The 115,343-nt window shown below is 38.7% G+C and carries 93 protein-coding genes and 3 pseudogenes (1 of these 96 running past the window's edge); 39 read left to right on the forward strand and 57 right to left on the reverse strand.

From position 1 onward, the window contains the following. Positions 1 to 507: 507 nt before the first annotated feature. A complete protein-coding gene (locus tag NW213_RS08920) occupies positions 508 to 2,151 on the forward strand; it encodes an ABC transporter ATP-binding protein (RefSeq protein WP_258322531.1) in 1,644 nt (547 codons plus the stop codon). 73 nt (positions 2,152 to 2,224) lie between these two features. Here the strand turns inward: NW213_RS08920 and NW213_RS08925 are convergent, their stop codons facing one another. The 36 genes from NW213_RS08925 to NW213_RS09100 all read right to left on the reverse strand — a co-directional run bounded on the left by NW213_RS08925 (position 2,225) and on the right by NW213_RS09100 (position 41,615). Continuing rightward, a complete protein-coding gene (locus tag NW213_RS08925) occupies positions 2,225 to 3,310 on the reverse strand; it encodes a nucleotidyltransferase family protein (protein WP_258322532.1) in 1,086 nt (361 codons plus the stop codon). 28 nt (positions 3,311 to 3,338) lie between these two features. Further along, positions 3,339 to 5,714 carry a tyrosine-protein kinase gene (locus tag NW213_RS08930; RefSeq protein ID WP_258322533.1) on the reverse strand — a complete coding sequence of 792 codons (2,376 nt, stop codon included), beginning with the start codon at positions 5,712 to 5,714 and terminating at the stop codon, positions 3,339 to 3,341. After that, positions 5,711 to 6,508 (reverse strand): polysaccharide biosynthesis/export family protein, encoded by a 798-nt coding sequence (locus tag NW213_RS08935; RefSeq protein WP_258322534.1) that lies wholly within the window; start codon positions 6,506 to 6,508, stop codon positions 5,711 to 5,713. The genes NW213_RS08930 and NW213_RS08935 overlap by 4 nt, the downstream gene beginning before the upstream one ends. Before the next feature lie 4 nt (positions 6,509 to 6,512). Further along, positions 6,513 to 7,748 carry a DegT/DnrJ/EryC1/StrS aminotransferase family protein gene (locus NW213_RS08940; protein ID WP_258322535.1) on the reverse strand — a complete coding sequence of 412 codons (1,236 nt, stop codon included), beginning with the start codon at positions 7,746 to 7,748 and terminating at the stop codon, positions 6,513 to 6,515. Between the two features lie 2 nt (positions 7,749 to 7,750). Then, a complete protein-coding gene (locus NW213_RS08945; RefSeq protein WP_258322536.1) occupies positions 7,751 to 8,335 on the reverse strand; it encodes an acetyltransferase in 585 nt (194 codons plus the stop codon). 8 nt (positions 8,336 to 8,343) lie between these two features. Beyond that, on the reverse strand, positions 8,344 to 8,952 hold the full coding sequence (locus NW213_RS08950) for a sugar transferase (RefSeq protein ID WP_258322537.1): 609 nt from the start codon (positions 8,950 to 8,952) through the stop codon (positions 8,344 to 8,346). After that, a complete protein-coding gene (locus tag NW213_RS08955) occupies positions 8,945 to 10,087 on the reverse strand; it encodes a glycosyltransferase family 4 protein (protein WP_258322538.1) in 1,143 nt (380 codons plus the stop codon). The genes NW213_RS08950 and NW213_RS08955 overlap by 8 nt, the downstream gene beginning before the upstream one ends. Before the next feature lie 111 nt (positions 10,088 to 10,198). Next, on the reverse strand, positions 10,199 to 11,149 hold the full coding sequence (locus NW213_RS08960) for a glycosyltransferase (RefSeq protein ID WP_258322539.1): 951 nt from the start codon (positions 11,147 to 11,149) through the stop codon (positions 10,199 to 10,201). Further along, positions 11,146 to 12,246: a glycosyltransferase gene (locus NW213_RS08965; RefSeq protein WP_258322540.1), complete on the reverse strand. Its 1,101-nt coding sequence runs from the start codon at positions 12,244 to 12,246 to the stop codon at positions 11,146 to 11,148. Before NW213_RS08965 ends, NW213_RS08960 begins: the two co-directional genes overlap by 4 nt. Then, complete coding sequence (locus tag NW213_RS08970) at positions 12,243 to 13,151, reverse strand: glycosyltransferase family 2 protein (protein ID WP_258322541.1); 909 nt, start codon at positions 13,149 to 13,151, stop codon at positions 12,243 to 12,245. Before NW213_RS08970 ends, NW213_RS08965 begins: the two co-directional genes overlap by 4 nt. Positions 13,152 to 13,154: 3 nt before the next feature. Beyond that, positions 13,155 to 14,177, reverse strand: a complete 1,023-nt coding sequence (locus tag NW213_RS08975) for an EpsG family protein (protein WP_258322542.1) — start codon at positions 14,175 to 14,177, stop codon at positions 13,155 to 13,157. A gap of 70 nt (positions 14,178 to 14,247) precedes the next feature. After that, positions 14,248 to 15,306 (reverse strand): glycosyltransferase family 4 protein, encoded by a 1,059-nt coding sequence (locus tag NW213_RS08980; RefSeq protein WP_258322543.1) that lies wholly within the window; start codon positions 15,304 to 15,306, stop codon positions 14,248 to 14,250. Continuing rightward, positions 15,303 to 16,331 carry an acyltransferase gene (locus NW213_RS08985; RefSeq protein WP_258322544.1) on the reverse strand — a complete coding sequence of 343 codons (1,029 nt, stop codon included), beginning with the start codon at positions 16,329 to 16,331 and terminating at the stop codon, positions 15,303 to 15,305. Before NW213_RS08985 ends, NW213_RS08980 begins: the two co-directional genes overlap by 4 nt. Continuing rightward, a complete protein-coding gene (locus NW213_RS08990; RefSeq protein WP_258322545.1) occupies positions 16,328 to 17,521 on the reverse strand; it encodes a glycosyltransferase in 1,194 nt (397 codons plus the stop codon). Before NW213_RS08990 ends, NW213_RS08985 begins: the two co-directional genes overlap by 4 nt. Continuing rightward, positions 17,518 to 18,720: a glycosyltransferase gene (locus tag NW213_RS08995; protein WP_258322546.1), complete on the reverse strand. Its 1,203-nt coding sequence runs from the start codon at positions 18,718 to 18,720 to the stop codon at positions 17,518 to 17,520. Before NW213_RS08995 ends, NW213_RS08990 begins: the two co-directional genes overlap by 4 nt. Positions 18,721 to 18,726: 6 nt before the next feature. Next, entirely contained in the window at positions 18,727 to 19,149 is a 423-nt protein-coding gene (locus NW213_RS09000; protein WP_258322547.1) for an adenylyltransferase/cytidyltransferase family protein, read from the reverse strand. 10 nt (positions 19,150 to 19,159) lie between these two features. Next, complete coding sequence (locus NW213_RS09005) at positions 19,160 to 20,281, reverse strand: CDP-glycerol glycerophosphotransferase family protein (RefSeq protein WP_258322548.1); 1,122 nt, start codon at positions 20,279 to 20,281, stop codon at positions 19,160 to 19,162. Positions 20,282 to 20,286: 5 nt separating this feature from the next. Continuing rightward, positions 20,287 to 21,168 carry a glycosyltransferase family 2 protein gene (locus tag NW213_RS09010; RefSeq protein WP_258322549.1) on the reverse strand — a complete coding sequence of 294 codons (882 nt, stop codon included), beginning with the start codon at positions 21,166 to 21,168 and terminating at the stop codon, positions 20,287 to 20,289. Next, positions 21,156 to 22,163: a glycosyltransferase family 2 protein gene (locus tag NW213_RS09015; protein ID WP_258322550.1), complete on the reverse strand. Its 1,008-nt coding sequence runs from the start codon at positions 22,161 to 22,163 to the stop codon at positions 21,156 to 21,158. Before NW213_RS09015 ends, NW213_RS09010 begins: the two co-directional genes overlap by 13 nt. A 3-nt stretch (positions 22,164 to 22,166) precedes the next feature. Then, on the reverse strand, positions 22,167 to 23,336 hold the full coding sequence (locus NW213_RS09020; RefSeq protein WP_258322551.1) for a glycosyltransferase: 1,170 nt from the start codon (positions 23,334 to 23,336) through the stop codon (positions 22,167 to 22,169). 20 nt (positions 23,337 to 23,356) lie between these two features. Next, complete coding sequence (locus NW213_RS09025; protein WP_258322552.1) at positions 23,357 to 24,898, reverse strand: sugar transporter; 1,542 nt, start codon at positions 24,896 to 24,898, stop codon at positions 23,357 to 23,359. 36 nt (positions 24,899 to 24,934) lie between these two features. Further along, a complete protein-coding gene (locus NW213_RS09030) occupies positions 24,935 to 25,942 on the reverse strand; it encodes a hypothetical protein (RefSeq protein WP_258322553.1) in 1,008 nt (335 codons plus the stop codon). Then, positions 25,899 to 26,450, reverse strand: a complete 552-nt coding sequence (locus tag NW213_RS09035; RefSeq protein ID WP_258322554.1) for a hypothetical protein — start codon at positions 26,448 to 26,450, stop codon at positions 25,899 to 25,901. The genes NW213_RS09030 and NW213_RS09035 overlap by 44 nt, the downstream gene beginning before the upstream one ends. A gap of 3 nt (positions 26,451 to 26,453) precedes the next feature. Beyond that, positions 26,454 to 26,678 carry a hypothetical protein gene (locus NW213_RS09040; protein WP_258322555.1) on the reverse strand — a complete coding sequence of 75 codons (225 nt, stop codon included), beginning with the start codon at positions 26,676 to 26,678 and terminating at the stop codon, positions 26,454 to 26,456. 104 nt (positions 26,679 to 26,782) lie between these two features. Continuing rightward, positions 26,783 to 28,696 carry a UDP-N-acetylglucosamine 4,6-dehydratase family protein gene (locus NW213_RS09045; RefSeq protein ID WP_258322556.1) on the reverse strand — a complete coding sequence of 638 codons (1,914 nt, stop codon included), beginning with the start codon at positions 28,694 to 28,696 and terminating at the stop codon, positions 26,783 to 26,785. Positions 28,697 to 28,708: 12 nt separating this feature from the next. Continuing rightward, positions 28,709 to 29,239 carry a UpxY family transcription antiterminator gene (locus NW213_RS09050; RefSeq protein WP_258322557.1) on the reverse strand — a complete coding sequence of 177 codons (531 nt, stop codon included), beginning with the start codon at positions 29,237 to 29,239 and terminating at the stop codon, positions 28,709 to 28,711. 164 nt (positions 29,240 to 29,403) lie between these two features. Beyond that, positions 29,404 to 29,703 carry a PqqD family protein gene (locus NW213_RS09055; protein WP_258322558.1) on the reverse strand — a complete coding sequence of 100 codons (300 nt, stop codon included), beginning with the start codon at positions 29,701 to 29,703 and terminating at the stop codon, positions 29,404 to 29,406. 71 nt (positions 29,704 to 29,774) lie between these two features. Then, the gene (locus NW213_RS09060; protein ID WP_258322559.1) at positions 29,775 to 31,304 is read right to left on the reverse strand and encodes a hypothetical protein; all 1,530 of its coding nucleotides are present in this window, start codon (positions 31,302 to 31,304) and stop codon (positions 29,775 to 29,777) included. Between the two features lie 38 nt (positions 31,305 to 31,342). Next, positions 31,343 to 31,498, reverse strand: coding sequence for a hypothetical protein (locus tag NW213_RS09065; protein WP_258322560.1), 156 nt, complete (start codon positions 31,496 to 31,498; stop codon positions 31,343 to 31,345). A 25-nt stretch (positions 31,499 to 31,523) separates the two neighbouring features. Further along, the gene (locus NW213_RS09070; RefSeq protein ID WP_258322561.1) at positions 31,524 to 32,414 is read right to left on the reverse strand and encodes a hypothetical protein; all 891 of its coding nucleotides are present in this window, start codon (positions 32,412 to 32,414) and stop codon (positions 31,524 to 31,526) included. 319 nt (positions 32,415 to 32,733) lie between these two features. Then, entirely contained in the window at positions 32,734 to 34,530 is a 1,797-nt protein-coding gene (locus NW213_RS09075; RefSeq protein ID WP_258322562.1) for a DUF6562 domain-containing protein, read from the reverse strand. Between the two features lie 24 nt (positions 34,531 to 34,554). After that, complete coding sequence (locus NW213_RS09080; RefSeq protein ID WP_258322563.1) at positions 34,555 to 35,472, reverse strand: DUF6562 domain-containing protein; 918 nt, start codon at positions 35,470 to 35,472, stop codon at positions 34,555 to 34,557. A 347-nt stretch (positions 35,473 to 35,819) separates the two neighbouring features. After that, positions 35,820 to 36,728, reverse strand: coding sequence for a DUF6562 domain-containing protein (locus NW213_RS09085; RefSeq protein WP_258322564.1), 909 nt, complete (start codon positions 36,726 to 36,728; stop codon positions 35,820 to 35,822). An 83-nt stretch (positions 36,729 to 36,811) separates the two neighbouring features. After that, positions 36,812 to 37,411 (reverse strand): DUF3575 domain-containing protein, encoded by a 600-nt coding sequence (locus tag NW213_RS09090; RefSeq protein ID WP_258322565.1) that lies wholly within the window; start codon positions 37,409 to 37,411, stop codon positions 36,812 to 36,814. 84 nt (positions 37,412 to 37,495) lie between these two features. Beyond that, complete coding sequence (locus NW213_RS09095; protein WP_258322566.1) at positions 37,496 to 38,236, reverse strand: helix-turn-helix domain-containing protein; 741 nt, start codon at positions 38,234 to 38,236, stop codon at positions 37,496 to 37,498. 571 nt (positions 38,237 to 38,807) lie between these two features. Continuing rightward, complete coding sequence (locus NW213_RS09100; RefSeq protein WP_258322567.1) at positions 38,808 to 41,615, reverse strand: response regulator; 2,808 nt, start codon at positions 41,613 to 41,615, stop codon at positions 38,808 to 38,810. A gap of 207 nt (positions 41,616 to 41,822) precedes the next feature. Between NW213_RS09100 and NW213_RS09105 the strand changes: the two genes are divergently transcribed. Next, a complete protein-coding gene (locus NW213_RS09105) occupies positions 41,823 to 42,275 on the forward strand; it encodes a S24/S26 family peptidase (RefSeq protein ID WP_258322568.1) in 453 nt (150 codons plus the stop codon). Positions 42,276 to 42,423: 148 nt separating this feature from the next. Here the strand turns inward: NW213_RS09105 and NW213_RS09110 are convergent, their stop codons facing one another. Beyond that, on the reverse strand, positions 42,424 to 42,630 hold the full coding sequence (locus NW213_RS09110; RefSeq protein ID WP_258322569.1) for a hypothetical protein: 207 nt from the start codon (positions 42,628 to 42,630) through the stop codon (positions 42,424 to 42,426). 98 nt (positions 42,631 to 42,728) lie between these two features. Here NW213_RS09110 and NW213_RS09115 point away from each other — a divergent pair, with 98 nt between their 5' ends. Then, a complete protein-coding gene (locus NW213_RS09115; RefSeq protein ID WP_258322570.1) occupies positions 42,729 to 43,391 on the forward strand; it encodes a hypothetical protein in 663 nt (220 codons plus the stop codon). Positions 43,392 to 44,040: 649 nt separating this feature from the next. Continuing rightward, entirely contained in the window at positions 44,041 to 45,126 is a 1,086-nt protein-coding gene (locus NW213_RS09120) for a glycerate kinase (RefSeq protein WP_258322571.1), read from the forward strand. Here the strand turns inward: NW213_RS09120 and NW213_RS09125 are convergent. Continuing rightward, positions 45,123 to 46,562, reverse strand: a complete 1,440-nt coding sequence (locus NW213_RS09125; RefSeq protein WP_258322572.1) for a Na+/H+ antiporter NhaC family protein — start codon at positions 46,560 to 46,562, stop codon at positions 45,123 to 45,125. The two genes, NW213_RS09120 and NW213_RS09125, sit on opposite strands and share 4 nt — an antisense overlap. 184 nt (positions 46,563 to 46,746) lie before the next feature. Between NW213_RS09125 and NW213_RS09130 the strand changes: the two genes are divergently transcribed. The 11 genes and pseudogenes from NW213_RS09130 (at position 46,747) to NW213_RS09180 (ending at position 63,920) form a co-directional block, all read left to right on the forward strand. After that, positions 46,747 to 51,228 (forward strand): translocation/assembly module TamB domain-containing protein, encoded by a 4,482-nt coding sequence (locus NW213_RS09130; RefSeq protein ID WP_258322573.1) that lies wholly within the window; start codon positions 46,747 to 46,749, stop codon positions 51,226 to 51,228. Continuing rightward, entirely contained in the window at positions 51,225 to 52,283 is a 1,059-nt protein-coding gene (locus NW213_RS09135; protein ID WP_258322574.1) for an agmatine deiminase family protein, read from the forward strand. The genes NW213_RS09130 and NW213_RS09135 overlap by 4 nt, the downstream gene beginning before the upstream one ends. A 27-nt stretch (positions 52,284 to 52,310) precedes the next feature. Beyond that, positions 52,311 to 53,198 carry a carbon-nitrogen hydrolase gene (locus tag NW213_RS09140; RefSeq protein WP_154042620.1) on the forward strand — a complete coding sequence of 296 codons (888 nt, stop codon included), beginning with the start codon at positions 52,311 to 52,313 and terminating at the stop codon, positions 53,196 to 53,198. 15 nt (positions 53,199 to 53,213) lie between these two features. Next, on the forward strand, positions 53,214 to 55,292 hold the full coding sequence (locus tag NW213_RS09145) for a hypothetical protein (protein WP_258322575.1): 2,079 nt from the start codon (positions 53,214 to 53,216) through the stop codon (positions 55,290 to 55,292). 174 nt (positions 55,293 to 55,466) lie between these two features. Further along, on the forward strand, positions 55,467 to 56,621 hold the full coding sequence (locus NW213_RS09150; RefSeq protein ID WP_235340236.1) for an SPOR domain-containing protein: 1,155 nt from the start codon (positions 55,467 to 55,469) through the stop codon (positions 56,619 to 56,621). A 14-nt stretch (positions 56,622 to 56,635) separates the two neighbouring features. Further along, positions 56,636 to 57,172 (forward strand): FHA domain-containing protein, encoded by a 537-nt coding sequence (locus NW213_RS09155; protein WP_258322576.1) that lies wholly within the window; start codon positions 56,636 to 56,638, stop codon positions 57,170 to 57,172. A 41-nt stretch (positions 57,173 to 57,213) separates the two neighbouring features. Beyond that, positions 57,214 to 58,692, forward strand: coding sequence for a 4Fe-4S dicluster domain-containing protein (locus NW213_RS09160; protein WP_204404836.1), 1,479 nt, complete (start codon positions 57,214 to 57,216; stop codon positions 58,690 to 58,692). 26 nt (positions 58,693 to 58,718) lie between these two features. After that, positions 58,719 to 59,756 carry a [FeFe] hydrogenase H-cluster radical SAM maturase HydE gene (gene hydE / locus NW213_RS09165; RefSeq protein ID WP_258322577.1) on the forward strand — a complete coding sequence of 346 codons (1,038 nt, stop codon included), beginning with the start codon at positions 58,719 to 58,721 and terminating at the stop codon, positions 59,754 to 59,756. Positions 59,757 to 59,777: 21 nt separating this feature from the next. After that, on the forward strand, positions 59,778 to 61,196 hold the full coding sequence (gene hydG, locus NW213_RS09170; protein WP_258322578.1) for a [FeFe] hydrogenase H-cluster radical SAM maturase HydG: 1,419 nt from the start codon (positions 59,778 to 59,780) through the stop codon (positions 61,194 to 61,196). Positions 61,197 to 61,229: 33 nt separating this feature from the next. After that, positions 61,230 to 62,420, forward strand: coding sequence for a [FeFe] hydrogenase H-cluster maturation GTPase HydF (hydF, locus tag NW213_RS09175; protein WP_258322579.1), 1,191 nt, complete (start codon positions 61,230 to 61,232; stop codon positions 62,418 to 62,420). 83 nt (positions 62,421 to 62,503) lie between these two features. Then, positions 62,504 to 63,920 (forward strand): annotated as a pseudogene (locus NW213_RS09180) (AAA family ATPase). Between the two features lie 281 nt (positions 63,921 to 64,201). On the opposite strand, the gene NW213_RS09185 reads toward NW213_RS09180, so the two are convergent. From NW213_RS09185 to NW213_RS09230, 10 genes are all read right to left on the reverse strand, one after another. Next, a complete protein-coding gene (locus NW213_RS09185; protein ID WP_258322580.1) occupies positions 64,202 to 64,555 on the reverse strand; it encodes a DUF4377 domain-containing protein in 354 nt (117 codons plus the stop codon). An 81-nt stretch (positions 64,556 to 64,636) separates the two neighbouring features. Beyond that, positions 64,637 to 65,476: a prolipoprotein diacylglyceryl transferase gene (lgt, locus tag NW213_RS09190; protein WP_154042611.1), complete on the reverse strand. Its 840-nt coding sequence runs from the start codon at positions 65,474 to 65,476 to the stop codon at positions 64,637 to 64,639. A 41-nt stretch (positions 65,477 to 65,517) separates the two neighbouring features. Next, positions 65,518 to 66,084, reverse strand: a complete 567-nt coding sequence (locus NW213_RS09195; RefSeq protein ID WP_154042610.1) for a DUF4840 domain-containing protein — start codon at positions 66,082 to 66,084, stop codon at positions 65,518 to 65,520. A gap of 172 nt (positions 66,085 to 66,256) precedes the next feature. Beyond that, positions 66,257 to 67,810: an outer membrane beta-barrel family protein gene (locus NW213_RS09200; RefSeq protein ID WP_258322581.1), complete on the reverse strand. Its 1,554-nt coding sequence runs from the start codon at positions 67,808 to 67,810 to the stop codon at positions 66,257 to 66,259. 3 nt (positions 67,811 to 67,813) lie between these two features. Continuing rightward, positions 67,814 to 68,587, reverse strand: a complete 774-nt coding sequence (locus tag NW213_RS09205; protein ID WP_258322582.1) for a carboxypeptidase-like regulatory domain-containing protein — start codon at positions 68,585 to 68,587, stop codon at positions 67,814 to 67,816. Positions 68,588 to 68,606: 19 nt separating this feature from the next. Beyond that, positions 68,607 to 70,934 carry a TonB-dependent receptor domain-containing protein gene (locus NW213_RS09210; protein WP_258322583.1) on the reverse strand — a complete coding sequence of 776 codons (2,328 nt, stop codon included), beginning with the start codon at positions 70,932 to 70,934 and terminating at the stop codon, positions 68,607 to 68,609. Between the two features lie 188 nt (positions 70,935 to 71,122). Further along, positions 71,123 to 72,982 (reverse strand): hypothetical protein, encoded by a 1,860-nt coding sequence (locus tag NW213_RS09215; protein ID WP_258322584.1) that lies wholly within the window; start codon positions 72,980 to 72,982, stop codon positions 71,123 to 71,125. A 150-nt stretch (positions 72,983 to 73,132) separates the two neighbouring features. Beyond that, entirely contained in the window at positions 73,133 to 75,466 is a 2,334-nt protein-coding gene (locus NW213_RS09220; protein ID WP_258322585.1) for an outer membrane beta-barrel family protein, read from the reverse strand. 189 nt (positions 75,467 to 75,655) lie between these two features. Then, the gene (locus NW213_RS09225; protein ID WP_258322586.1) at positions 75,656 to 76,006 is read right to left on the reverse strand and encodes a hypothetical protein; all 351 of its coding nucleotides are present in this window, start codon (positions 76,004 to 76,006) and stop codon (positions 75,656 to 75,658) included. A 219-nt stretch (positions 76,007 to 76,225) separates the two neighbouring features. Beyond that, positions 76,226 to 77,518: a lipopolysaccharide assembly protein LapB gene (locus NW213_RS09230; RefSeq protein ID WP_258322587.1), complete on the reverse strand. Its 1,293-nt coding sequence runs from the start codon at positions 77,516 to 77,518 to the stop codon at positions 76,226 to 76,228. Positions 77,519 to 77,671: 153 nt separating this feature from the next. On the opposite strand from NW213_RS09230, the pseudogene NW213_RS09235 reads away from it, so the two are divergent. The 4 genes and pseudogenes from NW213_RS09235 (at position 77,672) to NW213_RS09250 (ending at position 83,684) form a co-directional block, all read left to right on the forward strand. Next, positions 77,672 to 79,088: pseudogene (locus tag NW213_RS09235) on the forward strand (AAA family ATPase). Positions 79,089 to 79,506: 418 nt separating this feature from the next. After that, entirely contained in the window at positions 79,507 to 80,070 is a 564-nt protein-coding gene (locus NW213_RS09240) for an RNA polymerase sigma-70 factor (protein WP_258322588.1), read from the forward strand. 2 nt (positions 80,071 to 80,072) lie between these two features. Further along, positions 80,073 to 81,059, forward strand: coding sequence for a FecR family protein (locus tag NW213_RS09245; protein WP_258322589.1), 987 nt, complete (start codon positions 80,073 to 80,075; stop codon positions 81,057 to 81,059). An 18-nt stretch (positions 81,060 to 81,077) separates the two neighbouring features. Beyond that, complete coding sequence (locus NW213_RS09250; protein WP_258322590.1) at positions 81,078 to 83,684, forward strand: TonB-dependent receptor; 2,607 nt, start codon at positions 81,078 to 81,080, stop codon at positions 83,682 to 83,684. 70 nt (positions 83,685 to 83,754) lie between these two features. Here NW213_RS09250 and NW213_RS09255 read toward each other — a convergent pair whose 3' ends face one another. Continuing rightward, on the reverse strand, positions 83,755 to 84,972 hold the full coding sequence (locus tag NW213_RS09255) for a tetratricopeptide repeat protein (RefSeq protein ID WP_258322591.1): 1,218 nt from the start codon (positions 84,970 to 84,972) through the stop codon (positions 83,755 to 83,757). Positions 84,973 to 84,993: 21 nt separating this feature from the next. Continuing rightward, positions 84,994 to 87,534: a DNA gyrase subunit A gene (gyrA, locus tag NW213_RS09260; RefSeq protein WP_258322592.1), complete on the reverse strand. Its 2,541-nt coding sequence runs from the start codon at positions 87,532 to 87,534 to the stop codon at positions 84,994 to 84,996. A 297-nt stretch (positions 87,535 to 87,831) separates the two neighbouring features. Between gyrA and NW213_RS09265 the strand changes: the two genes are divergently transcribed. Continuing rightward, positions 87,832 to 90,387 carry an ATP-dependent Clp protease ATP-binding subunit gene (locus NW213_RS09265; RefSeq protein WP_258322593.1) on the forward strand — a complete coding sequence of 852 codons (2,556 nt, stop codon included), beginning with the start codon at positions 87,832 to 87,834 and terminating at the stop codon, positions 90,385 to 90,387. A gap of 86 nt (positions 90,388 to 90,473) precedes the next feature. Here the strand turns inward: NW213_RS09265 and NW213_RS09270 are convergent, their stop codons facing one another. Then, entirely contained in the window at positions 90,474 to 90,851 is a 378-nt protein-coding gene (locus NW213_RS09270) for a RidA family protein (protein ID WP_204393767.1), read from the reverse strand. A gap of 334 nt (positions 90,852 to 91,185) precedes the next feature. On the opposite strand from NW213_RS09270, the gene rho reads away from it, so the two are divergent. Further along, entirely contained in the window at positions 91,186 to 93,261 is a 2,076-nt protein-coding gene (gene rho / locus NW213_RS09275; protein WP_154042600.1) for a transcription termination factor Rho, read from the forward strand. Positions 93,262 to 93,437: 176 nt separating this feature from the next. On the opposite strand, the gene NW213_RS09280 is transcribed toward rho, so the two are convergent. Further along, positions 93,438 to 93,824, reverse strand: a complete 387-nt coding sequence (locus NW213_RS09280) for a DUF3127 domain-containing protein (RefSeq protein ID WP_204393769.1) — start codon at positions 93,822 to 93,824, stop codon at positions 93,438 to 93,440. 221 nt (positions 93,825 to 94,045) lie between these two features. On the opposite strand from NW213_RS09280, the gene dnaN reads away from it, so the two are divergent. Genes dnaN through lgt (NW213_RS09315) form a run of 7 tightly spaced genes read left to right on the forward strand, consistent with a single transcriptional unit; the run spans position 94,046 to position 102,172 of the window. Continuing rightward, positions 94,046 to 95,170 (forward strand): DNA polymerase III subunit beta, encoded by a 1,125-nt coding sequence (dnaN, locus tag NW213_RS09285; RefSeq protein WP_204393771.1) that lies wholly within the window; start codon positions 94,046 to 94,048, stop codon positions 95,168 to 95,170. An 11-nt stretch (positions 95,171 to 95,181) separates the two neighbouring features. Then, positions 95,182 to 95,958, forward strand: a complete 777-nt coding sequence (locus NW213_RS09290; protein ID WP_154042597.1) for a 3'-5' exonuclease — start codon at positions 95,182 to 95,184, stop codon at positions 95,956 to 95,958. A gap of 10 nt (positions 95,959 to 95,968) precedes the next feature. Then, the gene (gene coaBC, locus NW213_RS09295; RefSeq protein ID WP_258322614.1) at positions 95,969 to 97,159 is read left to right on the forward strand and encodes a bifunctional phosphopantothenoylcysteine decarboxylase/phosphopantothenate--cysteine ligase CoaBC; all 1,191 of its coding nucleotides are present in this window, start codon (positions 95,969 to 95,971) and stop codon (positions 97,157 to 97,159) included. A gap of 2 nt (positions 97,160 to 97,161) precedes the next feature. Next, positions 97,162 to 98,823 (forward strand): DNA repair protein RecN, encoded by a 1,662-nt coding sequence (gene recN / locus NW213_RS09300; protein WP_258322594.1) that lies wholly within the window; start codon positions 97,162 to 97,164, stop codon positions 98,821 to 98,823. Positions 98,824 to 98,858: 35 nt separating this feature from the next. After that, complete coding sequence (gene rlmB, locus NW213_RS09305) at positions 98,859 to 99,611, forward strand: 23S rRNA (guanosine(2251)-2'-O)-methyltransferase RlmB (protein ID WP_154042595.1); 753 nt, start codon at positions 98,859 to 98,861, stop codon at positions 99,609 to 99,611. Positions 99,612 to 99,628: 17 nt separating this feature from the next. After that, positions 99,629 to 101,329 (forward strand): tetratricopeptide repeat protein, encoded by a 1,701-nt coding sequence (locus NW213_RS09310; protein ID WP_258322595.1) that lies wholly within the window; start codon positions 99,629 to 99,631, stop codon positions 101,327 to 101,329. A 12-nt stretch (positions 101,330 to 101,341) separates the two neighbouring features. After that, positions 101,342 to 102,172 (forward strand): prolipoprotein diacylglyceryl transferase, encoded by an 831-nt coding sequence (gene lgt / locus NW213_RS09315; RefSeq protein ID WP_235339181.1) that lies wholly within the window; start codon positions 101,342 to 101,344, stop codon positions 102,170 to 102,172. 72 nt (positions 102,173 to 102,244) lie between these two features. Here lgt (NW213_RS09315) and NW213_RS09320 read toward each other — a convergent pair whose 3' ends face one another. Then, a complete protein-coding gene (locus NW213_RS09320; RefSeq protein ID WP_204393781.1) occupies positions 102,245 to 102,853 on the reverse strand; it encodes a DUF4923 family protein in 609 nt (202 codons plus the stop codon). A 2-nt stretch (positions 102,854 to 102,855) separates the two neighbouring features. Beyond that, a complete protein-coding gene (gene nadC / locus NW213_RS09325) occupies positions 102,856 to 103,710 on the reverse strand; it encodes a carboxylating nicotinate-nucleotide diphosphorylase (protein WP_235339179.1) in 855 nt (284 codons plus the stop codon). A 173-nt stretch (positions 103,711 to 103,883) separates the two neighbouring features. Between nadC and rlmH the strand changes: the two genes are divergently transcribed. After that, the gene (gene rlmH / locus NW213_RS09330) at positions 103,884 to 104,357 is read left to right on the forward strand and encodes a 23S rRNA (pseudouridine(1915)-N(3))-methyltransferase RlmH (protein ID WP_258322596.1); all 474 of its coding nucleotides are present in this window, start codon (positions 103,884 to 103,886) and stop codon (positions 104,355 to 104,357) included. 80 nt (positions 104,358 to 104,437) lie between these two features. Here rlmH and NW213_RS09335 read toward each other — a convergent pair whose 3' ends face one another. After that, positions 104,438 to 105,325: a glucosaminidase domain-containing protein gene (locus NW213_RS09335; protein WP_154042589.1), complete on the reverse strand. Its 888-nt coding sequence runs from the start codon at positions 105,323 to 105,325 to the stop codon at positions 104,438 to 104,440. Positions 105,326 to 105,624: 299 nt separating this feature from the next. Between NW213_RS09335 and NW213_RS09340 the strand changes: the two genes are divergently transcribed. The 4 genes from NW213_RS09340 (at position 105,625) to NW213_RS09355 (ending at position 108,159) form a co-directional block, all read left to right on the forward strand. Further along, positions 105,625 to 106,854, forward strand: a complete 1,230-nt coding sequence (locus NW213_RS09340) for a site-specific integrase (protein WP_258322597.1) — start codon at positions 105,625 to 105,627, stop codon at positions 106,852 to 106,854. Beyond that, on the forward strand, positions 106,851 to 107,222 hold the full coding sequence (locus NW213_RS09345) for a hypothetical protein (RefSeq protein ID WP_258322598.1): 372 nt from the start codon (positions 106,851 to 106,853) through the stop codon (positions 107,220 to 107,222). The genes NW213_RS09340 and NW213_RS09345 overlap by 4 nt, the downstream gene beginning before the upstream one ends. Before the next feature lies 1 nt (position 107,223). Next, entirely contained in the window at positions 107,224 to 107,346 is a 123-nt protein-coding gene (locus NW213_RS09350; protein WP_258322599.1) for a hypothetical protein, read from the forward strand. 171 nt (positions 107,347 to 107,517) lie between these two features. Next, entirely contained in the window at positions 107,518 to 108,159 is a 642-nt protein-coding gene (locus tag NW213_RS09355) for an NYN domain-containing protein (protein ID WP_195306052.1), read from the forward strand. A gap of 92 nt (positions 108,160 to 108,251) precedes the next feature. Here NW213_RS09355 and NW213_RS09360 read toward each other — a convergent pair. Further along, positions 108,252 to 108,473 (reverse strand): annotated as a pseudogene (locus NW213_RS09360) (conjugal transfer protein TraG); the annotation flags it as partial. After that, a complete protein-coding gene (locus tag NW213_RS09365) occupies positions 108,446 to 108,592 on the reverse strand; it encodes a hypothetical protein (RefSeq protein WP_195596054.1) in 147 nt (48 codons plus the stop codon). The pseudogene NW213_RS09360 and the gene NW213_RS09365, both read right to left, overlap by 28 nt. Before the next feature lie 339 nt (positions 108,593 to 108,931). Here NW213_RS09365 and NW213_RS09370 point away from each other — a divergent pair, with 339 nt between their 5' ends. The 6 genes from NW213_RS09370 to NW213_RS09395 all read left to right on the forward strand — a co-directional run. Further along, positions 108,932 to 109,336 carry a hypothetical protein gene (locus NW213_RS09370; protein WP_229088665.1) on the forward strand — a complete coding sequence of 135 codons (405 nt, stop codon included), beginning with the start codon at positions 108,932 to 108,934 and terminating at the stop codon, positions 109,334 to 109,336. A gap of 154 nt (positions 109,337 to 109,490) precedes the next feature. After that, positions 109,491 to 110,795: a MobV family relaxase gene (mobV, locus tag NW213_RS09375; RefSeq protein WP_258322600.1), complete on the forward strand. Its 1,305-nt coding sequence runs from the start codon at positions 109,491 to 109,493 to the stop codon at positions 110,793 to 110,795. A gap of 130 nt (positions 110,796 to 110,925) precedes the next feature. Then, complete coding sequence (locus NW213_RS09380) at positions 110,926 to 112,248, forward strand: hypothetical protein (protein WP_087397013.1); 1,323 nt, start codon at positions 110,926 to 110,928, stop codon at positions 112,246 to 112,248. Continuing rightward, the gene (locus NW213_RS09385) at positions 112,249 to 112,860 is read left to right on the forward strand and encodes a hypothetical protein (RefSeq protein WP_258322601.1); all 612 of its coding nucleotides are present in this window, start codon (positions 112,249 to 112,251) and stop codon (positions 112,858 to 112,860) included. Continuing rightward, positions 112,857 to 113,717: an agmatine deiminase family protein gene (locus NW213_RS09390; RefSeq protein WP_258322602.1), complete on the forward strand. Its 861-nt coding sequence runs from the start codon at positions 112,857 to 112,859 to the stop codon at positions 113,715 to 113,717. Before NW213_RS09385 ends, NW213_RS09390 begins: the two co-directional genes overlap by 4 nt. Before the next feature lie 414 nt (positions 113,718 to 114,131). Next, positions 114,132 to 115,343, forward strand: the 5' portion of a protein-coding gene (locus NW213_RS09395; protein WP_258322603.1) for a BACON domain-containing protein. It continues 39 nt past the right edge of the window; 1,212 of the gene's 1,251 nt are visible here — the first part of the coding sequence; it begins with the start codon at positions 114,132 to 114,134; its stop codon lies off the right edge, out of view.

A 115,343-nucleotide genomic window follows, 5' to 3' on the forward strand; every position in this document is an offset into this window, starting at 1 on the left:
CTTGAAGTCTTCTGTTTACCGTTTTTAGGAAACCCAATTATGCTCCTCTGTATAATTTTAACACTTACAAGATATTCAGAGATCACTATCATTTATTGTTTAATTAAGCTATTCATAATAGATTGTTTTAAAACATATCAAAGTCAAGTGGAATTATCTTAAATAAACTAACAGAATTTTTAGCATTAAACATAATTGTTTTGTAATTGATTACTATATTAATACTACCAATTCTATAATTGAAAATAGTATTATAGTTTTGAATTTCATATTAGAAAATTTGTTCATATTATCAATTTAGAATAACTTTATAAATTATATTTAAAGATTTAGTAAGCATTTGTATATAATTACATCTATATATTATCTTGTTTTATATCACTCTTCAAACTATATCGTTATAATCAAGTGTAATGTTTAGACATCCATTTATCAACAAATATTAAAGAACAAAAAAGTAAACCATAATACAACTATATACAACATCATAAATTAATTACATAACAAATGATTAAATTCAGTATTATAAGGTTCAGGAAATATCTATCTTGGATAAATATTTCCTCTAAAGGTATCAAACCACATCTCATAATAGGTACAATATTCGGCATTTTAAAGGTCTTTGTAGGATTATTATTTATATTAGTTTCAAAACATATGGTCGACATTGCTACTGGGGATGTAGCCGGAAGCATATTACGAGAAACCATAATTTTAGCTATACTTTTCATATTTGAATTATTATTAAACATAATAAACAGCTTTCTTTATACACAAGCTGAAAACTTAATGCGTAACAATTTAAGACAACGACTATTCGACCATCTCCTCATATCTCCTATATACAAAAGGGGAAGTTATCATTCAGGAGACCTCACAGCTAGGCTTGAAGAAGATGTCAGAATTGTCACTTCAAATATTACAACATCTTTCCCTACAGTCTTAATTATTACTACTCAATTAATTGGAGCATTATGGATACTAATACAATTTGATAGACGTTTAGCATGGATATTGGTCATGATACTTCCAATATTCATGGTAATAGGAAAACTCCTTAGCAAACGTTTACGTAAAATGACAGAAGTAATACGCGATTACGAAAGTAAGGTACAATCACAAATACAAGAAGGGCTTCAACAAGCTTCAATACTTCGTGCATTAGAAGCAGAAAAATATGCAAGTAAAAAATTAGAAACGCTTCAAAAAAACGTATATCAACATATAATGAAACGCCTGAAGTTTACATTAACATCAAAATCTACACTTTCTATAGGATTTACCTGCGGATATATGGTAGCATTTGTATGGGGATGCTTCAGTCTGCACGAAGGTAGTATAACATTCGGAATCATGACAGCCTTCCTGCAATTAGTCGGACAAATACAACGTCCTACCGTTGGACTGGCACAAATCATTCCTGGTTTCATTCATGCCTCTACATCCATTGATCGTCTGTTAGAAATAGAAAACATCAAAACAGAAGAAATTTTTCCACAAAAAAAATTACTTTTTGCATCAGGAATAAAATTTCAGAATGTAAGTTATTCATATCCTGGTGAGTCACAAAATATATACCAATCATTCTGTCACGATTTTACTCCAGGAAGCCATACAGCCATTCTTGGACATACAGGAAGAGGCAAAACCACACTATTCCGTCTCATATTATCATTGCTTAAGCCAACAGAAGGAAGCATTAAAATTTATGATAAATATGAATCTCTTGAAATCTCAACAGGTACACGATGCAATATTTCTTATGTTCCACAAGGGAATACTCTCTTTAGCGGAACAATTAGAGAGAATTTACTTTTAAGCTACCCACATGCAACAGAAAAAGAGATAGCAGACGCACTTCATACAGCAGTAGCCGATTTTGTATATGATCTCCCAGATGGTTTAAATACTATGTGTGGAGAACAAGGCACCGGGCTAAGTGAAGGACAAGCACAACGAATCGCAATAGCACGCGGATTACTTAAACCTGCCAATATTTTACTTTTAGACGAAATAAGTGCTTCGCTTGACCAAGAAACAGAAAAAATACTTTTTAATCGTTTAATGAATTTCTCACCAAACAAAACAATTATCCTTATTACCCATAGAACCGAAGCTGCAGAATACTGCGATAACATTTTAAGAGTATAAAAACATAAGCCGGCAAATTCACATTTCAATGAATTAACCGGCTTTTATGATGATTATCAAAGATTTCAACAAATCAATCGTGAATATTTACAGAAAAAAGTCCAACGAAATAACCACGTATCAATTTATACATAAATTTTGGAGCCCTCCTCCAAAATAATTTAGGCCAATAATATCGGCTATGTAATAAGCTTTTAAAAATATGCAATGCAAATTTAAACTTGTTACCTTTAAAATCTTTCTGAAAATTAATTGCTCCAAAATCACCCTGTTCAAAAAGCTCTTCCGAAAGCATCACAAGATATTTCTTTTGCGTTCCTTCTGTCCATTTTTCCAAACTAGGGAATTCCAATCCTAATTTCACTCTTGCCAATTCAGAAAATTCAGTAACAAATCTGTTCATTCCCATCCTTCTAGTCTCTTTCAAAACCAATTTGCAGTCTATTTTCTCATAATTGTTTTTTAAGAATACAGCCCAATCACATAAAAACCTATATCCTATGCCAGGAATCAAAAAATGACCTGCAGCATGTGAAAGTAACAATATACTATTAATATTCGCATCAGGAACTCTCAAATACATATCTCCTACAATTTCATTTTCAACCGTAAAATCCATTTTAGGTTTATATGGTGTTGTTAGAATATCTGGATGAATTTCAATTGTCACACCTTTATACACAATTGTATCGTGTTGACTTTTATGCTTACTTTTTATGCCCCAACTGTTCAAGATACTAATACATTCATCGAACCTTTCTGGTATAAATATATCAATATCACTGGATTGTCTTGACATAGGATGTGCATACCATTTAGCTACGGCCATACCTTTTAGAACAATAGGAAAAATACCTACAGCTTCAAATTTGGCATTCAATTCCTTCCAGACTTGCATTTTTTTATAATTTTCCGCCTCAATAAATCTGTTCACCCCTATCCATTGAAGCAATAGTTTGGTAGGCGGTTTCATATTATTTGGCAGATTCATTATTGACTTAAGGCAAATACCAAGCACGGTCTGTTTGCCTGCAATCATGTATATTTCAAGCCAATCAAACTGAGTCAACTCCTTAAAAAACTCACTGTTTGGAGTCTTTCCCCATATACCGCATCTCAACAATTCCAAAAATGCCTCTTCATTTTTATGGTTCCTCATATACTAGTAACTTGTAAGAAAATCAATCTTAAAAAAGTTTTTTCTTTTTTTTATCAGAAGTATAGCCATATCCGTAGCCATAATATCCATAATAACCATACCCCTTTTTGTGCATCTTCACACCATTAAGTACAATCGCCATATTCTTTAGTTTTCCATCAGTAAACAACTGCTCCACTTCACCTAATTGCCTACGATCCATTTTCCCAGCCCTTATAACATAAAGAGTGAGATCAGCCACACGATTTACAATCATGGCATCAGCTACCATATTAGAAGGAACATTATCCAACAAAACATAATCAAACCTTTCTTTCAATCCTTCTATCAATTCATTAAGCTTATTGCTAAGAAGCAATTCAGCCGGATTTGGAGGTACCGGACCACTGTAAATCATACTTAAATTTTCATTCAAATCAGATTTAAAAATAAGTTCATCAATATTTGTAATGCTACCAGCCAGGAAATTTGTTACACCAAGTTTCTGTTTTCTCATCCTGATACTAAGAGTACCCTTACGAATATCCAAATCCACTAAAACTACCTTCTTTCCAGTAAGAGCCAGCGTCATTCCTAAATTTGCAGAAATAAAAGTTTTACCGGCACTTACATTCAATGAAGTAATCATAATACTTTTCACGGGGTTCCCATCGCTACTCATAAATGCCATGTTTGTACGCAATATTCTGAAAGCCTCAGATACCGCATCAATACTGTCTGCTTTTACAGCTAAAGAATACTTATCCTCGCCTTTCACTCTAGCACGTTGTGGTATTTCACCAAGGAAAGGTACCGATAAAACACCAGTTACATCTTTCTTTGTTCTTACAGTCGTATCCAAAAGACTAATAATAACCAGTACCGCAGCCGGAATAGCCAATCCCAGCAAAATGCCTATCATTAATATTTGCTGCCCGTTTGGCGAAATTGGTGCATTGCTACCCATTGCAGGATCAATTATACGTGCATTTGTTTCTGCCATAGATTGTGTCAGTGCATTCTCCTCACGCTTGTTGAGCAAATAAATGTAAAGAGACTCCTTGATTTTCTGTTGTCGTTCCACTGACAAAACATATTTCTGCTGACTTGGAACAGCAGCAATACGCCTCAACGCTCTTTCCTCTTCACCCTTAATATTATTAAGTTTCATGTTAAGTGCCGCAATCAGATTATCAACCGTACGAATCATGGTCTGCTTCATAGCTGCCAATGTATTATTCATATCCATTACTACCGGGTTTTTCGTACTGCTGTTCGTAAGCAACTTATCGCGTTGCAGCATTAAAGCATTATACTGTGATATCTGTCCTTCAATATTAACATCAGATATACCAGTGTTTGAAGGAATCAATTCATTGCTTTTAGTAGGATCGACCAAATAATCCCTAATATAATTCGTAAGAGCGAGTTGCCCCTCTATTGCAACACCTTCCTGTTGATATCTGCTCGAAGCCTCCATAAACGTTCCTGTCTGCGAAGCAATGTCAGTAAGCCTGTTATGACTTTTAAAGGCAGCAATCTGCGATTCCACTCCTCCCAGTTCCTGTTCTATAATGATTAGACGTTCATTAATGAAGTTTGCAGTATTCACAGATATTCGGTTTTTATCGTCAATGGCATCCTGATTGTAAACATCTATCAATGTATTAATAATATCTTCAGCCCTTCTCGGAGAGACATCTGAAATACCAAGTTTAATCATGCTTGCCCCGTTACTCATTACCGATACTTGTAGTGCGGCATTATATCTGGCTGCAACTCTTACCATATTTGCTTTTGTCACTGTATATTGAGAACCAAAATGATCTTTTGAATAAAACAGACTTGGAGTAACAACTACCTTACCTATAGGAGTAACAACTGTATCATTCATTTCTGCCACTATAGCTTTTCCATTCCATGACGAAGAAGAGAAATCAGTAAGTACTACTTTCTCTTGTGTCGTGGGTGTTACTTTAAGTGAAAAAGAAGAATTATACCTTGCTTCAGGAAATGAAAGAACCACAGGACACTCATGGTACAAATCAAAATCACGGAACTTACCTTTTATGGAATAATATACATCCAGATTAAGTTTTTTTGCCACCTCCTGCATAAGCCGTTGCGACTTGAATATAAGAATTTCATTTTCAATAGAATTTTTCATTCTAAGAGTTGACACTTCATAAAAAGCCGACGAAGCATCAGCAGTTCTCGTACCGCTACCTTGGTCTTTTATTAGGATTGATGCGGAACGATAGTATATATATGGTGATTTCTTCAGCTTATAATAAGCCAATCCTCCACATACTATTACAGATAGTAAAAACCATACCCAGTTTGCCAAAGCAATTTTCAGAAAGTCCATTACATTCAGACCCATATCGGTCTGTTTCTTTCTCGGTTGATTATTTTCAGTCATCATTTCGAAACAATTATTAAAGTTACAACAGACATTGCAAATGAAATTAATGTTGTCCAAGTAGTAATCCTCGTAAATTGGTTTGTATCTCCCTGTCTAATCTTGTTCCTACTAGGTTCTACATAAACCAAATCATTTTGTTGAAGATAAAAACAAGGAGAATCAAATACATCCTTCGAACGTAAATCAAGATAGTAAGTAACACGTTCTCCATTTTCTTCCCTGATTACAGTCACATTATACCTTCTTCCTGTTATAGCCAAATCACCGGCCTGACTTATAGCTTCAAAAATAGTAATTCTATCCGAACTCACATTAATAACCCCTGGAGAACCTACATCCCCTAACACTGATACTTTAAAATTAAGGAATTTTACAATCACAATCGGATCTTTGATATAATCCTCGTCAATAAGTCTGCGTTTTATATAATTAGTCAATTCCATGCGTGTCATTCCCACCACATGAATTTTTCCCAGTATAGGAAAGTCAATATCACCTTTCGAATCAACAAGATATTCTATCCCCTTTTGTCCCGAACCTCCGGATACACTTGTAGCGGGAAATGCCCCAGCAGACCCGGTCTGCAAAGTAAAAGGTAGCGTCAGTTCCGGATTTCTGCTGTTCACCGTAATACCCAGCAGATCATCATAAGTAATTTTTACATCATAACTACCGTTTATTTTAATCTTCTCCTGTTCCTCCAAATCTTGTAAGTACAATACCTTTTTCTGACTGACACATCCGGTCAAAAGCACTATCATCAACAGGCTAAAAAATCTAAAACACAAATTCATAATCCTATATAAGTTTTTTTATTTCATTCACAATATAATAAACATCATCGTCAGTTACACAAGGACCACTTGGCAGACAAAGTCCTTTCTTAAACAAATCCTCACTCACACCATTCTGAAAGTTCATATTGTCCTTAAATACAGGCTGCAAATGCATAGGTTTCCATAAAGGGCGGGTTTCAATACCTGCAGCATCCAATTCCAAACGCATAGCTTCCACATTAGTATTAGGTTCACAGTCCGTATGTGCTGAAGCGACCTGATGAATCACTCCAGCAGCTCCACCCACAACTCCTGCAACTGTAGTCTTGTATGCACATTCCTCTCCCTTTACTTTCAATTCAGAATCCAGCAGTATAGTATTAAGCCAATAGTTACTGTCATATTTCTCCGAAGGATTTTCGTGCAGTGTTATTCCCTCTACATCAGCCAATAGTTCTTTATATAGCGATGCCACATGTTTATGATGCGCTATATGTTCTTCAAGCACTGTCATCTGTCCACGTCCGATACCAGCACAGATGTTCGACATCCTGTAGTTATAACCTATTGTTTCGTGCTGGTAATACGGATAAGCCTCCCTAGCCTGGGTAGCATAAAACATAATCTTTTGCTTGGTTTCCTTATCAGGACAAATCAATGCCCCTCCCCCGGAAGTAGTAATCATCTTATTTCCGTTGAACGACAAGACCCCAAAACGTCCAAAAGTCCCACACATCTTTCCGTTGTAACGACTCCCCATCCCTTCAGCAGCATCTTCTATCACCGGAATCTCATATCTATCTGCCACAGCCATTATTTCATCTATTTTTGCCGGCATACCATACAGATAAACCGGGACAATAGCCTTCGGTTTCTTTCCTGTCTTATCAATACGATCTAAAATGGCCTTTTCAAGCAAAACAGGATCCATGTTCCAGGTTTCCGCCTCAGAATCCACAAACACCGGTTTAGCACCTAAGTAAGTTACCGGATTTGCCGATGCACAGAAGGTAAAGCTCTGCACCAGCACTTCATCTCCCGGACCGACACCACAAGCCAATAAGGCCAGATGTACGGCTGCTGTACCGGCAGAAAGTGCAACAATTTCCTTGTCGCCTCCTACAAACTCTTTCAAATCCTCTTCAAATCCGTTCACATTCGGACCCAAAGGCACCACCCAGTTCGTATCAAACGCTTCCTGGATGTATTTCATTTCAATCCCACTCATGTGAGCGAGACACAGATAGATACGCTTCATATTTATAGTTTTTTGAGTATTTTACATCTATTCCCAACTGCCAAAACTCCATCAGGAATATCTTTGGCAACAACAGAACCAGCTCCTATCACAGACCATTTCCCTATTTTTACTCCGGGAAGAACAATTGTTCCGGCAGCAATCCAGCTTCCTTCTCCTACATGAACATTTCCACACAAAGTAGCATGAGGAGAAATATGTACATAATCCCCAATGACACATTCATGATCAACAGAAGCACCTGTGTTGATTATACAATGTTTCCCAATCTGTGCACACGACTGAATAACGGCTCCCTGCATTACGACAGTACCTACATCAACAGTCACTTTAGGAGAAACAATAGCTGATGGGTGAATGGCCGTTCCAAACTCAGCAGATATGTTTTCTGCTATTTTTTTTCTAATACCATTGTTACCGATACTGATAATCAAAGGCGAAAAATCTTTTTGATGATGAAAAACAGGGTAACCCAATAATTCATTCACTTCCGGATTATCGTCAATTAATCCCTCTATCATTATCTGATTAGCCTCCAAGATATCAATGATGACCTTGGCATGCCCGCTTGCTCCATATAAATACATAGTTGCATTTAATTATTACCATTAAAAAATTCCATCGTAGCTTGTCCTTCTTGCGAGATACCTTCTCTAATGAATACCTTTTTAATTGTCAGAAAAAATATTCTTAGATCAAGTAAAAAAGAACAATTATCTACATACCATACATCATATTCAAATTTCTGTGTCCAACTGATTGCATTTCTACCGTTTATTTGCGCCCATCCCGTTATGCCCGGACGTACTTCATGACGACGCGCCTGTTCTTTACTATATAATGGCAGGTATTGGGGTAACAGTGGACGAGGACCGATTAATGCCATATCTCCTTTCAAAACATTGATTAATTGAGGTAATTCGTCAATGGAAGTAGAACGGATAAACTTACCGACCTTAGTTAATCTCTGTGCGTCGGGAAGTAAATTACCATGCTGATCCATTTCATCAGTCATTGTTTTATATTTAATGACCTTGAACAATTTACCGTTTTTACCAGGTCTCGTTTGGGTAAAGAAAGCACCTGCTCCTTTATTGGCTATTTGAAGCCAAAAAGTAATAACCAATAAAATTGGCCAGATAATCAATAACGCTACCAGTACAATCGTTAAATCCAAAAACCGTTTAAAAAAGTTCTTATACATTGTTAATAACTTTACTTAAATTTTTATATTCTTCCAATAAAGCATCCCATACGATTTTCTGGTCATATCTGTCAGCCACCAATTTCCGGCACTTTGTAGCCATTTCCTTAACTTTATCCTGATGCATTATAAAAGTTTCCATTGCCTGATAGAGTTGTTCCTCATTTCGTGGTTCGATAATCACTCCATTTTCTCCGGGAATAATAATCTCATTGCAACCATTTATATTAGTAACGATGGAAGGAATATCCATGGCACCGGCTTGTATCACTACATTTGGAAATCCTTCTCTATAACTTGGAAAAACCAAAGCATCTGAAGCTACCATAAACGGGCGAATATCCTTCTGAAAATCCATAAAAAGAATAGCGGGATGGTGTAATATCTGTTCCTCTGTAGATTTGTTTACTGGATCCAGTTCCCTTTCGAACGGACCTACCAATATAAGTCTGACGTATGCATACTTCTGGTGTAGTTTTACAAAGGCTGATACAAGTTCGTTAATGCCTTTCTCTCTCACCATTCTTCCTACAAAACAGAATGTAAAAACATGATCTTCCCTATACTGTTGAGCTCGGTTGAGAATCTCGACTGTACGCTGGTAATGTGTCAAGTCAATCCCGCTTATATTTCCGTTGGCAATGATATGAAGCGGTTTAGAAGTGATTCTATATCTTATCAAATCATTTTTTACTCCGTTTCCTTCCGGATTGATGTGGGTTGCGCATGCACAAATCAGTCTGTCCATCATTATCAGAATTTTCTGTTTGAATCCGGTCGCTGTCGGAAATACCAGACCTGTAAACGTGTGCATCCTGACAGGCACACGGGTAATCCATCCCGCTAACATTGAAATTAACCCGGCTTTCGGAGTAATGGAATGAATCATATCCGGACGTTCTTTTATCAAAAGAAAAATCATTCTTATTAGTGAAATAAAATCTTTAATCAGAGATATCCGGCGTTCCATAGGTAGCGGTATAACCCTGATTCCCTCACGTTCATGTACTTTTTCCAAAGCTTCTCCTGGAGATGAAACACCTATAATCTGGTAATATTGATTTAACATTTTCAACTGTCCCTTTAAAAAAGTTTCCAGTGAAATTGGAACTGTTGATATTCTAAGAATTTTCATATTAAAAACTTAAAAGATTCAAAATTATACGGATAAGAAATGAAAGTATAATTTGTGAAACAACCATTCAAATACAAGAAAACATCAAATACTGTATTCAACATACAATCTCTATAACAATATATTCTTTATCAGGTGTATAACCGTTTGTAATTTGGTTCTAAATGCTATATCCTTATGTAACAGAAATTCAATAATAGTTTTATTCACAATGTTTTTTGCTGTTTCTTTTACCGTAAATTCCTGTTCTGTTTTTTTAAGTTTCTGAATGGTATCTATCATTTTCCAATATAATCTTTGAATACATAAGGATCTGATAAATGTATATTGATTAGGAATTTCATCCAAACATAAATGATAGGTTTTCATTATATTGATATATGATGTTACTGATAGATTATGTACAATTGAACCGTTTTGTTGTACGTAATAATATAATTTTCGATTTACAACAATAACTGATTTCAACTGTAAATAAAACCTGCTACAAAATTCAACGTCTTCTGCCCTAATAGATTTAAATCGAAATCCTGATACAGAATTTCTTCTAAACAGTTTCCCCCAAACAACATGACTATCCATCACACTGATTTCATAACACTTGGTAAATCCTATATTCCAAAAGCGTCGTGACAGTTCTGTTTGATTAAGCGTAAATGTTACATCTGAATTCATAGATAATGGAAGCGGATCAGAATATTCATATACCTTCTCATGTAATACCATGGAAAAATCAGCAGAACTATTATTAAGCGTATTATGAAGTATTTCCAACATTCGGGGGTGAATATAATCGTCAGAATCAACAAAAGTTAGATACTCACCTGCGGCATAACGCATCCCTGTATTTCTAGCTTCTGAAAGACCTTTATTATTTTGATGAATAACTATACATCTCCTATCCTGTTGGGCATAACTATCAGCTATTTTTCCCGACAGATCGGTAGAGCCATCATCAACTAGTATAATTTGTAAATCCTTATATGTCTGGCTCAGAATACTTCTTATACAATTATGCAAATACTTTTCTGTATTATATATAGGAACAATTACACTAATCATAATTCTGTTTTATTGTATATTCTTTGATATAAATTCAGATAACGATTGACTGTATTTTGGACATCAAATTGCAATGCACGATTTAAACACGCATCTGATACTCTTTTATAGTAGTCTTTATCTTTTATTAGGTCTAAAATAATTTTGGCCAAGGTCTGATAATCCTCATGAGGAAACAGTAAGCCATATCCATTAACTGTTTCGTGCAGGCCATCGACATCACTTGCGATAAATGGTTTACCTACACTCATTCCTTCCAAAGAGGACAATGAGAGACCTTCCCAATGAGAGGACATGACAATAATGTCTGAAGCTTTCAAAATCTGAGGAATATCGGAACGGATACCGCTAAAAAAAACTCTATTATATAAATTCAATGATTTAACTAGTTCTTCTAATTCTGTACGCCTGACCCCATCACCAACTAACCATAATTTATAATTATCTGGTAATAATTTCATAGCTTTAATGAGTGTATCTTGATCTTTTTCAATTCTGAAACCGGCAATCATACATACAACAATATCATCATGTCTTGTAGAATTAAAAGTCTCACGATCTATTGGATTATTATAAATAAAATTCTGGATATTAATACCATTGTATATAGTAAATATCGGATATCTGTTATTTAAAAAACCGATTAGATTTTCTGTTGCTTTGTCAGATATTGTCACGATAGCATTATATTGACTGTACATCCATTTATCAAAGTGTTTAAAGCCAAAGATTTTCCGTCGTCTATTGTTGGTAGAATGTTCTGTTGTTACAATTATAGTTTTATTTTCAAAAACAAGAAATTTTGCAATTGCAACAAAATATTGGCAAGCAGTATTATGCGCATGTACAATATCGTATTGTTTGATAATAGGAATCAATCTGAAAATAAACTTCGGATTATATACAGAACTACCGTATCCAAATGAAAAAATCCGTATTCCTTGTTCCTGCAATTGTTTTTTGAATGAAGTGTCTACTCCATTGAATAGCAATATATCTACTGAATGCCCTTCTTTTCTCATAAGTGGAACCATATCCACCACCAGTTTTTCAGCTCCACCAATCTGTAAGGACGTTATAACCTGAAGTATTTTCATTTAAGTATATTCATTTTTGAGTTTTTTTTCACTTTATGGGCAATATATCTATAAAGCAAATAACCAAAGGGAACAGATAATATGGTAGCCAGCTTTCTTGGTGATTCCTCAATAAAATGTTTGTTTTTGGATATAAATGAACTTGAAACATAATGTATGCACACCATAAATCTTCTTTTTAAAGATTTTGTAGTCACCATTTCCGTTTTTCTAAAAAAAGCAAATCCTTTCGGATTATTCCAATATTGACGGTACATATTAACACTCGAACCGTCTACTTGATATTCCACAACCACAAGGGGTTCATTCAAGGTCAAGAGTGTATAGTCCTGGTCTATCAGCATGTATTTGTAAGCCAGACCCACATACCGCTCTCCCTCAAAAATAGGGTACTCCGGATATTGTCGGATTACAGAAGTACGATACACCAGTTTTTTATCTCCACTCCCTCCCCTCGAATAGAAGTCACCGAGTGCTGTTTCCTTGAGTCCTTTTGGAAAACTGCTACCGATAACTTTACCGTTTTCAGTTATATCCAAACCAATAATACCGGCATATCGGTCAGAGCCATGTTCTTTCCAGAAAGAACAGATTTTTTCTACGGCATCGTCCGGCATATAGTCGTCTGAATCAATACAAGTATTAAGTTCTGTTTCTATATTCTTATATGCAGTATTATGAGCCCCATGCATTCCCTGATTATGCTGGTAAATATATCGAATCGGTATTATATCCTCTTCAATCCATTTTTCAACTAATCTACACGTATTGTCAGTAGAGCCATCGTCAATTACCAGCCATTCAAAATCTTTACAGGTCTGACGGCAGAGACTTTCATAAGTACGAGTTATTGTATGTGCCCGGTTATATGCCGGAGTAAATATCGTTAATGTTTTATTTCCCATTTATTATATAAACATGTAAAAAGTAAATGCAAAATGCGCCATAAAAATAAGTGCGGCTTTTCTTCCCTGGTCTTCCCAAACTGGCAGTTTTAAGCATGGATAAGCTAGCACTAAGGCATACATAAACCATGACAGATACGCAAAACGATTAGAATAAGAAGCTCGAATCATCATTACCCAGAATGAATTACATAAAATATATGTATTCAACAATAATAAGTAATTCTTGTCCCAAACCCGACGGACAAACACCACATAGTATCCCAACAAGATAGGCATTGAACTGTACAATAGAAAATCCCAACGAAAACCCGTTGAACTGAACATGGAAGCATCAATATTCTGACTGGAGTATCCTCCCATTCTGTCATCAAAGCCTAATCCGGTGAAGAATGATTCAACAGCACCACCGGCTACTAATGAGATGAATATTGAAGCTACCCAAAAACCCATTATATATCGTGTATCTTTTACGAAGAATGACCCTAAGATACATACAATAGGAAGTGCTGTTGAACGATGGATATTAAAAGCCAAAAACGCAAGTACAATTCCTATTATTTTGTAAGAAAGATTTTGGTTTATACATGCTATTGATACTATGATTAAACTGCAAGCCATTCCATTACGTATCCCATTGGTTCCATAACTGAAAAAAGAAAACGCACCCATACATACAACAAACAACATTGCGTAATGATTGGGAACAAGCTTCTTGCAAGCCCACAAGACTGGCACCACATACAGGATTTCTATTAATAGAAAGAAACCATGTACATCCATCAGTTTTGAACAGTGATATTGCATCCATTCAAACACCCATTCAGAAGATTCCGGATCATATATTTTCACTCCATTAACAAAATAATTATATGTCAAAGCATAATTAGATGTATCTCCAAAATAATAACCTGAAATAGGGCGGAGACCAACAAAATACACAAATAAACCTACATATATCAATATCAATGGGTTATTAGTATTTTCGTCAATCAATACCTCGTCTTTATTATAAATTTTGGCCACATAAAACAATGTCAGCAATAAAAGACTATAAAGATATGTGGGATTATATAGTGAAGGATCAAATTGCATATTACTTTATTAATTCATGAAACAATTTATTCCAAACCTGGCATACATTTTCTACGCTAAACTGCCCAATACTTTTACAGGCATTAGCTCCCATAGCATGTAACATTTGATTATCGGTAATTAACTGTTTGATACTTTTTGCCAGTAATTCTACGTTTTCCGCTGGAACCAACAAGCCATTTTCCCCATCCTGTATAATATCACGAGGCCCGCAAGGACAATCAAATGCAACACAAGGCAGACCGCATGCCATAGCCTCAATCAATACCATACCAAATCCTTCAGAACGAGATGGTAATACTAATAATGAGGCATTCATCATTTTCTCCATAACATTATTTGTTGGACCACAAAAACAGATGTTATTTATGCCTTTTTCCTGAACTATCTCTTCGTATAAGCGAATTTCTCCTTTCCCGTAAACATTTATTTCCCAGTCAGGAAACTCCATAGCTATTTTACTCCAGGCTTCAATGAGCAAATCGTACCCTTTATTATGAGACAAGCTCCCGACACAGATAATCTTCTTTTGATCCAGTTTAGATTTTTCCTTCGGTATGAAAGAAAGCGGGTTAGGTATAACCTTCAAGTTATGGCCTATCCATTCCGTCAGGTTGTATTTTGTCAGTACAATCACTCTGTCATACAATAAACCACCCAGTTTTATCAAAAAAGATTGTATCACTGATTGGTTCAACTTTAATGAGGCATGCCGCTCATATATAATTGAAGCGTTTTGTCTCTTAATCCATACAGGAACATATAATCCTTTTAAACCGTCATCACAAACAGATATTATATCAGGTAAAATATTATTTATGATTCTATTGATACCAGTAATGTATGAATAAAGATAACACAATCCATTTCCTCTCGTTTTTACATTATGAAACTTGATTTTAGGACTGAATGTATAGAAGGGCTTGTCTGTTTTCTCATTTAATGTGATAATATGAACATCATACCTCAATTGTTCTGCCAAATAGGAAGCTTTAATGGATAACACACGCTCTAATCCACCTATACCTGTTATACCATTCGTAATATAGAGTAATTTCATCTTTGTTTTATTTGTTTATATCCAATTACATAAATCGCACCTGGTATAAAACTCAACAGATAACAACCCAACAGAGATAATGAAAAAGTTAATATGACGATCATAAAAGTTTGTCCCATATAATTATCTATATTCTGAATCCAATCCCATTTCCAGATTATATAACGCATCACAAAAATATGCATTAAATAGATTCCAAATGACAAATTTGATATCAGGACAATACAACTACGTATTTTTTCAAATTTAATAATTATCTTACCATATTGGATTAAACCTTTAAACCATGCGGTACAACATATAGCAACAAAGATAGATAAAGTCCAAAACATAGAATAAAAATCAACTTCATATTGCTTCCATTTGCAAAATACAGGAGCCAATAACGAAATAATAACTAATGGAAACAAAAACTTCCAAGAAATAGCCTCTGGATATTTCATCAAATAATGTCCCAATAAAAAATATCCTACATATCCCGTGTTATAGTATAAAATGCCGGTTACTCCTGCTTGAATAAATAAGAAAAGACCTAACAAAGGATAACAGAGGGTTATTGTCCAAAGAATCAGATAAAATTCCAGTTCTCTTTTACTAGAAGAATGTAGCCAATGGCTAAGAATAGGAGTAATCAAGTACAAACCTGTTAAAGTGTACATAAACCACATCACACCATGACCCTGTGCTGAGAAAGGTAACGATAATATCTCTTTACACCAAATACGGTCTGCACCTTGATAATAATTATACCCGATATAGACGATAGACCAAAATAGAGTTGGAAGTATAATCTTACTTAACCTTCTTTTTAGGAAAGAAGCGTTTTTTTCTTTAATTGGTAGCAATAACGCACCTGAGACCATAAAGAAAAGACCTATACAAGGGACTGTTACATAACTTAATGAACTTAGAAAAATTTCATCGGCTTTTTCTATAGGTAAAGGTGCATGAATCATAACGACCATCAAGCAGGCAATTACACGAATCAAGTCTAACGAATAATTTCTCTTTTTCAGTGTATTCATAAAAACCTATATATTTTTTCTATTTCTCTTTCGTTTCCGTAATCATGTTCATTCAAGAACTGAATCAGACGGTTCTGTAGTTCTGGATTCCGAATCAGTTGAACTATTCCTTCCGCACAGGCTGCATTCTCCAAGGGTACGATTATACCATCTTTACCATTTTGAATCTGACTGGCAGCCGTAGGATAGTTAGCAACTACAACCGGTTTACACAACATCTGTGCCTCCCGTACAGTTACTGAGTTACCTTCATATCGGGAAGGCTGTATATAGAAATCACAGGATTTTATATAGGGATAAGGATTTTCCTTTTTCCCCAATATTACCACATATTTCTCCATACCGGCTTCTTGAATCCTCTGACGAATCAATGCTTCATCACCTCCATAACCTATCAAATACCAATATGCATTTACCCCTTGTTTCCGAATACGACACAATATATCCGGAACATTATCAAAGTTCTTCGGATAGCAAAAACGTCCAACCGATAATAAATTGATATTCTCTTTCTTGAATACAGAAAGATCAGTTTTCTCAGATGCCCTATTACGAACAAAAGCAGAGGACAAAATATTGGCTATTTCTACTATTTTTCCTTTAAGTGATGGAAAAACAGAAAGGAAAGTTCGTGATACATCCGGAGATATGGAAGCAATATAATCATAACCATTCCATACCGGTAATTCGAGGGAAGCATTTACATCAATTTTGGAATAATCGGTATGAATCCAGGCTATTTTTGTCCGTGACTGTACTTTCTCCAATACAATGTTGTGGGGTGTCAGGAAACTGATTGCCAAATCATACAAACCTAATTTATGCAAAGAAGGCAAACACGGGGTTACAGTATTGGCTACATACTGAAAAACAGCAGAACCATCTTTTGGTTTCACTCTCCTAGCATAAAGAGCAAACTGTAATTTTGCACACAACCGCGCTAATACCACATCTACATGCCCCCCTTTAAGCACAGAAATCATAGGTCGTTCCATTTGAGCATATTTTGATATTTCCGGAAGCAAGTTCACTTCTGGTGGAATCAATTTCATCAGTTCTCCCTGGTGGCTATACACAAAAAGATCTACTTCATAACGACTGTAATCCATAGAGTTCAACAGACCAATCAGACTGATTTCTGCTCCCCCGATTTCCAGATAATGTATAGCTATGAAAATACGTTTCTTCATTCCTCCAGCAATGAGTAAAACTTTTCAACTTCTTCTTGATTTCCTTTCTTTTCGCTTTGTAAATACGTAACTATATGCTTATACAGGCTATTATCTGTCAACATTTTTTCTATAGCATCAGCTACTGCTACCGGATCTTGTGGAACTACAAGACCATTCTCTCCAGGAACCATCTGATTATATACAGCATCAAATTCTGTTGTCACTACCGGTATGTTCAACAACCTGGCTTCAGCTATTGACAATCCGTATCCTTCATGTCTGGATGTCTGGACATAAAGCGTAGATTCCCTGAAATAAGGATAAGGATTGGCTGTAGTACCTAGAAGAATAAAATCATTATCCAAATTATTATTGGCTATATATGTACGCATCTCTTGTTCATAATTACCTCTTCCTAACGCATACCATTTAAATTTTATACCACGTTCCTTCAATAACCTACAAGCCTCCAAAGCTATATCATATCCTTTTTGATGTTTATTCAATCTGGCCACAGTCAGAATTCTTACACCTTGGAAGTTATCGTTATATCCATTGTCCTGTACAGATAATTTTGTAATCAAATCAGTATCGACAATATCTCTTATCACTCTCATTTTATGTGCAAATTCCGGATAAACCAGTCGGAACACCTCATAAGCAGAATCTGATACTGTAACAATACCATCCAACATTTGGTAAAATCTTGACTGATATGACTTTTCATATCCTGATAAATGATAACTGACATTTACCCAACCGAATTTCCTTAGTGCTTTTACCTTATCTACCACATAGAAGGTAGGAACTCCCTGGGCATAAGCAATAGCAAAGTCATATTCTTTAGGATTGTTCTCTATGTTATTTGAAATAGATTCCCAATATAACCTGGCTATTTTTATATTATTCAATGGTTTTTGAGTCCGAAGCTGATAAGAAAACGTCCATTTAGCCTGAAGCATCCGTCTAGCCTTGGTATCGTTAAAGCAGGATAATAAACGTCTTGAACAACCACTGTTCAGGAAACGGGTATACATCAGTGGAGTCAGTAGATTCACTTCTTCAGGAAGAAATTGTTCAAATTCACCCCCATAAGAAAAAAGTTGTAAATCGATTTCAAATCTATCATAATCCAACTGATTTAATAATGAGACCAGGCTTTTTTCTGCTCCGGCACATATTAATGAATCTATGACAAACAATATTTTTTTTTTCATACCATCTCAAATTATATGATTCAACTTTTCACGCAACATAGTGGACGAAGTACCTCGCGTATAAGGAAAGAATTCTATCTTAACGTTAACTTTAGAAAACTTCTCTTCCAACTCATTGAATAACGGAGAGTTTTTCCAATCATCACCTACGAACATTATGTCAAATCCTATTTTTTCCCAGGCCTTATATTTTTCACGGTCTATTTGTGGAACCACTTGATCAACATAACGTATAGATTCCACAATAGCCTTACGCTCCTCATAAGGGACAATCGGTTTCTTGTGTTTGTAACTCTCACACAATTCATCAGTAGATACACCTACAATTAAATAATCACAATGCTCTTTCGCTTTCTTTAATATATTCAGGTGACCGATGTGAAACATGTCGAACACACCGGTAGTATATCCTATAATCTTCTTTTCCATATCATTATAATTAACATTTGTTGTTTATATAATACAATATCTGTTGACACGAAGTCCCATTCTCAAAAGAACCTATCTGACTATTGAAATCTATTAAATCATTCCGGTAATTTGTTTCATCAAACAGTTTTATTGATTCAATCAAATCATCGTTAGAATAAGCTTTGATATAAGGAAGCTTCTTTATGTCAAAATATAATCTTCTATCATTCCTTGTATATTCTTCTAAATCAGGCAGATATAAAAAACAAGGTCTTCCAGTCAAGGAAAAATCAAACATCAAAGATGAATAGTCGCTAATGATTATATCCGATGCAGCCAACAATTCCTGTATATCATCATACGATGTAGCATCAAAGACATTACTTTCAGCCAATAACTGTCTGGAATACTGTTGAAGATGGGGATGCAACCTAACCAATACCGTCCATTCACCTCCAAAGCGTGCAGACAATGCTTGTACAAGTTTCGTATAATCAATGTTATAATAATCCAAACTGTAATCTTTTCTGAAAGTGGGAGCATATAGAACTATCCTTGTATGCTCTGAAATGGAATATGTAAAGTCTATCTTCTTTCTGATATTAGAAACTTGCGTAAAGAACAAGTCATTCCGCGGAGTTCCGCATTCCAATATAAATCCGTCATACCAAAAAGAAGACTTGAAAATATCGGTACTATACCTACATCCTGAAAGCAGACAATCAATGGCTTTTGAATCATGCTTGGCCATCTTGACATACTCAGGTGTCAATTTAGACTCTGCATCTTTTTCGATGGTTTTTAAACGTAAAGAACTGTGCCAAGTCTGAATATAAATCTGCCTTTTTCTTTTCCTAAAAAACAAAGGCATACGATAATTTGTTACGATGAACTTGGCTGTACACAATTCATAGAAAAATGACAAAGAGTAATACCTTACTTTCCGTATTCCACCTATCGAATACCTTTCAGGAGTATTAAATGCCCAGACAATATCATAGTCATTAGAATTATCTTGTATGTATTCGCTTATATATTTTGGATTACAACCATATTGACTTCCATAGTAGCTAAAGAATAAGATTTTTTTACGCTTCAATGGACAAAATGAAAAAATAAATATAATTAGATTTGTTATTAGCTCATTCATAATTATTAGAAAATATGTCCGACTAACTTTTTTTTAGTCAATTGCAATTTAATCCCTAAAGGAACATTCGATAACCAAATAGTTTTAATCGACGGAAACATTTTTTTTATTTCACAAATAACTGATTGTTCTATTTCTTCAGAAGGTATCTCTTTCAATAAAACTATCGTATCCCAATAGCAACGAATATAAGCCCCCTTAAAATCAATGGGAATATTACCCAACGTATGGATATTTGCCTTTATCATGTCTAGCTTCAATCCGACATTACATTGTTTCGTCAATTGTCCAGAATGATTTCTATAATGATAACCGCCTTTGTCTGATATATATAACTTATTGATAGCACACAATACATCAGAAAACAAGAACCTATCCTCATACCGCATATTCGTGGGAAAGCGTAAATTTTCAAGTATGTGTCTCCGGAAAATTTTATCCCAAAAGTAGTTAGTAATTATTTTATTTTGAAAAATCCACATATCAAACAGATTTTTCTTTCCCTCAATAATTCTCCGTTGATTTTTCTTACCTGCTAACGGAATTTGTACAATATCAATTGAATTGTCGGAATCAAGTAAGCCTATGTTTACCTTATAAATATCCGGACTTACATAATCATCTGAATCAACAAATGTGATATATTCTCCTTTAGCTTTCTCAATGCCTAAATTTCTGGCATTTCCAACACCTAAGTTTTTTGTATGGTAAACCTGAATTCTTGAATCTCTCTTTTGAAACTGATCACAAATACTACCCGAAGAATCAGTAGATCCATCATCAATTAATAATACCTCAATATCCGAATAATCTTGATTCAATATGCTTATTATACACACTCTAAGAAAACTCTCTACATTATATACAGGAATAATTATTGATAACATTCTTTTTTATATTTTGAAGGCATACTTTTTTCCAAAAGTTTGTTGACGAGACATACAATTAAGTAAAGTCTATCACAACTATAAGTATAAGAAAAAAACATAAAAGCTGAAACGATATTCAGTTTCATGGCTCTGTTCAAATCAGAACCATAATTCTGAGTTTTCTCAAACAGATAATGGCAATAAAAATTCTTCAAATCATTATTTCCGGTTTTTTCAGACAAATGATAAAAATTATAAGCTAACACCCAATATTTATTCAGTGCCAATAAATAAAGATCCTTATAATGCCCTGCAATATAAATCAGCCTTTGTTCTACTCCTTGCAACAAATCAAAGTTCTTTATAGAAAAATCTCCTGAGATACTTCCGGAACGTTGTCGATAATAATATCCTGGACATGGATTATAAACATATTTTTCAGCCAATTCTATCATTTGATATTTCCAAAAAGAATCCTCAAAATATTTTCCTTTAAGAAAAGGAACTTTTAAAGCCAAATCCTTACGAATCAGATTTCCCCAGGCAAAATTTTTAATTCTACCATCCCGAATAAGTTCTTTCATAGCCTCCTTTGGGGTAAAAGTAATAATACCGGATTCTTCTTTGCGATATAGCAAATACTCCGGATACGCATAGTAAAATCCACCCTGAACAAAATCAGCATCATAATTATCAGCTGTTTTTACCAGATTCTCTATAGCTGATGATGTAATCCAGTCATCACCATCCAAGTAAAAAATATAATCACCAGTAGCTTGTAATAGGCCATAATTTCTTGCATCGGAAAGACCCCCGTTTTCTTTATGAAACACTTTGATGCGTGGATCTTTTATCGCCAATTCATCACACATCATTCCCGAATCATCGGTAGACCCATCATCAACTAAGATAATCTCCAGATGAGGATAAGACTGGGCACAAACACTCTGAACACACTGATTCAAATATGTTCTAATATTATAAACCGGTATAATAACTGAAACCAATTCCATTTCTTAATCCAATAGTGTCAATAATTTATTTACATCTGTTTGTATCGAGTTATTCTCTATTGACATTTCTTTGTCAGTTTCAAGTGCTCTCGCTATTCCTTCTGCCAGTTCCATTTCACTAAATCCCGTTACAATACCGTTTCTTCTGGTTGTCAATTGTTCTTTAGCTCCTACAAAATCTGTGGCGACAATGGGATTCGGAAAAACCCGCGCTTCGGCCAATGTTATGCAGTAACCTTCATGACGGGAAGGCTGAACATATATATCACAATCACGCATATATCCATAAGGATTTTTTTCTGTCCCTAGAAATACAACAGATTCCTGAAGATTAAGTTCTTTAACCAAAGACTCACAATATGGTCTGAAGTTTCCGTCTCCTACAAAATACCATTTTATATCCTTTCCTTGTTGTTTAAGTATATTTATAGCCATAATTGCTATATCATGACCCTTTTCTTTAGATATCCGTCCTACTGTAAGAATTCTTTTACCTGAATAATTATCCTTGAATGTAGGTGCTTTTATGGCTAAATCAGACACATGTTTCGGTGAAACTATATTATAAAAGACCTCTGTTTGATGGATGAACTGTGGGAAAACTTTATCAAACTTTTCCTTGGCTGTTTGTGACACTAGAAAAATCTTATCATAAAATTTATATAAATTTCTAGTCATTCCTTTGTCTATACCAAACTTGGTTATGTCAAAATGTATCCATCCACATTTCTTTTTTGCTACGATTTTTTTACATACGAAGTAATCTATCGATTGAGAAGGTCCGGCATAAGCTACTGCTAAATCAAATTGAATTGGAAACATAGGTTCATTCTTCAATATGTATTTATACAATAATATTCTATTACCTGTTAATTTAAAATGTATATAGATAAAGAAATGCAAAATACCCTGTACATATTTTCCTCTGTTAAACATTCTTTTAATAACCCCCAAAGGCGGATTATGAATTATATCCTTATATACATCATAGCTAGAAATATGATGAACTTTAACGTATTTTGGAATATCATTCAAGAATCCCCCTTTACATGACAATAGTCCTAAATGTATTTCATACTTGTCTTCAGATATATAGGGAAGCATACTCAAAAATGCTTTTTCAACTCCTCCAACATTCATCGAACTTAATAAAAAGAATATTTTTTTCTTCATGACAATCAATTGGTAAAACACTATTTCCTCAATATGGTACGTAACATTCTATTTGTGAAATTTTTCATTCCTGAAGCCATTAAATAATAGCCACACCAGGTGAGTAAAGCATACAAAGGAACAAGGATAATAACATCAAGTATAAATTCACGAAAAGAGGATATATCGTTTAAATCAATCAAAGGAATAATAGTCAAATGTAAAATAATCCACCCACCCATGGATAATATAAAATAGATACTTGTTTTATACCAATAACTCATTACTGATAGTTTAAACCCTTCTTTATACAAGAAATAGGGTTTCCAAAGACAGATTATTAACAACAAACTTACTGTAGCCCCTAATAAAACTCCGCCTATACCATATAAACTACCTAAAACTATTGCTGTTCCGATATTCAGAGCCGCTTCAGCAATTGGTGACCAAATATCTTTGAACAATCCATATCCATTCAGAAATCCCATGACTACTATTCGCGTTTGCCCTATAAAGATATTGATTAGAATAATTATAAGTACATAACGCTCCATAATATATTCACCCCCCAACCACAAACAAATAAAGGGTTCCATAAAATAGTAGAAAGCAAAAACCAGATTAAATGCCATCCAATATCTGAAAGCTCGCAACTCCCAAAATACAGATACTATTCGTTGATTGTTTCCCTCTGCTATCAGATTTCCTATTCCGGCATTTGCCCCACTCATGGTCATATTTATCAAACTAGCTCCCTTTTCTATTAATATCATATAATTCCCATAAAGAGCAACTGTCTGTAAAGTTGAATAGGCATAGATTAATGGTGTTGTTGTCTGAGTTAAAATAGTAAAAGCTATTCTTTGTACAAACACCTGATTGGTCTTTGTGACGATTTCCGGATATTTTTTAAAAAGCTTCTTCCCTAATTTCAAATCAGCCTTGAGCCACGGGTAAACCTGATAAATTTTCCAGTTAAGCAATATGCAATATAAAATACTGAAGATTAGTTCTATTCCTACCCAGATATAATAATTATGTGAATAATAACATATTATCAACTGTAGCAAATTCTTTACAATCAATGAAGATTGATAATATCCCGTAATCACATAGTTTCGTTGGTCCGCTCCTAAAAGAATCTGTTTATAATTTATAAAATAGCTGAATAATGAAGAGGATAAAAAAGCATAATAGGCAAAATAGATAATCCCCAATGGCAATGTTGTTTTCCCGAAAATAAGAGGAATAAAACATGATATAATTATTCCGATAGATAGGATTACTTTACCTATAACACTATATATAAACCCGAAAACGGAAATTATTTCATTTATTTGTTGTTGATCTTTTGCAAATATAGGTTTATACAGCAGGAAAGCGATAGAAGTACTAATTCCCAATTCTGCCAGATTTAAAAAACCTAGTATATTATATAGTGTTCCTGTCAAACCAATAAAGTCATCCCCTAAATTGCTTAAAAATATCTTTCGTGACACGAAAGATATAATCAATGTCAAAAAATAGAAAATGAAATTAACTCTAGCATTGAGGAAAGTTTTTTGTGTTCTTGAATCAGACATTAAAATAAACTAAAATAATATATAAAATAGAAAGACTCATTCTGCTACCGCAAAATTGACAGACTGCTCATACCCGGTAACACCATATTTTGCATTAACATCATATGTACGGATTACAAGTCGTTCAGAGAAGATACCATATTTATTGACCAAAACATCACGTACCCTTTCAGCACGACGACGTGCCAAACGCTCATCAGTGCCACCGGTGTTACCTACCACTGCTATCTTGATATCTTTATACCTCATCATATAACGAGCCATACGATAAACGTTCAATTCCTGAAGTTCTTCATTGTATCTGTCCTCATTAGGATAGAATACTACAGAAGGTATAAGCAATGTACCTATAGTCTGACGTTTACGCATTATAGTATCGCCTTCTTCCACTGTTTCTATACTTACATTTGTTACTGCGTCACTCAAAGCCTTAAGCTGAGTTTCAGGAACTAAACGTACTACACGAAATCCACGATTTTTACTGATATGCCAACGTAATCCTATTGATGCCGAAATGACATTACAATAACGTCCACCCTTTCCTATTTCACCGCAAAAACTCGCATCAGTGATATAAGAACTTACTTCCAAATTGACCCCTAAACGTGGATTTATGTGATATTCACCTATTAAACCCGCACGTAAAGCAAATTTAGAATTTGAATCCATCCCTTGATAATTGGTTGCCCTGATGTATCCCATGCCTATATATCCTTCTACGCTCCAACGACGATTCCATCTTTTATTCGAAGTAAACATGTTATAAAAATCAAATATAAAGTCTGCATTGGTTTCTAGATATCTGATTTCTTGCTTGTAACCATTCTTTGTGTTAACTCCCTGACCTTTCCAATACTCTTCAACAGGATCAAAACCCTGATACCAGCCATCATCATAGGTATATAATCCTGTACTGCCGGTAGTCCAACCATCCAGACGCATTCCTCCAAGACTCAAACGGACACCGAAGTCAGGGTGGAACTGTTTTCCCACAGCAACGCTAAACCCTGGTTTTATTCGTTTTCCAAGGATGGACTTTTGCATAACGCGTAAATTTCTTACCACCAAACTTGTAAGACAATCCCACTGTAGCACTGGCATATCCTTCCACTGTACGGTTACGCCAACCTTCATTTCCGCCTATGATACCATCAAATCCTTCATCAACAATGGTTCCCTGTATTTCTGCAATAAAATCAAAATGTTTACTTAAGCGATAATTGAGCTGGCCACCTGCCTTGAAAGCAAATGAATTGCTAGCTGAAAGTCCTTGTGAGGCAAATCCATGAGAATATCCTGGTCCGACAAACAAGATAATGCCCAGAGGCTTGTCTTCGCGAGTAAACCAATGCATAATGTCAGTCATGAAATCCAATGAAAAATCCATATAGGCAAATTTACGGTGAAACCATGTCAGACCATCTTTTTCTGACAAATAAGGTTTCATCTTTTCTGGAATCTCACTATGGTCAGGTCTATCCTCATATATGTTATAAATTCCTACCGGGAAACAATGTCCAGCCAGTCGGCCGCCTCCTACACGGAAGCGCATTCCTCATAAAGGTGTAAACCACTTGCCTATACTCACTCGACCAACAATTTGGGAACGCTGTAAAGCATTGTCATATTTACGATTAGCTTCAGCGAAAATAGAATTTACTCCCAAAGATGCGCTTATGAACATATTGCTAGTGCGGTATGGGGCTACCACAAAATCACTCTGTTCACCTAATGCTTCAATTACTTCCTGTCTTAAATCTGTACGGACGGTATCTGTCACCGCTTCTTGCGCATTGGCTAGTATAAATGTAACAATAGTTGAAAAGAAAAGAAACGTCTTCTTGAACATACTTTTTTATCTCTATTATTTCTATTTAATTGCTACTAATCCAAAATCTCATATTCAGAATTTTTACTCCTAAACTCTGGAATAATTTTTTTCATCAACTTCACGGTTTCCATCCTGTTCATTGTAAGAGCAATATCCGACAAAGCGGTTATAGCACTTGCTATGTCCGGATAATTATATTCTCGCACATGCGCACGAAATATTTTTTCGTTGGATGTTGAGAGTGTATTCTCTTTAGTAGCAAGTAGTTCCTCATACAATTTTTCTCCCGGACGTAAACCTGTATAAACTATGTCAATATCTTTTCCGGGAATCAAACCAGCCAGTTCAATCATACGGCGGGCCAAATCGGCTATTTTTACCGGTGTTCCCATATCAAACACAAAGATTTCATTTCCCTGTCCCATTATGGCAGCCTCCAACACCAAACGGCAAGCTTCGGGAATGGTCATGAAATAGCGAATTATATCAGGATGCGTTACAGTCAGCGGACCACCGTTCAACAACTGTTCTCTGAAACGCGGTATCACAGAGCCATTGCTTCCAAGAACATTTCCAAAACGAGTTGTTATAAATTTGGTTTTCCCTTTAATTTCACCTTTGCTTATAGCTATGCTCAAACTTTGCACATATATCTCTGCCATACGTTTAGAAGCTCCCATCACGTTTGTCGGATTAACAGCCTTGTCTGTTGATATCATTACAAATCTTTCTACCCCATATTTCACTGCCGCATCTGCCAAATTTCGAGTACCATATACATTAGTACGTACAGCTTCACAAGGGTTTTCCTCCATCAGAGGCACGTGCTTATATGCAGCTGCATGAAATACTACTTGCGGATGATAGCTATTAAAGGTAAACTCCAATCTGCTCTTGTTTCTTACATCACCTATCATAGGAATAAAGTTGACTTGCGGAAACTTATCCTGCAATTCTAACCTTATATTATGCATAGGTGTTTCAGCTGAATCGAAAAGCACCAGTTCTTTAAGGCCAAACGTACATAACTGCCGGCATAATTCACTTCCAATGGATCCTGCTGCTCCTGTTACCATAACCACCTTATCTTTCAATGCGGATGAAATCTCATCCATATTGATTTTTATTTCGTCACGCCCCAAAAGGTCTTCAATACGTACCTCCGGCAAATGACGATATGTTCTCTTTCCATCAATAATCTCGTCAACAGAAGGAAGGAGCAACATGCGCAATTTAAGACGCTCACAATAACGGACCAGCCTTTCTTGCTCATCGTCAACGTCAAGTTTATCTACAAACAACAGACAATTAACTTTCCTTGCAGCCACCAAACGTGACAGATCGTCAAAATCACGCACTGAATACTCAGGATATATACCGGAGCGCATAACACCGTTCTCTCCGATTCGTACATAACCAATAATAGAATATGCGCCAAGTTTACTGAAAAGAGCTCCTGTTAGAGATATGTAACGACGTCCACCGGTATATATGAGCATATTTTCCTGATGGATACCCTGACTGCTGGAAACCATATGGTAAAAAACTATCAGGGAAACCCTGAAAAGGGTATAAATAAAAAAAGTAAGGAGTAAATCTATTACTGCTGCAAAAATCAGGATGTGAATAGAAAACTCACGTTCAACCACTATCACGGTAATGAACAACAATGCAGACTTCAACAGTGAGGTAAGAACTATGCGACCGGTTTCCACAATTGTGGAATGGCGTATTACTCCCCTATACGTCTTACATGTTAAGATACTGAAAGCCCCAAACAGAGCTGACAAACCTGTTATATTCCAAATAAAGCCAGCTTCGAATGTAATCCCATTTACATAAGTGACAAACATCAATGACAAAAACGTTGATACTACAGCAAACGCCAAATCGGAGGCAAAAACCACCCATGGATTCACCAATTTGGCACGGATTATAAGAGCCTTTATATATCGGATAAATCTCATAAATACTTTTTTCTACAAATCTATTTTTTCCAAAAAAGAGCCGGGAATATATGTAGTGGCCAATGAAAACAATCCTTCCAAACGCACAACTACCCTTTTATGACCTTTGATGCGTACCAGTTCGCCTTCTATGCCTGCAAAATCACCTTTGATAACCCTGACACGATCCCCCCGGCGAAGATTTTCGTTTGAGACATGTACTGCTTCTTCTGAGAAATCAAGCAAAAACATAAAATCTTTCATCTGTTTGTCAGGAACCACAAGCAGGCTTCTTGTCATATAATCTATCATATAACTCATCGGAAAACGACTGTCATTTACCAAGGAAAGTGCTGTTTTAAAGTCGGTATGAATAAAAACCAAATTTGGGACAAGAGGCTTCAAAACATGCACTTTCTTACCATTCCGCTCTGACAATGTCTTACGGATTGGTAAAAAATGCTCGACATTAAATTTCTCTAACAGCGACTTAACCTTTTTCTCGGAATTGTTTTTTGTCTTCGCCGCATACCAGCAGATTTTCGATGGGTTAATAATTTCCATGTAACTTATAGATACGCTTCGCGTTGCCACCGGTATATAATTACCTGCAGCAACCTCAAAAAAATATAATAAATAATGAATCTTGCAACGTCTCCGCCTTAAACAGGAAGAATACAGTCTTGGATTCGATAAATTTGTATAGTTTATAAAATAAAAAACTTGCCTTATGCAAGAACATTATACTGGGTGAACCTTTCAAGCAATTCTGTAAGTTCTGCCTTTACTACATTGTCTTCCGCTTCATACTCTTCGTTTAAAGCCGTGATAATCTCATCGAATGTCAGGCTATGTTCTATCAATAAATTCACGACAAATGCAGCCGATTCACTTAATACCAGCATTTTACTATAATCCACATTTTCAAATGAGGGCGCAATTAGAATATTCTGTCCGGCAACGTCTTCTACACTGTAACCGGTTTTAATATGGTAACGTTTTTCTTCCATGATATCAATACATATCATAAAAAGGACATCCATACATAGACATACGGATGTCCTTAAAAAAAATTTATAGATGAATGAAGGGAAATCAATTATTTAATAATGACATTTTCGCCAGATACTACAAATTCAGCATATTCATTATTACCGGAACGAGAAACAGGAAGACCATCATAATAATCAGCAAAATCCTGTGCAGGAACCAGCAAAATAATATGTTTTGCCACATTCTGGTTCATAGCGAAACCAGAGCTGTGAATTCCAGTTATTACAATATTCTTACCACCTACTGTCACATAGAATTTAACAGGACCACCCTTTGTAGCAGACTGCGGACCTTTATATACTGCACAATAACTCATACCTGCAATTCCGACACCTTTTGCGGCACCGTTTGACAAGTTATAAGAAAGATCTGCAGATAGTTTTGACAGCATGTCCCAAGTGTATTCTACACCGTCATTTCCTGTCACACTATAACCGTCACCCCAAAGCAATACACGTCCCGGAGTATTAGTGTTGTTGTCAGAACGGTCATTAATGTTATATACTGTATGCATGTTGTCAAGCGTTGCATAACGGCAATTCATTGTTGTGAGATCCAAATCTGTACCGAATTTAGTCTTGAACTTATCAGCAGAAGCATTGAGGTTTCCTTCCACAAAATAAGATGTAGCAGGGTTAAATGTTTCATCTTCTTCATCAACTAAAATAAACGAAGCTGAAACAATAGCTGTCAGACGCTCCATCTTAAATGCTGTAGGTTGTGATTTATTCTCGTTACGACTATATGTACGTAATAATTCATAGCCACCAAACTCATTGTCATAAGGTATGATTTCATACACGTAGATGTTATTTGCGTCTGCACAGAACAACAGTTCATTGCTTAAGAACAAATTATCTGCCTGTTCTCCATACAGTGCCTTACCGTCTTTGCATACAATGCTTTTAATTGCCTCGTCTGTAATCTCAGGAAGTGTAACTGTACCGGCTGATTGTGTTTCTGCTAAAGCATTATAAGTAAGATAACGCATAGAGCTACCTCTATATTTTCCTTCCGGTACAGCTTTGTCATATGGGAAATCATTGGATGTAATTTTTTCCTTTCCAACAACATCATCGGCAAAAACAGTCAGTGCATATGTGATTCCGTTTGATGATGAACCTTCCTGTTTCAAGGTAATTGTACCTTGCACAGAACATCCCTCAACTTGATTCTCGCTTTCTGTAATCTTATAAAGCACATTGTATTTACCTTTAACACCTCCCACAAAGTCATGTCTTTCCTCTTCAGCATTTGTATAACCCAACTCTACCAGATGCCCTTTGTCCGCAGCAGTAGGCTGATTAGTTACATCCGTCTTTAACACGTTAACGAAAGGTAACAAATATTCACCGGTTGGACGTCCTTTCTCATTTACCGCTGCCGGTGTACGTGTTGCTGGTGCACTTTCCGATTCACCCAATTCGCTGGTAAAAGTAATGGAACTCAATAATTTAAATCCGTCAGAAGTCACAACCTCCTGATCTGTCTCGTCAGTAATTTTGTCTGCTTCAGAACATGCAGTGAAAGCCATGGATGCCAATAAAGCACCCCAAATAAATTTACTATTTTTCATTGTCGTTTGTTTTTTTAATAATAATTTCACATATCTTATTACCAAGTACCGAAACTTATACTTCCATTCATGTTGTTTATTTCGGTAATGTCAGTAGTTCCCTCTGTAACCGTAAAATTACTAGAACCTGCAATGCAGTCGCTCAGTTGTACTTCTACCACCTGCATTTTTAAGCTTACATACTTTTTTTTCATAATCACAAAAATTTTAATTAAACAATTATTTATTACAAATAAAATCCTTACCAAATACATTTTTATATGATAAAGTTACAGCATCTTTATCCGGTTTGTTTTCAAGAATAAAACCTGAAACATGCGAAGCTATTTTTGCAAGAGTCGCTGTTATAAACTTGAACGTTACATTATCCGATTTCATCATTGAGCACGAAGAAAGCAGTTCACGCAATAAATATACCGGAGTCAAAAATGTTATTTTATTATAAGGTGCCTGTTTCATCCGAACAATTCCCCTTAAAACAGCACTATCAGACTTATAGCAACAAGTCTTTCCGCTCCACGGTGTACCATATATTATGATTTCATTTCCGGCATTCACCCTAATAGCCGGCTGGTCATCGTTCAGCAACTGCGCACCGTCAATATTATCAAGCCACAAACGGCTGTGTGTGCTTTTCCCAGCTCCTGAATGTCCGATAAAAGCTACGGCATCTGTTCCTAACTTTATACTTGAGGCATGTAGAAGAACAGTTCCATATCGGGAAGAGGCATATATGAACACCAACATTATAAATTTGTCTATAACCGAAAACGGACACTCTTCCGAAATACAATTTAAACTTAAGGTTATACAATCCCATGCGGATGTGGCATGAAGGAAATACTCCTTGCCTGTAGAACGAACTTTCACCACAGCATTATAGCTTCCATCAATATCTTTGGATATAAAAAGTTCCTCTGCATCATCCAAATAACTCTTTTCATTACAACACGCATTAAAAGGGAATATGACGTCCCCTAATGATATAATGCTTATTATAGGACAATCGTCTTGTGTGCCAATCCTAAACGGCTCATAATTACCGGCAAGTGAAATAGAATTATCTATCATCAAACAATGCCCCGCGATTTTTATTAATTGTCCTTTCATTGTATTATTATTAATATATTCTTAAACTTTTTAAATTTAAGCTAAAACGAATATTCCTTCTTCTAAACACTTGCAAATGTATGCAAACACACATGAAGCAATATTGCAAAAAAGCACTATTTGATTGCAAAATAGCACATTCACAACTTGAGCAAAATAATAGAGACAGCGCACAATAGACCACATAATCACCTATATATAAGCATTTTACACTAGCATCATATCTTATAAAATTAAAAATTCAATGACGAGCCATAAGAATTTTCACTAATTCATAATATGGCTCGTCGGAAACTAAAATGGACTTATTTAAGGCATATTATTGCACCGTTTTTTTATCTGTACTTGTATCAACTTCAGTTTGTTCTCCGTTAATAAACAATGTACCGCCATTCAAATTAGCTGATCTGATATTGCCTAACAACCCCTGATATCTGACTAACCCACCATCCTCAGCACCATTTATTATCCTCTTTGAGCCAATAACGGCATCGGAATCTGCCTGGATTGTTATATTAGATGTTGCAGACAAATGACATGTTCCTACATAAAGGGAGGCGCCACGTCCATAAGATTGAAAATCAACATAAAAACCAGGAGTAGTCCGTACAATGGAGTTAATGAACTTATTGCCGGAAATCTTGGCACTAGATATTGTATTGCTAATGTATCCTACGATGCCTCCACAGTCGCCACCGTCACTTGTATCACCTGTAACTATAGTATTCTCCACATAACAACCACGAACTTCTATATTACCCTCAGCGGCAAACCCCACAATTGCACCTACTTTATTTACACCACATACTTCGGAATTGGTTACACGACAGTTTTCAATTACAACTGTACCGTAAGTTCTACCTGCTATTATTCCTGCATAGCCATCTCTACTACTTTCATTTCTTAAAATTCTGACATTATCAAAATTAAGGTTTGATATAGTACCTCCTATGAAGTCAGGTATAAATCCGGCAACAGTTTTTGAAGCCACCTCATTAATAACCAGATTCTTAATAGTATGGTTATTACCATTTATTGAAAGAGCTATCTGTTTATCTGAATTTACTATTTCAACATCGGCAAAATCCATATCACGATTTATATTGACAGTCTTTACCGACCTAAAATCCGGAGTACCCATATTTCTCAATACGTACACCATGTTCGCCGCAGAATTGACATTTGCCTCTTCGCCGATTATTTCAGGTACATCTACAGAGAAACCGTCATAAACATCTACAGAATAATCAGGTGCCTTGAATTCAGGACTGACTACAACATTAAGTTTTGCTGAATTGGTCAACAGGTTACCTGTTACATGAGTCTTATAATTCCGCTGTAAAGGGATATTCGAGAACTGGTAAGGTTCAAAAGCAGTGCCTGATTCATTAGAAAAACTCATAGTGAAATCGGCAAGAGTCTGTTCATCCGCAGAAGCAAAGAGGTAATCGTATGACATCTGGCTGTTAGAGCCTATAATTTCAACAGGAGCAACGTATTGCAACGTTCCCTCACCTGTTACAGTGCCCTCAAGAGCATTAAAAGATGTATATACGGAACTGAACGAAACAGAAACCTTCGTTGGTTTATCTGCTTCTTCCAACAAATCACCAAAGTCTGATGAATAAATGTTCAACTGTGCAAACGGTCGTTTCATCTCTACATTCAACACAGTCTCACCCACTGTAAATTCTTTGCTAGCGTAAAATGCATCAAGCTGATCGCTGTTTCCTGCATATTCACCGATACGTGTAATATTTTTCAAGCCTTCACCGGTATTATAAAATTTATCACTGACACCATCAGCCGAGTAATCAGCCCACAAAACAAATTTACATGTCAGACTGCTTTCAAGTTTAACGCTAAACTGAACACCACCTGATGAAATACCCGCTATCTGCCTTTCGCCTATAAGACTATTATCTTCAGCATTGTAAACCTCAAGAATACATCTGTTTACTGTTGTACCATCTCCAACAGCCCTAGAACTCTCGGAAGAAATATTAGCCGATATGGTTACAAGTTCACTTGTAGATATGTTCTCTGATATTATATTATCTCTTTTACAAGAAATGACCGAAAGCAATACCGCTACAAAAAATAATATTTTTTTCATATATCTGACATTTGTTTCTGATTATTAATAATTTTGATTTTTTTCACCATCAAATCCGGCATTCACTGTAGCTGCCACTGTAATTTCCACTTCGGGAACACTTGAAAAGAAATTTCCGGTAATTTTTGTAGCATAATTCTTTTGCAAAGGGATATTAGAAAGATCTTTTGTTGACAAAGAGATATCATCCGCATCAAAAAATTCCACATTAAAGTTTATAAGTTGAGCTTCATCTGTTGGGGCAAACAGATAGTCGAGAGTCATCTGATTTTCATTTCCTCCAGCCAGTATTGATGCCTCGTATGAGAATTTTGCATCAGAAGTTGACAATTCGCCTGTACATGCATTGAAACCTGTAACGAGATTATTATCATCAGATGTAATCTTCACTTTTACAGGTTGAGGTACTGCAGTCTGAAGGTCGGAGCTATAAATACTTAACTGCGCAAACGGGCGTGTTAGGGTCACACCAATAGTTTCCTCATCTGTCAGATCGGCAACACCATAGAATGCGTCGCGAGTTTCGTCACTTCCAGTATAATCATTGCTAAAGCTGACATTTGCCAAACCTTGTGCCAAAGCATAATGCTTGTCTGTTGAAATCGCATTTACCGGATCATCTACATAATCAGCCCATAAAACAAACCTGAAATCAGTATTCTTTGGCAAATTCAGTTCAAAATTTGCTTCTCTGTCCAACATTGCAGAATACTTTAATTCACCATAAGCTGTCATTGTTTGTCCATCTACAACCTTATAAACCTGCAATACACAACGATTGACAGTCATCCCATCGCCAGGAACACGTGAGACACCGGATGGAACATCTGCTTTTACATTAACAGATACAGAATCTGACACAGAATCAATACCACCTACCTTCTGACATGCAGAAAAAAGTATCAGCAAGCCAGATACCAATAAAAATGTTAGTTTCTTCATAATGATTTTTATTTAAATTAACAACAAAACTTATCAGATAATACTTACGATATAGTCATACTTCACAATAAAGAATATAAGCACTGATAAAAGGATAAGAATAAGCAACATCAATAATTTATCAACCCAATCTACCCTAGTAAATGTTTTTATTTTTATTCCAAACAATGCACAGAAAACGACAGCAAAATCTTTTAGTACACATTGAACTTCATATAAAAAAAATCAGTATTCTATCTTTCATACAGTTTCTATTTATATAGTTATTAATTCACATCAAAAAAATATGATTTCACTTAGAGTTTATCTATTCATTGTTTAAGCACCATTTTTCATTGGACATCATTCTAAGGTAATACAATATTAAATTCTCCGTCAAAACCAGCATCTATGCCAATTCCGGTAGTTTTATTTCGTGTCATATATTTTCCCTTAATAACCGTTAATCTATTTTTTCTAATAGGCAACTTCAATCCCTGATACGCATTTACTTCTTCGCCATCAGAATTAATAATTGTAAGATCAAGCACGACATGAGACTCACCACCATTTACAAAAATATAATCAGTTCCCAAACCAATGTATTCATCATTTCCACCAGACAGGATTGACGTAAAACTTTCGCCTATCTCTGCTGCATTAGGCTTCTGCGTAATGGCGTTAAACCCTACAGGCAAATAAGAAGTATATTTCCATACCACAGAGTATCCGTCAACATTTTCCAATGAATTAGTTTCGAGAAATTCCTGGTAATCCGTTGCCAAAATGCTTACCATTGCAACAGGCATATCAACAGTATAATTCTTGTCAATTGCAGCGAACTTCTGATTCGCGTATTCCCTCAAATCTAGGCTATAAATTCCTGAAAAACATAACTTCATTGGATCCCCTCCCACATAACCGTCACGAAATTTTATTGCGCTCAAATCGCTCGAATCATATATATGGCTTTCACAACCTTCAGAAAATACTTCTTCAACCCATAATGATATTTTATAATTCAAAGCATGAAGTTCTTCATTCAATCTTACAGTTGCAACACAATCTGATGCAGATTTAGCATAAACAACTCTCTCGAATAACGGTTTCCCGTCAAAGTTCTCTTCGTAAAACTCAGCCTTGAACCTATATATTGAAGTTTCGCTTTCCGTTGAATTCCTTGACAGTGGATTCTCCTTCATTAACGAATTTGTAGCGAATGTAATTCCTACTGAAATCGAAGTCGGATCTACACCATCACCATCAGGATATTCCATAATACAAGATGGAAAGGCAATTACCATTGAAGTAAAAACCAGGATACTAATAAACTTATATATACATTTCATTACTGTATGGATTAAAACTTATAAACCAGAGAAGTTTCCAAACGAGTGACACAAATTCCATTATATACTCCACCGGATGTGCACCGACCATTGTCAACATTATAGAATTTATCATAACGGGTATGCAAATATCCTACCCCTATATTAAGTTCAATACCCAGATGTCGATTAATATCAAACAAATAACCATAATCAAGACCTGCAACCATCAATGGATAATTCTTAACCTGATAACGGAAATCATCATCAAAAGAAACATTATATATTGCCCCTGCCAAATGCACTCCGGCAAAATGTCCTTTCATACCGGAATTAAACCAATATCTCAACGAAGGTTGAAACACAAAAGACTTAAGATTAAAAGTTCTGGAAAACCTAAACGGACAGTAATAGATTGAAGCATCAAAAGAGAATTTGTCCGACAATCGGTATTCTGCTCCCATGTTCATCATTAGGATTCCCCAAAAAGGGATATTAGTTTTTAAACGCAAATTGTCTTCCACTTTTAAACTTTTTTCCTGACCTTCGACGTTATAAATCACGACATCAGATTCATTAAGACCATACGTACGAGACACTCCAAACAACTGTTGGAACACTATAAAATTCATAACAAAAAATGTCAACATACATATCTTCATAAACAACTATTATTTTCGTACTATTAATATAAATTCTAAATTGTCTGCAAATTTTTAATGGTTATCTAAAATAGCGTTCTCTTTTATATATTCCTGCTTGTAATCAGCGGGATTCATTCCAAAACGTTTATAAAAACTTCTATAAAACGAAGAATAAGTATTAAAGCCACAGCGCATTGCCAAGTCATTGAGCAAAATATTACTGTCTTCCTCCAAAATTTTTATCGATTCCTGCAACCTTAGTTCACAAATATATTTTGAATAACTCATGCCAGAACCGGCTATTATCGCTTCGTTCAATTTGTTTTTATTGGTATTGAACATTCTTATCATAGTATCCCTGCTGAAATCTGTATTTAAGTAAGGTTTCTTTTCACGCATAGTTTTATCTATGTTCCGAAACATGTTTATAGCTTCATTGTGTATGTCAGCCGTATTTATATCGTTATATTCATTGTTTACTGTTACAGAATCAATGGTAGATTCATAGTCAAATACTTCTTGACTTTTCAGAGTTTTGTTTTTTCTAAATAATAAATAAGTGACGAATAAAATGACCGTAATAACCAAAGAGCATTTCAATATTATATTTTCTATCATTATTCTTGTATTATATGTCTCTTCATGTATATTATTATCATTCTCAATATGTGGCCCGGAAAAATATCCTGACAAATTAGCATTTTTCGTATTTACGCATGTATTCCTCACTTCTTCCGCATTGATATTTTGATTGATACATGCAGTAAAAAATGATATTACAAGCGAAAAAACTATAAATTTCATTTTGCCCATGCTTTTTCCCTCCTTTATGTTATAAATTCATTTGCAATCCCTTTTATAATACATCTGCTACTAACAGAAAGTGTATTTTTACAACATTCTACAGAAACTGTTTTGTTAAACAATTCGTTACACGAAGTCTTTCGCATTAATTTGCGACACAATATTTATCAATTATTAACTAAAAACATCCATGCGAAAATAGGCAAACACGTAAATACACATATTGCAAAACAGCATTATTAGATTGCAAAACAGCATTATTAGATTGCAAAACATACAATCGACAACATTTTAAATAGCGAATAACGCACATAACACTACTAGACTGTAATATATTGAACAGATAAAGTAACACTTAATATATTTTGCGCTCTTATTTAATTAATAATTTACATTTGCAAAGTAAGGGGAGTGCAAGGAATCATGTTAGAACATGCGACGCATAATAAAGATGAAAATAGTTACCCCGAAGCAAATTTGCATTAGACTTATATAACGCACAACGCAAGTATGCCGGTTATAACACTGTTTATCAGTATTTTAACCGGCATAAATATTTACAAAATTACAAATATTTAATTCAAGAGTTTTCTTTTCTATATTCGGAAGGCGTCATGCCGAATTTTTCCTTAAACAATTTAGTAAAATAGCTTGCAGATTCGAAGCCACACATAAGAACAATATCTCCAATCGCTTTTTCCGGATTTCTCAAAAGGATCTGAGCATGAGCCAGCCTTGATTGCTTGATATATGCAGCAGTATTTATACCCGTAATGGACTTAACCTTTCGGTTTAGCTGTGATTTGCTTAGGCACATTCTGTCAGCAAGCATTTCGGAGTTCAGATTAGACAGAGAAATGTTTGAGGATATTAAACTGTTTAGCTTTACTAAAAATTTCTTTTCCTGTTCCGGAGCATCCGGTTCTTTTGAAATCTCATTGTTGTCAATCAATATCTGACTATATTTTTTTCTAAGTACATTACGGTAAGAAACCAACTTATGTATTCTCAGTTTCAATTCATCAGGACTGAAAGGTTTAATCAGATAAGCATCGGCTCCGCAATCAAACCCCTGTAGCTTGTGTGCATCATCGCTTTTTGCAGTAACTATAATCACGGGTATATGGTTAAGAAGTTCTGAATTACGAATTTGACGCGTCATTTCCAATCCGTCATATTCAGGCATCATTATATCTGTAATAATGACATCAGGAACATATTCCTCAGCTTTAATTATTCCTTCTCTACCATTGCGAGCATAAACAACCGTGAAACTATCCTTTATGATATTTCCTATATAGCGAGCTATGTCATCATTATCTTCAACTATCAGTGCAATATCCATATCTTTTGAAATGTTACCGTGTAGATCTACAATTTCTTTGTTATCTTCAAATTCCCAAGATTCTTGGTCTGGACATTTAATATCAGATTTTGAAATCCATTTTTCAAATACTTTTTTTCCGTGCCTCAAAGGAATTACCAGAATGAACTTAGTTCCCTCGCTTTGTATGCTGGATACTTCTATGTTACCTCCCATGGCCTCGGTCATCTGTTTAGCCAAAGCCAGTCCAATACCTGTACCACCAGAAGAATGTGAGTTTGACCTGAAAAAAGGTTCGAAAATAAGAGGCTGATCTTCAGGTCTTATACCACTACAGTTATCTTCTACACTTATCCTAATATTATTCCCCACAACCATACTCCTAATGATTATCATACCACCTTTAGGAGTATATTTAAGTGCATTAAAAAGAAGGTTGGTCATGATTTTGTACATAAAATCCGGTACGAAATCCATATCCACATTTTTTTTCTCAGGAATATAATCAATATCAACAAGTTTTTTAACGGCTAAATGGCGGACATTCTCCACGACCATTTGGATAAAAGCAGTCAAGTCCCCTGATTTCCATTCTGCCTTGCCAATGGACGACCGGGCTTTTGCTATATCCAAAAGCTGGTTCACGAGAGCAAGAAGTCTATGTCCATGCCTAGAAATAGCATCAATTTCTACTGCTGATTCCTTGGTTACTGATTTTAATTTCAGTTCCTCAGCACAGCCAAGGATAACGGTGAGAGGTGTACGGAACTCATGAGTAACATTAGTAAAAAACTCCTGTCTTGCAATGCTTGCTTTCTTTATAACACTCTGCATTTTTGCTTTAACCCTCAAGGCATATATTAGCGAAGTTATAGCTATAGCCGAACCAAATACAACTATGATGAGAAAATAAAAAATAATCTCCTTTTTCTGCTGTTCGCTGACGTACGCCCGACTGATAAATTCTTTCTCCCTATCTCCTTTCTCCGCTATATAATTGACACTAAGATTACTCATTCTGTTTATATTCTTTTCGTTAGCTAAACTATCAGTATATGTCAAATGTTTTCTGAAATTTTCAATCGCTCTCTTATAATTACCTGTTTTCTCATCAAATTCAGCTTTCAGGCGATATACTTCTGCAAGATGTTCCAGAGATTTTATCCGCTTAGCAGTTTCCAATCCTTCATCTATATATCTGCCAGCTTTTTCTGGGTGTCCCATCACAATATATACCCTTGCTAATGAAAAACAGGATTCCAGCCAGTGCCATCTGTCTTTGTAGCCATACATAAGGTCATATGATTTTTTGTACGACTCCAATGCCTTAACATAATCGCCAGACAATTCCGCAAGACGTCCGAAATGATTATGGCACAATGATATACCGAGTTTAGAATCTGCAAGACGATTTTGTTTCATCGAAAGTTCATAATATATCCATGCAGAGTCTTTTTCGCCAATGGCTTCTTTCACAAAACCAATGTTCGCATAATTTATTGCTTGCCCAAGATGACTTCCGAGACTTTTCTCTCCTGAAAGAGCTGCCTTAAATACTCTTTCTGCAGCTTCATAATTCATTAGAGTAAGTTGAACATTTCCTATTCCGTTTAACGATACCACTTTTTGTTTTTTCGCCTTAGGCGAAGACTGGTCACTATATTTTCCGCAATATGAAAGTGCTTCGAAATGTCGTTCCGCAGCTTCATTCAATGCTCCAATACGTCTGAAGTCCGTTCCAATCTGGTTCAGTATAAATATGATATTGACTGTGTCCTTCAATTCTTTTGCTATCGACAATGCTTTTTCGTGATAATTTAGAGCAGTAAAAAAATTCGAAGACTCACGATGAATTTTGCCAAGTTCCCTCATCGTTACCATCTTTCCTACATCGTCATGATTAGATTCATAGACAGACAGCAAAACATCAAGAGTATCTATATTACTATTGGCAGTTACAATGCTGTCAATCTGTCTGACATGTTTAACATAAGACATTTTATCGTTATGTGCATTACATGACACCATGAATACAAAGGTTATTAAAATCAATAAGTCTTTCATAAATTAGAGATTTGGATATACGTCTAAAGCAAAGATACTTATTTTGCATAAACATGAAAATCATTACTATCATTTTTTATAAAAGCATATGCACAATTACATATTCTATTGATTATCTTTTCATTGACACAATATTTCAGTATTTGATAATATAATATCACAATTGTTATGTGTGAATAAAAAAAAATGTGTTTACTTTGCAACATTATGTTATCAGAAAAAATAATATTGCCGAATAAAATTTTGCTTTCTAAGGTAGCTTATACCTTGTCAAAAGGTGGCAAGGCGATAATTCCGGTAAAAGGAAGCAGTATGCACCCTTTTATAAAGGGTGGAGAAGATAGCGTGGAGTTATTTCCGCCATTTAATATAAAGGAAGGAGATGTAGTCTTAGCAGAAATTTCGCATGGTAAATATCTTCTACACCGTATATATAAGTTGAAAGGAAACGATATAATACTAATGGGTGATGGAAATATTTGTAACAAGGAGTTCTGTTCACGAAAAAATGTGGTGGGAAAAGCAGTATATGTTATAGACAAGAAAGGAAGAAAGAAAAAATTATATAGTTTTCGACTAATATTTTTTTCTAGAATATGGAAATTAATGTTGCCATGCAGAAGTTTGTTGCTTCGTATATACAGGAAATGGTTTTTATGATTTTTTATAAAACTAAGTTACCATTCCTATAATAATTAATGGAATTCCTAAAGATCTTCTAATGTGTCCCAATATCCGATTTTGACATAAATGTTTGGCATGTCAAAATTACATTTATTACAATGTCTCATGATATTCTGTTATGAAATCAATAAGAATTATTCCTTATATCTAATGTTATTTCAATATACGAGCGTTTACCTTCTATATAATCAGCATAAAGTGTTTCTGCATCCTTACCTTTTAGGATACGGCATTTGCCGCACGACTCACAGTCATGCAGACATTCCCATGCGCTCAACACATATTCCCTGCGTTCTTCTTTTGTAGATTGTTTAATACTAGGAGGTATCATATAGAAGTATATATCTCAATATTATGTAATACGCAAAGGTATATAAAAAAACGGATTTTTTATATACCTTTGTATTGCATTATTGAAAACCTACAGATATGAAAAAAGAACTTATACACTCATGTCCTGAATTGATAGACTATATCAACGAAATAGGATTTCTCCCACTTCTACCTATGGGTATTACAGGTTGGTCGGCAGATGAGATTGTGGACGAAGATTGCCAATACAACCGTTTGCCTGACGGAGGATGGGAATGGCCGCTTTGGGAGTGGAAAGGTTCGATTTTGCAGGAAAGCGGTTGCGCATACGGCAAATTTTTCAAAAGTAAGGCTGCATTTATCAGTCGTGAATGGTGGCCGGATTTTTGCAATTACAGAAGGAGTATTTATCCATATCCAGAGGAAGGAAGTATAGAAGATACAATACTGGATATTCTGAGAACAGAAGGCAGCCTCATCACACGCGAACTGCGACATGCATGCGGTTTTACCGGTCCGAAAATGCGCAGCAAATTTGATGCCTATATCACCAGACTGGAAATGGGCGGATATATAGTAACAGAGGATTTCATTTATCCTCAGGATAAGCATGGCAGAGAATATGGCTGGGGATGGTCTTTACTCACCACACCTGAAGCTTTGTTTGGAAAGTGCCATCCGGACAAAACACCACAAGAGTCTTATGACAGAATATTGGAACACTTCAGAAATATATTACCGGAAATATCCGAACAGTCACTTAAAGCCCTGCTCAAATAGTCCTTTTATCACAATGATAGTAATATAGAGTATTTACAGAACATTATGCAAATAATATTAAAGAATTTATTACTTACAAACACGCAAAATCATTGCATCTGGAATAAAGCCTAAAACGGCATGCCGTTTTTAGTTTATTATATCATACATTTACAAGGCAAAAATGTTAAATTCTAAGCAATAATTAACCTTTCTCTTCTTCAGAATATCTATTATTAACAGGAAAAACGACAGCCCATTCAAGATAAAATGTCTTGTCATTCCAACTGAAAAGACAAAACGTTTTCACACGAGGAGCTAATACTAATAATAATATGCAGTTAAAGTTCTAGTTCGGAGTAACAATAAACAATATCATAAAATAGAAAAATACAATTTTAACAACAATATATCAATACAATTAACCTTAATATTGCATCAAAAGGAATGAAATTTTATATTTTCAATAACATTTTACTACTAATACAATAGCTAAAACCTATCGAGATTTTAAAATTCTCAAGCTATCATATATCAATCAGCAATTTTCGCAACCACAGCCGTTCAATTTATCAAAATGTCAAATTGACAAAATAACATTCTGTTTTCAATATTGATATTCGGACTTAATTCAATAAATTTGTATCTGAATTGCAATATTTGTACAAACATGAAAATAATCCTCGCAATAGATTCATTCAAAGGTTGTCTCACATCGGAAGAAGTTGAAGACATCATTTCCTCTTATCTAAAATCAAAAGGAATTGAGATACATAAAATTCCAATGTCTGACGGAGGAGAAGGTATGCTTGAAGCATTCATATCCGCCATGAACGGTAAGATAGTTGAATCAATAGTTCACGACCCGATAATGCGCCCAATAACTGCACAGTACGGAATAACACCTGACGGTACGGCTGTAATAGAAACAGCTAAGGCATGCGGGCTGACACTTATGTCAAAAGAAGAACGTAATCCGATGATAGCAACCACCTATGGTGTTGGCGAGCTGATAATACATGCCTTACATGCAGGTTGCAGGAATTTCATTATCGGCCTTGGAGGCAGCGGTACCAGCGATGCTGGCAGAGGAATGCTAAAAGCTATTTCAGACAGTTTTCCATACGGAAGGAATGTAAAAGAGATTATAGACAAAGAAATGAGCGACTGCCTCTTCACACTGGCAAGCGACGTACGAAATCCGTTATGCGGAAATAACGGAGCTGCATATATCTTTGCACCACAGAAAGGCGCCACAGAGGAAATGGTAATAGAACTTGACAGAAGAGCGAAGGAGTTTGCAGAGGCATCTGCCAGCCTCATCGGAGAAGACAAATCAAGCGAGCCCGGAGCAGGTGCGGCAGGAGGATTAGGATATGCCTTCCTGCAATATTTCAATGCCACTTTCAAGTCGGGTGCCGATCTGTTGCTTGAACTTACGGATTTTGACAGCCTCCTAAACGGAGCCGATATGGTTATCACAGGCGAAGGGCACGCAGACAGTCAAACCCTGATGGGGAAACTGCCGGAACGGATACTGAGACATTCACAGAAACACAATGTTCCTGTATGGCTGATAGCCGGACGTACTGACGACTGCGAGAAGCTGCTTTCCGAAGGATTTGCCAAGGTATATAGCATTACACCTGACGATATGCCTACAGAAGAGGCGGTGAAACCGGACAATGCCATAGCAAACATAAAAAGGTGGACCGAAGCCCACCTTACACCACTGATTTCAAAAAAATTCGATTAGTCTTTCTTCACACGGAATATCTTATATCCTATAGCCGAAACAAAAATGCTCATCAAAGGACTGATATAATTGAAGAATGCGTATGGCAGATACACCAGCGTAGGCACACCCAAGATAGTAGCCTGAGTCATTCCGCAAGTGTTCCAAGGCACCAGCACTGATGTCACCGTAACGGCATCCTCTGTTGTACGGCTAAGCAAACGGCTTTCATAACCGTTGTTCTTGTATATATCCCTGAACATATTTCCCACTAGAATGATGGATATATACTGGTCGGCAGTAGCCAGATTAAGGAAAATACCCGAGCCTACCGTAGAAGCCACCATACCTGTAAGCTTGCGTGTGAATTTCACAAACATTCCTGTAATACTTGCCAGCATTCCGCAAGCGGTCATGGCGCCTCCCAGACACATAGCGCAGATTATCAGCCAAATAGTGTTCATCATGCCGCCCATACCTCTGGTGGCAATAAGTTCTGTAAGCTGCAATGTCTCCGCCTGAAGACTTGACGAAGTGAACAATGTCTGCAATGTGGTCTTGAATATAGATCTCACATCGCTGCTTCCGCCTGCCAGTTCTATCACGTTATCCATCTGGAATATGAGCATAAACACAACTGCCATAGTAGCCGAAATAAACAGCGTGATGATAGACGGAACTTTCTTGGCTATAAGTATTCCGGTCACAACCGGTACCAGCAACAGCCACAATGAAATATTAAACCTGTCGGCCAGACCATTTGCAAATTCTGTCATCTCTGCTGTACTTCCTACTCCATGATTGAAACCTGCAATCAGGAATATTATAAGTGCTATCGTTATCGAAGGCACCGTAGTTATCATCAGATACCTGATATGAGTGAAAAGCGGAGTATCCGTAACCGATGACGCAAGAATAGTAGTATCGGACAAAGGAGATACCTTGTCACCAAAATAAGCTCCTGAAATAATAGCGCCTGCTATCCAGCCTTCTTCAAAGCCCTGAGCCTTTCCTATTCCCATCAATGCAATACCTATGGTTGCAATAGTAGTCCACGAGCTTCCCGTCATAACAGACACTATCGCACAAATAACACAACATGATGCCAGGAAAAGACTCGGATGTATAAGTTGCACACCGTAATAAATCAATGTAGGCACTACTCCACTGAGCATCCATGCGGCAGACAAAGCTCCAATAATCAACAGTATGATAAGAGCCGAACTCACTCCTGCTATATTATTCACTATGGCATGTTCAATGTCTTTCCATTTTATGCCATAACCTGTCATTCCTATTGCTGCACAAATGGCTGTAGCAATAAGCAGACAAACCTGACTGGCACCTGAAAGAGCATCAGATCCGAAACTTCCGATAGTGAAATACAACAAGACCACCAATATGGCAATTGGCAAAATAGAGAAAAATGGAGAGGGATAAGTTGTCAATTTTTTCATCCTCAAAAACAATCTTAATTTTAAACCTGAATAAAAACCCGTGCAAAGGTCTGAATATTTTCTCTTATTCACATAAAAAAGACACTGATATTCCGCTTTTTTTGCAAAATTTCTGAAATATCATTAGCTTTTATGGGTGTATTAAGCATGATATTTGTATTTTTGTACTGATTTACACATTATAATGAGAAAGTTCACACTGCTAAAACATACATTCAGAACCATTATCATATCAATGATGGTTATATATTTCGGATTGATAGCTTTGCTTAATATTCCTTTCGTTCAGCAAAGTATCAGTGCTATTGCAGTTCGCGAACTGACAAAAATACTGCATACGGAAGTAAAAATCGGAAATATTGATTTAGGTCTGCTCAACAGAATCATAATAAACGACCTTGAGATATACGATAAAGATTGCAGCAATATTGTCAATATAGCCAGATTTTCAGCCAAATTCGATATACAGGCTATTTTAAGAGGTAAAATCAGCATAAACAGTATCCAACTCTTCGGATCGGACTTTAATCTTGTCAAGAAAGACAAACAGTCCGACTTGAATATCAAATTCATTACCGATTTATTCGCCAGCAAGGATAAGGACAAAGAGAAGAAAATAATTGATTTAAGAATAAATTCAATACTAGTAAGAAGAAGTAGCGTCAATTTTAATATCCTTTCAGAGGATGAAACTGACGTAAAGTTCAACCCTTCGCATGTTTCTGTAAAAAATATATCTGCTAATATTTCATTGAAAGCATTATCACAGGACTCGCTGAATATTCATGTCAAACGTATAAGTATGGCAGAGAAATCAGGTCTGGCACTGAGGAAACTTTCTTTCAAAGCGATAGGAAACAAAAACAACCTGCGTATTGATGATTTCGAGCTTTTACTTCCTAATAGCAACATACGCATAGACAGCCTGAAAGCAGATTTTGACAACATGATGCAAATCAAACAGATTTCAGACATCAACTATATGTGCGACCTGTCGGCAAAAATCGTACCTTCTGACGTGAAGCCGCTGATACCGGCACTAAAAAACTTCAATGATACCGTCAACATAAATGCCATGTTGACAAACAAAAATACTATCCATAGTATAAGAAACCTGAACATCTTCTCAAACGACAGATCGGTAAATCTGTCATTGGGAGGCGACCTTGTCCTTGCCAACGACACAGCAAACACCAATTTTGACATTGACATCAAGGAAATTGACGTAAGCGAAAAAGGGGCAAAGTGGATTTTCCATAACATCAACGGGAACAACAATATGCCCGGTATAGTCCAAAGAATCGCATCGGCAAGCGTTTCCGGAAAAATAAAAGGAACACCGGACAAGATAGAAAACAGAATTACCATATACACCCCACTGGGCAATATACAATCGCAGTTCTTCATGAACAGAGACTCGGTCAATAAAAGAAGGTCATATTCCGGTAAAGTATATTCACAAGAACTGAATTTGGGTAAACTTGTAGAAAAAGACAATCTGCTGGGTAATGCTGCATTCGATTTGACTTTGAATGGACTTACGTATATGGATAACAAGCCGGAATCACATGTAAAAGGGGAAATAAAATACCTGGATGTGAAAGGATATACTTATCATAATATCATACTGAACGGTAGATATACTCCTGGCGGTTTCGACGGACATATTGCCATAAACGATGAAAACATTAAATTAAACATCGACGGTAAATTTTCCACGGCTGAAGAAACTCCTGTATTTAAACTTACGGCAGGATTAAGGGATTTCAGACCTGACAAGCTTAAACTTAGCAAAAAATATGTCAACACCACATATTCCTTAAATCTTTTGGCGGATTTTAATGGTAAATCTCTTGACGATATAGAAGGAAATATCAGTATCGACAGTTTGATGTGTGCTTCGGAAGATACGGAAAACAATTACTTTCTGCCATATTTCAGACTTATGGCCAATAAAAACGAGAATGGCAAAACTGTCAGGATAGAGTCTGATTTCATGAACGGTGAGATTAATGGTAATTATTCATACAAGACCATTACCTCGAGTGTTGTAAAGGTGGCCCACAGATATATTCCGTCATTCTTCCAGGAAGACAACAAGATTATCAAACAAAAAACTGACAATAACTTTACACTCAAGTTTAATATTGACAACTCAGACTTTCTGCATAAAGTCATGAAGTTGCCAATCGACATGAGTATGCCGGCCACTATCAACGGATATATAGACGACAGCAAGACAAAGGTTTATATAAATGCCAACATTCCGGAAATCATATACAACAACAAGAAATACGAATCGACCACATTACTGTTCGAAAACCCTCAGAAAGATCTGCATTGCCATGTAAGATCCAACTTGCTGATGAACAAAGGTGCTATGGTGAATTTAAGTCTGAAAGCTATAGCATATAACGATACGCTTGCCACAAACGTATTTTGGGGGAACAACACCAACGTTACATATAGCGGAAAGGTTTCTGCATATACAATATTCTCGAAGAATGCCAATAACGGCAAACTGCATACGGACATTGAATTGAAACCAAGCCAGATTGTGCTTAACGACACTATATGGAACATACACAAGTCGAACATAAGTATCGACAAGGACAGTATAGACATCTCAAACTTCCTTTTCGAACATGGCAAACAGTATGTAAAAATCAACGGACGTCTGGGTACAACCGAAGCGGATTCCTGTATTGTTGATCTTCAGAACGTAAACATGCTGTACATAATGGACATGATACAATTCCATGCGGTAAAATTCGAAGGAAACGCAAGCGGTAAAGTATTTGTCTCAAATGTGCTGAAGAAACCTTTGCTTGACGCTAACCTCAAAGTAGGTAATTTCTCACTGAACGAGGCGTTATTGGGCGAGGCCGATATAAAAGGCGGTTTTGATAACGACAAAGGCAGAATACTGCTCGATGCGGATATACGTAAATCGGACGGAGTATTTACCGGAGTAAAAGGCTATATATCGCCAAAGGAGAAAGGACTTGACCTGGACATCAATGCCGGAGGTACAGACTTGGCTTTCCTTCAGCATTTTATAAAAGATATTTTCAGCGACATACATGGAAAGGCGTACGGCAATGTACGACTGTTCGGTCCGTTCAAGGGACTTGACCTGGAAGGCAGAGCCAAGGCTGAAATTGGAATGAAAGTAAATGTACTGAACAGCAGATTCGAAGCCAAAGCCGATTCGGTAATAATAAACTCAGGTGAATTCCTGTTCAAGGATATAAAACTGACCGACAGCGAAGGCAATTCAGGTGTAGCAAACGGATATTTAAGACATCAAAAGCTCAAACACCTCAGTTATATGTTCCTGTTCGACACAAATAACATGATGGTTTTCAGCTCAGACGGTGAAACTCCGGAATTTCCTTTCTACGGAAATATCTATGCTTCGGGAAGAACTACTATTAGAGGAAATGAGAATACTGGACTTGTGGTTGACGGAAATGTAAGGGCTGAAGACAAGACTTCTTTTGTCTATGTACTAGGAACGGCCACTGAAGCCATAAGCAAGCAGTTCATTACTTTCGTGAATAGGACACCAAAGCGAAGACAGGAAGAAATACATACCGAACTGTATCATTATTTGAACGAACAAAACACTGATGAAGATAATGCAGTTCCACAAGACATAAGAATAAACCTACAGATAGAACCGTCTGCACAGGCCGACATGAAAATTATAATGGATCCGGCTTCAGGTGATTACATCTCTGCAAAGGGTACAGGAAGTTTGAGAATAAACTTCTTCAACAAAGGCAATTTCCAGATATTCGGCAATTACAACATATCGGAAGGTATCTACAAGCTGAGTATGCAGAACATCATAAGGAAAGATTTTGTCCTCAGACAGGGAGGCAGCGTTTCTTTCAATGGAGACCCTAAGGCAGCGAACCTGAACGTACAGGCCGTTTATACTGTCCCTTCAGCATCACTGAACGACCTTATTGCGGACGCAACATCCACCAGGGGCAATATCAGGGTGAACTGTATAGTAAACCTTTCGGGACTGTTGACATCGCCAAATTTAAGTTTCGACATAGAGTTGCCTACAGTAAACGAAGAGGACAGACAAGTAGTGAAGAGTCTGACCAGCACACCGGAACAGATGACAACACAGATTATCTATCTGCTTGGAGTTGGCAAATTCTATACATACGATTATGCCGCACAGAGCGGACAGTCCGATGCTACAAGTTCGCTGGCATTCAGCACATTGTCAGGACAGCTTAACAATATGCTCTCGCAGGTTATCGACAGCCAGAACTGGAACCTTGGAACAAACCTTACTACAGGTCAGAATGGTTGGACAGACGTTGAGGCTGAAGCCATACTGAGCGGAAGACTTCTGAACAACAGACTTATTATAAACGGAAACTTCGGATATAAGGAAAATACGCTGAGAAATACTAACTTTGTAGGCGATTTCGAAGCGATCTGGCTATTGACCAAAAACGGCGACTTCCGATTGAGAGGATATAACCAGACGAACGACAGATACTTCACTAAATCAACGCTCACCACGCAGGGTATAGGACTTATCTATAAAAAGGATTTCACCCGTTGGGACGAGCTTATTGACTGGGTAAGCAATTTCCGATTGTACAGAAAGAAGAAAATGTCGGAGAACAAGAAATGAATACACATAAAAACAATATAAGAATAATGAACAATAATCTTTCGCTCCCGTCAGAATGGGACAAACAGAGTTATATACAGCTGACATGGCCACACATCAATACCGATTGGGCTTATATGTTGGAAGAAGTGGAAAAGTGTTTTGTAAATCTCGCTACAGAGATTGCATCAAGACAACCTCTCCTACTTGTTGCACCGGAATTCCCGGAGGCACTCAAAGATTTTCCATATAAAGAGAATATCACGTTCTTTCAGTGCAAGACTAACGACACTTGGGCAAGAGACCACGCATTCATTACACTGAAAGACAAGCATGGCGACCCTCAACTGCTTGATTTCTGTTTCAACGGATGGGGTATGAAATTCGCTGCCGACAAGGATAACCTTATCAACAGCAAGCTTTTCGGCAAGCACATTCTGAACGGTGACTATATAAACAAGCGTGACTTCGTTCTGGAAGGCGGTTCCATTGAAAGCGACGGAAAAGGTACGCTCCTCACCACATCGCTTTGCCTGCTGGCACCAAACAGAAACGATACAATGTCGCGCCATGAGATAGAAGACTATCTGAAAGATGCTTTCAGTCTTCAGCAAATTCTTTGGCTGGACTATGGTTATCTGGCGGGCGACGACACTGACAGCCATGTTGATACCCTTGCAAGACTTTGTCCGGACGACACAATAGCATACGTAAAATGCAGCAATCCCGACGACGAGCATTACAGCGCCCTGCAAGCTATGGAAAAGCAGCTGGAGTCATTCACTACCCTCGACGGCAAACCATACAGACTGCTTCCTCTGCCTATGCCGGAAGCTATCTACGATGAGGACGGCTACAGACTGCCAGCCACTTATGCGAACTTCCTAATAATGAACGATGCCGTACTCTACCCTACTTACAGCCAGCCTGAAAATGACAAGGAAGCGGCAAGAGTTCTGTCACAGGCTTTCCCGGGAAGAGAAATCGTAGGCATAGACTGTAATGCCCTCATCAAACAGCACGGATCATTGCATTGCGTTACAATGCAATACCCAGAATCAGTATTCAAAGGATAAAAACATCAACATTATAATTTAACAGACATGAGCAGAATAATAAGAGTAGGTATCGTCCAGCAGTCATGCACAGGAGATATCAAATATAACTTGGAAAAACTTCACAGAAATATAGCTTCACTGGCAAAAGCCGGAGCACAACTAGTAGTATTGCAGGAATTGCACAACTCACTTTACTTCTGCCAGACAGAAGACACAAGACTGTTCGACCTTGCAGAACCTATACCAGGCCCTTCAACAGGATTTTATAGCGAAATAGCAGCGGCATACGGTATAGTTCTTGTAACATCACTGTTCGAACGCCGTGCGGCAGGTCTGTATCACAACACAGCCGTAGTGTTCGAAAAAGACGGAAGCATAGCAGGTAAATACCGCAAGATGCATATTCCGGACGATCCTGCTTATTACGAAAAATTCTATTTCACTCCGGGAGATATAGGTTTCGAACCGATTCAGACTTCAGTAGGAAAACTCGGTGTACAGGTATGCTGGGACCAATGGTATCCGGAAGGAGCCCGCATGATGGCGCTCAAGGGAGCAGAACTGCTCATCTATCCTACTGCCATAGGCTGGGAAAGTACTGACACACAGGAAGAGAAACTTCGTCAGCTCGGTGCATGGGTTACAGTACAGAGAGGTCATGCTGTGGCAAACGGACTGCCTGTAATCGCAGTAAACCGTGTAGGACACGAGCCTGATCCTTCAGGCCAGACCAACGGTATCCAGTTCTGGGGAAACAGCTTCGTGGCAGGTCCGCAGGGAGAGATAATCGCCCAGGCTGACAATATGAAGGAAGAAAATATCATAGTAGATATAGACATGAACCGCAGCGAGAACGTACGTCGCTGGTGGCCGTTCCTTAGAGACCGTAGAATTGACGAATTTGGAGAACTGACAAAACGATTCAGAGATTGATAAATCATACATGACATGGGTAAACTTGCACTTAAAATCTTTAAAGCATTATATGGGCTTGACATTGAGGCTCAAAGTACCGAACTTACCAGACTTAAACTTGAAAACAAAAGACTGTCTGAACTGTTGAGAAGTACATCAAGGGAATACAACGTCCTCAACGACAAGTACAAGAAGAAAAAAGAAAGTCTCAGCAATGAATATGGGGTGGTATCTGACGAGCTTAATGAGCTGAAGGAAAAGTACGGGGCCCTGGTCATGGAGAAAGAGAATCTTGAAAATACCATCAAGGAAAATTCTGAAAAGTTTAAAGAAGAAACAGACAGGATTTCCCTGGAATCTGAGAAGATGTCCGGGGAAATCGGAAATCTGCAGAAGGTCATCGAAGGACTGAATGCAGAGAAAGATATTCTCGAAAAAGAAAAGGAAACACTCTGTAAGGAAAAGGAAACTCTTGGCACAGAAAAAGAAAATCTTGCTAAAGAACTGGAGACTATCAGCAAAGAAAAGGAGACGCTCAGCAATGAGAATGAGGCAGTCAGCAATGAACTGAAATCAATCAAAGAACGTCATCTTTCTGAAAAAGAAAGCCTCAACAAAGAGCTGGAATCGCTTCATGAACTTCATCAAGCCGAAAAGGAAAATCACAACAGCGAATATGAGTTGGTGGCTGATGAGCTGAAAGCGCTCAAGGAAAAATACGAGACTTTAGTCAAAGAAAAAGAGGAACTGGAGAAATCCGCAAAAGAGAATTCCGAAAAGCATAAGGAAGAGACAAGCAAAATTTCCTTTGAATCAGAAAAGATGAGCGGGGAAATTGAAAATCTGCAAAAGGTTATTGCCGGACTGAATACAGAAAAAGAAGCACTAATCAAAGAGAAAGAAAATCTTTGTAATGAAAAGGAAAGTCTGTTGCAAGAAAAGAATGCTCTCGGCAATGAAAAGAAAAACCTTGACAAAAAGAATGAAGAACTTGGAAAGGAAAATGAGACTCTGAATAAAGAAAAGGAAGTTCTCAGCAAGGAGAAAGAGGCTCTTAACAAGGAAAAAGAAAATCTCAGTAAAGAGCTTGAAACGCTAAGCAAAGAATTGGATTCGCTCAAAGAAAGCCACAAAGCGGAAAAAGAGACTCTGAGCAATGAGCTAAAATCAGCAAATGAACTTCACATTGCAGAGAAAGACAACTTAAACAAAGAAATAGAAAGCCGTGAAAAGGAAATAGCATCACTCAAAGAGTTATATAATAAGGAGAAAGAAGAGAACACTACCCTCTCCGAAAAAGTGAAAACCCTGGAAAGTGAAATAGCAAATATCAGCCTTACAGTTCAAACGCCAGAGGAAGTACCACCTGTTAATGAAGAAGAAAATGAAGTACTTCCGGCTGCTGAAACTTCCATCGATAAGAAATCAGACGATATAACTGATGACGAGGAAGCGATGAAAGAGAAGATGCAAAAGGAAATAGTCTCTTTAACACAGAAATACGATTATATCCGCGTCACAACAACAATAGGAAACCAGTATATCTACCAGTCCAGACATTTCCAACTCAGGACAGGACTGTTTGATTGGGGAATAGAAGGAAAGGAAATTATCACTGACGAAATCCTTTATCTGGAAAATTCAGCGGTAACAAAAATGGAAGGCCTGGACAGTCCTTTCGACGGTGAGGAAATAATATGCAATATGGAAGACGAGGATTCCGCTTCTGCTGTTGCCGATTCTCTACTGATGGCAATCTGTACATATCAGCCAATACAGGTAAATTATCATGACAAGAACGGACGTACAACTCTGAAGAATCTGTATCATGTCACTTTCAAGCCTTTGGCTAACAAGTTCAGTCTGCCATACAAAAATCTTTTCAGAGATATGCTCGACGAGAAGATTGATGCGGAACAACTCTCTGCATTATGTCCGCACAATCCTGAGCCAAGAAACTTCGCTATTCCGCAAATTCAGACTCTCCGCCGTTTCAATGCTTTCTTCACTACAAAAGAAGGCATAGAAACAATGAAAGAAGGAATTAAACTTGCACAGGATGCAGAACAGACAGAACTGGCAGAAGTGCTGATGAGTAAAATTCAGAGCTGAAAAACCTTTTAGGACACGTTCACCGGGCGTTCAGGAAACGTTCAGTGAACGTAGTCTGAACATGGTTTTGATTTCTTGGCCTAAAAGTTGACTATTTAGAAAATAGTCCGCTTTAAGCACAAATTTATCCTCAAAACGTGTACGGTCTTCTAAAAAAAATTATAATTTTGCGGTATGAAAGAGCTAGCAAGACATATAGAAGTACTTTTACTGGAAAATGACTGTGTAATAGTTCCCGGTCTGGGAGGTTTCATTGCACACAATAAAGCTGCAGAGTTCAAGGATTCTGCAAATGTATTTTGCCCGCCGGTAAGGACTATCGGATTCAATCCGCAGCTTATAATAAACGACGGTTTATTGGCACAGTCATACATGCAAGCCTACGACACTGACTTTCCTGATGCAAGCAGGAAAATTGAGAGTGTAGTATCTCAAATAAAAGATTCATTATATAAAAACGGACAGGCAGAACTTGAAAATATAGGAACACTATATTATACCATGGCAGGAGTATATGGTTTTGAACCATATCAGAATGCTTTCTTCAGTCCGAGTCTGTATGGTTTGGGCAGTTTCTCAATTTCTCCTCTTTCTGAGTTGAAACCGGTCAAGGAAACCACCGTAGAACCGCGTATAATGATAGAAACAGTATCTTCTTGCGAAGAAGACAGGAAAGAAAAGGCAAAACAACGTCATATCATTAAGCGTATGGCAGAGCATGCTGTAGGAATTGCCGCTGCTGTTATATTATTCTTTGTACTCTCTGTTCCGGTAGAGAACACTTATCTCGATAATTCAAGCTATGCATCTTTAGGAGCAGAAACCATGCTTGATGCCATCAGAAGCAAGTCAATGGCAACGACATCGCTTGAAACAAAGGATATCAAGCAGAATAATGCGACAAACAGACGAAATAATGTGAACACATTACGTCCTGTTGCTGTTAAAAGTGTAAAGGTGGAAAAAGCCGAGCCTAAAGCTTCTAAAGAAGTAAAGGTATTACCTGCTGTCGCAAAGAAAGAGGTGATCAAGGCTGAGTCAGTCAAGGCGGAAACAAAAAGTACAAAAGAAGTACAGAAAAGCAAATCTTCACAGAATAAGGGTATGTTCATTATCGTAGCGAGTCTGCCAACCATGCAGGATGCGGAAAAAGAGCTTGCCAAGTTCAAGAAACAGGGATACGAAGAAGCCACTATCCTGACATCGGACAACCGTTACCGTATAGCATTATACAGCTATACTGACAAGTCAAAAGCATACGAAAAGATAAATGAACTGAGAAAAGACGAACAGTTCAAGACAGCGTGGTTACTGAATAAATCCAAATGATTAATTTTTAAGGAATGAAAAGAGTAAGATGTCCTAAATGCGACAATTACATCCAGTTTGATGAAACCAAGTATGAAGAAGGACAGTCATTGGTTTTCATCTGCCCCGAGTGTAAGAAACAGTTCAGCATACGTTTGGGACGTACCAAACTTAATGCAGCAACACGTCGCGAAGAAATCATAGACGAAAAGGAAGGAACAAAGGATTTTGGCAATGTAGTGGTTATAGAAAACACTTTCGCCTACAAGCAGGTATTACCTCTGCATGAAGGCGATAACGTGATAGGACGCAGATGCAAAGGAACAGTTGTTGACATAGCCATAGAGACAAACGACCCGAGCATGGATCGCAGACATTGCATAATCAATGTAAAAAGAAACAAGCAAGGAAAATTAATATATACATTAAGGGATAACGACAGTATAACAGGAACATTTCATAAAAATGAAATCCTGGGGCCTAAAGACAGAGTTATAATAGAAGAAGGAAGCATTTTCACTTTAGGCGCTACAACTCTTATTCTGCGCAGCGCAGAAGAGGATAATGAATAATAAACTATATTTTTAACTAACATCACACTACTTTTTTACTTATGGCATTTACCAACAACGTAATGATTGTGAGACACAAACTGCTTGAAAATCTGGTAGCTTTGTGGAAGGAGAAACAGTTAATTGAAAAAATCGACCGTGTTCCGTTGGAATTCAGTCCAAGACGTTCGCAACCTGTAGGACGCTGCTGTATCCACAAGGAACGTGCGGTGACAAAATACAAGTCACTCCCTTTGTTGGGATGGGATATGTCCGACGAGACAGACGAACTTACACCGCTGTCTGAATATGCACGCAAGGCACTTGAAAGACACGGAAAAATCAAGGAAAACATTCTTTGCGTGATAGACGAGGCTTGTTCATCATGCGTTCAGGTAAACTATGAAGTAAGTAACCTGTGTAGAGGTTGTGTGGCAAGAAGCTGCTACATGAACTGCCCTAAAGGTGCTGTACATTTCGACAAGAAAACAGGTCAGGCACGTATTGACCACGACACTTGTATAAGCTGCGGTATCTGTCATAAGAGCTGTCCTTATCATGCTATCGTATATATTCCTGTACCATGCGAGGAAGCATGTCCTGTAAAGGCTATCAGCAAGGACGAACACAACATAGAGCATATCGACGAAAGCAAATGTATCTATTGTGGAAAATGTCTTAACGCATGTCCTTTCGGTGCCATATTCGAGATTTCACAGGTGTTCGATGTTCTTGAAGAGATACGTGCAGGAAAACAGGTGATTGCCATCCCTGCCCCATCAATACTCGGACAGTTTGATGCTAAAATAGATGAAGTATATGGAGCATTAAAGCAGATTGGTTTTGCCGATGTTATCGAAGTAGCTGAAGGAGCTATGCAGACCACAAGCAATGAAGCCCACGAACTTCTTGAAAAGATTGCTGAAGGACAGACGTTTATGACTACTTCATGCTGTCCTTCATATATAGAACTTGTAAACAAGCACATACCTGCAATGAAACCATACGTTTCTACTACAGGTTCACCAATGTACTACGCATCACGCATCGCAAAGAAGAAATATCCTGATGCTAAAGTGGTATTCATAGGCCCATGTATCGCCAAGAGAAAAGAAGCACAGCGCGATGAATGCGTAGATTATGTGATGACTTTCGAGGAAATAAGCTCAGTTATCAAAGGTATGGGAATCGACCTGAAGGAAGTTTCTCCATACAAGGTAGCAAAAGAATCTGTATGCGAGGCTCACGGATTTGCACAGGCCGGAGGTGTAGCAGGAGCAGTAAAAGCTTACCTGGGTGAAAAGGCAAACGGCATTAAGATTATGCAGATTTCGGATTTCAACAAGAAGAATATCGGTGTTCTCAGAGCATACGCCAAGACTGGTAAAGTTGACGCACAGTTCATCGAAATGATGGCCTGCCCTGAAGGATGTATCACTGGTCCAAGTTCATTCAACGATCCTCTTTCAGGCAAAAGACAGCTTAATCAGGATTTGCTGAAACGTCCTCTGAAATACGAGAACTACAAGGAAGAAGAATAAATAAAGATTTTTCATATCACATATATATGAGAAAACTTATAGAGCGACTTCATCGGGAGAAAACACTTTCTTCCGATGAATTTCGTATATTATTGGATGAGTGTGATGACGACAGTCTTGAACTGATAAACAGCATTGCACGCTCCGAAACACAGAAAGTGTTCGGCAACAGGATTTTCGTGCGCGGACTTATAGAGGTTGGAAACTGCTGTCACAACGACTGCCTTTACTGCGGAATACGCCGTAGCAACAGGAATGTGGAAAGATACAGACTAGACAAGGAAACTATACTGCAATGCTGCGACGAAGGCTACAGGCTGGGCTTCCGTACTTTTGTACTCCAGGGTGGAGAAGACAACTATATGACCGACGAAAGAATAGCAGACGTTGTATCGTCCATACGCCGGGAATATCCGGACGCTGCCATAACCCTTTCTTTGGGAGAAAAATCATACGAAGCATACAAGATGTTCTATGAAGCCGGAGCCAACAGATATCTGCTACGTCATGAAACTCACAATCCTCATCATTATTCATTGTTGCATCCCGAAACGATGTCACTGCAAAACAGGCTGCAATGCCTTAAGAATCTGAAGGAGATAGGCTATCAGACAGGTACAGGCATTATGGTTGGCAGTCCGGGACAGACCACAGACAATATCATTGAAGATATTCTGTTCATCGGCGAATTCAAGCCACAAATGATAGGAATAGGTCCTTTCATACCGCACCGTGACACTCCATTTGCTGATAAAAGCGCTGGCAGCATACGCACTACCCTACTCCTATTGTCAATTTTCAGACTTATGCATCCTCACGCGCTCATACCGTCAACCACGGCATTGGCCTCACTTGCCCCCGACGGACGCGAAAGAGGAATACTGGCAGGTGCAAATGTAGTGATGCCCAATCTCTCTCCTCCACAGGAAAGAAGCAAGTATTCGCTGTACAACAATAAGGCATCAATGGGTGCCGAAGCAGCAGAAGGTCTGGCTTTTCTTGAACAAAAGCTTAGTGCCATTGGTTATACTATTGACTACGGTCGAGGAGATTATGTTGAATAAATAATATATAAACCTACAAATATGTACAGAGCCGATTCAAAGAAGGCTGAAGAATTTATCAGCCATGATGAAATTCTTGACACACTGAAATATGCGGAAGAGAATGCCGGAAACAGAGAACTCATATCATCCATTATAGAAAAAGCAAGAGCTTGCAAAGGTATCAGTCACCGTGAAGCTGCACTTCTGCTTGAATGTAATGACCCGGAACTGCTGGAGGAGATATTCAGTCTGGCAAAGGAAATCAAGCAGAAATTCTACGGCAACAGAATAGTGATGTTCGCCCCGCTGTATCTTTCAAACTATTGCGTAAACAGCTGTGTGTATTGCCCTTACCATATCAAAAACAAGACTATAGCCCGCAAGAAGCTCAGTCAGGAAGATATAGAACGCGAAGTCATAGCACTTCAGGACATGGGACACAAGCGTCTGGCACTTGAAGCCGGCGAAGACCCGCTACACAATCCGATAGAATATATCCTCGAATCCATCAAGACAATATACGGAATAAAGCATAAGAACGGAGCAATACGCCGCGTGAACGTGAATATTGCAGCCACAACTGTAGAGAACTACAGAAAGCTTCACGAGGCAGGAATAGGTACATACATTCTTTTCCAGGAAACATATCATAAGGAGAATTATGAGAAACTTCATCCGCGTGGCCCTAAAAGCAATTATGCTTATCACACAGAGGCAATGGACAGAGCGATGGAAGGTGGAATAGACGATGTAGGACTCGGTGTTCTGTTCGGCCTGAATACCTATAAGTACGATTTCACCGGACTGCTGATGCACGCGGAACATCTGGAAGCCACTTACGGAGTAGGTCCTCACACTATCAGCGTACCGCGAATCTGCTCTGCCGACGACATAAATGCAGCAGACTTCGAAAATGCCATCTCCGACGAGATATTCCAGAAGATTGTAGCCATCATCCGTATAGCTGTGCCATACACGGGAATGATTATCTCTACACGCGAATCGCAGAAATCGCGCGAGAAGGTTCTTGAACTCGGTATCTCACAGATAAGCGGAGGTTCGCGTACAAGCGTAGGCGGATATGCCGTAGAAGAGACACCAGAAGAAAACTCCTCACAGTTCGATATCAGCGACAACCGTACACTGGACGAAATAGTGTCATGGTTGCTGAAACTCGGATATATTCCAAGCTTCTGCACTGCTTGCTATCGCGAAGGACGTACAGGCGACCGCTTCATGTCATTGGTAAAAACAGGACAGATAGCCAACTGCTGCTCGCCAAACGCGCTTATGACTCTACAGGAATATTTGGAAGATTACGCCTCTCCTGAGACAAAAGCCCTCGGTACGAAGATGATACGTGAGCAGATGGAAAGAATTCCAAATCCTGCAATAAAGAGACGCGCAATAGAGAATCTGAAATACATTGGCGAAGGAAAGCGCGACTTCAGATTCTGATAATATAACTCAAGTTTAAATAACCATAATAATATGTCATTGCAAGATACTCCAAGATCAAACCGCACACATATAGCACTTTTCGGTAAAAGAAACAGTGGAAAATCGTCGTTGATAAATGCCATCACAGGCCAGGAAGTTTCAGTAGTTTCGGACGTAGCCGGAACTACCACCGACCCTGTATATAAATCGATGGAAATACACGGCATAGGTCCGTGTGTATTTATAGACACAGCCGGATTTGATGATGAAGGAGAGCTTGGAAATCTGAGAGTAAAGCAGACATTAAAGGCTACGGAACGCACTGACATAGCTATTATGGTCTGCACAGACGATAATATCGAAGAAGAACTTCGATGGCAGAAAGTGTTCACTGCAAAGAATACACCGGTGATATGGGTACTCAACAAGGCAGACAATCTGGACAACAAGACAGAAACAGCTCTTGCCATAGAAAAGAAATGTGGTACCAAACCTGTAATAGCAAGTACGCTGACAAAGGAAGGCATCGACGAGATAAGAAAAGCGCTGATAGAAAACCAGCCAGACAACTCTTCCGACAATAGTATAATAGGAAATCTTGCCGGCGAAAACGATACCGTACTGTTGGTCATGCCACAGGACATTCAGGCTCCGAAAGGCAGATTAATTCTCCCACAAGTTCAAACCCTGCGTGAACTTCTTGACAAGAAATGCCTTGTAATGAGCTGCACTACAGACAAGCTGGAAGCAATGCTCAAAGCGATGGTAAATCCACCGAAACTTATCATCACAGACTCACAGGTATTCAAGACCGTTTTCGAACTGAAGCCAAAGGAAAGCATACTGACATCGTTCTCAGTACTCTTTGCCAAGCACAAGGGCGATATAGACTTTTTTGTGGAAGGTGCACGTACGATAGGCAAACTGAACAACAATTCCAAAGTCCTTATAGCAGAAGCATGCACCCATGCCCCACTCACCGAGGATATTGGTCGCGAGAAAATCCCAGCCATGCTTCGAAAAAGGTTTGGCAATGACATACATATAGATATTGTATCAGGACACGACTTTCCGGAAAATCTTGATGGCTACGACCTGATTATCCATTGCGGAGCATGTATGTTCAACAGGAAATTCATGATGAACCGTGTGGCAAAAGCCAAGGAACAGAACATCCCTATGACCAATTATGGAGTGACTATAGCCTATATTCAGGGGATACTTGATTATATTGAGTATTAAAATTGGGAAAAGACCTATTAATTAATGACGTGAAAGTCTGATTTTTTATTTACCTTTGCCTAAAGTACAAAAAGAATCAGGTTATGAAATTTCCAATTGGTATCCAAAGTTTTGAACGCATTATTCAAGAAGGTTATATATATGTCGATAAAACTGACATTATTTATGACCTTACACATAATGGAAGCATTTATTTTCTCAGTCGACCAAGACGGTTCGGAAAGAGCCTACTTGTTTCTACTCTGGAAAACTATTATTCAGGACGTAAGGAACTGTTTCGTGGTCTTGCCATAGAAAAGATGGAGACGGAATGGAACGAGTATCCCGTTTTCCATGTGGATTTCAATGCGACTAATTTCACAAACTCAGGAGAACTGGAGAAAAAACTTAATTTTTATCTTACTGAATGGGAACAGAAGTACAATCTGCCTGTACGTGAAAATGAATTGGGTCTTGGAGACCGCTTTATAAAGGTTCTCGAGGCCGCTCATCTTCAGACAGGCCGACGCGCTGTGGTACTTGTAGATGAATACGACAAACCTATGCTTGATGTACTGGATGTGGATACAAATCTGGAGGACAAACACCGAAACATTCTGAAAGCTTTTTATTCCGTGTTTAAGGGAGCGGACAAGCATTTGCAATTCGTTTTGTTGACAGGGGTTACAAAATATTCCCAAGAAAGTATATTCAGCGGTTTCAATCAAGCTAAAGATATAAGTATGGATGTACGTTATGAAGCTCTGTGCGGTATTACTCAGGAGGAAATCGTAAAATATTTTACTGAACCTGTATTGCAAATGGCCGTTGAGTATCAGTGTACACCGGAAGAAATGTATAAACTGTTGAAGAAACAGTACGATGGGTATCACTTCAGCGATAAACTGACAGACATTTATAATCCTTTCAGCTTGTTGAATGCTCTTGACGCCAAACGTATCAAAGACTATTGGTTCAGCACAGGAACTCCCACATATCTTATTCGTCTGCTTAACCATTCGCATGAGAGGATGAACGAATTTACTGTAAAGTATTACACTCCGGCGGAATTTATTGACTACAAGGCAGACGTGGAACGCCCTTTGCCTATGATATATCAAAGCGGATATCTTACAATAAAGGCATACGACAGAGATTTCAATACCTTCCTTCTTGATTTCCCGAACAATGAGGTAAAAGGCGGATTCCTTACAATGGTGGCTTCGTCATATCTGCAACCAACTGAATAACACCTTCTACCTCATTATGCGTCTGGTGAGTGTTTATACTGTCTATGCCGAAAAGGTACATAGCCAGGGACGTGTGGACTGCATAGTGGAAACATCGGACTATGTATATATCTTTGAGTTCAAACTGGACGGTACGGCCCAAGAGGCGCTTCAGCAGATAGAGGAAAAAGGATATGCGCGTGAATATGCAGCCAATAGCCGCAAAGTTTATAAGATCGGAGCATCATTCTCTTCTGAAACCGGCACGATTAGCGACTGGGCAGTAAATTAGCCAAGTAAAATGATTTTGCGTAACAGCTACCCAGTCTACACACTACTAACAAGTTCTTGAAGATCGTAGGTCGATACCTGCAGATGGATAGTGCGGATGATACAGTGCTGGGGAAGAAGTTATAGGAAAAAGTACTTCAGCCAAAGAGAGAAAGAATGTTCATGGTGTTAGTATGTGGTAATCTTGTCCTGATGGCATACATTAGAATTTCCGAATATGAGATAGATAAAATATAAGCGACTAAGCTCAATCTTAGCCGCTTTTATTTATATTCATTATCTTTATTTTTCTTGTTCTGTTATAATCTCTATCAGTTTGTATCTGACATCGCTATCATCAGCAGGTGGATTTGCTAAAGTCGTTTTTTCAACCTTAAGAGTGTATTCAAAACCTTTCTTATATACAAATCCTTCTATGCCATTTAAGGGAAGTTTTGAATAGCTTGAATTTCCTTCTTCTATAAGCATACATTCTACTGGAGTATCGCTTCCCCAAGGAATATAAGTATCAGTTTCCGCAGACACATACATTTTTATTGTTTCTACTTTGTCTGTCATATCATCTTTATCACAACTGATAGAGGCAAATGTAAACAGGAACAGCATCAGTATTCCAAATAAATTCTTTGTTTTCATGTTACTTTGATTATAGTAGTTTATAGTTTTGCAATAACTCTTATTTTCTGCACTGTTTATCGGTTATCTTATTTGTTATAGTTATCTTTTGGATGACTGTATATAACTACGCAAAATTAGGTATAGACCTAATACAATAAAAGGGATACTCAAAACTTGTCCCATATTGAAAAACATCGAATCTTCGAAACCTTTTTGATTTTCCTTTGTGTATTCTAAAAGAAATCTCATGAGAAAAATGGCAAAAATACTAAAGCCAAAATAGAAATAACTTCCGACTTTAAACAACTGTCTTTTATATTTGTATAGAGAATAAGCTATCAGGAAAATAATAAAATAGCTTATTGACTCATAAAGCTGTGAAGGATGTCTTGGTAAATCGTCAACGTATCTGAATATAAAAGCCCATGGCAAATCTGTCGGACGTCCAATAATTTCAGAGTTCATTAAATTTGAGATTCTTATAAAAGCTCCCCCTAATGGAGCCAAGATAGCTATGATGTCTATTATCTTCGGGAATGGAATATGAATCTTCCGTGAGTATAATAACATGGCAATGAACAAACCTATTGCACCTCCGTGGCTTGCCAATCCTTTGTATCCTATAAACTCGTAAACTCCATTAGCATTTTCTCTAAATGGTATAAATATTTCAATTATATGAGAAGAAAAATATTCAAAGTCATAAAATAGACAGTGACCAAGTCTTGCACCTCCGAAAATACCAATAACAGCATATATAAAAAGTTTCTCCATTGCATCAGGAGTATAAATCTTCTCCTTCTTGTATATATGGCCAATTATGTAATAACATAAGACAAGTCCAGTAACAAAAATCAAACCATAATATTGAATCTTAACCGGACCAAGACTAAATATAACAGGATCTATATCCCAATTTATGTATAATATTGGATTCATTGTATTTGAAATTTATAATTCTGTATTTACATTACTTTTTACTATTCATAATTACCTCTAAAGTGGTAAACTAAACGTGGAAAATCTTCATATTTCTTTCCATCAACCCATAATTCCAGAGGAGAGATATTAAACATTATGAAATTATGTCCTACTTCAGCGTCCCCACCAAAAGTCTGAGCAAAAACAATCCGAATAGAAGGAGGTGCTCCATAACCGCCTAATACGTCGACATCCTTAGGTCGCAATCCAAAATTTATATTCCAACCGTCACTCTGATGAAAATCATAACCAGCAACAACTTCCACCTCTCCAATTTCACGCAGGCGCTCCGTCAGGCCTTCATCTGAAATCAGTTCTACATATGGTAATAATGACATATTGAATTTGAGTGAATCGCGTGAAACAGCTATTGCATTCTGAAGTTCTGTTATACTTGAACCTTGATAATAGTCTACTTGTACAGTGCCATGATAGGTTCCTTTCATGTCGAATAGCATCTGTTGTATTTCTTCTTTAGAAAAGCCCTCTTCCTCTTTATTACAGCTAATAATGGTAAATGTTAACAGGAACAATATCATTATTCCAAATAGATTTTTTGTTTTCATAATACTTTCATTAACTCAATTTTTTGTACTGGATTATCATTCAAAACAGCTAATATCGCAAATATAGTGTTTATAATCTAATACGGATTCTATCCTCCATTTTTTTTGTAAAAAAGAGTCTAATATTCTGCTAATTATAACAATATATCTGTGGTACTTACATTTTTTACTCTTACATACGATTCTTCTGGCTCTCCCCTGCTCCTGTTCCTTTGTACTTACTTTTGGTTGTATTAAACTTATAGCGGACAGTTAGACGTATTGTACAGTTATTAGGTTCTTCTGTCATGTGCATGGTCTGCATATTGCTTACATACATCATAAAATCACGCTTATAGCTGTTGAACAGGTTTGTTGCGTCCAAACGGATATTCAGCTTGTCATTGAGAAGACTCTTCTGCAATGCCATATCCATTCTCCAGGAAGGTTTAAGGAATCTGCCGTTCTTCATGTCTCCCTTACTTGTGTACATGAAATCTGCATCCAGCATGAAACCCAAAGGCAGACTCAGGTTGTTGTTCCAGATAATCGTACCCATCGGGTTGTCCAGACTGAGGTTGCCTTGCGGAGTCTGTATGTCATACCACTGCTTATTCAACTGGAATCGCCATTGCGGTTTCCAGATACCGATAGTAGGAGAAAGCGTCACACCGGCTAAAATCTTGTCGTATGCTTCCGCATTGGCAAGCGACATCAGCATGATTGTAGGATCATTCTCGTCATACAGACTGGTTACGTTGAGAATATCGTTCTTTACACGGTTATATCCGACAGACAGCTGTAACCATCTGTATGTAGCTCCCAATGTAAAGTTATGCGTAAACTTAGGGGCAAGTAGCGGATTTCCGGTTTCATAGGTATATTTGTTTATCAGCAGAACGCTGCTTCTCAAATCCCAATAAGACGGTCTGGCTATATCGGTGCGGTATGCCAGCTGAAAATTCACACGATTGACGGGAAATGCAATGGAAAGCGTAGGAAACAGATTACTGAAGTTCTTGCTTTGCTCATCCACACGGATATCTTTCTCAAAATAATCGGAAGCATTATACTCGTATCTCAATCCAGCCAAAGCCTGTACGCTGCCAAACTTCCGGCTGTATTCCACAAAAGCCGCACCCATATTCTCGCGAATCCGACTGTCATCGTCCGAAACAATTCCTTCCGGATTCAGGTTGATGTTCCTTCGGTTGGTATAAGTATATTCACCACCAAACGACAATTCACCGCCCCACAACGGTCTGGAAAGAATCAGCCTTGCAGCATAAAGCGTGTTGTCAATGTCGTTGAAGATAGATACATAACGATTGTTATCGCTTCCGTCAGCCAGTTCTGTCTTTTCATCAAGATAGCTTGCCTTATCGCTCTTATCCCAATATCCGTCCAGGTTCAAGTCTATGCTCCAGTCCTTGACTCTGCCGTTATAATAGGCATTCACCTGATGATATTCGGAACCATTGTCTATGATATTTGGGCTGTATGTCTTTTCCGACAAAGCACCGTCACGATACACATCCGTATTGGTTTCCATCAAGGCATTTGAATAAGGAGTCTTGTGATAATCGTAGCGTATTCCTAAAGCCGAATTCTCATTAATGGTATAGTTTACGGCTAACCGGGCGTTAAAGTTTTTGGAAGTCCAGTCATTGAATGTTGTGGATTTCTGTTGCCAGTGTTCCTGCAAATAAGTATCCTGTACAACTTCTTTTCTTATCCAACCGTACATTCTTTATCCATACAGCATACCGGACAAATTCCAACCATCCTTTCGGTAATTGAAGTTCAGCTGTTCCAATGCGCTCCAGTCTCTATTGTACTGGAACATGGCACGGTTATCAAAGCCGAATCCTTCGCCTTCCGCTTTCTTGGTAATGATACGTATTACGGAAGTTACTTCCGCACCGTATCTTGCTCCCGGATTATTGACCACTTCCACGGATTTTATATTCTCTGCCGAAAGTCTGTCCAATTCAGAGTTGTCAAGCAGTTTCCGGCCATTGACATAAATCTCAGGAGTACCACGACCGAAAACATTGATTTCGCCATCCTTCGAGGTAACATTAGGAATCTTGTCGAGCATCTGTTCCGCAGTTCCGGCTTTTTCCAAAGCAGTACCGGCCACTCCAGTTACCATAGCATCTCCCTTGATACGTGTCACAGGAAGATTACCTTTTACCACCACTTCACTGAGCATCTGTGCATCCGATACGAGCTGCACGATACCGAGATTTGCCGGAGATACCGGCTTACACACAGTCTTATATCCGATAGATGATATTTTAACTATCTGGTTTTCCGATGTTGCCTCTAGTGGGAAAGAACCATCCTCACCGCTGATGGTTCCGTTCACAAACGCCGAATCCGGTAGCGAGAGTAGCACCACATTGGCGTAAGGCAACGGCTGGCTGTTCTCGTCAATCAATTTTCCGCTTACGGTCTGTGCTGATACTCCAACTGAAACAATAGCACATACAGATATGAACAATGTTCTAATTCTTTTCATTTTTATAGTCTTAAATGTTTTACAAACGGCTCTTCTGGCTATCCCCTGCTCCGGTTCCTTTGTACTTACTCTTTGCTGCATTGAACTTATAACGTAGGGTCAAACCTACACTGCGGCGAACTTCCTGATTTATCGTCATAACCCTGTTTCCGCTATACAAAACAGTTTTGGCAGTGCTGGAATTGAACAAGTCATCAGCCTGAAGCCTGATACTCAGGCGTTCATTAAAGAAACTTTTGTATAAACCAACATTAGCATACCAGCAACTTTCAGCTACATACGCATTTTCATTATCTCCCGGAGTATCTGCTCCCAAATCTATATCCAGTCCAAATCCGAGCGGCAAACTGAAGTGATTACGGAACGTAAACGACCCAATAGGATTATTAAAATTTTCCACGCCACCGGGTACATCTACTTTGTACCACTGCTGAAGTAACATAAGCGTAAGCTGAGGAGACCAGATACCTATGGTTGGAGCAAGTGTCAAACTGGAATAAAGTTTATCCGACGCATACCTGTTGTAATAACTGAACAAGGAAACAGTCGGATCATCTTCCGAATAAGCCTGATTGAATTGAATGATTGCGTCACGGCCATGAATATAACGCGTATTGAAATACAACCATTTGTACGAAAGATTAAACGAAAGCCTGTTTATAACCGAAGGTCGCAAAAACGGATTTCCGCCTTCGTAAGTATAACGGTTTACATACGTAGTACTACTTCGGAGCATCCAGTAAGGAGGACGGTAAATGCTTCCGGTATAACTCAGCTGCAACTGGGCCTTGCCTACAGGCAGCGAAAGAGAAACGGAAGGGAACACATTATCGTATGTGCGGCTCTGTTCGTCTATTCGCTTTCCTTCCTCGTAGTAATCCGATGCCAGATGCTCATATCGTACTCCTGCCCTTACCTGTAACCGGCTGATACGGAAACCGTATTCTGCAAAAATAGCAAAACTGTTTTCGCGGATGCGACTTTCGTCATCATCCAGAATTCCCTCAACATTCCTATAACTGTTCAGACGATTGGTATAAGTATATTCACTGCCTAACGAGAAATTTCCTTTCCATAACGGATGTTCCGCCACAAGTTTTGCCGCATACAGTGTATTTTTATCATTGCTCTCACTGGTAACAGTCTGTTCTTTCCGTTCACCGTCTGCCGAAATAATTTCTTCCAGCATTTCCTGCGGTATTCTGTTCTTCTGCCAAATCCCGTCTGCATTAAAGTCAATATGCCAGTCTCCCACCTGTCCGTTATAATAAGTATTCAACGTATGGCCTGAACTTACATGATTCTGCCATCCCCCACTGTTGCTTTTCTCATAAGGGATATTGTTCTGAGCTACATCCGTCTGCATATCAATATCATCGTGAAATTTAGGAGTACGGTCATAATTATAACGCATACCCAATGAATGGTTTTCATTAAACTGGTAATTGAGTGATAGCATTGCTGCTATGTTCTGAATATGTTTCCAGTTATACAAATAAGATTTCTGTGTCCATGTGCGGTCCAGAAAAGTTTCCTGTTCGATGTGTTTGTTGTTTTCGCTGCGTCTGTCATTACCCGAAATCATACCCGACAAATCAAAGTCTCCCTTACGATAATTGAAATCAAATACATCGTTTACCGTCCAGTCATAACGATACTCTGTATAGAAACGGTTGTCGAAACCGAAACCTTCTCCCTGCGGCTTCTTGGTTTTGATTCGGATAACGGCATTCACTGTCGCGTCATAGCGCGAACCGGGATTGTTCACCACTTCCACACTTTTGATGTTATCGGAAGAAAGCTGGCTCAGTTCGGAATTGTTCCGTACCTTACGACCGTTGATATAAATCTCCGGAGCACCGGCACCGAACACACGGACTTCTCCATCATCGGCTGATACTCCAGGAAGCTTGTCCAACAAATCCTCCCCTGTCCCTGCCTTTTCAAGGATACTTCCCTGCACAGTAGTAACCATTGCATCACCTTTCAGCTGCATCTTGGGCAAATCAGCTTTTACTACTACTTCACCAAGCATCTGTGCGTCAGACACGAGCTGCACAATACCAATATTGGCAGGAGAAGTTGGTTTATACACAGTCTTATATCCGATGGAGGATATTCTAACTATCTGGTTTTCCGATGTTGCCTCAAGTGTGAAAGATCCGTCCTCACCACTGATGGTTCCGCTAACAAATGCAGAATCCGGCAAGGATAAAAGCACCACATTGGCGTATGATAAAGGTTGGTTCTTCTCGTCAATAAGTTTTCCGCTTACGGTCTGTGCGGATAGACCTATCGACAAGAAGACCATTAAAGATGTAAATAAAAAGGTTTTAATCGCTTTCATTATAAAGAAACTTTTTAGGTTATTATTGCTCATGGTTTATATCTCTGAATGCAAAGTTATACCATATAACAATACACCTTTTAAAAAGTATCTCTACATTTAGCCACTGACAAAATACGGCATAACACACTGATTATATGTGCATTATGCCGTATTATACAATTATATCAATCTCTACATTTTCTATTTTAGAACTCTGCCACCCACCTGTCGAGTGTCATATCCTCAGGAAGACCGCCTTCCAACGAATCACTCAAATGCTTTTTCAGACGGAACTTCTTCTGGGATACGGAAGAGACACTTACACCGAATATCTCCGACATCTGACTGTTGCTGAAACGGAGCTTGATTAGGATACAAAGATGAAGTTCCTGCTTAGTCAGTGTCGGGCAGATACTTTGAAGACGGCTCACGAAATTGCCGTAAGTACTTTCACACATTTGTTCCAAAGTCTCCCATTCAATATCATCCAGAACACGGCATTTCTCCCTAAGTTCCTTCACCAATCTGTCATTATCTACAACATAGTCGGCAAGCATACGTTCACGTTGCTTCAGGTTAAGGTTCTCTTCTGATATGCTACGGAATTTCTCTGTATCACGGCGGACCTTGTCAAGTCTTGAAGTATATTCGGCAATATGCTGTTGCAGGGTGTTTATATTCTCAGACAGCCTGCCATTCTCTGACTGAAGACTGTCTATCTGTTCACGGTATGATTCTATATCTTCAGCATTAACTTCCTGATGAGATATCTGCTCCTGCAGTTCCTCCATATAGCGGTTGTTCTGCATGAGACGTGTCTCGTATTCGTGCAGTTGAAGCATGAAGTCCTGTAGCTGTTCGGATTGTTTGCGGATAGTGGTTTCCTTACGGACAAGACGTTTCTGGTAAAAATATGCTACAACAGCTATAACCACAATAAGGCATATTGTGATAATGAACAGCATACGCTGCACATCCGCCTTCTCCAGCTTCAGACGCTGCTGCTCGGTAATGAGTTTCTGGTGGTCGTACTTCTCCTTATAGGCGATAATTTCCTTGCCCTTATCAAGAGCTATGATAGAATCGTTATAAAAAAGAAGTGAATCGCAATAGGTCTTCAGGTATTTACGGTACCTAGGACTATCACTTATTTTATATAATAACTCATATATCAGAGCTTTCGTATAAACATTATCAGTGTCTAATGATTTTTGAAGATAGATGTAAGCAGAGTCATGTTCATTCAGATAATAGTAATTCTTACCTATAAGAACTGTTGACTGATACTCAACCGGTAATGATTTTGATAATACCAAAGACTTTTCCAAGTTTCCGCTATTGGAATACACTAAAGAAATCTCAGTTTGAATTTGATAATAATATTCATCTTTCTGTCCTAACTCCAAAGATATTGAAGAACATTTGTTATATGTATCGATTGCTTTTGGAAATTCATGCCTAATGCTATAACATCTGGCCAAAAATTTCAATGCAGACATTTGGTAACGTTTATTCGAATCTTTTATAGCATAATTGTATGCCTTTGTACAAGCATCAAGTGCATAATCAGGTAAATTACGGAATAAATAGAGATCAGCTAAAGAAGACATTATCAGATATCCGGTCTTATAATCATCTGTTTTCTCTACTGCCGTCTTGCCTTCCAGATAATACCTCATGGCGTCCTCTATATTGCCAAGTTCGTAGTTTATGTTTCCCATATAAAGTGCAGACATAGCCTTTCTGCGGGCACTGTTTGTTGGGTTGTAATAATCGTATGCTATCCTCACAAGGGAATCAGAAGGGATTCTCATTACCTGTTTGTACTGTGCCTGCGTTACCAAGAGACACCAAAGCGCATGATTCTCCTTATCAATGCGTGCTGAAGGCATCGGCATGGCCTCCAGGATATGAAGCGCACTGTCCGGGTGGTCGAACATCACAGATTCCGCATGAAGCAGTTCCAGAAGCGGTGTTTTCTCCTTGCGGTTTCCGCTGCATTGGATATTCAAAAAGGCTGTACAAGCAATCAGAATGTACAGAATATAGTGGGTTATCTTTCTCATTTCACAAAAATTTCATGCAAAAATAAAAATAATCCAACACTATACACATCAATTCGTACATTTTGTTAAGTGAAAAGGGCAGCCTTAATGACTAAAGCCACCCTAATCTGAATTTAAGAGAGTTTTTAAACTAATTGAATCAAAATATCCTTACATACGGCTCTTCTGGCTGTCACCGGCACCGGTTCCCTTGTACTTGCTTCTGGTTGTATTAAACTTATAGCGGACAGTCAGGCTGACACTGCGTGCATTGGGGTCGTTATACATCTTGATAGTACGCACCTCTCCGGAATATAAAGTCCCGTATTGTTTTTGAGTATTAAAGATATCATTTGCCTGAAGAAGAAAACTCATTCTGCCATTCATGATAGATTTATGCAAGCTTCCGTTTACCGACCAGCTCTGTTCGTCCAATCTGGTATTCTGCATATCGCCTGTACTCATCCATCTGACACCCATGTTTAAAAGGAATCCCATAGGCAATTCAAGACTGTTGTCCCAGTTAAGCATAAACAATGGCTTGTTCAGATTAATGTTACCTTCAGGGCTTTCCACCTCCAGCCATTGTTTGTTTAAGCTGGCTGTCCAGGAAGGCGACCATTTACCTATGGTAGGAGCGGCAGTTACAGCGACAAACAGCATGTCATAAGCGGGTGAATTGTTCTGGCTTATCAATGCGATGGTAGGATCTTCGCTTGAGTATGGATAACTTGTATTAAAGATGTCATCTTTAACATGCTGGTATCCTGCACGCCCAGACAACCATCTGTAGGATACACCTAAGTTTAGTGAGTTTGTCATGACTGGTCTCAACAACGGGTTTCCGCCTTCATAAGTATAACGATTGATATATACCACCTGGCTGCTCAGTTGTGAGTAACGCGGACGCTGTATCTCCGATCTGTACTGCAACATAACCTGTGTTTTTCCAAGTGGAAAGAAAAGCGATGCCGAAGGAAACACATTGTGGTAAACCTTACTCTGATCTTTCTGATGTTCATCATTTACATAATAATCAAAATCATCGTACTCGTATCGGATGCCCAGCTGAGCGTTTACTTTGCCAAATGCCTTGCTGTATTCTGCATAGGCAGAAGCGTTGTTCTCATTAATTTCATCTTTACTGTCGGATATGATACCTTCGGGATTACGATAGTCCATGTTTCTGTTCATATATCCATATTCTGCACCAACAGAGAAATTACCTCCCCATAAAGGGCGTGACAATACAACCTTGGCAGCATAAAATTCATATTCAGTGTCACTGTATGTAGTTACATTGCGGACAGAGTTGGTTCCGTCCATGGCATTTATCTGCTCATTTGCCAGATTGTCCGCATCAGTTGTCTGCCAGATGGCATTACCATCCACATCAATTTGCCAGTTACCGGCATTGCCGTTATAATACAAATCAAGAGTATGTTTGGTATAATCATTAGAGCCGACGGAAGAGTTGTCAGAAGATTCATAATCCGTTCCATTACTGAATACATCGGTATATACATCCATATAATTTTTGTAATACGGTTGCCTTGAGATACGATAATATGCGCCCAACGAATGATTGTTATTAAACACATAATTCATACCCAACCTACCGGTAAATGTCCTGCTCCGGCTTTCCACATCTGTAAGACTTTCCTGTTTCCAGTGTTTATCCAGATAAGTATCCTGAACGGCCTGATGAGTCTTCCAGTAGTAGCTGTCAGAATAAAACAAAAGGCCAAACAAATCAAAGTTATTCTTTCGGTAATTAAAGTTGAACTGGTCCAGCCATCCCGCTTTCTTGTTGTAATCTCCCATTAAACGATTGTCAAAGCCAAAACCCTCACCTGCCGGTTTTTGTGTATTAATACGTATAACAGCCTTCACAGATGCATCGTAACGAGCACCTGGGTTCATCACGACCTCCACATTCCGAATACTGGTACTGGATAACTGGTCAAGTTCTGAAAGGTCACGTACCTTGCGTCCGTTTATATAATACTCCGGTGTTCCTCGCCCTAATACTTGCAAACCGTTGCCTACATCTGCCACACCAGGCAATTTGCGCAATACATCATTGGCTGTACCGGCATAAGACAGTTTGCTATTCTTTACTTCAGTGACCATGGCATCACCCTTAACGCGTGTTTTAGGCAAATCACCCTTTACCACCACTTCACCAAGCATCTGTGCATCAGATACGAGCTGCACGATACCGATATTTGCCGGAGATACCGGCTTACACACGGTCTTATATCCGATAGAAGATATTTTCACTATCTGGTTTTCCGATGTTGCCTCAAGTGTAAAAGAACCGTCCTCACCGCTGATGGTTCCGCTCACAAACGCAGAATCCGGCAAAGATAGCAGTACAACATTAGCAAAAGGCAGTGGTTTGTTCTTCTCATCAACCAGTTTTCCGCTTACGGTCTGTGCGGATAGAATTACCGGCAAGAAGACCATTAAAGATGTAAATAAAAAGGTTTTAATCGCTTTCATTATAAAGATACTTTTTAGGTTATTATTGCTCATGGTTTATATCTCCGAATGCAAAATTAGAACATATAACAATACAACATTTAAAAAGTATCTCTACATTTAATCATTAACAAAATACGGCATAATACACTGATTATATGCGTATTATGCCGTATTATACAATTATGTCAATCTCTACATTTTCTTTTTTCAGAACTCTGCCACCCATCTGTCGAGTGTCATTTCCTCGGGAAGACCGCCTTCCAACGAATCACTCAAATGCTTCTTCAGACGGAACTTCTTCTGGGATACCGAAGAGACACTGACACCGAATATCTCAGACATCTGAGTGTTGCTGAAACGGAGCTTGATCAAAATACAAAGATGAAGCTCCTGCTTAGTCAGTGTCGGACAGATACCCTGAAGACGGCTCACGAAATTGCCGTACGTACTTTCGCACATTTGCTCCAGAGTCTCCCATTCCATATCATCAAGAACACGGCATTTCTCCCTAAGTTCCTTCACAAGGCTGTCGTTATCCACAACATAGTCGGCAAGCATACGTTCACGCTGCTTCAGGTTAAGATTCTCTTCTGATATACTACGGAACTTTTCCGTATCACGGCGGGCCTTGTCAAGTTTAGAGGTATATTCGGCAATGTGATTTTGCAGAGTGGCTATATTTTCGGACAGCCTGCCATTCTCTGACTGAAGACTGTCTATCTGTTCACGGTATGATTCTATATCTTCAGCATTAACTTCCTGACGTGATATCTGCTCCTACAGTTCCTCCATATAGCGGTTGTTATGCATGAGACGTGTCTCGTATTCGTGAAGTTGAAGCATGTAGTCCTGCAGCTGTTCAGACTGTTTGCGAATGGTGGTTTCCTTGCGAACAATACGTTTCTGGTAAAGATATGCTACGACAGCTATAACCACAATCAGGCATATCGTGATGATGAACAGCAAACGCTGTGCATCTGCCTTCTCCAGCTTCAGACGCTGTTGCTCGGTGATGAGTTTCTGGTGGTCATACTTCTCTTTATAGGCGATGATTTCTTTGCCTTTGTCAAGGGCTATGATAGAATCGTTGTAAAAAAGAAGTGAATCGCAATAGGTCTTCAGGTATTTACGGTATTGGGGAGTATCAGCCAATTCATACAGAGAACTATATATCGTTTTCTTTGCATAAACATTATCAGTATTTAATGCCTTATTCAAATATAAATATGCAGAATCATACTGATTTAGCATTAAATAATTTGTACCAATTAGTGAATAATGCTGGTATATCTTAGGAAATGTTTTTAGAATTTCCAATGACTTTTCATACTGCAAACTGTTCGTATAAACCAAAGCTATTTCAGACTGTACATCATAATAATACTGATTATACCGATATCCTATTTCTAAAGCTAAATCACTACATTTGTGATATATATCTATAGCCTCCGGTAACTTATCAGAAATACAGTAACATCTGGCCAAGTTTTGCAAAGAAGTCATCTGATACCGCTTGCTGGAGTCCTTAACGGCATAGTCGTATGCCTTCGTGCAGGCTTCAAGAGCATAATCAGCAAGTCTGCGATATAAATACAACTTTCCCAAAGAAGACATTATCAGATATCCGGTCTTATAATCGTCTGTTTTCTCCACTTCCGTTTTACCCTCCAGGTAATATTGCATGGCTTCTTCTATATTTCCTAAGTCATAGTTTATATCTCCCATATAAAGAGCAGACATCGCCTTTCTACGGGCATTATCGGTAGGCTTGTAATAATTGTATGCAATCCTCACAAGGGAATCAGAGGAGATTTTCATCAGCTGTTTTACCTTTGCCTGTGTCACCAACAGACACCACAGCGCATGGTTCTCCTTATCCCGGCGTGCTGAAGGCATCGGCATGGCTTCCAGGATATGAAGCGCACTGTCCGGATGATCAAACATCACGGATTCAGCGTGAGCCAGTTCCGGAAGCAGTGTTTTCTCCGTGCCGTTTCCACTGCATCGGATATTCAAAAGGGCTGTAAAAGCAATCAGAATGTACAGAATATAGTGGGTTATCTTTCTCATTTTACAAAAATTTCCTGCAAAAATAAAAATATTCCGGCACTATACACATTAGTGTGCGCATTTTGTTAAGGATAAGGAAAAGACATATTAATTAATGACTTGAAAGTCTGATTTTTTATTTACCTTTGCGTAAAGTACAAAAAGAATCAGGTTATGAAATTTCCAATTGGTATCCAGAGTTTTGAACAAATTATAGAAGATGGGTATATATACATAGATAAAACTGATTTAATCTATGACCTTACTCACAACGGTAAGATTTATTTTCTTAGCCGTCCGCGACGTTTCGGAAAGAGCCTACTTGTTTCTACTCTGGAAAACTATTATTCAGGACGTAAGGAACTGTTTCACGGTCTTGCCATAGAAAAAATGGAGACAGAATGGAACGAGTATCCCGTTTTCCATGTGGATTTCAACGCTACTAATTTTACCAATCCTGGAGAGCTGGAGAAGAAACTTAACTTTTATCTGGCGGAATGGGAACAGAAGTACAATCTGCCTGTACGTGAAAATGAATTGGGTCTTGGAGACCGCTTTATAAAGGTTCTCGAGGCCGCTCATCTTCAGACAGGCCGACGCGCTGTGGTACTTGTAGATGAATACGACAAACCTATTCTTGATGTACTGGATGTGGATACAAATCTGGAGGACAGACATCGCAATGTTCTGAAAGCTTTTTATTCTGTATTTAAGGGAGCGGACAAACACCTGCAGTTCGTACTGCTGACAGGTGTAACCAAGTTCTCGCAGGTAAGTGTGTTCAGCGGATTCAACCAGCCTAAAGATATAAGTATGGATATAAGGTATGAGGCTCTTTGCGGTATTACCCAGGAGGAGATTGGAAAATATTTTGCTGAACCTGTGTCGAAAATGGCAGTCGAATATCAGTGTACACCGGATGAAATGTATAAACTGTTGAAGAAACAATACGATGGGTACCACTTCAGCAAACGTATGACTGACATATATAACCCTTTCAGCTTGTTGAACGCTTTTGACAAAATGAGTATTGATGACTATTGGTTCAGCACAGGAACTCCCACATATCTTATTCGCCTGCTCAACCATTCACATGAGAGGATGAACGAATTTACCGGAAAATATTACACTCCGGCAGAATTTATTGACTACAAGGCCGACGTGGAACGTCCCTTGCCTATGATATATCAAAGCGGATATCTTACAATAAAGGCTTACGACAGAGATTTCAATACCTTCCTTCTTGATTTCCCGAACAATGAGGTAAAGGGGGGATTCCTTACAATGGTGGCTTCATCATATCTGCAACCATCAGAATAACACCTTCTATCTCATTATGCGTTTGGTGAGTGTTTATACCGTCTATGCCGAAAAAGTACAGAGTCAGGGACGTGTGGACTGCATAGTGGAAACATCGGAATATGTATATATCTTTGAGTTCAAACTGGACGGTACGGCCCAAGAGGCGCTTCAGCAGATAGAGGAAAAAGGATATGCGCGTGAATATGCAACCGATAGCCGCAAAGTTTATAAAATCGGTGCATCATTCTCTTCTGAAACCGGAACAATTAGCGACTGGGCAGTAAATTAGCGTTATACATAATTTTTCACATTTATACTAAAGGGTAGCTTTGATGATTCAATGCTACCCTTTTCTCATTATTATTTTATCTTCCCACATAGGGGTTTTTACATAAATCTGCGTTATTGAAGTGAAAGCAACAAAGGAAAAGGATTAATTACCTGCTTAATTATAAAAGCATGAGACAAATCAGAAAACATCGAGCTGAAACAGTTATCTCCACACGAACGTGTCGAGTACTCCACACGGACGTGTCGAGAGCTCCACACGAACGTGATGAGAACTCCACACGAGCGTGTGGAGAACATACAAATTACATAAAATATATGCCAATAATTGTTATTTAGGTACGGAAACAGTATATTTGTAAAAATGCTGTCAAAGACATGTACCTGAGTAATAACCACAAAAACTAATCAAACGAAAAATGAACACCGACAGAAAAGAAATCTTCAAGTCCAGATTTAACGAACACTACCCAAGACTATGCAGCATAGCATACGAATATGTTTCCGACGCTGACGATTCAGAAGACATAGTTCAGGAACTGTTCATAAATATATGGGATAAAGGCAAGGACACTCTTCCGGACAAGGAATTTGCCGCCTACATCACTACAGCCGTAAAAAACGCCTGTATCTCGTTTCTCAGAAAAAAATGCTCTTACACGGTTTCGATAGAAGATGCTCCATCTGCCGGAGCACACCTTCAGGATGAGGACACACTGGACACTGACAGGAAATCACCGGAGGAACTTTTATCGGAGGCTCTGGCTGTACTTCCGCCAAAATGTAAGGAAATTTTCCTGCTTTCAAAGCTTAAAGGAATGAAATACAGGGAAATTGCAGAGCTGCTGTCATTATCGGAAAAGACTGTGGAAAATCAGATGGGTAAAGCCATCAAACTGCTCAGAGAATTTGCAGCCACATGTTCGTTCACTATCGCGGTTATTATCACATTAATCATATCAATCATTTCAAACAACATTTAGAGATGAAACATACAGAAGAATATATCAACGAATTACTGGCTAAATATATCACAGGCGAGGTAATGTCGGACTCGGAAAAGAATGATATTCAGGAATGGATAGCTACGCATGCCGACGAATACAACAGGCTGGTAAAACTTATATCGCCAAAGAAGGCTCCCGAGTTCGGAACAGCAAAAGCATGGGCCAGAATAGAAGAGCATATAAACAAGACGTCGGCAAAGAAACCGGCAATGAGTATCTCAATAAACAAGAACAAGAAGAAGTCATTGGGCATGTCGGTTTTCTATGCAGCAGCTTCGGTCCTTGTAATAGTAGTAATATCAATCTCATTCTTTATGAGCAATAGGAATAACAACAATGAACAGCTGTTTGCCAACAACACTGCAGAGAAGATGATGATTTATCTGCCGGACAGTTCGTCTGTAACGCTATATCCTGATGCAAACGTGAGCTACAGAACGGGAGGTATGAACTCGGCAAGGGAGGTAGCTCTAAACGGAAAGGCTTTCTTCAATGTGAGGAAGATGCACGGAAGGGCTTTCAAAGTACAGTCAGAAAACCTTATGGTGGAAGTGCTGGGAACATCGTTTCTGGTTGATGCCACTAAAGCTGAAAGCTCAAGCGTATATGTAAAGACCGGTGTGGTAAGCGTAGAATCGGAAAACAGCAAGGTTATAATCAAAGCCAACCAGAAGGCCGAACTTGACAACAAGACTCTAAAGACAGGTAAGATAGAGAACCCGTATGAGGTGTTCGAAGAGAAACCTAAAGTACTGTCGTTCGAGAATGCGGGAATAATGGAAGTGGTGAAAAAGATAGAACAGACCACGGGAGTGAAAATTGAGGTAAGCAAAGAACTCCGGAATAACAAGATAACCAGCAGAATTGACACTGCCGATACGGAGGCAATAATAGTGGAACTGGCTTTCCTGTGCAGCTGCAAATACGAGACTCTGGAGACTGGAAAGCATTACCGATTATATTAACCAAGCATTTATAGCCGGATGATACATCAATCAATGAAAGTCCTGCTACTGCTGTCGGCAATGGCTCATGCAGGAGATGCTTTTCCAAACAGGGAAACGTCTATGACGGGAACAGCGGCAGACACAGCTGCAGGAGATATCAAGGAAAACTTTTTTTCATCAGACAAAAATAAACTGACCGATGAGGTTCTCTTCGTTAGAGCCTCATCGGCTTCTGTGCTTCAATGGTTCAGCTATATCGAGAAACAAAAGGGAATATCGATTTCATTCAACCAGGCTATAGACATGGAAAAGAACTGCACAGTGAGACAGTCTGCCACAATGTCTGTAGCCCAACTGCTGGAGATTATTCTTAAAGACTACAGATACAGCATAACGGAAATGCCCGGAAGGAAAATCGCGATACGCATTGATGCCAAAAGGGAATTTTCTGTAAACGGAACGATAGCCGACGAATCAACATCCGAGAAACTGTATGGGGCAATCATTATGGCGTCAGATACGGACGGCAAGAAGCTTTACTCCACAAGCGACGAGAACGGCAACTACCGACTGAACCTTACAGAAGGAGAATATACCATCGAAATAAGCTATATGGAATATGAGAAGTTCTCCACACCTTTGCATCTTTATAGCAGAAAAAGACTGGACATGAATCTCAAACCGGCTCTGTTCGAGGTTGACGAGGTTACGGTCAGGTCTATCAGAAATGATGCGGAACTGGCAGAGATTACTCCATCAGGCATGCTGTCTTTCAGCGGCAACGACCTGTTTTCACAAATATGGATACTACCCGGAGTGACCGGCACTCCTACGGGAAACAGCTTTATGGTAGATGGCGGAAGTTATGACGAGAACATAATACTACTCGACGGTGTACCTGTGTTTCATCCGGGACACGTCAACGCTCTGCTTCCCCAGTTCAATGGCGACGTGATAAAGAATATTGTCTTCCACAAGGGCTTCTTCCCCACCCGTCTGGAAGGCGGACTTTCATCGGTCACGGAATTCAATCTTAAAGACGGAAACAAGAACAGGCATACACGTACTTTCTCTATCGACATGCCTGCCGCATCGCTTACACTGGAAGGGCCAATAATAAAAAACAAGCTGTCGTATCTGGTGAGTGTAAGAAGAAGCTGGATGGATTTCTTCGACGAACTTTTATCGGAAGAAAACAGACTGAACCACTACTCGTTCGACTATACGGCAAAACTGTCATACTATATGTCGGAAAACAGTTCCTTAAAGTTCTTTGCATATAATACATTCGACGAGTTCAGATTTCCCCTATACACAGAAGAAGCCATACCTGTAGTGAAATGGAATAACCAGATATACAAGGCCACTTATAACGGAATGTGGGGAAAACTTGGTAATACGACCTCAGCTTACTATTCGTCACACATGAGCCGTGCAAACGCCGATGTACTTGGTTTTGGTTTGGGTGACGACTTTGAAGATGATATGGACCCTGACAGCGGATGGGAAGACAATTGGAATGACGATTGGAATAATGGAGATTCCTTTAATCAAACAGAAAACAATGCGTCTAACAATGAAATAAGCAACGGAATAAAGACAATAAATTTCAATACTGAATTTACTTACAGTCCGGAAAACATATACTCTACCCGTTGGGGATTCAAGTACTCGCACGAGATGTATGAGATGACAGCTTTCGGAGAAAACATCAAGAAGCAGAATGAGGCCATTAACCAGTATTCTCTGTACTACGACAATTATATCAGAGTAACAAATAACCTTACAACACGTGTAGGAGTACATTTCATTGCATACAATCCTGTAAACTTCCGAAATTATTACAGCATACAGCCTCGTTTTGCATTGAACTTTACACCTGGTAAGAATGACCTTATATACCTGAATTTCTCTAAAATGGAGCAGTTCTATCATTACATCAGTTTCAATGGTATTTCTCTACCGACAGATTTCAGAATGCCGAGCATAGAAGGATTTAAACCGCGCTCATCGGAACATTATGAGATTGGCTGGAAAAAGAATTTCGACAGCGACAGAGGAAAATTAGAAACATCTGCATATTATAAGACAAGACGGAATATCGTAGCCCTGAAACCGGATGCAATAGTAGAAAACGATAACTGGAACAACTATATAATGGTGGGTAACGGAGACAGTTACGGAATTAAAATGTTCCTCTATTATATGTACAGAAGATGGACTATGCAACTGTCATATACTTATTCAAGGAGCCGTGAATGGTTCGATGAATACAAGAGCCTGGGCAAACTTCCTTCTTTGTATGATATGCCACACTATGGAGCAGGAGCCCTGTCATACAAGATAAGCAAATCGTCAAGCCTGTCTATAGGATGTATAACAAAATCGGGAAGAATCAAGACATCGGACAACTGGTTTGAAAGCGACAAGGATTTGGGCTTCAGGCAAAGACGTGGAGAATTCAACTACAGAATTGACGTAGGATATACATTCAAGAAGGATTTCGGAGACAAATTGCTACTTCTCAGATGCGGTCTTTACAATCTGCTTGGAAACCCTCCTGAAGAAGATATAGTAGATTTCTATTCTGTACATTTATCAGAAAATTGTCTTCCATACGGAAGCATCAGTTTCAAGTTCTGATATATATAAAACCAAAAAATCCTGATCTGAAATACAGACCAGGATTTTTTATTTTTATCAAACTATCAGATTAATATCCAAGTTCTTTTTCAAGAGACTCATACTCAGCTCTGTTAAGCTTCCAGTAGATTCTCAACAAATACTGACCCCACAAAGCTTTGTTATCTGGAGCCAATTCTTTAGCCTTTTCATAGTAAGGCAATGCCTTTGCATAAAGCTCTTTAATCTTAGCTTCACCTTCTGCATATTTAGGATCGTCCATAGCAAGCTGAGAGTTTGCTTCTTCTATATCCTGACCAGGGAAGAAGTAGCAGTCACCCATTTTGGAATATGCTTCTGCCACGAAACCGTCGTTCTTGTCAACAATCTGCTGCAATGTAGCTATTGCACCTTCATAGTCTTTGTTTTCATACTGAAGTACACCCTTTACATACAAGAAGTAAGCAGAAGGATTATTTGCTATGATACCGTCTATTTCAGCCAAAGCTTCTTTTACCTGACCTTTCTGGATGTAGTTGTCCATAAGGTTACCAACGAAATATTCCTGTGCAGGGAATTTTTCAACACCTTCCTTGATTGCAGCAAGCCATTTTACAGAGTCTTTAGCTTCGTCTGACTTGTAAACTTCAGCAAGACACATCAATGCTCTGTAACCTTCTTCCTTGTGGTTCTTACCCATTTCTGCATACTTGATAACAGCGGCATTGTCTTTCAATGAGTTAGCAGCCAATGTAGCATAGTTTGCGATAAGTGGAACAAGTGTATCATTCTTTACTTCTTTCATATCTGCAAAGATAGGAGCTGTTGCAGCATCGCAGTATGTTCCAAAGAATTTCAACGCAGCGCTATAGTTTCCTGCATTATAAGCATCAGAACCTGCATTTGTCAGATTAGGACGTACAGAAACCAATGTCTTAGCCAATTTCTTTCTGAGCTTAGGCTTTTTCAACTCACCACTAGCTACTTTTGCCTGTTCAACTTCATCACATTTCATGTAATATTCGAACATTTTAGCCAAACTGTTGTACAATTTAGCTGTATCAGCCTGTCCACCCGGGAGATAAAGTTTCATATTCTCGTCATCGTAGATAGCCTTCTGGAAATCACCGGCAAGTTTCCATGTTTCAGGATCATTGGCTGTTGTAGGATCGCTCAATGCAGGTTCAATAATCTGAGCAGCCTTTACAGGATCACTCTTAGAAGATTTCGCTTCTTTTACAACACTAGTCTGTGCTGATACTGCGCATGTAGTAAACAACACGGCTGCAGTTAGTAATACTTTTTTCATAATGTTTTAAATTTTAGTAAGTCAATTGTTTTGATTATTATCTTCTTGGGGTTCATTTGTATTATTATCCATTTCACCTTCCTGTGAAGCACTACCCTCGACAGCCTCTTCCTCAGCCTGAGATGTAACCTTACATACAGAACCGATACTGTCATTACGTTTTTCAAGGTCTATAAGTTTTACACCCTGAGTAGCACGTCCCATAATACGGAAATCAGAAACCTTCACACGGATTGTTATACCCGACTTGTTTATAATCATCAGGTCATTTTCGTCAGTCACAGATTTGATTGCAACAAGTGAGCCTGTCTTCTCGGTAATGTTCAATGTCTTGACACCTTTACCGCCACGGTTTGTCTTGCGGTAGTCCTCGATGTCAGAACGTTTACCATAACCGTTTTCAGAAACCACCATTATAGTTTCCTTTTCAGGATCCTTAATGCAAATCATTCCTATAACTTCATCCTGTCCGTCTTCGTCAAGAGTAATACCACGTACACCGGTAGCAGTACGTCCCATTTCGCGTACGGCACTTTCGTGGAAACGTATGGCACGTCCGTTACGGTTTGCTATAACAATTTCATTATTACCGTTAGTCATACGAACTTCTATCACTCTGTCGTCTTCGCGGATAGTAATAGCGTTCACACCATTCTGACGTGGACGTGAATACTGTTCAAGGAGTGTTTTCTTTATTACACCCTGCTTAGTGCAGAACAATACGTAATGACTGTTGATGAATTCCTTGTCATTAAGGTTCTTGACACGCAAGTAAGCTGTTACGGCATCATCGGCATCTATATTCAAAAGATTCTGTATTGCACGTCCCTTTGATGTCTTGTTTCCTTCAGGAATTTCATAAACCTTCAGCCAGTAGCACTTACCTTTCTGTGTAAAGAACAGCATAGTATTGTGCATTGTAGCCGGATAGATATGTTCGATGAAGTCCTCATCGCGTGTTTCACTACCCTTAGAGCCTACACCGCCTCTGTTCTGAGCATGGAAATCAGCCAATGGAGTACGTTTGATATATCCCAGATGAGATATAGTGATTACCATCTGTTCGTCAGCATAGAAATCTTCCGGATTGAATTCTTCCGAAGCATAAACTATTTCCGAACGACGCTTGTCACCGTACTTTTCCTTAACTTCTATCAGTTCGTCCTTGATGACTTTCATACAGAGTTCATCGTTTGAAAGGATTTCCTGATAATAAGCAATCTGCTTCATTATCTCTTCATATTCCGCATGAAGCTGTTCCTGCAAAAGTCCGGTCAGCTGACGCAGACGCATTTCTACTATAGCACGTGCCTGGATTTCGCTAAGTTCGAAACGAGCCATCAGGTTAGTTACAGCCTCGTTAGGAGTTTTTGCAGCACGTATGATTCTGATTACCTCGTCGATATTGTCCGAAGCGATGATAAGTCCTTCAAGAATGTGTGCACGTTCCTGAGCCTTACGCAAGTCGTACTGTGTACGGCGGATAACCACCTCGTGTCTGTGTTCAACGAACAGTCTGATCAGATCCTTAAGATTGAGCAGACGAGGACGTCCCTTAACCAAAGCGATGTTGTTCACACCGAAAGAAGTCTGCAAAGCAGTCATCTTGAACAGTTTGTTCAGAACTACACTTGCATTGGCATCACGCTTCACGTCTATAACGATACGCATACCTTCACGGTCGGACTCATCGTTCACGTATGAAATACCTTCAATCTTCTTCTCGTTTACAAGCGAAGCGATATGCTCGATAAGTTCTTTCTTGTTTACGTTATAAGGGATTTCGTTTACGATAATCTTGTCATGATTGGTGTGAGTTTCGATTTCGGTCTTCGCACGCATAACCACACGTCCGCGGCCTGTCTGATAAGCATCTCTTACTCCACTTACACCATATATATATCCGCCTGTAGGGAAATCAGGAGCCTTGATATATTGCATCAGTCCATCGACATCTATATCATTATTGTCGATATATGCCACACAGCCGTCAATAACCTCGGCCAGATTGTGTGTCGGCATATTAGTTGCCATACCTACGGCAATACCTGAAGCACCGTTCACGAGCAAGTTCGGAATGCGTGTAGGCATAACGGTAGGTTCCTGAAGAGTATCATCGAAGTTGTTCTGGAAATCTACAGTCTCCTTGTACAAATCCTGCATCATCTCCTCGCCTATCTTCTTCAGCCTAGCCTCTGTATAACGCATTGCTGCAGGGCTGTCACCATCGACAGATCCGAAGTTACCCTGTCCGTCAACCAAAGGATATCGCATAGCCCAATCCTGTGCCATACGTACCAATGCACCATACACTGAAGAGTCGCCATGAGGATGGTATTTACCAAGTACCTCACCAACTATTCTGGCAGATTTCTTATAAGGTTTGTCCGAAGTATTTCCCAGTTCCATCATTCCGTAGAGAATACGGCGATGTACAGGTTTGAAACCATCTCGTACATCAGGGAGGGCGCGCGCCACGATTACAGACATGGAGTAATCGATGTACGACGACTTCATTTCCTCTTCGATGTTAATTTTTATAATTCTGTCTTGTTCTTGCATTTAAACAAATATTAATTATACATCTCTTTCGGTTTACGAAAAACCATGCTAAAGTACTACTTTTAGACGATATACGAAACTTTTTATGAAAAAATATGTACCATATTAAACATTTTTACTCAATTACTGACAAAACAAGACAATTATTCAGAACAAGAAAAATGGCACATAATTTGTTGTAAGAATAAAAAACAAATATATTTGCCGGAACTATAAAGATTTGAGGGCTATAAGCAGACACAGGCACCAATAAACTAGCCATACAATCAAACATTTAAGGTGAAAACTAGCAATAAGATGAACGGAAAATCATACACTAAAGAAGCTACAGATGTTATAAAATACAGCAAAGAAGAAGCTGCGAGAACTGATGCCGCAAGCATAAAGCCTGAACATATTTTATTAGGAATAATAAGAAATGAAGAAAGCAACGCAGCAAAAATAATATGCAGCTTGTATGCTGATTTAAAGAAAATCAGAAAAGAGCTGGAAGAGAGACTGGTCAATGACAATATCAACCTGCCCAAAACGGAATTAAAAGACTTGAACTTTGACGAGCAATCCACCAGAGTTTTAAGGCTATGCTTTCTGGAGTCCAAACTAGAGGACAAAGATTCAATGGGTTCAGAACATATATTATTAGGTATTATGAAAGAAGAGAAGAACAATGCAGCACAAATATTGAAACAAAACAATATAACATACGAAAAAATCAAAGGAAGAATATCGGATACAACAACTCCTGCCCCTACATCCGGCTTAAATTTTGATGAAAGCGAAGAAGATGACGGAATTGAGAGAAGAGACGGAAACAGATTCGGCAGCAACGATTCATTCCCTCATTCAGGCAACGACTACACATCGCAGACAAAAAGGGGTAAGCCAGACAACGGAGACAAGAATCTTGTATTGCTGAACAAATATGGTACCGACTTGACAAAAGCCGCAGCAGAAGGCAAGCTTGACAAGGTTGTGGGACGCGAAAAAGAGATAGAGCGCGTAGCCCAGATTCTTTGCAGAAGAAAGAAGAACAACCCTGTGCTGATAGGTGAACCCGGAGTCGGAAAGTCAGCCATAGTAGAAGGATTGGCTTCAAGAATAGTTGAAAAGAAAGTTCCGAGAACACTTTTCGACAAGACAATCATAAACCTTGACCTCACATCGCTTGTGGCAGGAACAAAATACAGAGGCGAGTTCGAGGAAAGAATAATAGGAGTAATAAAGGAGGCCAAGAACAATCCGAACGTAATATTATTCATCGATGAAATTCACACCATTATCGGTGCAGGTTCAGCCGCAGGATCAATGGATGCCGCAAACATACTGAAACCTTCATTGGCAAGAGGCGAAATGCAATGTATAGGTGCGACCACACTTGATGAATACAGAAAATCGATAGAAAAAGACGGTGCACTTGAAAGAAGATTCCAGAAAGTCACAGTCGAGCCTACCACAAAAGAAGAGACATTACAAATCCTCATGAATATCAAAGAACAATATGAGGATTTTCATAATGTAACATATACGGATGAGGCAATAAGAGCATGCGTAGAACTTACCGACAGGTATATTTCAGACAGGTTCTTCCCCGACAAGGCAATTGACGCAATAGATGAAGCCGGTTCAAGGATTCATCTTATGAACGTATGCGTTCCTAAAGAAATAGAAGAACAGGAAAGACTGATAGAAGAAACAAAGGAACACAAGAACGAGGCCATCAAACTACAGAACTTTGAAATGGCGGCAGGACTTCGTGACAAGGAGAAAATGCTTCAGACCGAACTGGAAAGAATGAAAAAGGAATGGACCGACAAGCTCAAGGAGAATCGCGAAATCGTAGATAAAAGCCATATCGAGGAAATAATTTCACTAATGTCAGGAATTCCTCTTAAAAAAGTTGAGTCGTCGGAAGCCAACAAGTTGCGCGCTATGCAAGATGTGCTCATGACAAAAGTAATCGGACAGAATGAAGCCGTAGAAAAGCTTGTAAAAGCCATCAAAAGAAGCCGTGTAGGGCTGAAAGACCCGAACAAGCCTATAGGCACATTCCTATTTACAGGTCCTACCGGAGTCGGAAAGACATATCTGGCAAAAACACTAGCAGAGGAATTATTCGGTTCAAAGGATTCTATAATAAGAATTGACATGAGCGAATATATGGAGAAATACGCCGTTTCAAGAATGGTCGGAGCGCCTCCGGGATATATAGGATACGATGAAGGCGGACAGCTTACAGAAAAGGTAAGAAGAAAACCATATTCAATAGTGCTCCTTGACGAAATAGAGAAAGCTCACCACGATGTATTCAATTTCCTTTTGCAGATAATGGATGAAGGAAGGCTTACGGACAACACAGGAAGAACCGTGGATTTTAAAAACACTGTCATTATAATGACATCAAACGTAGGCAGCCGTCAGCTAAAGGATTTCGGAAAAGGAATAGGCTTTAACGCAATAAGCCATAACGACAACGAAGAATATTCCAACGCTATAATCAAAAAAGCGCTGGAAAAGACTTTTGCGCCGGAATTCATCAATCGTCTTGACGATATCATCCCATTCAAACAATTAGACAGGAATGATTTGATAAAAATAACTGATATTGAATTGAAAGAACTTTTCAAGAGAGTGGAAAGAATGGGATACTCCATTTCCATCACGGATAAGGCCAAGAACATCATCGCACAAAAAGGTGAAGACATCAATTATGGAGCCCGCCCTATCAAAAGAGCCATTCAGAACAATATCGAAGACAAACTTGCAGAATTTTTAATGGAAAAAGAGCCGGAAGACGGATCAGGAATACTGATTTCGGCAGAAGGAAATGAAATCATAATAAAAATGGCAGAATAAAAATGAGAACTGTCATTTTTTTAAATGAAATGCCTTGTCATTCAGCTCGGAATGACAAGGCATTTTCAAATTGACGGATATCGCTTTTATCTCACAGCTATACATTCAATCTCAACCAATGCACCTTTTGGCAATTCTTTTACAGCAACAGCCGAACGTGCCGGGAATGCGCCGTCAAAATATTTTGCATAGACAGCATTCATATCCGCAAACATAGACATATCTGCCAAAAAGACAGTAGTCTTGACTACATTAGCTGTAGTAAGTCCGGCCTCGGCCAAAACATTCTTAATATTCTCAAATACCTGAGTTGTCTGTTCTACTATTCCACCTTCAACGAAAACACCGGTTGCAGGATTTACCGGAATCTGACCTGACATAAAAACCATGCCGTTAGCTTCTATTGCCTGACTGTATGGGCCAATTGCTGCAGGTGCCTTTTCTGTAAAAATAACTTTCTTCATAAATGTATAAAATTTAATTTTCAATTTTCGGTCTGCTAAATTAGAACAAAATTCCGATTTTCATGTACCAATCAAACAAAAAACATACAAAAACTTTGTAAACACAATAAAAAGTAGTATTTTTGTACTCGACAAAAGCTATGTCGTCAATACTTCACGACAAATGCAACACAATTTCCTAATCAAAATCAATTTATCATTTTAACGTAGTACATTTATTTTGAATTATACTCTTGTTAGGTATATACATCTCTTCATATATGTATATTCGTAATAAGTATATTGTTTTTTGAATATAAATATTACTATAATATAACAATTTATACACACACTTATGTATAATATCATACAATTAAATGAAAAAGACCTGTCCGAATTGCAACAGATAGCCAAAGAGTTGGGTCTAAAGAAAACCAGCACATTAAAAAAAGAGGAGCTTGTTTACAAAATTCTTGACGAACAGGCCATAAAAAGTGCTTCACAAAAAGCAAATGCAGAGAAGACTGGCGATGGGCAAACAAAAAAAAGAGCTAGAATCAGCGTAAAGAAAGAAGGTAGCAAAGTCTATACAGCCACTAAAGACAAAGCTTTAAAACTGGAAGCTGATTCGCCTGCAATACAGACAAAAGCAATTTCAAAAGAGAACACAGAAGTTCCACAAAACAATACAAGCGAAAACATTACACCAGCATCTGAAAACGAACAGGAAAAGCCAAAAGCAAAACGAGGCAGAAAACCTGGTTCAAAGAACAAAAACACAAAAGATGCTTCTTCCAACAATCAAGCCGATACAAAAGAAACAAACGAAAACAAAGCTGAGAAAACAGCTGAGAAAGAGATACCGGTTCCTGTATTTATGGACGATGACATGGAACTTCCTCCACTCGACCTTAACAGCGGCGATGATTTTATTCCAATAGAAGATTTACCTTCTGAGAAATTTGAAATCCCTACAGAACTGCTTGGCAAATTCGAAGCCACAAAGGTTGAACCACCTGTTATTCCGCAGCAGGAAAACAAGTTCCAGCAGAAACAGAAAAAGAACAACAAGAAACAGCAGCCAAACAAGGCTCAGAACAATAAACCACAACAGAACAACAAGCAGCAGAACAAACAGCAGAATGACGCAGCACAATCTGAAAGCGCACAACAAAATGCACAACTTCCTGCTGTTCAACAAATAAAGCTGCCTACTCCAGGAGCCGTACAGCCAGAGTCTGAAAACAACGCTCCTGCAGCACAGGAACAGGAACAGCAGCAACCTGCAAAACCTGTAGAAAAAATATACGATTTTGAAGATATTATAACAGGTTCGGGTGTTCTCGAAATAATGCCCGACGGATATGGGTTCTTACGTTCTTCGGACTACAACTACCTTTCTTCACCGGATGATATTTATGTATCACAGTCACAAATCAAGACATTCAGTCTTAAAACAGGTGACGTTGTAGAAGGAACAATCCGCCCGGCCAAAGAAGGTGAAAAATACTTCCCGCTAGTAAAGGTAAACAAGATAAACGGTGCCGATCCTGCACTGGTGCGCGACCGTATTCCTTTCGACCATCTGACACCATTGTTCCCTGACGAAAAGTTCAAACTCTGCAAGGGATATAATGATAATCTGTCGGCACGTGTAGTTGACATGTTCTCCCCTATCGGAAAAGGTCAGCGTGCACTTATCGTGGCACAGCCTAAGACAGGTAAGACTATCCTAATGAAGGATATAGCAAATGCCATTGCAGAAAATCATCCTGAAGTATATATGATAATGCTTCTTATCGACGAACGTCCTGAAGAAGTTACAGACATGGCACGCAGCGTTAAAGCCGAAGTGATTGCCTCTACTTTCGACGAACCGGCAGAACGCCATGTAAAGATTGCAGGTATAGTACTGGAAAAAGCTAAACGTATGGTTGAAAGCGGCCACGACGTAGTGATATTCCTCGACTCTATCACACGTCTTGCACGTGCATACAACACTGTATCTCCGGCATCAGGCAAGGTATTGTCGGGCGGTGTGGATGCAAACGCACTCCACAAGCCAAAACGCTTCTTCGGAGCAGCACGTAACATCGAAGGTGGCGGTTCGCTCACAATCATTGCAACTGCCCTTATTGATACAGGTTCCAAGATGGATGAAGTTATCTTCGAAGAATTCAAGGGTACAGGTAACATGGAATTGCAGCTTGACAGAAACCTCAGCAACAAGCGTATATTCCCTGCAGTAAACATTGTGGCATCAAGTACACGCCGCGACGACCTGCTGCTTGACAAGACAACTCTTGACAGAATGTGGATTCTGCGCAAATACCTGTCAGACATGAACCCTGTTGAAGCAATGGACTTCGTAAAAGACAGACTTGAAAAAACTAAAGACAACGAAGAATTCCTGCTCAGCATGAATTCATAATCACAAAATACAGAAAAAGAAAACAGCCATATCGCAATGTTTCAAAAAGAAATGCGATATGGCTGTTTTTATTTTTTCATGAAAGAAGAAAGTAAAGAAGTTAGAAAAAGAACTAAAGCAATTGCAATAACTTCTTACAACTTCCTAATGAAATTGCTTCTTTTTATTTCCAAATATCAGAAAGGCAGATCATCCTTTTCGTCAGTTGCCGAGAAGTCAGCTGGAGGCACCGGAGCCGATGATACCGGAGGGAAAGAATAATCAGCAGGCTGTGGCTGCATACCCGCATTCTGTGATGGTCTTTCCACTTTCCATGCTCTGATACTGTTAAACCATCTGCCCTGCCATTCGCGGGCATCTATATCGAACGAAACTGTAAGTTCTTCACCTGCCTGTATGTTGAACTGCTGGATTTTATCTTCACCAAACACATCAAAACACATCTTACGAGGATACTGCTCGTTAGTTTCCAAAACATACTCCTGAACTTTCCAAGGATTGCCTGTTTTTGACACTCCACCGCGCGGTTCAAGAACAGCAATAATTTTTCCTGTTATTTCCATAATAATTTTCTATTTGATTTTGGTCACGAAATTACTCTTTTCCCTAGAAGTGAACTAATTTTTTACAATATTTTTTCTCCGGACGAAAGCATTTTTATCAGGCAATTGCTTTAGTCAAATAATCTTTTTTTGTAACTTTGGCATTCGATTATTTATCGTTTTCCTGTAAAGAAATTTAAGCAGAAATAATAATTAAAAAACAATTAAATATAACATCAATCATGAGATTTTTAGTTTCAAGCACAACATTATTCAGCCATTTACAGGCTATCAGCCGTGTTATCAATTCAAAAAACTCTCTTCCTATTCTGGACTGTATCCTGATAGAACTAAACGATGGAACCATAACAATGACAGCTTCGGACAGCGAGACTACACTGTCAACAAGCATTGAAGTCAGCGAATACGAAGGCGAAGGCAAATTTGCCATCTCATCAAAAACAATTCTTGAAGCCTTAAAGGAAAATCCTGAACAGCCATTGAATTTCAATATAAATACAGACACAATGGAAATTACCGTAAAATACCCTAACGGTAAATACAGCATGATGGCACAGAACGGCGACGAATATCCATTGCCGAAACAGATGGGAAGTGAAGTTGTCAATCTGACAATGGCTGCTGATGTTATGCTTACAGGAATCAACAGATGTATCTTCGCTACTGCCGACGATGAGTTGAGACCTGTGATGAACGGTATATATTTCGATATTAGCCAGCAGGATGTAACTTTGGTTTCATCAGACGGTCATAAACTGGTACGTAATAAATCATTCTCTTCTACGGGCAATGAAAAAGCTGCATTCATCCTTCCTAAAAAGCCATCTAACATACTCAAGAACATACTTCCTAAGGAACAGGGCGATGTACAGATTTGCTTCGACGACAAGAACGCAATGTTCACAATGGAGAACTATCAGATGACTTGCCGTCTCATCGAAGGACGTTATCCTAACTACAATTCTGTTATCCCACAGAACAATCCTCATAAGGCAATAGTTGACCGTGCTATCTTCATAAGCGCACTTAAACGTGTGTCAGTATTCTCTTCTCAGGCAAGCAGCTTGATTAAACTCAGTCTGAAAGAAAACAGCATGACTATTTCTGCTCAGGATATCGACTTCTCTACTTCTGCAGAAGAAACTCTTACATGCCAGTACGACGGAAAAGACATGAGCATAGGTTTCAAATCGTCTTTCCTGATAGATATTCTGAATAATATCTCATCGCAGAATGTAATTATCGAATTGGCTGATCCATCAAGAGCCGGACTCATAGTTCCTGAAGAACAGGAAGAAAACGAAGACCTGCTTATGCTGCTCATGCCTATGATGCTTAACGACTAATTTTTTCCATAATGAAACTTAATCTTAAAAACCCTATAGTTTTCTTCGACCTGGAAACTACAGGAACCAATATAACAAGCGACAGAATAGTGGAGATCTGCTATCTGAAAGTATATCCAAACGGAAACGAAGAAAGCAAAACAATGAGAATAAATCCGGAAATGCATATTCCGGAAGCATCGACCGCCATCCACGGCATAACAGACGAAGATGTGGCAGATTGCCCTACTTTCAAGGAAGTGGCTACCAACATAGCAAAAGACTTTGAAGGTGCGGATATAGCAGGATTCAACTCCAACAGATTTGATGTTCCTGTTCTCGTAGAGGAATTCCTCAGAGCCGGCATCGATCTTGATCTTACAAAGAGAAAATTTGTAGATGTACAGGTAATCTACCACAAGCTGGAACAGCGCACCCTGTCGGCCGCATACAAGTTCTATTGCGGAAAGAACCTTGAAGACGCCCACACTGCTGAAGCGGACACAAGAGCCACTTACGAAGTTCTTAAAGCTCAGTTGGATATGTATCAGGACACTCTTCAGAATGATATCAACTTCCTGTCGGAATATTCTAGCTATTCGAAAAACGTAGATTTTGCAGGAAGAATAGTATATGATGACAACGGAGTGGAAGTATTCAATTTCGGTAAATATAAAGGCATGCCGGTAGCCGAAGTAATGAAGAAAGACATCGGATATTACGGATGGATTATGAACGGTGATTTCGCACTGAACACAAAGAATGTGCTTACAAAAATCAGACTGAGAGAAACCGGAATGTTAAAATGAAACATTTATGATGAAAGGTAAAAAAATAGTACTTGGCATCACTGGAAGTATTGCCGCATATAAAGCGGCAGTACTTGCCAGAGCCTTGATAAAGAAGGGTGCCGAAGTACAAATCGTTATAACTCCTGCAGGGAAAGAGTTTATCACACCACTTACACTGTCCACCATAACAAGCAAACCAGTCATTAGCGAGTTCTTTGCTCGCAGGGATGGAACATGGCACAGCCACGTTGACCTCGGACTGTGGGCAGACGCAATGCTGATAGCTCCTGCCACTGCATCTACTATAGGGAAAATGGCAAACGGCATTGCCGACAATATGCTTATCACCACATACCTGTCGATGAAAGCACCGGTATTCGTGGCACCGGCAATGGATCTTGATATGTTTGCACACCCGTCAACACAAAAAAATCTTGACACACTGAGGTCATACGGAAACATTATCATCGAACCGGGCGAAGGTGAACTGGCAAGCCATCTTGTAGGCAAAGGAAGAATGGAAGAACCGGAAAACATCGTTGCCGTACTGGAGGATTTCTTCGCAAAAAAGTCAGATCTAGCCGGAAAGAAGGTGATGATTACCGCCGGTCCTACTTACGAAAAGATTGACCCTGTAAGATTTATCGGTAACTACTCTTCAGGCAAAATGGGTTACGCCCTGGCTGAATGCTGTGCGGAAAGAGGAGCCGAAGTTACCCTTATCAGCGGACCTGTAAGCATTACGGCAAAGCATCCTAACATCAGAACAATCAGTGTAGAGAGTGCAGATGAAATGTATCAGGCAGCTACAAAGGAGTTCGGTTCAAGCGATGCAGCAATACTGTGTGCGGCAGTAGCTGACTTCACTCCTGAAACAAAGACTGAACAAAAAATAAAGCGCGAAAAAGACGACCTGATAATTAAGCTGAAACCTACGCAGGACATAGCTGCTGCACTGGGAAAAATAAAGAAAGACAATCAGGTAATGGTGGGATTTGCACTTGAAACAAACGATGAAATGGAACATGCCAAAAGCAAGCTGGAAAGAAAAAATCTTGACTTCATCGTTCTTAACTCACTGAACGACAAGGGAGCTGGTTTCAGACATGATACAAACAAGATTACCATCATCGACAAGGAGAACGTAATCGAATTCCCGCTAAAAAATAAGAAAGAAGTGGCTACAGACATAATTAACCATTTGGCAGAAATATTATAATCATGCTACAGTCTATATTCATCCAGAACTACGCACTTATTGATAAACTTGATATAACTTTCGAACCCGGATTTTCCGTTATCACCGGAGAAACGGGAGCCGGAAAATCAATCATTCTTGGTGCAATCGGCCTTCTGTTAGGACAAAGGGCAGACGTAAAGGCTATACGCAACGGGGCCACGAAATGTATCGTGGAAGCGAAATTCAGCATAGCATCATACGGTATGGAAGAGTTCTTCAAGGCAAACGACATTGAATACGACAGCGAAGAATGTATAATCCGCCGCGAAGTAAACATAAACGGGAAAAGCAGGGCTTTCATAAATGATACTCCTGCATCGTTGTCGCAGATGAAAGTGCTTGGAGAGAAGCTGATTGACGTACACAGCCAGCACCAGAACCTATTAATAAACAAGGAAGGCTTTCAGCTGAATATTCTGGATATTCTAGCTCAGGACATCAAAGAACTGACTGACTATCAGAACGAATACAATGAATACAGGAAAGTAAGCCGCGAACTGGATGAATGTATCAGACAAGCCGAGGAGACAAGAAAAGAAGAAGACTATATCCGATTCCAACTCCAGCAGCTTGATGAAGCGGAACTGAAAGAAGGCGAAGTAGCCGAGCTTGAGCAGGAAGCAGAAACCTTGACCCATGCAGAAGACATAAAGGCAGGACTTTACCGCTCGGCTCAAAATATAGGCAGCGACGAAGGAGGATGCGTAACGCTTATCAAGGACAGTATTAACACTTTGCAAACGTTTTGCAAAGTGTTTGCAAAAGCCAATGAATGGAAAGAAAGACTTGAAAGCTGCTACATTGAGATAAAAGACATCTCGCACGACATGGAGGACGCACAGGAAGCAATAGAATTCAATCCTTCAAGACTTGACTTCGTAAATTCCCGCCTCAACATGATATACTCGATGATGCAGAAACATCATGTAAAGACTGATACGGAACTTATCGAGATAGCCGAGAACTACAGGCAACAACTCGACATGATAACATCATCTGACGAACGTATTTCCGAACTGGAAAACAAAAAGAAAAAATTGTACGACAGTGTAATACGTAAAGCAGAAGTCCTGACAGCCTTGCGTACGGAAAGCGCAGGTAAAATCCAGTCACAGATGGAGTCACTGCTGATTCCGCTAGGAATGCCTAATGTGAAATTTGCAGTAGAGATATGCAGAAAAAAAGAGCCGGATATTAACGGTCTGGATGCAGTGAACTTCCTGTTCTCTGCCAACAAGAACGGAACATTGCAGAATGTGGCTTCCATAGCTTCCGGCGGTGAAATTGCCAGAGTAATGCTTTCACTGAAAGCCATGATAGCCGGAGCAGTGAAACTTCCGACAATAATCTTCGATGAGATTGATACAGGTGTATCAGGTTCCATTGCAGAGAAAATGGCACTGATAATGCAGGATATGGGACGACAGAACAGACAGGTTCTGAGCATCACACACCTGCCACAGATAGCGGCCAGAGGCAATGCACACTACAAAGTATATAAGGAAGATACCGAAACCGGAACAAACAGCCATATCATACGCCTCACAGACGAGGAACGTATAGACGAAATAGCAAATATGCTTAGTGGTTCTACAATGACAGAGGCTGCAAGAAACAATGCCATGTCTTTGCTCGGACTTTAATCCATTATTGAATTAAAAAAATTAGACATACAGATATGATTGAAAAAAATGAAATGATATTCGGTGTAAGAGCCGTAATTGAAGCGATACAGGCAGGGAAAGAAATTGACAAAATTCTGGTAAAGAAAGACATCCAGAGTGATTTGTCGAAAGAGCTTTTTGCTGCATTGAAAGATACGCAGATACCAGTACAGAGAGTACCGGTGGAAAGAATAAACAAGATAACACGCAAAAACCATCAGGGAGTAGTGGCTTTCATCTCTCCTATCACATATCAGAAAACGGAAGATATAGTACCTTTCCTTTTCGAGCAGGGTAAAAATCCTCTGATAATACTCCTTGACGGACTTACAGATGTACGTAACTTCGGTGCAATAGCACGTACATGCGAATGTGCCGGTGTGGATGCCATTATCATACCGTCAAAGAACAGTGTGAGCGTAAATGCTGATGCCATCAAGACCTCTGCGGGAGCACTCCACACAATACCTGTTTGTCGCGAAAGCAACATCACAAATACCATAAAATTTCTGAAAGACAGTGGCTTCAGCATTGTAGCTGCTACAGAAAAAGGTGATTATGACTACACTAAAGGCGACTACACAAAACCTACATGTATAATAATGGGAGCAGAAGACACCGGTGTGCCTTACGAACATCTCGCTCTCTGCGACGAATGGATTAAAATACCTCTGTTCGGTACAATAGAATCACTCAACGTATCTGTAGCAGCAGGAATCCTTATATACGAAGCCATCAAACAACGTGGTTTCTCTACTGAAGAATAATAATACCGGACAATATCATGAGGAAAACAATTTTTATTACAATATGTGCCATGGGTATAAGTGGCTTATGGGCACAGGAATTACCTAAATGGTCAAAGAAAGCACGAAAAGCCGTTTTCTCAGTTATCACATACAACGCAGACAATAAAATATTAAATACCGGAAACGGTTTTTATATCGATTCTGAAGGAACAGGAGTATCGGACTATAGTCTGTTTAAAGGAGCCCACAAAGCTGTAGTAGTAACATCAGACGGAAAGGAACTGCCTGTAACTCTGATTCTGGGAGCTAACGACATGTACGACGTGGTACGATTCAAGACAGAAACGCCCAAAAAACAGGAGTCACTGATCCCTGCTACCACACAAGGAAAGGAAAACGAGAAGGTCTATATAATGCCTTACTCAACACAAAACTCAATAAACGGGATCTCAGGTACCATACAAAACGTTGACTCTATAGGAAATAATTCTTTCTATTATACACTGTCAATGAGTACAGGAGCCAAAGATGTCAGTTGTCCTGTAATGAACGAGAACGGAGAAGTGATAGGTATGATTCAAAGAAATTCTGACAGCGAAGACCAGAAAAGTTATGCTTTGGGAATTAACTTTGCAAAAAGTCTGTCAATCAATGCCCTCTCAGGCAGTGATGCGACACTGAAATCCATAAAAATTAAGAAAGGTCTGCCCGAAGACGAATCCCAGGCATTGGTATTCCTTTACATGATGTCGTCACAGCTTGAAGCAGAAGAATATCTTTCCATACTGAATGACTTCATAAATATGTATCCAAACAATATGGAAGGCTATCTAAGACGTGCTACATATTATATGGACAAGAATTCCGATGAGTTTGTCAGCAAAGTAGAGGATGATCTGAAAAAGACAGCTGAAGTTGCAGAAAATAAAGCAGAAGCTCATTATGGAATAGCCAAGCTTATATATAATTACAGCATCAGCAATGCGAAAAAGCCGGAAAAGGCAAACTGGACTCTGGAAAGGGCATTGGATGAAACAAATCAGGCGATATCTGTTTCTGCTGAAGGATTATACTATCAATTGCAGGGCGATATTTACTTCGCAATGAAAGACTATAAGAGTGCTGCAACAGCATATGAAAATGTATGCAAGACTCCTCTAGCCTCAGCTTCGGCTTTCTATGCGGTAGCCAAAGCCAAAGAACTGGTAGAAGGTACAGATAAAAAAGAAATTATAGCACTGATGGACAGCGCAATGGCATATTATAATACACCTTATGGCAAGGATGCTGCTCCATATCTGTTCGAACGTGCCCGCATGAAATCGGAAGCAAAGATGTATCGTGACGCTGTTTTAGACTACAATGCTTTCTACGATGCCATGCTTGGACAGGTTTCGGCTGAGTTTTACGTAATCCGCCAACAAGCTGAGATGCAATGCCGCATGTACCAACAGGCTATCAACGACATAAACAAGGCTGTAGAACTTGAACCGTCGAATAGCGGATATTGGGTTGAGAAAGGAAGCGTACATATCCGCCTGAGTCAGACAGACGAAGCTATAGCAGCTCTTGAAAAGGCTGTTTCTCTCGATCCTAAGAATGCGGATGCATACCGTATGCTGGGTTACTGTCAGATAAAGGGTAAAGACAAAAAGAAAGGACTTGAAAATCTTAATAAGGCAAAGGAACTGGGTGATACAGTTGCCGAAGACCTGATAAAGAAATACGCAAAATAAGAGACTGCAGTTATGAACCTTTTGTATATAAACTGGAATCCAGACCCGATAATATTCACATTGGGAGGATTCAGTCTCAGATGGTACAGTGTATTTTGGGTTATCGCCATAGCATCTGCCAGCATAGTGGTACACAAAATATTCCAAAAGAGAAAAATGTCCGAAGATGATTACAACAAGCTGTTTGTTTACTCATTCCTCGGTATATTCATCGGAGCCCGTCTGGGACACTGCCTGTTCTATGATTTTGCCTATTATTCCGACCATCTGCTTGAGATAGTCCTTCCGGTACGTTTTCTTCCTGATGGCAGCTGGAAGTTTACAGGATATGCAGGCTTGGCAAGCCATGGGGGAACCATGGGACTTATGCTTACTTTATATCTTTTCTGCAGGAAAACAAAGATTACCTATCTGCAGATACTTGATATAATAGCTATGGCAGCACCACTGGCAGCAGGTTTCATAAGAATAGCCAATCTGATGAATTCCGAAATTATAGGTATGCCTACTTCAATACCATTCGCTTTCATATTCGAACAGGTGGATAATCAGCCAAGACATCCGGCACAGCTGTACGAAGCAATAGCATACTTCATCATCTTCGGAATTATGTGGTACGTACAGAACAAGGTTAAATCATATAAGGATGGACTTTACTTCGGCATCTGCATATTTTCAATCTTCACGTTCCGCTTCTTTGTGGAGTTCATAAAAGAAAGGCAGGTCGATTTTGAAAACTACATGATGATAGATATGGGACAGGTATTGAGCATTCCATTCATTATATTAGGACTATACTTCATAGTCAGAGGATTGAAGAAACCGGCTGTAGAAAAAAGATGATAATAAAATAAATAGAGTGGCGAAACCGAAAAAATCAGTTTCGCCACTATATTTTTTATATCAATGATAATTTTACTGCTTTTGCATCTCAAATCCTAACAATAAGCCGTCGTATTGAGATAATACGGTATTAAGCGTACTCACTGTTGCATTCGATGACTTTCCGGCTACGGCACCTGTCACAGCCTGTGCAAGCGACATCAGTTTATCTGCTTTGAACAACAGACTCATTTTTCCACCATTCAGTACAGAAGTAGATATCTGAGCTGTCATCTTCAGACCTATCTTTGTTTTCAACGTAACTTCTTTAGTATCTTTATTATAACTGTAAGTGCCGTTTACAGTACGTCCTGCCACAGTAGATGTATAGGTACTGTCTGCATTGAACACATATACAGTATTTTCGTTGAAACCAAGTTTGGACAGATAGTTGCTCATCTGTTCTTCTACTTTCTTTGCTGCAACTTCACCTCCTGCTTTCGAAAGCAGATCATCACTTTCAAACTTACAGTCCGGAGCAGTGTATTTCCAAGTTCCAACCATTGAAACACTCTCGTTCACTTTGGAAACTGTTTCTTCCACCTTGTTCACTACCCCACCAAGCACAGACTTCCAGTCCTGTGCAGATACTGCTGTACTTACAGTAAGTATCAAACCTGTCAGAAGAAATCTACCAATCATAATCAGCAAGCTTTAAAACTCATGTCAAGTCCCTTTACAGAGTGTGTAAGGGCACCTACCGAAATAAAATCAACTCCACATTCTGCATAATCGCGAAGAGTGTCGAAAGTAATACCTCCGGATGATTCGATTTCATATCTGCCGGCAACCATTTCTACAGCCTTACGTGTATTTTCTGGAGTAAAGTTATCTAGCATAATACGATCTACACCACCAAGGTCGAGAACCTGCTGAAGCTCGTCGAAGTTACGAACCTCAATTTCAATCTTCAAGTCCTTGCCTTTAGCCTTGCAATATTCCTTTGCACGGTTGATAGCCTTGTCGATACCTCCGGCAAAATCCACATGATTGTCTTTCAACAGAATCATATCGAACAAACCAATACGATGGTTCACACCACCACCAATCTTCACAGCCATCTTTTCAAGGATACGCATACCAGGAGTTGTCTTTCTTGTATCAAGTACGCGGGTCTTTGTACCTTCCAAACGTTTCACATACTTGTTTGTCATAGTAGCAATACCACTCATACGCTGCATGATGTTCAGCATCAGACGCTCTGTCTGAAGCAAAGACTGAACCTTTCCTTCCACTACCATGGCAACATCGCCCGGCTTAACGTGTGCTCCGTCGTTGATGAAAACCTCAACCTTCATTGTAGGGTCAAAACGGTTGAACACTTCCTTTGCTATTTCAATACCTGCCAGGATACCTTCTTCCTTGATAAGAAGTTTTGACTTACCCATTGCATCAGCAGGGATACATGAGAGTGTTGTATGGTCGCCATCACCTATATCTTCAGCGAAAGACAGGTCTATAAGGCGATCTATCAGATCTTTTACTACTTTTTCGTCCATAATGTTACAGATTTATTGAATTATAATGCAAAGATAGTGAAAGGTGAGCGGAGAGGCAAAAGAAAAACACAGTTTTTCGATTTTGACTATCCCGAATCGCATCCTATCTTATGAAAAGGTATAGATTATTCGTATCTTTGCAAAGCCGTAATTTATAAAAACAGAAAACGAATATGAAATTTATATTACTTGTAGTAGGCAAGACAGTGGAAAAACACTACATCACTGCCATAAACGACTATGTGGAGAGAACCAAACACTATACTTCGTTCGACATGGAAGTTATCCCCGAACTGAAAAACACCAAGAGCCTTAGCATGGAGCAACAAAAGGAGAAAGAAGGTGAACTGATTCTGAAAGCCATACAGCCGGGCGACGTAGTGGTACTGCTGGATGAACACGGTAAAGAATTCCGCTCAATTGAGTTTGCCGACTGGATTGAGAAGAAAATGCATACCGTGAACAAACGTCTGGTATTCATCATAGGTGGCCCCTATGGATTTGCTCCATCGGTATATGCAGCAGCTCAAGAAAAGATTTCTCTGTCGAAAATGACATTCTCTCATCAGATGATACGCCTCATATTCGTGGAACAGCTATACAGGGCTATGACTATCCTGAACAATGGTCCATATCATCACGAATAACATATATCAAATAAAAAGAATAAATCCGCTTCCCTGCATTTTTTCTCAGGGAAGCGGATTTATTCTTTAATGTCTAGATTTTATCTCAATCGGAGAATATCGCCCACCTTAGGCGCAGGAGCATCTTCATCCATCTTGTTCATCTTATAAAGATATTTCAGCTTTATACCGAACATCTGCGATATAGAATACATGGAATCGCCAGATTTTACTACATATACTATATGATCCTTAGTAGCCTTCTTACGTTTCTCTTCCAGATAAACAACTTCACCACCACGGAATGTATAGTCCTTAGGCAATTCATTATATTTGCGGAGCTTGCGACTGCTGATATCAAATTCATCGGACAATGACTTGAATGTATCACCTCTGCGTGCAATAATATAAAGCATTTCGTTTGCCAGATAAGGTTGATGAGGATTAGTTACCTTCTCAGCCCATTCCAGTCCACCCTTACGATCGTATTGGTCAAGATCATAAAGTTCAATTATATTAATCAGTCTGTCGGCATATTTAGGATCTGTTGCATATCCTGCTTTCTTCAATCCGCGCGCCCATCCTTTGTAGTCTGTTATCTTCAATCGGAAAAGGAAAGCATATCTGGCTCCTGTTCTCAGGAATTTCGAATGGTCTTCATACGATTCCTTGGCATGCCTGTAAGCACGGAAACACTCGTTGCGACGGTCGTCATCATGACGTACAGTACGCCCGTCCCACGAACGGCCGCATTTTATACCGAAATGATTGTTGGACTTCCTGGCCAGAGTACTCCTTCCCGCCCCAGACTCAAGTAATCCCTGGGCCAGAGTGATACTTGCAGGAATATGATACTTCTTCATTTCATCAACGGCTATTCCCCTATACTTCCTTATATAGTCCTCATAAGCCTGATTTCTCTTTTGTGCTGACGCCGTGACAGAAAGCCCGGCAATGAATATTAAAATTAGTGTAAGATATTTTCTCATATCGTTAATCTTGAAAAACAGGTACAAACTTACGGAAAATCTCTGGAATATCCGCCGAATTGCAGCAGATTAACGCAACAGGATTTGATAATTAGGGAGTTAGAGGAAAAATGCAGAAGTTGGGCAGACAGTTGAAAACCGTCTTAAAGCAGATTAAAGCAAAAGAACGGTTTCCTAATCATTACCCGATGAAAGTGCAGATTTAACAGTCCCTGTTTCATTTTGCGGCGTTCTGCGCAGCTTTGCTTATCAATAGGTAACTCGTTGATTTATAGTTTTGCAACCAAAAAGAAACGAGTATGGCAAGAAGCACATTCAAGGTGCTGTTCTACGTGAATGGCAGTAAGGAAAAGAACGGAATTGTCCCCATCATGGGACGGGTTACAATCAACGGAACGGTAGCACAGTTCAGCTGCAAGCGGACTATCCCGAAAGAGCTTTGGGATGCCAAAGGGAACAAGGCAAAGGGCAAGAGTATGGAAGCGAGGGAGACTAATCTTGCACTTGACAACATCAAGGCTCAAATCATCAAGCATTACCAGCGTATATCCGACCGTGAAGCGTATGTAACGGCAGAAATGGTTCGCAATGCCTATCAGGGATTGGGCGGTGAGTATGAAACATTGCTCGGTGCTTTCGACAAGGAAAATGAAGTGTTCAAGAAGCGTGTCGGAAAAGACAGGGTCAGGGCTACCTATATGGCAAGGGTGCGGGCAAGAAACCATGTGGCAGCATTCATCAGGTCACATTACAAGCGGAACGACATCTCCATGCCTGAACTTACGCCCGACTTCATCAAGGAGTTCGCCGTGTTCCTTTCCAACGAAGCCGGACTGCACAACGGTTCGATATGGGAAAACTGCATGTGGCTGAAAGGTGTGGTGATGCGGGCACATTTCAACGGACATATACCGAGAAATCCGTTTGCCCAGTTCCATATAAGCCCGAACACGAAAGAGCGTGAATATCTGACGGAGAATGAGTTGAAAACATTGATGGAATTTCAGTTCAAAGACCCCAAGAACTCCTATCTCCGTGATATTTTTGTTTTCGCCAGTTTTACCGCCCTCTCATTCGTGGATATAAAGGAATTAAGCAACAACCAGATTGTGGAAGTGAACGGTGAGAAATGGATTATTTCCAAACGACACAAGACGGGTGTACCGTTTCAGGTGAAGCTGCTGGATATTCCCTTGCAGATAATCGAGCGTTACAAGGCTTTTCAGGAAAACAATCTTGTATTCCCCAATCTCAACTATTGGTCAATATGCAAGCGTATGGGAAAGATGATAAAGGAATGCGGTATCACCAAGAAAATCAGCTTTCATTGCTCAAGGCACGGGTTTGCGACCCTGGCTCTCAGCAAAGGGATGCCAATTGAGAGCGTCAGCCGTATTTTGGGGCATACGAACATTGAGACCACGCAAATCTATGCGAAGATAACCGTACAGAAATTGGATAATGACCTCACGATGCTGGGCGACAAACTGAGCAAATCATTCGGAAACGTAAAATTGACAAAGATATGAAACGGGAAATAATCACAACAGGCAGCGATGGTAGAATTACCATACCATCCGATACAGGTAATATATGGATGAATGAAATGGAGCTGGTAGAGCTGTTCGGGGTAATCGCCCAGACGCTCCGTGCCGCCATCCGTGCCGTGTACAAGTGTGGAGTTTTGAATCCTTTTGAAGCAGAAAAACGTATCAAGCTGCCCAACGGCTATTATGCGGACATGTATGCCCTGCCTATGGTGGTGGCACTCGCTTTCCATATTGACACGTCAAGTACCGCAATGATTCGTAATGCCCTGTTGAAAAGATTGTGCCGACGAAAGGAAAAACAAGTCCTGCTGGTGTCAATGAATAACAGAATGCCGAATGAATGTTAGAATGAACTTTTTTTGTTCAGCCACTACAACACCTATGCGGACATCAAGCGGCGGAAGAACGAGAGCCGGACGTATTTCTTTGGCAGGGCGGCGGAACGGAAGAGGCGGTGAAGCAAGAAAATAAGCGATAAGTCCGCCTTGATTTATTACGAAAAAAAATAAAAAAAGTTTCTACTATATTTGTATTATCAAATATAAATTGTACTTTTGCAATACAATATCGCCCTTAGGTGGAAAATACTAAGGCTCGCCACCCCTAAAAAGGTGGCTTATTTTTTATATATACAATTGGAATATGGAGCAAAAACAACGCGTTATAGTCTATATTGACGGATTCAATTTCTATTTCGGACTGAAGAGTAATGCTAAATGGAAGAAATATTACTGGCTTGATATAGTCAAGTTGTTCGAGATGTTCATGCGTCCGAATCAGGAGCTTGTTGCCGTCAAGTATTTTTCGGCAAAGCCTGATGATATAGACCAAAGTCTTCGCCAGAATGCCTTTTTTCAAGCCAATAGAGAAAATCCAAAATTCAAGTTGATATTGGGTAAGTATCTGAAAAAATCTATAACCTGTTTCAAATGCGGAAATGTTATTCATACCCATGAGGAAAAGGAAACTGATGTACGAATAGCCACACAGATTGTAGCAGATGCCTATCAGAAGAATTGTGATATATCCATTATAGTATCAGCTGATAGTGACATGATACCTGCTATCGAACTTGCAACAGAAGCTTGTCAAAAGGTTTTTGTATATTTCCCTCCTTACCAGTACTCCAGTAATCTTGCTACTATGGGTATGGGTAAGCCTATCCATATGAAACAATATGAAACTCGTTTCAGGCAATGTCTTTTACCTGATGTGGTACATCTTGGAAAGGCAAACTTTGATTTACAGATACCTAAGAAATGGAAGGCTTTTCAGTCAATCTGAATCAGAAATACGCGTTATAAAAAAGGAAAATCCGTAATACAGTCTGGAATATCCAGTCGTATTACGGATTTTTCTTTTCGTCTATGATATTTCTATTTGTTCTGCAAGAGGTATTGCAGTTCGGGGTCGGACTGTATGCGCTGCAACTCGTCAGCGACAATCTGCCGGACTTCGGCACGGATACGGTTGTAGTTATCCTAGTTCATCTCCTTCATGCGGTCGTTGCCGCCGGCATCTGTAAAGCCCGTGATGACGGGTATAGACCGGTAAGCCTGTTCCTCACGCTTCACTTTCTCGGCATCGACCACAATTTGATGATTAACGGTTTAATCTGACGTAGTGACGACATGAAGTCATTAAATCCGTAAATCAGTGCGTCAGTCAATCTGTAATTATCTGCAACAACCAGTCCCCGAAGAAGTGCATATTCCACGACTTCGGGCTTTTTTATCTCCTTTTACCTGAAAGAGTCACCTGTTTATACTGCATTTTCTTTTTGCATGACATATTTTGCGCCGTTCCGCATAGATTTGCGTATCAAGATTTTACCGACACTTCCGTAGCTTTGCAATCATGTTTAACCCGTTGCCGACAGAATGTAGGCAGCACTAAAACCTGTATCAAGAACATGAAGAAAAAAGAAATCATTTGCGTAGGTACAACTCTCTACAAGATTGTAAATCGGGATTGTCATTATTCACCGATAAGAGGAATAGGACGTTACTACACAATAAACAAAACACAACTGGAAAAATTCTGATATTTTGATGAAATGATGAAAGTATATATAAACATAAAGAGAAACAGCAACTTACGTCTTCATCAACCTTTCAACAAGAGAATCGGGCTGATGAAAAGAGAAAGGACACACCGTACTCTACATCACTTTTCTTTTGGCGAGCGGTTTGATGAAACAATGATGAATGTATATCATTATGGTTATCAGTCTATTATCCTATCAACTCATCAATTCATCGGATTTTTATCCACCAACAAGTCTGCCGGACAAACGGACGGAAGGAAATGCCACTATCCGCAGACAGGTCGGACAGCAGGCAGGTCGGATGTCCGACCGACCGACAAGGAAAAGCGTATCATATCGACGACAAGAAAAGGTCTGCCTATACCGCTAGTACTCTCACAGGCTTTTGGAAACAGAAAAGCCATAGCTCATTAGGGCATTTTCTTTACGCAGTGCAGGCACAGCTAAAAATGCCCCAATGAGCCAACGGGGTTACACCCCTCTGGACACCCCCGTTTGCCATGCGGCATGACCGCAGCAGACGGAAACCAACAAACCAAATTGTCAAACCTGAAAACGAAAAACAAGCATGGGATATATAAGCATTCAAATCAACAAAGCGAAAGGCTCGGCTGACACGGGCGCATCCGACCACATAGAACGTAAAACCATACCCAAGAACGCAGACCTTACACGTACACATCTCAACCGTGAACTAGTGGAGTTCCCTGATGGAGTGTCCGACCGTACTGAAGCAATAAGTCACCGTATCCGTACGGCAGGTATCAAACGTAAGATAACCCCCGACCAAGTGCGGGCAATTAGAATCGTGCTTTCGGGTACGCACGAGGATATGATGAAAATACAGGACGAGGGCAGACTTGACGAATGGTGTGATGACAACCTGCAATGGCTGCACTATACCTTCGGCAAGGAAAATACAGTTTCGGCAGTCCTGCACATGGATGAGCACACACCGCACATTCATGCCACGGTCGTACCGATAGTAACAGGAGAGCGCAGGAAAGCCAAGAAAAAGCAGACGGAAGGTAAACGCTCCTACCGCAAGAAAGCCAATACCGTGCGTCTGTGTGCCGATGATGTGCTGACACGTGAGAAGCTGGTAACATATCACGATAGTTATGCAAAAGCAATGGAGAAATATGGCTTGCAACGTGGTGTGCGTGGCTCGGAAGCACGGCATACGACAACCGCCCAATACTATCGTGATTTGAAACGGCAGACGGGTGAACTTGAAGCCAATGTGCAACAGTTACAGACAGAGCAGCAACAGGCAGAGCAACAACTTGACGAGGTAAGGCAGGAAGTCAAGTCGGAGAAACTGGAAGCTGCCAAGACGGAAGCGAAAGCCGCATTCGTGGCAAAGGTCGGTTCTATTTTCGGTGGTGGTAAACTGAAAGAGTTTGAACACAGGAATGAAGATTTGCAAAACCGCATAAAGGAACTTGAAGAAGAAGCCGTACAACGAGAGGAACAACATAGCAAGCAGATACAGGAAATGAAGAATGCTTACGAACGACAATACCGCAAATTGTCGGAATTTACGGATTTTGTCAAACGCTACTTCCCTTATGTGGAAAAGCTGATACCTACTATCAAGTTTTTGCGTGATACTCTGAATTTTGGCGATGGGCTAATCAAAAAGCTGTGCATGTTCAAGGATGTCACCATTAAAGGCGAACTCTATTCTACAGAGTTCCGACAGCACTTTAAGACTGATGGCTCAGTTTGTTCACTTATAGAAACCTCAGATGGAAAATTTGACCTCAAAATAGATGGCGTTTCACATGTAAGTTGGTTCAGACGCAAGAAATACGAGTTTATGAAAGCATTGGGATTACCGAAACAGGAACAACAGAGTAAAAAACTATAATTCAGGAAAAGCCTTAATAATCATATTTATTAGGCAGATTATTATGACTTTATATTACTTTTGTATCTGAAAGATTGATTTTACTTAGAGATATTTATATTTTGTCTACTTTAAACATAAAAGAAATAACATGAACTATCTTATTGGGAAACAAAAAATATATGAAAGTGCTTTCTATCCTTACGGTGATGGTATAATTACTCTTCCTCATCGTATACGAGCATATATAGATTCAAGTTCTGATGAGTTCAGTCACTTGACTATAGAAAATAAATTATGTGATTTAGGTTTTGCTGTAACAAGAGGTATAAATTTATATACAGAAATTAAGAAGGATATAAGTGAACATGCAAAAGACGTTCAATATCGAAGTTATGAAGATAATATAAAGAGCTCGTTGTTTTCTTATATAGATTATTTGAGAGAAACGGAAACTCTTTTAACGGAAACCCTTTTAGAGCAGAAAGATATTGATTTAATGCAGCTTGTAGATTTATTGGTTGAAGAAATTTTACTTCGTTATAACGAATATCCGGATGTAAATTCTAACGAATATACTATAATCTTTAGAAGTATTCCATTAGATTATACCGCAATAATAAATCGTTTTAATATAAAGTCCTCAGAAGAAAAACAATCATGTCATAATTATTTATTGACAGCCCAAGAATCAATAAGCAAGGCTGTTATGAACAAGGACTATGTTCTATATCTAAATCGTTGGAAAGAATTATTGCCCAAGTTATCTGGGTATGACCTTTATTTTGCGGATGATTTGGTGTTTCCTGGTGATGAAGAATACGTGTATGCGTATAATGAAAAACAAAAAGATAACCCCACTAGACAGTTGGTTTTATGTGTTCCTCCTGAGCCATGGAGTGGAAATATCCTTAATTCCAAACTTGTAATCCTTTCTTTGAATCCTGGATATGTAGAGCACCTGAATAAGAATCTTGCAAATATGTTCAAACCTCAGATGGCTGAAGAAATCATGGAGGACAAAAGAAAGGTTTTGTCAATGGAAGGAACTAAATTTGACTATTACGAGCCAACAAGAATATTGGGTGACTATTATTGGAGAAAGAAAATACTTCCTTTAGGAACAGCCGTATATGGAGAACAGGAAAAGGAAAATATTTTTAATCATGTTTCCTTATGTCAGTATTTTGCTTACACTTCGCTGGTATCTCCAGCTATTAAGAATTTATTTCCATCTCAGAAATTTACAAAAATGGTGTTGCTCTATTTGGCTACCTCTGCAAAAGAAGTAAAGTTTCTTGTGATGAGGCACGAAGCCCAATGGAAAACATTAATGGGAGAAGGTCTATGGAATTATTTATATGATAACAATAGACTGCTGGTTAGTAAAAATTATGCTAATCAATCCCTTACGGAGAAGAACATCGGCATTGAAAATTATAGGATTATTGTTGAACACTTAAGGAATAATTAAATGAATCACTTAAAAAGATTACAAAATGCTCTTGAACGGTTTGCTCCAGCTAATACTGTTAGTGGACTGACAAAGCAATTTGAGGACATTGCCCAAATTGTATTTAATGGACGTTATGTCGTAAATGGAGAATACGAGATATATCCAATTGATATTGAGTTCTATTTTCATGATGAAGAGAATAAAAGTATAATTGAACCTCAAATGTACCATGTAGGAGATGTTCCCTATTTCCCGGTAGGAGCGATTTGTCCCAATAGGTCTGGTGTTGACATGACTTTTGAGCGTGAAGGAAAATATCGTGCATCATTTCTTATTCGAGGGTATACTTATAAATCCTTGGTTAATAATGATGAAAAGATTTTTACAAATAAGGCTTCTCAAAAATTGAAAGAAGGAGAAATAGATAAATTCAAGCCACAATATTTATGGGAAGATTTGTTTGGTAATGCCTCAATTTTCGAGAAAGGGTTGTCTATTGTCTGGATGGATAATGAAGATTTTAATAAAGTTCGTATTATGTCTTCCGCCAGAATAAATGTAAAAAAAATAAAAGGGGAAGCAACTGACCGTATGTGGCGTTTTACTAATCTTGACGCAGATCAGCAATGAAAATCTTAAAATCAACTATGGACTATGTGTTTTTTTCGGAGAATCTGAAAAGATATTATCCAAAAGTGTACAATGAATTGACTGAAATATTGTCAAAGCATGATGTGCATTACGGCGTATTGAAAGGAACAGCCGATTATTGGTGTAGAGATTATATGCCAGTACAAGTAGATGGTAATTCTTTTGTTCAGTTTAAATATCATCCTGACTATCTGGAAGGACTTCGCGATTATGAAACATCAACAGAAACTTCCATTAAGCTGGCTAAAACGATATTACCAAGTTCTTCAATATGTGTTTCTCCCATTGTAGCAGACGGTGGTAACTTTACCTTTGGAAGCATAAAAAAAGGTAGAGGATACACCGCTGTTGTTATAATGACGGAGAAAATATTTATTGAGAACCCTGATATGGATAGAAAATATCTTGTTTCTCTAATGGAAAAGTTATTTCCAAATCATAAGTTCTTATTTTTGCCTTGGGATAGAAGTGACGTTTGTGGTCATACAGATGGAATTTTACATGCTGTTGGCAGTAATAAAGTACTGGTGAATCTGAAAGTTTACCCTGATGATATTGCCGCTAAGATGAGAAGTCGATTAGAATCATACTTTAAAGTCATCGATTTAGAGCTAAGTGATTATCATAATATGAGTTGGGCTTATATAAATATGATTCATACTCAAAATGTAATAATTGTCCCAGGTGTAGGACGTTCTACAGATGAAGAAGCTTTGAAACATATAAAAAAACTGTTTCCAGAGTATGATGGTAGAATTTATCAGGTGCAGATGCAATCTATAGTTAAAAGAGGGGGAGGAGCTTTAAATTGCCTTTCATGGTCTTTTACTATATAAGCAAACTGAAATAATGCGCTAAAATAAGTTTCTCATATCTCTATTTTTTTCTAAATTTGCAAAAGGAAAAGAGTTACTTGAAAAGTAATATAACGCAGACCACAGCAATTGGGACGGTTGCCAAATCGTTACCCAAAATAAGGTAATCCTTCTAACTCGTTTAATATCAAATAGCTATATTCCTTATACAGATTTACGGAAAAAATGTGATTTATATAGTGAATGAAGTAATGTTTTTCACTTCTGCAAATCAATTGGCACATAAAAGAGCACCAAAAAAATTTGTGTTATTATCTCATTATTGACCATTAAAACAAAAATTCCATTATGTGAAAACAAAAAATCACTGTTTTACGTGATGTTTGCACAATCGTAAAAGTAGTATTTTTGTAAAAACCAATAATATTATCATTTATGAAAAAATTAATTACAAGCATCTTTTATCTGCTTATGATTTGCATTGCGATAAGCAGTTGTGAGAATGGAGAAAACACTCCATCGAACATTACCGTAAGTAATCCGGAAGAACTTAACCAAGTTTTTAATTCCGGCGAAAGCAATGGAACCATACACTTTGAGGCACAAAACGACTGGAGTGCATCTGTCTCTACAACAAACCGTGCTGATGAAAGCTGGATTGACATCAATCCTAAGTCAGGAAAAGCAGGTAAAAATCAGGTAATCAACATTACGATGAGCAAAAATGTTACTGGCGAGGATCGTACTGCCACAATTACAATTACTTGTGGAGACACGACTATCACTATCACTGTAAGTCAAAGCAGCAGTACTGAAGGAGACGGAAATATCGATCAAGGCAAAGCTATGATAACACAAATAACAGCTTACGGAATAAAATATAACAGTAACGAGAAAGTAAAATTATACGAAACTTCCTTACAATACAAAGATGGAATATTAGTAAAGACTATATCAGAAGGTTCCTACGAAAACTATTCCACATACACATTCAAACAAGACTATTCGTACGACCCCGATACCAAGACACTTAAAATAGAATCAAACGAAAAGTCAGAACATCAAGGTAGCTCATCCAACAATACAAAAAGACTGGAAAATTGGAATATTCAAACAAACGAGCAAGGATATGTAGTCTCTGCATTAGGGGAAATATATATTAACGACAAACACACATCCGATGTCACAAACGAATATACATATGACAGCGAAGGTCATCTGGCAACCTACTATTTCTTCCAAAAGAATAACGACGGAAACAACGACGGACCTTCAAACAGTACCTTCATATGGAATGATGGCAATCTTTCAGAAATGAAGGACGATGAGTCTGGAGAGTCATGGATGAAAGCAGAATATGGAGAAGAACTGAATAATGATATATTCGACCTCAATCAGCTTATGTGCGACGGCTCATATCCTGAGCCTGATTACACAGCTATAATCATGAATATGGGTAAACAATCAAAAAATCTGCAAACCAAATACTACTATTACTATGAGACAGAAATTTCAGATGGTGAAGGAGAAGCATCAAGAGCGACCGAATCCGGTTATGAGGCAATAGAAATATCATACGAGAAAGATGAAAACGGACGCATATCAGTAATCAAATACAAACATCCTGATAAAGTAAACAAGCCTAAC

The organism is Bacteroides sp. ET336 (genome assembly GCF_024733815.1).
Classification (GTDB): domain Bacteria; phylum Bacteroidota; class Bacteroidia; order Bacteroidales; family Bacteroidaceae; genus Phocaeicola; species Phocaeicola cellulolyticus.

Coding starts and splice junctions, on each gene's coding strand:
- NW213_RS08950 (WP_258322537.1), bottom strand. CDS start 8,952: ATGTATAAGAACTTTTTTAAACGGTTTTTGGATTTAACGATTGTACTG.
- NW213_RS09030 (WP_258322553.1), bottom strand. CDS start 25,942: ATGCAAAAGTCCATCCTTGGAAAACGAATAAAACCAGGGTTTAGCGTT.
- NW213_RS09280 (WP_204393769.1), bottom strand. CDS start 93,824: ATGGAAATAACAGGAAAAATTATTGCTGTTCTTGAACCGCGCGGTGGA.
- NW213_RS09265 (WP_258322593.1), top strand. CDS start 87,832: ATGAACGGAAAATCATACACTAAAGAAGCTACAGATGTTATAAAATAC.
- NW213_RS08960 (WP_258322539.1), bottom strand. CDS start 11,149: ATGATTAGTGTAATTGTTCCTATATATAATACAGAAAAGTATTTGCAT.
- NW213_RS09155 (WP_258322576.1), top strand. CDS start 56,636: ATGAAAAGAGTAAGATGTCCTAAATGCGACAATTACATCCAGTTTGAT.
- NW213_RS09055 (WP_258322558.1), bottom strand. CDS start 29,703: ATGATATGTATTGATATCATGGAAGAAAAACGTTACCATATTAAAACC.
- NW213_RS09225 (WP_258322586.1), bottom strand. CDS start 76,006: ATGCTTGCCGACTATGTTGTGGATAACGACAGCCTTGTGAAGGAACTT.
- NW213_RS09095 (WP_258322566.1), bottom strand. CDS start 38,236: ATGGGCAAAATGAAATTTATAGTTTTTTCGCTTGTAATATCATTTTTT.
- NW213_RS09020 (WP_258322551.1), bottom strand. CDS start 23,336: ATGAAGAAAAAAATATTCTTTTTATTAAGTTCGATGAATGTTGGAGGA.
- mobV (WP_258322600.1), top strand. CDS start 109,491: ATGGGATATATAAGCATTCAAATCAACAAAGCGAAAGGCTCGGCTGAC.
- NW213_RS09085 (WP_258322564.1), bottom strand. CDS start 36,728: ATGGAATATCCTGATGGTGATGGTGTAGATCCGACTTCGATTTCAGTA.
- NW213_RS09010 (WP_258322549.1), bottom strand. CDS start 21,168: ATGTTATCAATAATTATTCCTGTATATAATGTAGAGAGTTTTCTTAGA.
- NW213_RS09110 (WP_258322569.1), bottom strand. CDS start 42,630: ATGATACCTCCTAGTATTAAACAATCTACAAAAGAAGAACGCAGGGAA.
- NW213_RS09310 (WP_258322595.1), top strand. CDS start 99,629: ATGAGGAAAACAATTTTTATTACAATATGTGCCATGGGTATAAGTGGC.
- NW213_RS09200 (WP_258322581.1), bottom strand. CDS start 67,810: ATGTACGGTTGGATAAGAAAAGAAGTTGTACAGGATACTTATTTGCAG.
- NW213_RS09215 (WP_258322584.1), bottom strand. CDS start 72,982: ATGAGAAAGATAACCCACTATATTCTGTACATTCTGATTGCTTGTACA.
- NW213_RS09380 (WP_087397013.1), top strand. CDS start 110,926: ATGAACTATCTTATTGGGAAACAAAAAATATATGAAAGTGCTTTCTAT.
- nadC (WP_235339179.1), bottom strand. CDS start 103,710: ATGGACGAAAAAGTAGTAAAAGATCTGATAGATCGCCTTATAGACCTG.
- rho (WP_154042600.1), top strand. CDS start 91,186: ATGTATAATATCATACAATTAAATGAAAAAGACCTGTCCGAATTGCAA.
- NW213_RS09195 (WP_154042610.1), bottom strand. CDS start 66,084: ATGAAAACAAAAAATCTATTTGGAATAATGATATTGTTCCTGTTAACA.
- NW213_RS08930 (WP_258322533.1), bottom strand. CDS start 5,714: ATGATGACTGAAAATAATCAACCGAGAAAGAAACAGACCGATATGGGT.
- NW213_RS09090 (WP_258322565.1), bottom strand. CDS start 37,411: ATGAATTTTATAGTGTTCCAACAGTTGTTTGGAGTGTCTCGTACGTAT.
- NW213_RS09240 (WP_258322588.1), top strand. CDS start 79,507: ATGAACACCGACAGAAAAGAAATCTTCAAGTCCAGATTTAACGAACAC.
- NW213_RS09385 (WP_258322601.1), top strand. CDS start 112,249: ATGAATCACTTAAAAAGATTACAAAATGCTCTTGAACGGTTTGCTCCA.
- NW213_RS09065 (WP_258322560.1), bottom strand. CDS start 31,498: ATGAAAAAAAAGTATGTAAGCTTAAAAATGCAGGTGGTAGAAGTACAA.
- NW213_RS08965 (WP_258322540.1), bottom strand. CDS start 12,246: ATGAAAATACTTCAGGTTATAACGTCCTTACAGATTGGTGGAGCTGAA.
- hydF (WP_258322579.1), top strand. CDS start 61,230: ATGTCATTGCAAGATACTCCAAGATCAAACCGCACACATATAGCACTT.
- NW213_RS09075 (WP_258322562.1), bottom strand. CDS start 34,530: ATGAAAAAAATATTATTTTTTGTAGCGGTATTGCTTTCGGTCATTTCT.
- NW213_RS09050 (WP_258322557.1), bottom strand. CDS start 29,239: ATGGAAATTATTAACCCATCGAAAATCTGCTGGTATGCGGCGAAGACA.
- NW213_RS08925 (WP_258322532.1), bottom strand. CDS start 3,310: ATGAGGAACCATAAAAATGAAGAGGCATTTTTGGAATTGTTGAGATGC.
- NW213_RS09035 (WP_258322554.1), bottom strand. CDS start 26,450: ATGCGCTTCCGTGTAGGAGGCGGCCGACTGGCTGGACATTGTTTCCCG.
- hydG (WP_258322578.1), top strand. CDS start 59,778: ATGTACAGAGCCGATTCAAAGAAGGCTGAAGAATTTATCAGCCATGAT.
- NW213_RS08995 (WP_258322546.1), bottom strand. CDS start 18,720: ATGAAAAAAAAAATATTGTTTGTCATAGATTCATTAATATGTGCCGGA.
- NW213_RS08940 (WP_258322535.1), bottom strand. CDS start 7,748: ATGAAGCGTATCTATCTGTGTCTCGCTCACATGAGTGGGATTGAAATG.
- NW213_RS09245 (WP_258322589.1), top strand. CDS start 80,073: ATGAAACATACAGAAGAATATATCAACGAATTACTGGCTAAATATATC.
- NW213_RS09045 (WP_258322556.1), bottom strand. CDS start 28,696: ATGAGATTTATCCGATATATAAAGGCTCTTATAATCCGTGCCAAATTG.
- NW213_RS09100 (WP_258322567.1), bottom strand. CDS start 41,615: ATGAAAGACTTATTGATTTTAATAACCTTTGTATTCATGGTGTCATGT.
- lgt (WP_154042611.1), bottom strand. CDS start 65,476: ATGAATCCAATATTATACATAAATTGGGATATAGATCCTGTTATATTT.
- rlmB (WP_154042595.1), top strand. CDS start 98,859: ATGATTGAAAAAAATGAAATGATATTCGGTGTAAGAGCCGTAATTGAA.
- NW213_RS08945 (WP_258322536.1), bottom strand. CDS start 8,335: ATGTATTTATATGGAGCAAGCGGGCATGCCAAGGTCATCATTGATATC.
- NW213_RS08955 (WP_258322538.1), bottom strand. CDS start 10,087: ATGAAAATTCTTAGAATATCAACAGTTCCAATTTCACTGGAAACTTTT.
- NW213_RS08985 (WP_258322544.1), bottom strand. CDS start 16,331: ATGAATACACTGAAAAAGAGAAATTATTCGTTAGACTTGATTCGTGTA.
- NW213_RS09140 (WP_154042620.1), top strand. CDS start 52,311: ATGAGCAGAATAATAAGAGTAGGTATCGTCCAGCAGTCATGCACAGGA.
- NW213_RS09350 (WP_258322599.1), top strand. CDS start 107,224: ATGAACTTTTTTTGTTCAGCCACTACAACACCTATGCGGACATCAAGC.
- NW213_RS09205 (WP_258322582.1), bottom strand. CDS start 68,587: ATGAAAAGAATTAGAACATTGTTCATATCTGTATGTGCTATTGTTTCA.
- NW213_RS09115 (WP_258322570.1), top strand. CDS start 42,729: ATGAAAAAAGAACTTATACACTCATGTCCTGAATTGATAGACTATATC.
- NW213_RS09340 (WP_258322597.1), top strand. CDS start 105,625: ATGGCAAGAAGCACATTCAAGGTGCTGTTCTACGTGAATGGCAGTAAG.
- NW213_RS09390 (WP_258322602.1), top strand. CDS start 112,857: ATGAAAATCTTAAAATCAACTATGGACTATGTGTTTTTTTCGGAGAAT.
- NW213_RS09105 (WP_258322568.1), top strand. CDS start 41,823: ATGTTATCAGAAAAAATAATATTGCCGAATAAAATTTTGCTTTCTAAG.
- NW213_RS09000 (WP_258322547.1), bottom strand. CDS start 19,149: ATGGAAAAGAAGATTATAGGATATACTACCGGTGTGTTCGACATGTTT.
- NW213_RS08920 (WP_258322531.1), top strand. CDS start 508: ATGATTAAATTCAGTATTATAAGGTTCAGGAAATATCTATCTTGGATA.
- NW213_RS09250 (WP_258322590.1), top strand. CDS start 81,078: ATGATACATCAATCAATGAAAGTCCTGCTACTGCTGTCGGCAATGGCT.
- NW213_RS09080 (WP_258322563.1), bottom strand. CDS start 35,472: ATGAAGAAACTAACATTTTTATTGGTATCTGGCTTGCTGATACTTTTT.
- NW213_RS08970 (WP_258322541.1), bottom strand. CDS start 13,151: ATGGGAAATAAAACATTAACGATATTTACTCCGGCATATAACCGGGCA.
- NW213_RS09230 (WP_258322587.1), bottom strand. CDS start 77,518: ATGAGAAAGATAACCCACTATATTCTGTACATTCTGATTGCTTTTACA.
- NW213_RS09070 (WP_258322561.1), bottom strand. CDS start 32,414: ATGAAAGGACAATTAATAAAAATCGCGGGGCATTGTTTGATGATAGAT.
- NW213_RS09130 (WP_258322573.1), top strand. CDS start 46,747: ATGAGAAAGTTCACACTGCTAAAACATACATTCAGAACCATTATCATA.
- recN (WP_258322594.1), top strand. CDS start 97,162: ATGCTACAGTCTATATTCATCCAGAACTACGCACTTATTGATAAACTT.
- NW213_RS09185 (WP_258322580.1), bottom strand. CDS start 64,555: ATGAAAACAAAGAATTTATTTGGAATACTGATGCTGTTCCTGTTTACA.
- NW213_RS09355 (WP_195306052.1), top strand. CDS start 107,518: ATGGAGCAAAAACAACGCGTTATAGTCTATATTGACGGATTCAATTTC.
- NW213_RS08935 (WP_258322534.1), bottom strand. CDS start 6,508: ATGAATTTGTGTTTTAGATTTTTTAGCCTGTTGATGATAGTGCTTTTG.
- NW213_RS09220 (WP_258322585.1), bottom strand. CDS start 75,466: ATGAAAGCGATTAAAACCTTTTTATTTACATCTTTAATGGTCTTCTTG.
- NW213_RS09135 (WP_258322574.1), top strand. CDS start 51,225: ATGAATACACATAAAAACAATATAAGAATAATGAACAATAATCTTTCG.
- NW213_RS09370 (WP_229088665.1), top strand. CDS start 108,932: ATGATGAAAGTATATATAAACATAAAGAGAAACAGCAACTTACGTCTT.
- hydE (WP_258322577.1), top strand. CDS start 58,719: ATGAGAAAACTTATAGAGCGACTTCATCGGGAGAAAACACTTTCTTCC.
- NW213_RS08990 (WP_258322545.1), bottom strand. CDS start 17,521: ATGAAGAAACGTATTTTCATAGCTATACATTATCTGGAAATCGGGGGA.
- rlmH (WP_258322596.1), top strand. CDS start 103,884: ATGAAATTTATATTACTTGTAGTAGGCAAGACAGTGGAAAAACACTAC.
- NW213_RS09255 (WP_258322591.1), bottom strand. CDS start 84,972: ATGAAAAAAGTATTACTAACTGCAGCCGTGTTGTTTACTACATGCGCA.
- coaBC (WP_258322614.1), top strand. CDS start 95,969: ATGAAAGGTAAAAAAATAGTACTTGGCATCACTGGAAGTATTGCCGCA.
- NW213_RS09145 (WP_258322575.1), top strand. CDS start 53,214: ATGGGTAAACTTGCACTTAAAATCTTTAAAGCATTATATGGGCTTGAC.
- NW213_RS09025 (WP_258322552.1), bottom strand. CDS start 24,898: ATGTCTGATTCAAGAACACAAAAAACTTTCCTCAATGCTAGAGTTAAT.
- gyrA (WP_258322592.1), bottom strand. CDS start 87,534: ATGCAAGAACAAGACAGAATTATAAAAATTAACATCGAAGAGGAAATG.
- NW213_RS09060 (WP_258322559.1), bottom strand. CDS start 31,304: ATGAAAAATAGTAAATTTATTTGGGGTGCTTTATTGGCATCCATGGCT.
- NW213_RS09345 (WP_258322598.1), top strand. CDS start 106,851: ATGAAACGGGAAATAATCACAACAGGCAGCGATGGTAGAATTACCATA.
- NW213_RS09005 (WP_258322548.1), bottom strand. CDS start 20,281: ATGAATGAGCTAATAACAAATCTAATTATATTTATTTTTTCATTTTGT.
- NW213_RS08980 (WP_258322543.1), bottom strand. CDS start 15,306: ATGAAATTACTCTATATTACGAATGGTATAACAGGTATAGGTGGATTA.
- NW213_RS09125 (WP_258322572.1), bottom strand. CDS start 46,562: ATGAAAAAATTGACAACTTATCCCTCTCCATTTTTCTCTATTTTGCCA.
- NW213_RS09015 (WP_258322550.1), bottom strand. CDS start 22,163: ATGGAATTGGTTTCAGTTATTATACCGGTTTATAATATTAGAACATAT.
- NW213_RS09160 (WP_204404836.1), top strand. CDS start 57,214: ATGGCATTTACCAACAACGTAATGATTGTGAGACACAAACTGCTTGAA.
- NW213_RS09335 (WP_154042589.1), bottom strand. CDS start 105,325: ATGAGAAAATATCTTACACTAATTTTAATATTCATTGCCGGGCTTTCT.
- NW213_RS09210 (WP_258322583.1), bottom strand. CDS start 70,934: ATGAAAGCGATTAAAACCTTTTTATTTACATCTTTAATGGTCTTCTTG.
- NW213_RS09270 (WP_204393767.1), bottom strand. CDS start 90,851: ATGAAGAAAGTTATTTTTACAGAAAAGGCACCTGCAGCAATTGGCCCA.
- NW213_RS09150 (WP_235340236.1), top strand. CDS start 55,467: ATGAAAGAGCTAGCAAGACATATAGAAGTACTTTTACTGGAAAATGAC.
- NW213_RS09290 (WP_154042597.1), top strand. CDS start 95,182: ATGAAACTTAATCTTAAAAACCCTATAGTTTTCTTCGACCTGGAAACT.
- dnaN (WP_204393771.1), top strand. CDS start 94,046: ATGAGATTTTTAGTTTCAAGCACAACATTATTCAGCCATTTACAGGCT.
- lgt (WP_235339181.1), top strand. CDS start 101,342: ATGAACCTTTTGTATATAAACTGGAATCCAGACCCGATAATATTCACA.
- NW213_RS09320 (WP_204393781.1), bottom strand. CDS start 102,853: ATGATTGGTAGATTTCTTCTGACAGGTTTGATACTTACTGTAAGTACA.
- NW213_RS09120 (WP_258322571.1), top strand. CDS start 44,041: ATGAAAATAATCCTCGCAATAGATTCATTCAAAGGTTGTCTCACATCG.